Raw genomic sequence first — 114,315 nt, forward strand, 5'->3', positions numbered from 1 at the left:
CCGGCGTGTTGCGCTACTCGCGCGGGTCCGGCGGCTCGGGTGACGAGATCTACCGCCTGAACCTGACGCAGGACGCGGGGTTCGTGGACTCCGCTCCGCGCGATACAGTTGCGCCGGATGTCGGTGGCTCGCTGACCGTTGCCTCTTTCAACGTTCTGAACTTCTTCACCTCGCTGGGTGACGAAGGTCTGACCGCCGGACCAAGCGGGCTGGACGTGCGCGGTGCCGATGACGCCGAGGAATACGCCCGGCAGTTGGACAAGCTGGTATCGGCAATCACCGCGATGGATGCGGATGTGATCGGGCTGACCGAGCTTGAGAACGAGATCGGGGACCAGAACGGCGACGGCCAGTTTGCACTGGGTGCGCTGGTTGACGCCCTGAATGCGGCGGACCCTTCGTCCGATTACCAATACGTCGATCCGGGCGTCGACTATGTCGGCAGCGATGCGATCATGGTCGGGCTCATATATGACGCAAACGCGGTCCGGATCGCCCCCGGCACCACCGTCGAGATCCTGACCGATGCCGATCTTGCAGGTCTGGGTGTCGATCCCGGCAACCCGGTCTTCGAGGGATCGGGCACCAGCCGCGTTCCGCTGGCAGCCAGCTTTGAGGAGATCGCCACCGGCGAGGTCTTTACCGTTGCCGTCAACCACCTGAAATCCAAGGGCTCGGTCAGTCCCTTCGGCAACAACGCAGGGATCGGTGACGGCACCGGCAACAACAATGAGGCCCGCACACAGGCTGCCGCCGCGATCGACGCCTGGCTGGACAGCGATCCCACCGGATCGGGCGACGGCGACGTGTTGATCATCGGCGACCTGAACGCCTACGCTAAGGAAGACCCGATTACCCTGCTGGAAAGCGAAGGGTATCAGAACATGGTCGAGGCTTTCCTGGGCTCGGACGAGTTCGAACTGTCCTTCGGCTTTCCGGTCGATCTGGATCTGGCTCCGCAGGCACAGACCTTTGGCGCGCTGGACCATGCGCTGGCCAGCGGGTCCCTTGCGGGTCAGATCACCGGTGCGGCAGAATGGCGGATCAATGCGCTGGAAGCGTCGGCTCTGGACTACAACACCAACTTTGCCCCGCTGGATCAGGTGGACGACCTTTACGGTGCCGACCCGTACCGTTCCTCTGACCACGATCCGCTGCTGATCGGCCTCAATCTGGGCGGCACCCTGCTGGTATGACCCGATCTGTTTGATCGGGGCCACAGGTCTCAACTCCACGCGGCGGCTGATGCGTTGCCGCGTGTCGTTTTTCCTGGCAACGCTTAAGGGCAGACCTTGTCCTCAGTGTTCTGGACAAGCCCGCGACGTGACCGACAAGGGCATCTGCGTTCCGGTTCAGAATGTCGCCATTGGGTCCGACATGGGGGCGATCATGCCGCCATGCCTCCAGACATTCGATGCGGGGATATCGAACCCCGTCAGGCCATCAGGCGTCCGCGCGCTGGACGCTTTTGCGTTGCCGCAAGATAGGCCTTCCATCCACCGTATTCTGTGATGTCCACGGCCTGTCCCATCGCGCAGCTTTCGCAGATGAAACCGTTCACCTGCCGACCGTCGGACAGCCGGATCGTCCCTAGGCCAAGCGGAGCCGGAATGAGCTTTAAAAAGCTGCCCAAGGCGCTTTCGGGAAGCCGCCAGATTTCCAGTGCAATTTCCGCCCCCTTGCTTTCGAGATCCCGGACAAGGCCCGGTTTCGGCGGTGTTGTATCGGCAAGCGCATAGAGCCGGAATTCCGGCGACGAGGTCACCGTTTCGAGCAGAAAACCCCCGCGGTCGGTCAGCTGGTGGTTCAACGGCATCCCGGTCAGATGCGCACCGACAACGGCGATGTCGATGTATCGCCCATCTTCCGCATCGGGGTCGTCTTGCGCTGTGACGGCAAGGCAATCGCGTCCGGTTGTCGGGGACAACAGGCGATGCACCTCCCCGCCCAGACGGGCAAGAGCGCCGTCGGTGAAGGCAGGCGCGACAAGCGTTACACCTGCAGGCAACCCGTCAGCGCGAAACCCGGCCGGAATGGCAATCGCGGCATAGTCCAGGAGGTTGACGCAGTTGGTGTAGTAGCCCAGCTGCTTGTTGAGCAGGATCGGTTCCGCCTCCAGCTCTGCCAGGGAATAGAACGACGGGGTGGTCGGGACCAGCATCACGTCGATGTCGTTCCAGATCACATCAAGCGCGACCTTCGCCTCTGCCGCCTTGTAGATCGCGTCGAAGGTATCGACCGCGCTGGATTTCAAGCCGTCCTCGACGATCTTCCGCGTGATCGGGTGCAGCGGATCGGGCGAGGCCTTTAGCCAGGGCGTCATGGCATGGGTGCGTTCGGCCACCCAGGCGGATTCGTAGAGCAGTCGCGCGGTTGCGGCGAAGGGATCGAAATCGAACGGGACAAGCGTGTACCCCGCCTTGGTCAGAGCGGTGCAGGCCTCGGCGTAATTATCCGCCGCAGATGTATCGCCAAAGAATTCGAGCGACGCGGCACTGGGCACACCGATCCGCAGGTCTTTCCGCGTCCAATCCACAGGTGTCGCCGGGCGGGCATAGGGGTCGACCCCGTCCACACCTTCCACGATGCGGCGGACCGTATCGCCGTCGGAGGCGCTGAGCGCAAAGACAGACAGGCAGTCCTGGCTTTTGTTGGCCGGAAATACGCCTGTCGTGGGGATCACGCCCTTGGTCGGCTTGACCCCCACGATATTGTTGAACGCGGCCGGCACCCGGCCTGATCCGGCGGTGTCCGTGCCATAGGAAAAGCTCACCAGATGTGCGGCAACCGCGACACCGGAACCGGAGCTGGATCCGCCCGAAATCATCGTATCGTCAAACACCGAATGCGGCGCGCCATAGGGCGAGCGCACGCCCACCAGCCCGGTGGCGAACTGATCCAGATTGGTCTTGCCGATCAGTACCGCCCCCTGATCCAGCACGCGCTGCACCGCTGTCGCGGTGCGCTCGGCCAGCGGGCGTTCGGTGGCCATGCCCATGGTCGTCGGCATGCCGGCGACGTCGATGTTGTCCTTCACCGCGAAGGGAACGCCGTGCAGGGCCCCGCGGTCGTCCGGCGCAACCGCATCAAGCTCTGCCGCGCGTGCCAGAACGGCATCGCGGTCCACACGTTTGATGAACACCGCAGGGTCGCCGTAGCTGTCACAGGCCGCAAGGACCTGTGTCATGACCTGCCTGACGGTTTCCCCGTCGGCATATCGGCGGGCGAGTTCGGATAGGCGCAGATCCATCGGTCAGACCTCCTCTGGGGTCCAGATCAGGACGTTGATCGGGGTCGGGTTGAAGCCGTTGCAAGGGTTGTTGATCTGCGGACAGTTCGAGATCAGGCAGATCACGTCCATCTCTGCACGCAGATCCAGCGAATTGCTGGGCGCTGACAGCCCGTCAGAGATGGCCAGAGCGCCGTTCGTCTCGATCGGCACATTCATGAAGAAGTTGACGTTTGCGACGATGTCGCGCTTGTCCATTCCCCATTTCGCGGCCTCGGTGACAAAGTTGTCACGGCAGGCGTGCAGGTGGCGGACCTCATGGCCGAAACGCACAGTGTTGGCCTCGCAGGAGCAGGCCCCGGCAGAGGTGTCATGCGCCCCGACGGGGTCGCGCAGGACCGTCATCATCGGGCGGCCTTCGTTCGACAACAGTACCGATCCTTCGGTGATGTAGGGGGAGCGCTGGGCAAACACCGTATCCTGAGCCGAGTACCGCTCGGACGTGTCGGCGGCGCTGTAGAACAGGGTGTCCACGGCCTGCTGACCTTCAAGATCGATGATGCGCATCATCTGGCCTTTGCGGATGATCGCGGACCAGCCGACATTTGCGGGGATATGATGGTTGTCGGCGTGATTGGGGGCGTCGAGCATCGGACAGGCTCCTTAAGACAAACGTTTGCGGTCACCGAACAGGGCGTCGGTGTTTTCAAAGGCGCGGCGGGCCTCGACGGTACCTGTGCGGGACAGATCATCCTCGGCCGCGGGCGGGGCTCGAAACTGGGTGACGGATAGGGGAAGCGGGTCGCGGTCAGGGGACATCGGGTGCGCCGAATTCGACAGCGCCACGATCAGATCCATCTCAGCACGCAGATCGACGGTGAACGGGCCGCTGCCGGGTTGATCCTGCCAGGTCAGTTTGCCCCCGGCATCGACGGCAACCGGCGCAAAGAAGCTGATGCAGGGGCCGACATCACGCTTGGTCAGGCCGTTTTTCAGCGCGGCGCGGAGGAAATGCGCACGCCCGCTCTGCCAGTCGGGGCCATCGGCAGGACCGGGTAGGGACACACCGGCCAGACAGTCGGAGCGGCCGAAATCATCATGCGTGATCGACACCATCGCCCGCCCCATGTCGGACAGGAGAACACGGCCTGTGGTGATTTCGCTGGTCCACTGGACCTTGATCGTGTCGCCGGGGTTGAACCGCTCAGAGGTTTCATCGCTGCGCCAGAAAGAGGCGGCGACACCGGTCGGCGTTTTCGCCACCAGACGAAAACCGTCGCCGCGCTTCAACCGCCCGTGCCAATATCCTTTGGCCGGAACGACATCGTCAAAGATCACCGATGACGCGTCGATTGCGGGCGCGTCCTGGTTGCGGGCCGCCGCCTGTCTTGCGGCAAAGTCACCACTCTGGCCGTTGCCTTCGGCCTTGAGCCTTTCGTAGCGTTCCTGCGGTGTTTCGCTATGGGTCGGCTTGCTTCGCGCGGTCATGGCAGGTGTCTCCTCGGTCTTTGGCGATAGGAAATTGGTTCGCGGAAGCGAGCGGGTACACTCGCTTCCACGTTCGTGGCGCGGGTTCCCCCGCATGCCATCAGGGAAAGGTCAGGCGACCCGTGTTTCGGCCTGGCATTCCATGGCGGTCAGCACTTCGTCCAAGGTGCGGATCGCGCCGTGTTGCAGGTATTCCATGGCGTTCAGCGATGCCTGGTGCGCCTCAATGCTGGACCCGGCCACGCAGTCTTCGATCACGCGGCAGAAATAGTCGCCCTGATGGCCGTCCACAAAGGTGTAGTGCACACATACATCGGTCAGACCGCCGACAAGGATCAGGGTTTCCGCCTTGAGCCCTTTCAGCAGGATCTCCAGATCGGTGCCGTAAAAGGCCGAATAGCGGCGCTTGGAGATGCGATAGTCGTCCGGGCGCATGCCCAGCTCTTCTTCGGCGAAGGCGGTCAGCGGGTTGCTGTCGAGGCAATGCACATCCTCGTCACCATCGGTTTCACGGCCCATGTCGATCAGGTTTGCACGATGGATTTCCTGAATGAAGACCACCGGAATTCCGACCTCGCGCGCCTTGTCGATCGCGGCTTTGGATCGCGCCATCCGTTGGGCATAATCCGGCATATGGGCAATCGCGCGCTTGTCATCCGGAATGGGCGCGAATGCCGATTTCTGGATGTCGATCACGATCAGGGCCGCACGCCCTTCGATGAGATCGCGTTTCTTGGAGCTGGTCATTGGGAACCCTTTCAACGGAGAATTACGAGAGATGAGGGAGACTGCGGGGCTGGGGACTTGCTGTTCAGGCCGCGACCCTGGCCGCGCCGGGCTGCTTTGCCGTTTCACGACGGCGCAGGTGGCGAAGGAACCGTCTTTCGGCCAGTCGGAAGGCGAAGGTGATCAGGAAGACGATCGCCATGTAGAACACCATGGCCGTCAGAAAGCCCTCGTAGGCCAGGTAGTATCGGCCATTCAGCCAGCGCCCGACGCCCAGCAGATCCTGCAAGGTGACCGTGCTGGCGATCACGGATCCATGCAGCGTAAAGATGACCTCGTTCGAATAGGCAGGCAGCGCCCGGCGGAAGGCGTTCGGGAGAACCACCAGCCGCATGCGGGTGAATGGCGACATGCCGCAGGCCTTGGCCGCCTCGACCTCGCCACGCGGCGTGGTTTCGATGGCGCCGCGCAGGAACTCGGTCGTATAGGCCGCAGTGTTCAGCGTGAACGCGATGATGACGCACCACCAGGGGCTGCTGAGGATCGGTTCCCACAGAAAGCTTTCCTGCACGGCGGTGAACTGCCCAAGGCCGAAATAGAAAAGATAGACCTGCACCAAAAGCGGCGTACCGCAAAAGACGTAGGTGTAGACGCGGATCGCGGGGCTCAGGAACGGTTTGCGATAGGCCCGGGCAATGGCCAGCGGCACGGCGATCAGTCCGCCGACAAGCAGCGCGAGGAAGGTCAGTTGCAGCGTTACCAGCGCGCCCTCGAAAAAACGTCCGAGGTTGTCGTAGATCAGGACAAAATCGATCGGCGACCGGGTTTCGCTGAAGCTTTGCAGGTATTCATAAAAGCTGCGTTCGGGTTCCATCGTCTTACGCCTTTCTCACGCCGGCGGCGTATTTCCGGTCAACCTTACGCAGGATGAGATCGGACAGGCCCGTTATGATCAGGTAGACAACCATGACGGCGAGCATGAAGGTGAAAAGCTTGTGCGTGGACCGGCCCGCCGAAAAGGCATTCCAGACCAGATCGTGCAGGCCGATAACAGAGACAAGCGCCGTGGATTTGACCAGAACCAGCCAGTTATTGGTGAAGCTGGGCAGCGCAAAACGCACCATCTGCGGCCAGGTCACGATCCGGAACACCTGTACGGGGGTCATGCCCACCGCCTTGGCCGCCTCGATCTGGCCGGGGGGAATGGCAAGGACGGCACCGCGAAATGTCTCTGACATATAGGCGCCGAAGATAAAGCCCAGCGTCAGCACCCCGGCAATGAACTGGTTGATCTCGACATAGTCCCAAAGGCCCGTCAGGCCGCCGATCTGGGTCAGCAGTGTCTGGCCCCCGAAAAAGATCAGCATCATCAGCACCAGATCGGGCACGCTGCGCACAAACAGGGTGTAGACGTTGCCCGCCCGCCGTATCCCGCGCGAGGGCGACAGCTTGGCGAAGGCGCCGACCAGCCCCAGCACGACGGACAAAGCCAAGGACAGAACCGCCAGCGAGATCGTGACCAGCGTGCCCTCGATCAGGATCTGTCTGTATTCAAAGATCACATCCATGTGCTTTGCCCGTAAACTGGAAGAGGGGGTGCAACAGGGAAACCCGGTGGTCCCCCTGTCGCGCATTCAATGCAGGATCACTTGCCGTAGATGTCGACGTCGAAATACTTGTCGTTGATCGTCGCGTAGGTGCCGTTGGCGCGGATCGCCTCGATCGCCGCAGTCAGTTCACCGGCAAGCGGATCGCCCTTGCGCACGGCAATTCCGGTGCCTTCGCCAAGGCAGTCGGGGTCGTCCACGTTTTCACCGAGGAAGGCAAAACCCTGACCCTGATCGGTGTTCAGGAAACCGTCGATGGCCTGCAGCGTGTTGTTCAGCTGCATGTCCAGACGCCCGGCGACGAGATCGGCGAACACGTCTTCCTGCGTGTTGTACAGCCGCAGATCAGCCTCGGGAAAGGTCTTCTCGACATGGCATTGCAGGGTCGTGCCGCGCAGAACGCCGATCTTCAGCCCCTTGGTGCCCTCGGGGGTCAGTTCAAAGGTCGCGCCCTCCTTCGCGATGAAGCGTGACGGCGTGTCGTAATATTTCTCAGAGAAATCGACGCGCTTCTTGCGGTCTTCGGTGATCGACATCGAGGCAACGATGGCGTCGTACTTGCGGGCGATCAGGGCGGGGATCATGCCGTCCCATTCCTGCTCGACCAGCTCGCATTCGCGGTTCAGCTCTTCGCACAGGGCAAGTGCCATATCGATGTCGAAACCGGACAGCGTGCCGTCGGCTTCCTTTTTCGAGAACGGAGGGTAGGCCCCTTCGACGCCGATCCGCAGAGTGTCCGCCGTGGCCATGCCGGCCATCAGCACAATTGCACCAACGGCGGATGCGAGCAGTGTGTTTTTGATCTTCATTTCAGGTTTCCCTTGTCTGGACTTGGTTGTTGCGTTCGGAAGAGAATGACGGTCGGGCCTAATGCCGGGTGTTCGACAGGAATTCCTTGAGGCGGGCAGACTCCGGTCTTTCGAACATCTGCTCCGGCGCGCCCTGTTCTTCGATCAGGCCCTGGTGCAGAAAGATCACCTCGGACGAGACATCGCGCGCAAAACCCATCTCATGCGTCACGACAATCATCGTGCGGCCTTCGTCAGCCAGCGAGCGGATGACTTTCAGAACCTCGCCCACAAGCTCGGGGTCGAGGGCCGAGGTCGGTTCGTCGAACAACATCACCTCGGGTTTCATGGCCAGCGCGCGGGCAATGGCGGCGCGTTGTTGCTGACCGCCGGAAATATGAGCCGGGTAGTAGTCGCGACGCTCGTACATACCGACGCGTTGCAGCATTTCCTTGGCGTGTTCGATCGCCTCGGCGCGTGGCTGCTTCAGCACGTGGATCGGCCCTGCGATGACGTTTTCCAACACGGTCATGTGCGACCACAGATTGAAAGACTGAAAGACCATGGCCAGACGGGCACGGATGCGTTCGACCTGCCGGGCGTCAGAGGTCCTTGCTTCGCCGTACAGGCCATTGGTCATCTTGATGTCTTCGCCGTGGACGGTGATCAGTCCTGAGGACGGCGTTTCCAGCAGGTTGATGCAACGCAGCAGCGTGCTTTTGCCGGACCCGGAGGACCCCAGCAACGAAATCACATCGCCTTCACGGGCCTTGAGCGAAACGCCCTTGAGCACCTCGAGCGAGCCAAAGGACTTGTGCAGATCCGTGACACTGAGCGAGACGTTTGTGTCTGTGGGCGACATGAGTGCGACCATGAGGGTCCCCGTTCGGCGATTGTGAGCGACTTGTTAACCCACGCTACCCGTCAGAAGCGGCGCCGAAAAAGCGCGTTTAACTTGCTCTCAGCGAAGCTTTTACCTACGCTAAACCGATGAGAAACACGCTCCGCCATCTCAATGCGCTCCGGGTGTTCGAGGCTGCTGCACGGCATTCCAGCTTTGCCAAGGCGGCAAGCGAACTGAACGTCAGCCACAGCGTCGTCAGCCAGCACATCAAGAACCTGGAGCTGTGGTTCGGGACCGACCTGTTCATCCGTCATCGCAACCGGGTCGAGCTGAGCGAGAACGGGCGGGATCTGCTGCCGCAGATCGCCAGCGGGCTGCAAACCCTGACCGACGCAAGTGAAGGGCTGTTGCGCAAGACGCGTTCCGGGGCTGTCGTCGTCAGCGCCGAACCCGCGATTGCGTCGCTCTGGCTGCGCAAGCGCATCACTGAATTCTGCAGCCTTTTCCCGCGCATAGAGGTTGATTTGCGGCCCGCCTGGACCCCGGCGCAAATCGGAGCGGGTCATGCGGACATCGTGGTTCACTTTGAAACCCGCATGCCGGGAAGTGGCGTCATGAAGGAAAGGCTATTCCCTATTGACGGCTACCCGGCAGCGACACCGCATCTGAGTGCAAAGCTCACCTCTCAGGACGATACCGTTGACTGGAACCGCGCGATCCTGATCCACGACAACGGCAAAGAGACCTGGCACAAATGGTACTCGGCCCATGAACCGGAAAGCCCCGGCTGGCGGTCGGGCAAGGTCTACTCTGATCTCTCCCTCGCGATCGATGCCGCGATAGACGGCGAAGGCGTCATCCTCGCCGATAACATCCTGTGTGAGCGAGAGATTTTATCGGGTCAGCTTGTCCGCATGGACAAGCGCGCAATCAGATGCATCTGGTACGAAATCGGGCTGGACAAGAACACCTCCGGCTCCTCAGCGTCGTCGTTTTTCAAAAACTGGTTGCTGGAACAGACGAAATACCTGCGGGACTAGCGCGGTCCCATTTCTTGGGTGGGATCGAACCAGCGCACAGCGCGGAAAACGGATTGAATCCGCACACCTCGAAAGATTTCAGAGCCTGGGTTTTCGGATCCTATTGTGTGCAGCGATCATTCGATCCCTCCGGATGAGGCCACGCGCCCCATGACCCCGTCAGCACCTTTCAAGTGCCCAGCCAAACAGCTTGGGGAACGGCGAACAACTGGTCCCGAAACCATTGTCCGGCGCGACCCAGGGCGCGCCGTTCCGTCCAGACCACATCGATGCCTTCGTGCACGTCACCCTGCTGAAAGGCACATGACAGGCGCAGCAGCCTCCCCTCGGCAATGTGGTGGCTGACCGAATGCAGGGGCAACTCGGCCCACCCAAGGCCGCGCAGCACGAGGCTGGCGATCATCTGCGGGTTCTCGGCAAGCCAGAGGGTAGGGCTCTTGGCCTCTTCGGTCAGGTTGTCCGTCGTCCGGTAGCGGCTTCGCAGGATGATCTGCCGATGCTGGCGCAACTCGGTGTAGCCGGGGCGCAGACAGGCTGCGAGAGGATGGTCCGGGGCGCAGACCGGCACGATTTTGGACACGCCCACACCCCGGAACTGAAAGCCGGAAGGATAGCTTTCCTGAGCGATCATCACGCCGAGGTCTGCGCGCCCCTCTTTCAGCAATGCGCCGGTGTCAGATGGGCCGGTGGTGAAGATTTCCAGCGAGACAGAGGGAAAGGCCCCGCTGAACCGGTTGAACGTGTCATAGAGCGGGGCCGTGTTGATGCCCTGTTCGACAACAAGACCCAGTCGATCCTCCGTCCCTTCAGACATTGAACCGGCCTTGGTCATGAACTCACGCGTGCCCAGCAGGATACCGTTCGCGTGTGGCAACAGGGCGCGCCCCTCCGGCGTCAGGGTGGGCGAGCGGGTCGAGCGATCGAACAGCTGAAGACCGATGTCGATTTCCAGATTGGCAATCGCAGTGGAAACCGCCGATTGCGCCTTGTTCAGACGCCGCGCTGCGGCGGAGAAGGAGCCAAGTTCGGCGGCAAGAACAAAGGCCTGCAGGCTCTCGGTGGATGGCATGGATATATCTGCTTTTTAGATAGAATCCAACTTTATAACCCGTATTCGGGTGATAGAAGCAAGCCGAAAGCATGGGAGGGCAGATCATGCAGAAAACGACGATTCTCAGATCCTGGCGCGACAGGCTGCGCTACACGCTCTCGTTCGAGATCATCCTGATGGCGATTTTGGTCCCGTTTGGCGCGGTGTTTTTTGAAACATCACTTGCGGATATCGGGCTGCTTGGCGTGATCCTGTCGACAAAGGCGATGGTGCTGAATTTCGCCTACAACTGGGTCTTCGATCTCATGGAGAGCCGCGCCGGGCGGATATCCAGCGAACGCTCGCCCATCGGGCGGGTGCTGCACGCCCTTGGGTTCGAGGTGACGCTGACGATCACATCGCTTCCGATCTTGATGTTCTGGCTCAAGATCGGGGTGCTGCAGGCGCTGGCGGCGGACATCGTGGTGACGAGTTTTGTCGTGATCTATACTTTCGCCTTCACCTTGGTCTATGACCGCGCTTTCCCGCTGCGGCGGAACGCGACGGCCTTGGCCTGATCCAAGCGCGCCGCGCCCGGCTAAACGGGGCCGACCGCTCAGTAGAAATGCGGCAAGTCCTTTTTCCGCGCGGCGCGGACCCAGTTGGGAACGAAGGGCACGATCTTGTCCTGTGTCGGCACCATGATTTCGATGAAATTTGCGCCGGGATTGGCGATGGCCGCCGCCAGCACCGGTTCTATCTCCGCCTCGGAAGTGATGCGCGCGGTCTCGAACCCGAAACCCTCGGCCACCTTGCAATAATCGACCTTGCCGAAATCGGTCGACCACGGTTCATCGACCTCGTCTAGCAGGATCGCTTCGCCCCGGATCCAGCCGAAACTGTCGTTGCGGCAGAGGATGATCGTGACGTTCTTGCCCGATCGCTTGATGGTTTCCATGTCGCCGATGACAAAGCCAAAGGATCCGTCACCGGTAAAGGAAATCACCGGCCCGTCACCCGCATAGGAGGCGCCCAATGCGGCCGGCACGGAATAGCCCAATGCACCCATCGAGTAGTTGGTGATGTAACGCCGCCCGGGCTTGCGGAATGTCAGCAGCGCCGAAGGGTAGATCGCACTGACGCCCGGTTCGGAGGTCACGATGGCATCGTCGGGCATCAGCCGGTCAAGCACCTGCGACAGTCGGACTGGAGAAATCGTGCCCTCGGGCATGGGGATGTTGGAATTGAAAACCTTGTCCAGCGCCGTCGCCTTGATCGGGTTCAGGTCGATCTGCGGCCGTTCCAGCCCCGGATGCTCGGCCCGGATCAGTTCGACCATGTATTCAAGGCTCGCCCGCGCGTCGCCGACCATGCCGACCTCTACGGGGAAGTTGTTGCCGACATGTGCCTCAGCAATGTCGAGGTGCAGAAAGGTCTTTTCCCGCGGATCGCCGTAAAGCTTCCAGTGATCCGTCGCCGCGCTGTCGGTGTTGGAGCCGACGAAGAAGATCAGGTCCGCGTCGTGGACGTAATCGTTGGAGTATTCCATGCCGCCCCGTCCGCCGATCACGCGCAGGGCAAGCGGATGATCCTCTGGGATGGTGCCCTTGCCGGGGGTGGTGGTGCCGACCGGGATCTGCAGCAGTTCCGCCAGTTCGACCAGCACATCCGACGCCTTCGAGATCAGCCCGCCTTGACCGCAGACGATGGCCGGTTTCTTCGCGGCCAGAAGCAGGTCGATGGCCTTGCGGATCTTGCCGTGATCCGCAACCGGGCGGTGCGCGGGATAGGCGCTGTAGTCGGCTTCGGCGTAGAGGTCCGCCAGTTCTGCCTCTTCGCCAAAGATGTTGATCGGCACCCGGATATGCACCGGCGCGGGCCTGCCGGATGTGGCCACGCGGAAGGCGCGGCGCATCAGGAAGGGGATTTCGCCGACATTTGTGATCGTGAAGGATTCCTTGCAGATCGAGTCGTACAGCGCAGTCTGGTCCACGCCCGTCAGCCCGTGCTTCTTGTCCTGATTGATCGGAATGTCCGAGCTGAAGAAGATCACCGGCACCGAGCTGAGAAACGCCTCTGTGATGCCGGGGGTGCAGTGGGTAACGCCCGGGCTGGGCGCTTCCAGCACGCAGGGCTTGCCGGTGATCTTGGCATAGGCCTCGGCGGCGTAAGAGGCCGTGCGCTCATCCCGCGTGAGGACGAACTCAATATCCGAATGAGCGCGCCATTCCTTGTACCAGCCGATGGTGGTCTCTCCGGGCAGGCCGAAGACATGAGAGACACCATGCAGTTCAAGCATCCGCAAGAGCGCCTGCGCGCCGTTCATCCGCATCGGATCAGGCATAATGGGCATCGGTCGTTCCTTTGTTTTAAAGCGTGCGGATCATGTCAGCAGGCGCGTCCGGTAGCGCGCCAGCATGTCCGGGTCGGGCACCGCGCCAAGGCCCGGTTCGGTCGGCACGTGGACATGGCCATCCCGGACCGGGAAGGGGGTCACGGCAATGTCGGCCTCGGCGTAATAGCTCGACATGTAGAATTCGCAGCCCAGCGTCAGGTTGGGGATTGCGGCCATCAGGTGCGCCCCCGCCATATGGGCGATCGAGGTTTCGAACATGCAGCCGCCGTAGACTTCGATCCCGGCGGCGCGGGCGATGGCGGCGATCTCGATGCAGCGGCGGATACCACCCGATTTCGCCGTTTTCAGCGAAAAGATATCCGCCATGCGTGAAGTCGCTCCACGCAGCGCATCGCGCACGTCGAATACACTCTCGTCGGCCATGATCGGGACGTCGACAGCGCGGGTGATCTCGGCCAGCGCCTCGCGTTCAAAGCTGCGCACCGGCTGTTCGACGAAATCGGGGCGGAACGCCTCTAGATCGCGGATGTGGCGGATGGCGTCGTAGGCGGGCAGCCCTTGATTGTAGTCGATCCGCAGGCGGATCTCGTCGCCATAGAGTGCACGAAGTTTTTCCATCCGCATCAGGTCAAAGGCGTGGTCGGCAAAGCCGGTCTTCAGCTTGTAGATCCGCACCCCGTCGTCCCAAAGCCGGGCAATATCGCCCAGATCCGCGTCGAAATCCGGATTGGCGACGGAAAAGCTGAGTGGCAGGGCATCGCGGTGCCGCCCGCCGACAAGCTCGGAGATGGGCAGACCCGCGATCTGGCCAGCGAGGTCGAGAAGGGCGCATTCCAGCGCGGCCTTGGCCTCGGTATGGCCCACCAGTGCGCGTTCGGCGTCGGCCATGATCGGTTCCACCAGCACCGGATCGCGCCCAACAACATGGCCGCGCAGGTGGACATGCAGCGCGGCGGCATTGCCGTCGAGCGTGCCGGTGAACACGGGCCAGGGAGAGGCCTCACCCCAGCCGGTCAGCCCAGTGTCAGTCACCAGTTCGCAAAGGGCCGCGTTGATGCCGCTGACGTCGCCGGACCCGTGCGAATGCACCGCCTTGGCCGGGATGGACACGCAGTGGATGCGCATTTCGGCGATGCGGTGATCGCTCATCTGCTGCTGTCCCGGATATCGTCGAGGTCGAGGGGGAAGCGGCGCGGCAGCAGCCCGGCCTGAAACCACGTCAGGTAGGTGTAGATCGAAAACACCGGGCGGCCCGTGGCGCGGCGGATGTCTGCGGCGTAAGGGACCATGTTGGTGCATTCCAAGAGGATCGCCCCCACCTCCGGATGATCCGCGACCAGCCGTGTTGCGGCACTGACGTTGTCGGCGCGGGCCTGATCGAAATCGATCTCGGCGGCATCGCCCAGCACACGGGTGGTGAAATGCGATCCGGCCCCAGTGCCAGCGATGATCGTGTCACGGGGAATGCCCGCCGCATCCAGATGCGCGGTGGTCAGGGTCTCGGACGAGATGGTCAAGACCGCCAAGGCCTTGTCGGCGGGCAGCGTCTGACGGATCAGAGGGGCCTGCAACAGCGAGGAAGAGGCCACCGGTACGCCGAGGGCGCGCGACATCTCTGCCTGAAATGGCACGAGGAAACCGCAGTTTGTCGCGATCCCGTCGCAACCCAGCTCGACCAACTCGCGCCCGGCGTCGATGAAGGCGCCCAGCAAGGGGCTTGCGTCACCCCGCACGACCTTGTCGGGCGTGGCCTGTTTCACGACCTTATATTGCACCGGGAACGGCCATGTGGCGGCGTTGCCGATATCGCCCGGAATGCGGGGAAAGCGCGTGTTCAGCATCAGGATGCCGACGCTTGCGCCGAACACCGTCTTGCCGCCTTTGGTCATCATGTCAGTTCGTCCTTCGGTGCGTAAAGATCGGCAAAGGCAAGGCGGACCGCCTCAGAGGCATGCCGGGCCCGGTCTTCAATATGCGCGCGCATCGCCTCGGCAGAGGCGGCAGCATCGCCGGTGCGCACCACCTTCAGGATTTCCCTGTGGCTTTCCGTGGTGGTCCGTCCCGCCGCCTGCAGCCGCCGCAGGTCGGCGGTGCGCACAAATCGGATTTTGTCGTAGATCGTCGTCAACATCCCCAGAAGCTCAGGGTTGTCGGCCAGTCCCGCCAGGTGCAGGTGAAAGGCCTCGTCCAGTTCCATCAGACGGATCGGATCCGTGCAGGAGGCGTATTCCCCGGCGGTGCGATCCAGTTCTGCCTCGATCCCGTCCAGATCGGTGGGCGTGGCCCGCTGTGCCGCGTGCCGGACCGCCTCGCACTCGACGGCCATCCGCGCCTCGTAAAGATGCCTGATCCGCCGGTCCGACAGGGCGCGGCAGAAAAAGCCGCGACCGGACTGAAAGTCGACGAACCCCTCGGCAACCAGCCGGTTGAGCGCCTCACGCAGCGGCGTGCGGCTGGCGCCCAGATCCCGGGAGAGCGCCGATTCGTTTATCCGTTCGCCCGGTTTGAAGGCAAAGGCGGCCACCATCGCGCGCAACTGCGTGTAAAGTGCACTAACCGTGTCGTCGGACACTGAACTGGCGTGCTTCACGGCGATGGTCCCCTGATGTTTCGGTAGTCCAATAACACGGCGCTTGCCTTGAGCACAAGTCTGTGTTCTGATCTGTATACAGTTTCGAAGGAGGCGGTCATTCCACAGCGCATCATCATAGCCGGGGCTGGAATTGTCGGGGTTTCAGCGGGCATCTGGTTGCGTCGCATCAGCGACGCAGAGGTCACGATCATCGACCGCCTGCCGCCCGGCGAAGGCACTTCACATGGCAATGCCGGCGTGCTCGCCGCTTGTTCCATCGCGCCGGTGACGGCGCCGGGCCTGATCGCCAAGGCGCCCCGGATGCTTCTCAATCCGGACTTTCCGCTGTTCCTGCGGTGGGGCTACCTGCCAAGGTTGGCGCCCTGGCTGGTGAAATACCTGTCAAACGCCAACGACGGCGACACTCGCCGCATCGCAAAGGGTCTGACCACCATCGTCGGTGACACTGTCGACCAGCACAAGGCGCTGGTGGCCGACACGGATGCGGCGGATTGGGTGCAGGACAGCGATTATTCCTTCGCCTACACCGACCGCGCCGCCTTTGATGCTGACGCCTATACATGGGCGCTTCGCCGCGAAGCGGGCTTTGAGCCGGTCATCAGTGAGGGCGCCGAGGTGCATGAGCGCGAGCCGAACCTCGCACCCTCCATCGGCCTTCTGGCGACCATGAAAGACCACGGCTACATCCGCGATCCGGGCGGCTACGTCAAAGCGCTGGCCCGCGTGTTCGAAGGGCAGGGCGGGCGCATCCTGCAGGCCGAGATCACCGATTTCGACCTCAACGATGGCAAGGTCAGCGCCGTGCTGACCAACAAGGGCCGCCAACCCTGCGACCGCGCGATCCTTGCCACCGGCGTCTGGTCAAAACCGCTGATGAAAAAGCTGGGCCTCAACATCCCGATAGAGACCGAGCGCGGCTATCATATCGTCTTCAAGGATGCCCAGGGCGGCCCATCGCACCCCATCATGGTGGCCAGCGGCAAGTTCGTCGGCACGCCGATGGCGGCGGGCCTGCGCTGCGCCGGGGTGGTCGAATTCGGCGGGCTGGAGGCCGGGCCGTCGAAGGCCCCGCTAGACCTGCTCCGGCGCAAGGCCAGGGCGGCTTTTCCCAACCTCACCTCTTCAGAGGAAATCGAATGGCTGGGGCACCGTCCTGCACCTTCGGACAGCCTGCCGCTGATCGGGGAAGTGCGCGCTTCCGGCCTCTACACGGCTTTCGGCCATCACCACATCGGATTGACCGGTGGCCCGAAAACGGGAAGGATCGTGGCAGGTCTGGCCGCGGACAAACCCGTGAACACCGATATCGGTGCGTTCGACCCCATGCGCTTTGCATGACACAGCGATAAAAAAACGACCATCAGGGAGACTACAATGAAAACAGTGACAACCACTTGTGCGGCGCTGGCCGCGACGACGATGTTTGCCATGCCGGTTGCGGCGCAGGAAAAATGGGACCTGCCCATGGCCTATGCCGGGTCCAACTTTCACTCCGTTACCGGCGCCGAATTTGCCAAATGCGTGACCACCGGCACCGGCGGCGCGATCGAGATCACCACCCACCCTTCCGGCTCGCTCTTTGCCGGTGCAGATATCAAGCGGGCCGTCCAGACAGGGCAGGTGCCCATCGGTGAGCGCCTGCTGTCCGGCCACCAGAACGAGGATGCGATCTTTGGCTGGGATTCCGTGCCCTTCCTCGTGTCTTCCTTCGACGAGCACGAAAAGCTGTACGAAGTGGCCAAGCCCCATCTCGAAGAAGTGCTGGACGGTCAGAACCTGACCCTGCTCTACTCCGTGCCGTGGCCGCCGCAGGGCCTGTATTTCGACCGTGAGATCAATTCGGTCGCCGACATGGAAGGCATCAAGTTCCGCTCCTACAACAACGCCACCGCCCGGCTGGCCGAGCTGACCGGAATGCTACCGGTGCAGATCGAGGCGGCCGAGATCAGCCAGGCCTTCGCCACCGGCGTGGCCGAGTCGATGGTGTCGTCCGGCGCCACTGGCTATGACCGCAAGGTCTGGGAAAGCCTGAGCCACTTCTACTCGGTCGATGCTTGGCTGCCGCGCAACTACATGCTGATCAACTCCGATGTCTGGTCGGGTGTTTCGGATGAGAACAAGAACGTCATCAACGCCTGTGCGGCGATGGCCGAATACGCTGGCACATGGCGCGCCAAGGAATACACCGGCTTCACGCTGGCGGGCCTCAAGGCGGGCGGCATGTCCGTGGCACCGGCGAACGACACGCTCATGGGCGAGTTGAAAGCGATCGGTGAGACCATGACCGCCGAATGGCTGGAAGCGGCCGGCGACACCGGCAAGGCAATCGTCGACGCCTATAACGCTCAGTAAGCCTTTGGGCCGGCCATCCATCGGCCGGCCCTTTTCTGTCCAGCACTGGAGCCCTTGAATGAACGGTGTTCTGCGCGCCCTGCGTCGCGTCCTCGATGCGCTTTACCTTGTCTCCGGTGTTCTGGCCGCCCTCTGTCTGATCGCGATCCTTTTGCTGATCGTGGCCCAGATGGTGGCACGCTGGACCGGCGAAATCTTTCCCGGCGCCGCCAATTACGCGGGCTACGCGATGGCGGCGGCCAGCTTTTTCGCCTTTGCCAACGCGCTGAACCGGGGGGCGCATATCCGGGTGTCGCTTTTGCTGAACGCGGTGCCGCGCGGGTTTCGCCGCTTGCTGGAGATCTGGTGCTTTGGCATCGCCACGGCGGTGATGTGGTACTTCACCTATTACGCCTACTGGTTCACCTACTGGTCATGGAAATTCAACGAGGTCAGTCAGGCGCAGGACGCCACCCCGATGTGGATACCGCAATCGGTGATGGTGATCGGCGGCGGCATCCTCGCCATCGCCCTGACCGATCACCTCATTCACGTGCTGTTCCGCGGTGATCACCGGATCAAGCGCGACCTCGTTGATCAGAGCTTCGCGGAATAGGCCCATGGAAGAAATCTACGCAATCTCACTGTTCTTGCTGGTCCTGTTCCTGCTCTTGGGCACCGGCGTCTGGGTCGGCATCGCGCTGATGGGCGTCGCCTGGGTGGGGATGGAACTGTTCACCACGCGCCCCGTGGGCGACACGATGATCACCACTATCTGGGCCACCTCGTCCAGCTGGACGCTGACCGCCTTGCCCCTGTTCATCTGGATGGGCGAAATCCTGTTCCGCACCCGGCTGTCCGAGGATATGTTCCGCGGCCTGTCGCCCTGGCTGGCGCGATTGCCGGGCGGGCTGGTGCATACCAATATCGTCGGCTGCACGGTCTTTGCCGCGGTCTCGGGCTCGTCCGCCGCGACGCTGACCACCGTGGGCAAGATGTCGATCCCCGAACTGCGGGCGCGGGATTACCCCGAACGCATCGTCATCGGCACATTGGCGGGCGCGGCGACGCTGGGCCTGATGATCCCGCCGTCGCTGGCGCTGATCGTCTACGGCGTGACGGTCAATGAATCGATCACCCAACTGTTCTTTGCCGGGGTCTTTCCGGGGCTTTGTCTGGCGCTGATGTTCATGGGCTACGTGGCGATCTACAGCCGGATGTCCAAAAGCTGGAACCCGAAGCAGGAAACCGGCATGTCCTTCGCCGAGAAGCTCAGCAATTCGCGGTTCCTGATCCCGGTGCTGTGCCTGATCTTCGTCGTGATCGGCTCTATGTACGCAGGTTACGCCACCGCGACCGAGGCCGCCGCCATCGGCGTGATCGGATCGCTTGTGCTGGCCGCCAGCCAGGGGTCGCTGAGCTGGGGCACCTTTACCGAAAGCCTCATGGGCGCCACCCGGACCTCGGCCATGATCGCGCTGATCCTCGCCGGGGCGGCATTCCTGAAACTGGCGATGGGTTTTACCGGTCTGCCGCGCGCGCTGGCCGACGGCATCGCCTTGATGGATCTGTCGCGCTTCGAACTGCTGATGATCCTGATGGTCTTCTACATCGTGCTGGGCATGTTCCTTGACGGGATTTCTTCGGTGGTGCTGACCATGGCCGTGGTCGAACCGATGGTCCGCGACGCCGGGATCGACCTGATCTGGTTCGGCATCTTCGTCGTCGTGGTGGTCGAAATGGCGCAGATCACGCCGCCCATCGGTTTCAACTTGTTCGTGCTGCAGGGCATGACCGAACACGAAATGGGCTACATCACCCGCGCGGCCTTTCCGATGTTCATGATCATGGTGCTGATGTGCTTCGTGCTGATCTGGTTCCCCGAGGTCGCGATGTGGCTGCCTGAAACCATGCGGCAGTCTCCCTGACACATGCTGCATATGCTGACCTGGGTCGGACGGCGCGGCCCTTACTGCCTGATTGCCGGGCTCATGGCCGGCTTGCTGCTGCCCGGTCTGGCCGCGCATCTGCGGCCATGGGTCGGAGAACTGGTGGCGCTGCTGCTCTTCGTCACTGGCGTCAGGGTCGGCGCGCGCGCGGCACTTGGCAACCTTGATGAACTCCGCCCATCGCTGATCCGTATCGGGCTGCTGCAATGCGCGCTGCCGGTGGTGGTCGCCCTCCTGCTCGGCCTTTTCGGGCTGTCGGGCTATTCCCTGGCTCTTGCCGTGACCTTGCTCTTGGCCGCGCCGTCGCTGACCGGCGCGCCCAACTTTGCGATCATGATGCGGCGGGACCCGGCCCCGGGTATGCGGCTGCTGGTGCTGGGCACGGCGCTGTTCCCGCTGACAGCTTTCCCGGTCCTGCTGATCCTCGACCCGGCAGAGGGCGGGGTGTTTGGTGCCTTTTCGCTCTCGCTTGGCCTGCTGGTTGCCATCCTGCTTGCCGTTGGGGCGGGATTTGCCGTGCGGCATGTTTTGCCGAGCCTTGGCCATGTCAGGTCCCAAGGCGCGCTCGACGGATTTGCGGCAATTTTGCTCGCCGTCGTCGTCGTCAGCCTGATGAGCGCAATCGGCCCCTACCTGCGCGCCGATCCATCGTCTTTGGCCATGTGGCTTCTGGCCGCGATTGCAGTCAATTTCGGCCTTGTCGCCGTGACCCTGAAGCTGTGCCGCCGGGCCAACCTGCGGTTCACGCTCGCAACCGCCATCTATGCCGGGAACCGCAACATCGCCCTGTTTCTGATTGTGCTGCCAGAGGCGGTTGCCGACTCCCTGATGATCTTCGTCGGCTGCTATCAGATCCCGATGTACCTGACGCCCATGCTGCTCTCACGGCTGAAGGTGGAGCCAACCTGACGGCTGAAACAATCTTGACGACCAATGTGACCCGCATGGACATCGTCCGCTGCGACGAAAAGGGCAAGACTGTAGGAAGCTCAGACGTGTTGCAGGTCTTCACAGGGGAGACGCAGAACGACAACGGCCTGCCATGAAGGCAGCGTGCGCCTGCCGTCGACCGGACCTCGGCCAATACGGCCGCCAAGGGGCTTCGCTGCCCCCTTGCCGCCAGACACCTCCCCGGTTTCATCATCAAATATGCCGGGGAAATCCGCCAAGGAATGGGGGGCACGGCATGTCGCTGCCAAACTAAACTGGAAAAGCCCAAACCCGGCACAAAGCACGCACCTGATACCCGGGGGATACCCAGGTGAGAAGACACAGTCATAAACTATTGAGAAAAGTGGAGGCGAGTACCGGAATCGAACCGGTGTACACGGATTTGCAAGAGTTGGCATCTGACTGAAATAATTACGAAAAGTGTTTAGATTGGAGCGGAAAATAGTTAGAACATATGCGGAATGTTTAGACGTGATCTAAGGATCGTCTGAACTACCGCTGCGGCTTCGCCGATTTCGAGGCCTGAGTGCTCTGACAAGGGCACCTCGGCCGGTGGCGACGGAAACTTCGGCGTATCTGCGGGTTCGAATGGCCGAGATTGGGCCTGAAGGCCGACTCCGCCTCATGCCAGCAGCTTTCGACGCACGAGGAACAGATTGCCGAGGGCAAACAGCGTGAAGAGCTGCGCCCGGTTCTTCGCGATGCCGCGGTAGCGGGTCTTGAGATACCCGAACTGGCGCTTGATCACCCGGAAGGGATGCTCGACCCGTGCCCGGACCTTGGCGATGATGCGGTTGATGTCCTCGTCGATGGGATGCAGCGCGCCGCCTTTCGGCGCCTTCCTCATGACGCCCCAGAACTTGCCGGGGCCGGAGAACGCGGCCTCCCGCGCAGCGCTGACATAGCCCTTGTCCGCCCAGACCGACGTCTCCGCGCCGTGCAGGAGTTCGTCCCAGACCTGGCTGTCATGCACCTTGGCCGTCGTGGTCTCCAGGCTGTGCACGATGCCGCTTTCCGCATCCACGCCGACATGGGCCTTCATGCCAAAGAACCAGTCGTTGCCTTTCTTCGTCGACGACATCTCGGGGTCGCGCGCCTTGGCCTCATTTTTGGTCGAGGACGGCGCGTCGATGATCGTTGCGTCCACCAGCGTGCCCGAGCGCAGCGTGATCCCTTGGTCGGCAAGATGGCTGTTTACCTCGGCGAACAGCTTCTCGGTCAGCGCGTGCTTCTCCAGCAGGTGGCGGAAGTTGAGGATTGTGGTCTCGTCCGGGATCCGATCGTCGCCAAGCTCGATGCCGGCGAAGTGCCGCATGGCGTCGCTGTCATACAGCATCTCCTCGGCCATGGGATCGCTCAGCGCGTACCACTGCTGGAAGAAGTAAACCCGCAGCATGGTCTCCAGCGGCAACGGCGGGCGCCCCCCCTTTCGGCCCCGCCTTGGGATAGCGCGGCTCGATCAGCGCCAGAAGGCGCGTCCACGGCACCACCACTTCCATCTCGGCGAGGAATTTCTCCCGCCTCGTCTGCTTCTTCTTCATCGCGTGGCGGAGGCCGGGAAAGGCGGGCTGCTTCGGCATCGGTAAGCGTCCTTGATGATCCAGACAATCCTACCTAAACCCGCTTAGGGAGCGAGGTTTTTCAGACTCTCCCTAACTATTTAAGATCACAGACTTCGTGTCTGGTTATAGGAATAAAATACCGCTTTTCGGTAACGGACGGCCCAGAACCGACCTTGGTCGCACAGGCAGCCTCTGCAATGCTGCCGCCCAGGAGCGGTTTTTCAAGGCATACTGCAACTGTCATTGTGCTCTGGAGTTTGCTTAACGTTTCAATGCGTTTTATGTTGAGGGTAGGGTGACTATTGTACGGAGAAATTTTTTTGGAAATACTTTTTGTTTTGCTAGCGGTCGGCGTAGCGTTTCTATATTTTCACCTGAAGTCCCCGACAGTGATTGGCGCGGCGGGCGAACGGCGTGTCAATGCTACGCTCCGCAAAAATCTAAATGAACAAGACTACATCGTTCTCGAAGATCTCACCTTGCCAACCAGCCACGGCACGACACAAATCGACCACATCGTCTTGTCTCGTTTTGGAGTCTTCGTGATCGAAACCAAGAATATGTCAGGCTGGATTTTTGGTGGTAAGAACCAAGCGCGTTGGACACAGGTCATGCGTGGCCACAAATCTCAGTTTCAGAATCCCCTTCGTCAGAACTACCATCATGTAAAAGTCGTCCAAGACCTGATTGGCATAAAGCTGGATCAACTGGAAAATCTCGTTACATTCGTTGGCTCAGCGGAACCCAAGACCGAAATACCACCTAATGTGTTTTGGAGCAGGCAAGACCTATTCCGCTACATTGTTTCGCGGAAAACCGTTCGATTCACTGAAAGTGAAGTGCGCGAACATGCCCGCAAATTGCGCACCAGCGCTTTGGACGCCAACAAAGAAACCCGGCGTGCGCATGTCCGGCACGTCCGAGAAAAAGCTACTCAAAAGGAAGCTGATCTTACGAAATGCCCTCGATGTGGGTCTAAGATGATCGAGAGAACCAATCGAAAGACTGGGCAAACTTTCTATGGTTGTCCGCGATACCCCAAATGCCGTGGTACACGGCAAGCGCATTGACGAAGCGGGTCTCGCAACGCGTATAGTGGCCGTTCGCGTCCTACGCGGCGGATGGCCGGTCCCAGCCCAGAGCCGACATGGTGCGGAACGACGAGGGAGGCAAAAGCGGACGCCCGCGCTGCGTTGAAGTGGACTTATTTGGCCTTTGCTTCGGCTGCGTCGGTGTCTGTTCTTGTCATGACGAAAACTAGAGGGATGCTCCCACTGTGGGCCAAGATCACTGTAGCGGTTGAGGCCCTTCACACTGCTCAGGAGTTTCCCAATTCATTGTATAACAATACGCAGAACCAATACGTTCGGTTACAAGTTTGGTCGTCAGAATGAGACCAAACGTACCAAATGTATAGATCGCCACAATGGCAGCCCGCTCACTCCACCGATATGGAAATCTATTGGAATAATATTTGAGTCTTGGTTTGTCCTGTTTGTCCGCCCACTCAGTTTCGCTGATCTCCTTGATTTGGGGCGGGCAGTAGAAAGAATATAGCGTTGATGCGATCGCCAAGAATAGGGCTGCAATAAAGAGTTCGACTAACGTCGTCGGCATGTTCAAAGGCTCTACTACTGTCGAAAGTTTGTTTCGGTTCGCACTTCCCCAGCCAATAATGTTCATGACGGCAAGGCTGCCCAATAGGGTTGACCATGAAATGCTGAACATGGGTATTTTGCTTAGAATTCGGAGTTTGGCCCAGTCAAAGAACCAAGAATTCCAACCGAAATTAACCCGATCGAGATCATCCCCTATTGGATCGTAATGCTTAAAAACAGGCCTTGTAACTTTAACATTCTCATAAATAGCATCAGACAGCTCTGCGCGAATGAAGGTGCAATTTTCAAATGCCACATTCGTTAGGTTGGAACCTGAGAGACTGATATTGACCAACTCACACTCAATAAATCTTACCCCAGATAAATCAAGATTCTCGTAATTACCCTGCAGTTGACACTTAAACCATGTTGTGTTTCGACAATTGTGATTTGAGGTGAGGCCCATGTCTCGCGCGCTATTCCATGATCCCAAAAATACATATCCATAGACCGGAAATAATTCTATTCGATGCGCAAAAGCGCCAAGACTGCCCTTACCCTTATTGCAAGCCACCAAATATTCGCGATTCTCGGCGCTAACTTCCGGCAGTTTGAGCTTGGGGATAGCTAAGCGAATTGCGTCGTACTCAGCTATAAGGCGATCGACACTTGTTTCTTCATCGGTGGACATAGGCGCAACTCTCGTCAAGGCAGGGCTGGTTTGCAGCACCTTTCGCGAGGGGTCAACGCGGAAGGTCGTCTATGTGCAACCGTACGCGCGTTCATTGCAGAACCTAGGTCTAAACGTGCTCGTTCCGATTCTTCGCTGCACTCTTCACGCATCGTCGCTGTCGGGATCAGCCCACACTTTGCAAAGCCCGCTCCCTGCGCATAGCGGACGTCGGTGCAGTTTGCAGCGAACGTCAACTTCCGCGGACTCTGAGCGTCGGTGCAGGTGATAGGATGTCAACAATTGCGGCCACGCCTCAGAGGCGCGTAAAGGCGTTTAGATCGCGCGAGAGGGTCGGTTCGCAGGGCGTGCTAAGCAAAAAGTTTTGAACGCGCTGTACGGCGCTCTCAGCGATGCTTCGCGCTGACGATGAAGTGGTGATTTTTTAGATGCTGTTGTTGCGTGCCCCCTCCCTGTTTCCGGACGTGCGTCTGAGTATCGAGCAATCGTCCACGTCACGAAGCCCTCAAATAGCGTAGTGAGGTGGGCGATTGCGGCGGAGCGTTGGGAGCAGTGCGCTGGGCTTGCAAGGCCGGACCTGCTTCCGTTTCCCGCTTTGCCTACCCTGTGACCAGCAGACGGGGCAATTACCGCCTTCATTGCGCGTGAGGATATTCCTCGCGCGCGTTCGCTCCCACATACCCCTGCTTGATCCTGTATGCACTTACTGAGACTTCTGCACCACCATCGGCAGTGAAAAAACGGGTCAAGAAGTCTTTTGGCGTCGTCGCTTCAGGCCGGGATATTTTGCTTAAATGTTGCGTGGCCGTCACGGTGCTCTGTATGCACTTACTGAGACTTTTTTCGGATGTTGCCGACAAAATATTTCGCCCTCGTTGCTCGCGACTCGGCCCCTGACTAGACTCTTCTCATCGCTCGTTTGCATGGGCGCTCCGCGTACATTCAGCCAGTTTGGATGCGCAAAAAGTTAGAAGAGAAAGAGGGCCGAACAGGCGCGACAGATGGCAGGAACAAAGATCGAGCAAAAAGCGCTGGACCTTCTCAATGCATTTGAACGTGCCGGGAAGTCCGTGGGTCGTGTCACAATTGAAGGCCGAAAAATCGAACTTGTTTTGATGAGGCCTAAAGAGGGTGACGAATTTGAGGGGTTAGATATGCGTCATGGCAAAACGTGAGCTGCCAAAACACGTTTATAGACAAAGAAACGGTCTGTATTTCCAGCGTAGAGGGTGGCCGTCCCGGAAGTTTGAAAACGACTTCGGGACGCCCGCGTTCTGGAAAGAATACGCGGACATTCTTGCGACCAAGGATCAGCCCAAGGTCATAGCCTCCCGCACCTTCGTGGCCTTGATCAAGAGCTACAGAGCGTCGCCCAGGTATCGGAACCTCAAGCCGCGTACCGGATTGGACTACGATAAGCATCTCGATTTCTTTGCGTCCATCATGGGGGATCGAAACCCGGCAAAGATGCAGCGCAAGGATGTGATCCGCATGCGCGATGCAAACGCCGAAAAGGCGTATTTCGCAAACTACTCGCTCAGGGTCCTGCGGGTGCTGATGGAGCATTGCGTCGATCTGGGCTGGCGGGACAACAACCCGGCCCGTGGTGTTCCGGAACTCAAGACGGAAAAGCGCGAGCGGGAGCCGTGGCCGGGTCAACTTCTGGAAGCCTACCGGGCCGCATGTCCACTCGGGACAAGACAGCGGCTCGTGATGGAACTTTGTGTTGGAACTGGCCAGAGGATTGGTGACGTCCTCAATATGCGGTGGTCCGACATTCAGGATGGCGCGTTCTACGTTCGGCAGAGCAAAACCAAGAAAGAGCTTTGGGTGCCGATCCTGCCAGAACTTGAGGCCGCGCTGAGCACCGCCAGTCGGCATTCCGTCTTCATCCTGACAAATGAGCAGGGGACCAATCGTTGGTCCTACCGTGGCGCGTCAGCGGCCGTGCGATCTGTCAGGGAAGAGATCGGAGCGCTCGACTACGACATTCATAGCTGGCGCTACAATGCTGCCTGCGAGCTGGTGGAAGCTGGCTGTGGCGATGATCTGGTGGCCTCGGTAACGGGCCAAAGTCCGGCGATGGTGTTGCACTATACCAAGAAGGTTCGACAGAAGGTCAGGGCCATCAAAGCTCAGCGAATGAGAACGGAACAAAAACAGAATGTTTAGACAAATGTTTAGACGGTGAAAGCGTCGCGCCGTGGTTTCCGTCTAAGCCATTGAAAAGATGTGGAGGCGAGTACCGGAATCGAACCGGTGTACACGGATTTGCAATCCGCTGCGTCACCACTCCGCCAACTCGCCGTCGCAGTGGTTGCGGTGTCTTATCATTTGCGGTTTCGAACGCAAGTGCAAACATCAATCTTGCGACTGAACAGCCTTTGGCGGGCAATCCATGGGCTTGCGGTCACAGGCGGCAAGTTTGATACCGTCAGACATTGCTGCCCGCATCCAACTGTGGCACAACACAACGCAAGGTTCTGAACGAAAGAGTTTAGTACATGACAGACTTCGCCACCCGCCGCCGGATGATGGTCGATACGCAGGTTCGCCCTTCGGACGTCACCGAATTCCCGATCATTGACGCCATGCTGACCGTCCCGCGAGAGGCCTTTGTGCCGCGCGACCGGGTCGAGGCCGCCTATGCCAGCGAGCATGTGGACCTCGGCGAGGGCAGGGTGCTGCTGGATCCGCGCGTCTTTGCCAAGCTGCTCGATGCGCTGAACCTGTCGAACAGGGATCTGGTGCTCGATATCGGGGCGGGCTACGGCTACTCCTCGGCGGTCATCGCCCGCATCGCCGAGGCGGTTGTCGCGGTCGAGGACGATGAGGCCCGCGCAGGCGAGGCCGAAAATCTGATGGCCGAACATCACGCCGACAACGTCATTCTGCACAACGGTCCCCTGGCGGCAGGCGCGCCCGAACACGGCCCCTATGACGCGATCATCGTCGAAGGCGGGGTCGAGGTCTTGCCGGATACGCTCATTGATCAGTTGAAGGAAGGCGGCCGCATGGCGGTCATCTTCATGGAAAATGCGCTTGGAACCGTGCGGATCGGGCATAAGCTGGACGGCAAAATGAGCTGGCGATATTCCTTCAACGGCACCGCGCCGGTTATTGAGGGCTTTGAAAAAACAGCAGAATTCGCGCTCTGACCACGGCAGGTCGCGGCGCTTGAGAGCAGGTGGGAAACAGGTGCTGGGCAAATTTCGAAAAATCTGGGTGCGCGGCGCGTCAGGCGCCGTGATTGCAATGTCCATGATGGCGCCGGTCTCGGCGGAAACCCTGGGTGAGGCGCTGGCTTCGGCCTATCTCAACAGCGGTCTGATCGAACAGAACCGGGCCACGCTGCGCGCCGCCGATGAAGGGGTCGCACAGGCTCTGGCCGAGCTGCGCCCGGTTGTCGAGTGGAGCGCCAACGCCCAGCGGACCTTCGGCTACAGCGGCAGTTATAGCACCAACAGCCGGACCGGGGTCACCTCCTTCGTCAAGTCCGGCACGTCCAACGACACAGCCAACATCGAACTGACTGCATCGATCGTGCTCTATGCCGGGGGCCGCAACCGGATGGGCATCGATCTGGCCAAGGAGTCGGTACTTGCGACCCGCGCCAGCCTCGTGGCCGTCGAACAGCAGGTCCTGCTGCGCGCCGTCTCTGCCTTCATGAACATTCGCCGTTTCGCGCAAACCGTGTCCCTGCGGGAAAACAACGTGCGCGTCATCAGCCAGGAACTGCGCGCCGCCCGCGACCGGTTCGAGGTTGGCGAAGTCACGCGGACCGACGTGGCACTGGCCGAGGCCCGGCTTGCTGCCGCCCGCGCCGCTCTGGCCGCGGCGCAGGGGGATCTGATCCTCGCCGGAGAGGAATACCTCGCCGCCGTGGGCAAGAAGCCCCGCAACCTCGTCAATCCGCGCTCCATGCCGAAATTCCCGTCGAGCGTTGCCGAGGCCAAGAAACTGGCCCTGCGTCAGCACCCCGACCTGATCGCGCAACAGCATACGGTGACAGTGCGCGAAATCTCGATCCTGATCGCCGAAGGGGCCAAGAAACCGACGGTGTCCCTGCAGGGCAGCTATGGCCTGACCGAGACATTCAACAGTGAGGCCTTCAACCGCGGAGGCACGATCCGTCTGGGCGCAGGCGGGCCGATCTATGCCGGCGGCAAACTGGATTCGCTGGTGCGTCAGGCCATCGCGGACCGTGACGCCGCACGCGGCGGTTTGCACCGGATTTATGCCGAAGTGGAACAAAATGTCGGCACCGCCTACGGCAACCTGACGGTTGCGCGCGCCAACCGTGCCTCGTTCGAGGAACAGGTGCGTGCCGCCACCGTCGCCTTCCAGGGGGTGCGCGAAGAGGCCAAGCTGGGCGCGCGGACAACGCTGGACGTGCTGGATGCGGAACAGGAACTGCTGGATGCACGCGCCAGCCTTGTGGGCGCGCAGGTGGATGAATCGATTGCCTCCTATCAGGTGCTGTCCGCGCTGGGCCTGCTGACCGCAGAATCGCTGCACCTTGACGTGCCGCAGTTCGATCCCGCATCTTACTACAATCTTGTCAAAACGGCTCCATTGCAGCGCTCCAAGCAGGGTGCGGAACTGGACCGTGTTCTGCGTGCTCTGGGAAAAGAGTAGTTTTTTCTACGTCTGTTGTGCCGGGCCTTGCTTTGCGGGTAGACTTTCCCCGAGGCAAGAATGGCAAGAGCAATGTCTGATCCCGTGACGAATGTGGAAATAGAAGACGTGCTGTCTTCGATCCGTCGGCTTGTGTCCGAGGAAGCGAGACCGCGCAGAGCGCCCGAGGTTGCGGCGCCTGAACGCTTGGTGTTGTCACCGGCGCTTCGCGTGGCCGAGCGGCAGGACGATGAGGGCGATGTCGCAGAGGATCCGGCTGATGATGCTGCGATCGGTGATGGCTCCGATGATCCTGAAATCGCGGTTTCGGAACCGGACTTAACGGACGCGCCTGTCGTCCTGACCGCGCCGGTCGCGCCCGACGTGACTGAGCCGGAAATGCCCGAGCCTGAATTGGCCGAGTTGGACCTGCCAGAAGCCGAACTGTCTGAGCGGGACCTGCCGGACCTGCCAGAGCTGGAACTGGCCGAACCGGATTTGCCAGAGCCCGATTTGCCAGAGCCTGAATTGCTAGAGCCCGTATTTTTGAGGTCGGAGGCGGGGCAACCCGTTCCGGTGCGCGGCATCGAAGAAGCCATGCGCAAGGCTGCGCTCTTCCTCAAGCCTCAGGATCGCGCCGATACGATTGCGGTTGAAGCAGAACCTGAGCCAGAGCCTGAACCCGAGCCTGTGGCGCAAGCAGATGCGCAGACGAATGAGACCTTCGGGGCAGGGGCCACACTGGCCGACAGGGACGATGCGATCCTGCTGTCCGGGGACATGACGCCCGTCGATGACGCCCCGGCTGCCGCATCACCCGAAGAGATGGACGCACACAAGTCTGAGGCGGAACAGCTTGCCGCGCTGCGCGCCTCCCTGACCGACATTCTGGTGACAGACCCCGAAGACCCCGCGCCCGAGGACAGCTATTCCGAAGACGTGCAGGGATGGTCCGAGGATGGTGAGCCCGCCCTGCCGGACAGCAAGGCGGAAGTCGAGGCGCGCGAAGACACGCTCGATCTCAAGATCGCGTTGCTGGAGGGCCTGTTGCAGCGGCAGGCGCTGGGGATGACCCCAGCCACACCCGATCCGCAGGACACCCCCATCCGCGATACCTTTGAGGCCTTCGAGGCGGAGCGAGAGGCACCCGATAGCGCCGCCCCGATCCTGGATACACAGCCAGAGCCCGCGACCCCCGTGGAGGCGTTGCCTGACCTTGCCGAGATGACGCCAGAGGCGGCAGAGCCATTCCCCGAGGATCAGGATGTTTCGGCGTCGGCGGAGCCTCTGGATGTCTCGGACAGTCTTGAGTTCACCGACACCATCGAAGCCGAAGAAAAAATCTACCTCGAAGACAACATCGAGCCTCTCGAAGCCGCGCACCCGGAAGTGTTGGAGACGGCAACGCCGGACGAAGTGCGCGAATTTGAAGCCGAAGTGGCCAAGGCCGCCTTTGATCCGTCCGACCTGACGCCCGAAGAAAATGCGGTGGATCCGGAGGTGGGTGAAGATCCTTCACCCGTGGAACCCGCATCTGTCGAGGTGGGCCCGGAACAGGCCGATACAGAATTGCCCGATTCAGAACTGTCCGGTGCGGCCTTCCTGCGTCATGGCTCCAGCCCGTCGATCGATTGGGAAGACCATCTTCCCGCAGCACAGGAACCCGCCGCAGAGCCCGAACCGCCGGCGGAACGCGAGGCCGCGAGCCTGCCCGCCGAAATGGACGAAGAGGCGCTGCAGGATTTGGTGGCGAATATCGTCCGGCAGGAGTTGCAGGGCGTGCTGGGAGAGCGGATCACCCGCAACGTGCGCAAACTGGTGCGCCGGGAGATTCACCGTGTTCTCATGAGCAAGGAATTCGACTGACCCGCAAGACCGCCGTGACCGGCGGAACTTCTGGTGGAACAACAGAAAAAACCCGCTCGGCTGAGCGGGTTTTTTCTTGTCAGACTGATCTTTTTGATCAGGCCGCTTCGGCCTGTTGCGCGGCGTGACGACGCTCGCTTTCTTCGCGGGAGAGGGCGACAGAGGTACGCACACCCTTACCGACAAACTCCATAAGACCGGACACAACCCGCTCGTTCGGATCGATCCCGGCACAGCTCAGCACCTCACGGCCATCGCGCGAACGCGCCCAGCGGGCGATCTGCTCGGGGCCGTTACCGTACTTCTTGTCGTCAGCAATGGCATCGTCCAGGGCAGCCAGAACGACCGCCGCAAAAAGCTTGCGGGCGCGGTTGCCTTGCTCTGCGTTGAACGCGGTGCTGTCAACGAAATCCTTCATGAGTCGACCTTTGATTATTGCTCTTGTGTTTTTGGGCGTGGCGGCGGTTATGGCCTATTCAGTTCGATTCGAATACCCCATAGCTGCATAGCTCCCATGCAATTTTTGCATAACTTTCTGCATCTGCAACACAGGATAGGTTGTCTTGCCACCCGCTAACGGTCCAGATATAGGAGCGGTCAATCATTCATCAACCTTTCGCCATGGTATCGCCACATGCCCAAGATCAACGGAAACGAAATCCGCCCCGGTAACGTTCTGGAGCACGACGGACATCTTTGGGCCGCGGTCAAGGTCGATCACGTCAAGCCCGGAAAGGGCGGCGCCTTTGCCCAGGTCGAGATGAAGAACCTGCGCAACGGCTCCAAGCTGAACGAACGTTTCCGCAGCGCCGACAAGGTCGAGCGTGTGCGTCTGGAACAGAAGGACATGCAGTTCCTCTATGAGGCCGACGGCATGCTGACCTTCATGGACACCGAAACCTTTGAACAGGTCGAACTGCCCGCCGACATCCTCGGCGATCGCCGCCCGTTCCTGCAGGACGGCATGACCATCGTCGTCGAATTCTACGAGGCCGAGGCGCTGAACGCCACGCTGCCGCAGAAAGTCACCTGCCAGATCGTCGAGACGGAGCCGGTCGTCAAAGGCCAGACCGCCGCCAACAGCTTCAAGCCCGCCGTGCTGGACAATGGCGTGCGCATCACCGTTCCGCCCTTCGTGGCGCAGGACGAGATGATCGTCGTGAACACCGAAACCATGGAATATTCCGAGCGCGCCTGACCTCGGGGCCCGCGCGCACATACCCCCGAAATTGCCGGGGGTACGAAAACCATGACTGAACAGGCCTCCGGCGCAAACGCCAGGAGGCCTTTTTCATGATCGACACAGCCACCGACCACGATCTTCCCGCGCTGGCATCCATGCTCTATGCGCTGAACGCCCAGCACGCCGCGCAGCTGCCCGCCCGGTTCCATACCGACGGCCAATCGCCGGACCTGACCGCCTTCCTTGCGCAGGCGATGGAAGAGGGCGCCCGCGTTCTGCTCTACAGGACCGAAGGCGTGCCACGCGGCTACCTGATGTGGCAATTGATCGAACGCCCCGAAACGCCGCTGGAACGGCCCGGGCGCATCGCGCTGCTGGACCATATCTATGTCGAACCGATCTGGCGCAGGCGGGGTCTGGGCCAGCGCCTGATCGCGCGGTTCGAGCGGGAGATCGCAGAGGCCGGATGTGACAGCTGGATCACCCGCGTGCATGCCTTCAACGGGGCCAGCGCCGCGCTGATGCAGGAGGCGGGCGCGCGCCTGTCGGTGCAGGTCTTCGAAAAGCCGCTTCAGACCCCGGCCTGATCCAGCAGCCCCTCGACCATCGCGACATAGCCGGTGCCGAACAGCGACAGGTGCACCAGCGCGGGCCAAAGCTGATAAATCGGGCGGCGCGCCTGCCAATCCGGGGCAGGCGCTCCGTAGCCGGTCCAGAACGCGTCGTCCGGGCGGCCAAAGAGCGTCAGCATGGCAAGGTCCACCTCCGCGTGGCCGTGGTAGCAGGCCGGGTCGATCAGATAGGCCTGCGGGCCGGAAAACAGCGCGTTGCCGGTCCACAGGTCGCCATGCAGCAGGGCCGGGGCAGGGGCCGGCGGCAAAAGCTCTGGCAAACGCGCCGCCAGAACGCTCAGCCTGCGCCCGATCCGCTGCGGCACCGACCCCACAAAGGGCAAGAGCCGCCGCTGCGCCCAGAACGCGGGCCAGTCGTCGCCCGGCCTGTTATCGATCCGAACCGTGCCAAAGGCGTAGTCCTGCGGCCAGCCATATCCCGGTCCCGTCGATCCATGCAGGCACCGCAGGGTCTCCCCCAAGGCGCGCCAGCCATCAGGCGTGGCGCGGGTCTCGTCCAGCCAATGCAGGCACATCAGATCGTCCTGACACCACAGCATGTGCGGCGCGGCGGCACCCGCCTCGGCAAGGGCGCGCAGCATTCCTGCCTCCACCCCGACCAGCGGCCCGATCTTGACCGCCACCCGCCGCCCATCGGCCAGATCGGCGCGGTACACCTCGCTCAGGTCGCCGCCCTGCACCGGGACGGCAGAGGCAACCTCTGCCCCCAGCGCCTGCGCAACCCGCGCCTGCCAACTCATGTCGGCAGGGTGACGCGCGCCTCTCCTGCGGTCATCTCTCCCTTGGCGCGGTCGAACCGCAGGTAGGCGATGCCCTGTCCGCCGGACTGGGTGAACAACGTCCCGGCCGGTTTTTCCCCGGCCATGATCTCGGTCCCCGCCGGGGCCGCGCCATCGACCTGCACCTGTGCCAGACCCTTGCGCAGTTCCGTCTTGTGCTTCATCCGCGCGGTCACTTCCTGACCCACGTAACAGCCCTTGCGGAAATCCACCCCGTGCAGCCGTTCGAACCCTGCCTCCAGGATAAAGGTGTCGGGCGTCAGTTCCACACCCGCGCTGGGCACGCAGGCCGCCACGCGCAGGGCGTCCCAATCCGCGTCGGTGCCGGGCTGCCCCGCATAGCCGCGCCAGCCCAGCGAGGGATGCCGGGGGTCGGCAAAGGCGCCTTCGGGCATTTCACCCAGGCCCCGCGTGACCTGAATATCCGTCTCGGTGATCTCGATGGGCGCGCGCAGCTTGTACATGCTCAGCCGTTGCAGCAGCGATGCCGCCTGATCCGCATCCGCGTCGATCAGGACGTCTTCGCCATCGGGCGCCAGAAAGAAATCCGCCATGTATTTGCCCTGCGGGGTCAGAAGGGCGGCATAGACCAGCCCGTCCTTCAACCCCTTGACGTCATTGGTAACCAGCCCCTGCAGGAAGTCGGCGGCGCCTGTGCCGCGCACCCGCAGGACCTTGCGCTTTTCTTCGGCCATATCGTTTTCCTTTTCCCCATCAACCGCATATAGGCCCCTAAGCCAAAAACGAACAGGGCGATGCGCGCACCGATCTCGATCATCATTCCTACCCTGAATGCGGCGCAGCATCTGCCCGCATGTCTGCACAGCCTTGGCGAAGGGTTGCAGGCCGGGTTGATCCGCGAACTGGTGATCAGCGACGGCGGCTCTGACGACGCCACGCTGAAACTGGCCGAGGCGGCTGGAGCGCACGTCGTCACCGGGCCGCCTTCGCGTGCGGGGCAGGTGCGGCACGGCTGCGACGCGGCAGAGGGCGACTGGCTGCTGATCCTGCCCGCGCACACGCGACTGGCCGAAGGGTGGAGCAGCACTGTCACGCCGGTCCTCACACGGCCCGGTGCCTATCATTTCCGGCTGGCCCTTGATGCGACGGGCGTGATGCCCGCATGTGTGGCGGGCTGGGCGAACCTGCGGGCGCGGGTCTTTGGTCTGCCCCGCGCCGAACAGGGCCTGCTGATCGACCGCGCCACGCTGAAGGCCGCAGGGGGCTTTGCCGATCGGCCGACATCGAATGACGCGGCGCTTGTCCGGCGTCCGGGGCGGCTGCAATGCCTGCCTGCCACCGTCATCGCTTCGGCACGGGCTTGACGCCGGCAAACCCGGTAACGGCGCAGAGCGTTCCACGACGCGCCTGCCGGTGTCAGGTTTCTTCGGCCTTGTCGAACTGCATCTTGTAGAGGTCCGCATAGGCGCCGCCCTTGGTGATCAGATCGTCATGGGTGCCTTCCTCGACCACGCGGCCCGCGTCCATGACAACGATCTTGTCGGCATTGCGCACGGTCGACAGCCGGTGCGCGATCACCAGCGTCGTGCGCCCCTGTGACAGCCGTTCCAGCGCGGCCTGCACCACGGCCTCGGACTGCGCGTCCAGCGCGCTTGTGGCCTCGTCCAGCAGCAGGACAGGCGTATCGCGCAGCAGGGCGCGCGCAATCGCCACCCGTTGCCGCTGACCACCCGACAGGCGCGACCCGCGCGGGCCGACCTTGGTCTCCAGCCCATCCTCCAGACGGGGCAGGAAGTCCGAGACATGCGCCGCCTTCAGCGCCGCCTGCAGCGCCTCTTCGGACACCTCGCGGTCCAGCACGATATTGTCGCGCAGCGTCTCGTCGAACAGCAGCGCGTCCTGACTGACGATGGAAATCATGTCACGCAGATCGCGCAGCCGCAGCTGCGTAACCGGGGCCTCGCCGATCTCGACCTGCCCCTCCTGCGCGTCCACCAGCCGGGTCAGCAGGTTGAACACCGTCGACTTGCCCGCGCCCGAGGCCCCGACAAGCGCGGTGGTCTGGCCGGGGGCCGCATCAAAGGTCAGGCCGAGCAGCACATCCGTCTCGCCATAGGTCAGCCGCACGCCGTTCAGCCGGATGCCGGGCACACCCTCAGGCCGCGGCAGCGGGTCTGCGGGGTCTTTCAGCGTGGGCTGCATGGCCAGGATCTCCATGATCCGCTCGATGCTGGCCGCCGCCACCTGCCAGACGCCCGACACCGCGCCCAGCCGCCGCAGCGGCTCGAACGCAAGGCCGATGGCGGTGAAGAAGGCCATGAAATCGCCCACGGTCTTTTCGCCCGCGATGATCTCTCCGCCGCCGAAATACAGCACCCCGACAAAGCCGATGCCCGACATGATGTCGATCAGGCCGGGCAAAGAGGCCTGACCGGCCACCGACCGCGTCTCGGCCCGGATGCGTTGCCGCGTCAGCCCGCGGTACTTCTTGGCCATCCAGCGTTCCAGCAGGTTCAGCTTGACCGGTGTGATGCCCAGAAACGCCTCGTTCAGCCGCACCGAGGTCCGCGCCGCCAGATCGCGCACCACTCGCGCATTGCCGCGCACGAAGCGCTGCAGAAAGATCGACGGCCCCACCAGAAGCGGCGCGCCCACCAGCGCCACCAGCGTCCATTTCCAGTCGATGAACAGCGCCACCCCGAACAGTGAGATCAACGCCACCACATCGCGCCCCGCGCCGGTGATCAGCGTGCTCCAGACCTTGGCTATGGCACCCACGTCGCCCTCGATCCGCTGGATGATATAGCCCGGCCCGTGTTCAAGGTGAAAGGACGGGTCCAGCGACATCAGGTGTTCCAGCAGGTCCTGCCGGATATCGGCCATCGACATCTGCGACACCCGCGCCAGCAGCACCTTTTGCAAGACGCTGGCAATGGCGCGAAAGGTGAAGATCCCCATCACCGCCAGCCCGACCCAGATCAGCGCATCCGAATTGCCGCCGATGAAGACGGTGTCGAACATCGGCTTCATCATGTAGCTGAGCAGGCCGAACATGCTGCCCTCGATGGCCATGAACAGCATGGCCAGCGCCATCAGGCCGCCGTAACGCTTCAGATAGCGCCGCCAGAGCCACAGGAACATGCGCCGCAGGCTTGTGTTACTGTCTGCCAAGCATCAGCTCCCGCGCGACGTCCAGTTCCGGTTTGCGCGCATCCCATCCGGCCTGGATGATCTTGGCGCGGTACTCGTGACGGATCCAGTCCTCGAACCCGATCTCGCCCAGCGTCAGCCGCGCCTCGTACAGGCGCAGCACATAATCCTGCACGCCGGTCTTGGTGAAATCGAGATGCATGTAGCGGATGCCAAGCTGCTTCTTGGCCTCCTCGATGGGCGCATCCTCGAACACCAGGAGATACATCGCCGCCACGAACCCGGCCCGGTCCGCGCCGGACTTGCAATGAAACATCATCGGCTTTTCCGCCGCGCGCAACGCCTCGATCACGTTGAGGATGCGCGACCGCGGGGCCGCCTCGCGCGCCCAGAGCTTGGCATCGACCAGCGTCATGCCCAGCTGTTCGACGCTTTCCTGCTCGAACAGGTAATGGGAATACTTGTCCGGCCCGCGCAGGTTGACGACCGTCTTGATCCCCATCTTCGCATAGCGTTCGAACCGCCGGTGCGTCGGCTGGTTCGACCGGTAGACCCCAGGCGCGATCTGATAGAAATTGGTCCAGAGCACCCGCAGAAAGGCATGGTCGAACAGGTTGTAATGCAGCTTTGACCAGCGCCGCGCCGAGGGCGTCGAGATGTCCTTGCCGAAGGAGTGGCGCAGGCGTCGTTCCGCCGCGTCCAGTTTGCTCCAGAGTCTAGCCAGCATGCGCGCGCGTCCCCTGCGTTCCGGCGGGCGGTTTACGCGTCAATTCACGGGCTGTCCAGCAAGGGCCGGTATTGACGGCGGAGCGTCGCACGATAAAGGTCGCCGCGTTTGCCCAAGGGAGGTGTCATGCCGCTAGCTTCTGGTCGCCCCTACATGGCCCTTCCCGGGCCCTCCATGATGCCCGACAGGGTGCTGCAGGCCATGCACCGGCCCGCGCCAGACATCTATGCCGCGGACCTGCACCAGATGGTGGCGGGCCTGATTCCCGACTTGCGCAGCGTCGCCGGGACAGCACAGGGCCATGTGGCCATGTATATCTCAAACGGTCACGGCGTCTGGGAGGCGGCCCTGTCCAACACCGTCTTTGCCGGGGAAACCGTGCTGGTGCCCACCACGGGCGCCTTTGGCCACGGCTGGGCCGATATGGCGCGTGCCATCGGGGCGGAGGTCGAGATCCTCGAACATGGCCGCCAGTCACCGATTGACCCCGAACGGGTGCGCGCGGCCCTGCTGGCCGACAAGCAACAGCGGATCAAGGCGGTATTGGCGGTGCATGTGGACACCTCGTCTTCGGTCCGGTCCGACATTGCAGCCCTGCGCGCGGTGCTGGACGAGGTCGGGCATCCGGCGCTTCTGATGGCCGACTGCATCGCCTCTTTGGGATGTGACCGGTTCGAGATGGACAACTGGGGCGTCGATGTGATGGTCACCGGCTCGCAAAAGGGGCTGATGGTGCCACCGGGCATGGGGTTTGTGTTCTTCAACGCCCGCGCGATGGAGGTCCGCCACCAGATGCCGCGCGTGTCGATCTATTGGGACTGGGCGCCGCGTGCGGAGCCGGAGATGTTCTACCAGTATTTCGGCGGCACCGCGCCCACCCATCACCTCTACGGGCTGCGCGAGGCGCTGACCATGATGATGGACGAGGGGATGGAGGCGATCTGGACCCGGCATGCGCGCCTTGCGCAGGCGCTCTGGGCGGCGGCAGACTGCTGGTCCGCCGAGGGGCCGTTCCGGCTGAACGTGCCGGAAGCGAAACATCGGTCGCACGCCGTGACGGCGGCGCAACTGGGCGCGCCCTTGGGCGACCGGCTGCGGGACTGGTGCCGGGATGAGGCGGGGGTTTCTCTGGGGATCGGGCTGCGCGTCGGCGATACCGAGGACCCGACCGGATCGGGCTATTTCCGCTTTGGCCACATGGGGCATCTGAACGCGCATGGTATGCTGGGCCTGATCGGCGTGGTCGAGGCCGGGTTGACGGCCTTGCAGATCCCGCATTGCGGCGGCGCGCTGGACGCGGCGGTCCACGCGCTGGCGGACTAGGGGTTTCGGGTTTCGCCTCGCCTTTGGCGAGGCGATCCGCGCGCGCCCTGCGGGCGCGCGTTTGCCGGGGTTTATGCGGGACGGTCTTTCGCTTCCTGAACCCACCAAAGAACAACCCCCGGGCCGGTTCCCCGCAACCGTCCTGTCGCTGATTGAGGCCTGAACCAGACCCTCTGCCCCTGCAAGGGCAAGCCGAGCTGCGCTCGGGGCTGCGCCCCCTTGCAGCGCCAGAGGCTCCGGTTCCCTTCGGCCTCAGCGACAGGACGGCTCCGGAGAACAGGCCCTTTGCGGGGGGCGGCGGGTCACGCCTCTTGCAGCAGCCCGCCGTCCAGCCGCAGCTGGCGATCCATCCGCGCGGCAAGCTCAAGGTTATGCGTGGCGATCAGCGCCGACAGCCCGGTTTCGCGCACCAGCGTCATCAGCGCGCCGAACACCCGGTCCGAGGTCGAGGGATCGAGGTTCCCGGTCGGTTCATCCGCCAGCAGCAGGCGCGGCGCATTGGCCATCGCCCGGCAAAAGGCGACGCGCTGCTGTTCGCCCCCCGACAGGGCAGCGGGCCGGTGATCGGCACGGTCGGCGATGCCCACGCTTTCCAGCAGGGCGCGCGCCCGGGTGTCGGCAGCGGCGCGCGCCGTGCTATTGGCCAGTTGCGGCAGCACGATGTTTTCCAGCGCGGTGAATTCGGGCAGCAGGTGGTGGAACTGGTAGACAAAGCCCACGTCCGCGCGGCGCACGGCGGTGCGGCGCCGGTCGCTCTGGCCCTGCATCGCCTCGCCGCCGATGTCCACCGTGCCCGCATCCGGCGTGTCCAGCAGCCCCGCGATGTGCAGGAGCGTCGATTTGCCCGCGCCGGAGGGCGCGACCAGCGCCACCACCTCACCGCGGGCCAGGGTCAGGTCGATGCCGCGCAGCACCTGAACCTCGCCCGGCAGGCCCTTTTTGTAGGTCTTTTCGATCCCCGTCAGCCGCAGCACCGTTTCACTCATAGCGCAGCGCCTCCACCGGGTTCATCCGCGCAGCGCGCCGGGCCGGAAAGATCGTGACGATGAAACTGAGCCCCAGCGACAGGCCGACGGCGGAGAGCACGTCCCTGAGGTGCAGTTCTGCGGGCAGGGCATAAATGCCGCGGATCGAGGGATCCCAGACGCCGCCGCCCGACAGGTAATTCACCGTGGCAAAGATCGGGTCGATGTAGATCGCGAAGAGGCAGCCCAGGATCACGCCCGCGATCGTGCCGAGGATGCCGGTGAAGGACCCGCAGATGAAGAACACCCGCATGACGGAGCCTTCGGTCAGGCCCATGGTGCGCAGGATGCCGATGTCGCGGCCCTTGTTCTTGACCAGCATGATCAGCCCGGAAACGATGTTCATCGTGGCGATCAGCACCAGCACCGAGAGGATCACGAACATCACGTTATCCTCGACATCCAGAGCGCGCAGGAACCCGCTGCTGGCGTCCTGCCATGTCCAGATGATGGTGCCCGCGCCCGCCGCCTGACCGATGGCGCCGGTATAGCTGTCGACATGTTCGGGGTCCTCGACGGTGATTTCCAGCTCATCCGCCACGCCGTCGCGGTTGAAATAGAGCTGCGCCTCCTCGAAGGGCATGTAGATCCGGGTGCGGTCGATGTCATAGCGCCCGGCGGTGAAGATATAGGTGACGGGATAGGCCTTGACCCGGGGCGACACGCCGAAGGCCGTCTTGACCCCGTCGGGGGAGATCAGCTTGACCTCATCGCCCAGACCCACGCCCAGCATCTGCGCCACGCCCGATCCGATGGCGATGCCCTGGTCGAAATCGACGATATTGCCGACGCCGGTTTCCATGTCGGCGATGCGGGGGATCTCGATCAGATCAGCCTGCGCGATGCCAAAGACCTCGACGCCCGCGTTGCGCCCCTGCGCCGTGGCCATGACCTGCCCCTTGACCAGCGGGGCCACCCGCGTCACGCCCTCGACCGCGCGCACCTGCTCGGCCATGGCCGCGTAGTCGGGCAGGGTCCGAGTCGTCACGCCGTTCTCGTCCAGCCGCTGCACGTGGTAGACCGTGACATGGGCATTGGCCCCCACGATCGTATCCACGAATTCGGCGCGGAACCCGGACCGCACCGCCAGCGTCGCGATCAGCGCAAAGACCGCCAGCGTGATGCCGATCAGCGAAATCCACGTCATCACCGAAACGCCGCCCTCGGCGCGTTTTGCGCGCAGGTAGCGCCAGGCAATCATCCACTCGAAGGGGGCAAAGGGGGGCGGTTGGCGCGTCATGGCTCTTTCTGTCCTGCTCTTGCGCGGAAACTGGCCTTTTGCCCGGTCCGGGTCAAGTTGTCGCCTGCGCCCGCGCGCGACGCTCCGCCTGTTGTGACCGGGCGCAGGCATGCCTATCTTTGCAGGTGTCCCAACGCCGGAGCCCCCCATGCCCAACCTCAGCCGCCTGACAGAGGCCCAGATCCGCAAGGCCGAGGCCGAAGGCAAGCTCAAGAACCTCGAAGGAGAGGGCAAACCCCTGCCGAACCGCCCCGGGGACGCGCTGGTCGACGCGGGCGACGCGGCGGGCTTTCGCATCATGGCAGAGGCGGGCGCGCTGCCCGAGGAAATCCGCCTCAAGGCGCAACTGGATCAGGCCCGCGCCGACTGGCAGGCCGCCAGTGATCCGGCCGAGAAGAAACGCCTGATGGCGCGTCTGGCCGATCTGCAGATGCGTTATGAAATCGCCCGCGACGCCCGTCGCAAATTCATGCGGTGACGCCCGTCGTAAATTCATGCGTCAACGCATGCCGCAGGTTCCTGCGCTGACGCGGCGCACAATTCATCCGTTGACGCGGCGCGCGGCCTGACCATAACTGCCGCCCATGACCGGACCCCGCTATCCCGCCCTCATCGCCTCCTTGCCCGCAACCGTGCCCTTCGTCGGCCCCGAACTGCAGGAGCGCGAGCGCGGCGCAAAATTCCGCGCCCGCCTTGGCGCGAACGAAAGCGTCTTTGGCCCGTCGCCCTTCGCCATCGCCGCGATGCAGGATGAGGCGGTCGAGGCGTGGAAATACGCCGACCCCAGCCATATCGACCTCAAGGCCGCGCTGGCCGAGGAAATGGCATGTACCCCGGACAACATCCTGATCGCCGAAGGCATCGACGGCCTGCTGGGCTATACGGCGCGGCTGATGGTGGAACAGGGCGACGCGGTGGTGACATCGGACGGCGCCTATCCGACCTTCAACTACCATGTCACCGGCTTTGGCGGCGTGCTGCACAAGGTGCCCTACGCGGGCGACCACGAAAACCTCGCGGGCCTGATCGACAAGGCCGCAGAGGTGGACGCCAAGCTGCTCTACCTTGCCAACCCGGACAATCCGATGGGCACATGGCACAGCGGTGCCGCCATTGAGGCGGCGCTGGACCGGCTGCCGGAGGGCTGCGTCATGGTGCTGGACGAGGCCTATATCGAATTCGCCCCCGAAGGCACCGCGCCGAATATCGACCCCGAAGATGCCCGCGTCCTGCGCTATCGCACCTTCTCCAAGGGGTTCGGGCTGGCCGGGATGCGCGTGGGTTATGTCTGCGGCGCGGCGGCGACGATCCGTGCCTTCGACAAGATCCGCAACCATTTCGGCATGACGCGGCTTGGCCTTGCCGGGGCGCTGGCCGCGCTTGGGGATCGCGAATGGCTGGACGAGGTGGTGCGGCTGGTCGAGGAATCGCGCGATGAAATCGGGCGCATCGTACAGGCCAACGGCCTGACGCCCTTGCCCTCGGCCACGAATTTCGTCGCCGTGGATTGCGGGCGCGATGGCGATTTCGCGCGCCGGGTGCTGGCCGAACTGATTGCCGAAGGCGTCTTTGTCCGCATGCCCTTTGTCGCCCCGCAGGACCGCTGCATCCGCATCAGCGCCGGTCGGCCAGAGGACTTGAAGGTGCTGGCAGAGGCGCTGCCGGTGGCCCTGAAACGCGCCCGCGACGGCGATTGACTGCCTGCTGACCGCCTGTCGCGCGGGCAGTCACGAACAAGTTTACGAAAATTTCAGGGCTTCCGGTCATCCTGACCTGACAACCGCGCCTGCTGCGCTATTCTGTCACAGGTGTTGCTTGTGACAGGAGGTCGAAAAATGTCCAGCCATCAACCGAAACCGGTCGAGGATTACATGACCGCCAATATGGTCCTGATCTTCGTCAACCTGCTCTGGGTCTTTGTGGCCCTCTGGTCCTACTGGGGTCTTGGCCCGGTCCTGATCATCGCGGCCCTGCTCAATCACCTGATCACCCGGCTGGATGAGGCGCGCCGCCGCCACGACGGCCCTTTTGACCGCGCCTGATCCGGGCAGACAATCGCCATGACGTTGCCGCCCGCAACCGGGCGGGCATCTTTCCTTATGTCCTTGGGCGTTCTAGCCTTGCCGCTCCCCTTTGACCGGAGCCGTCATGCCTCAGATCCCCGTCGCCCAGATCGCCCTCTTGTCCGAACAGGCGCTTGTCGCCCATGGCGCCAGCGCCCCGATCGCGGCGGAAATGGCCCGCGCCATTGCCTGGGCAGAGGCACGCGGCAACCGGATCTGCGGTCTCTACTACCTCGAAAGCTATTGCCAGCAGTTGCAGACGGGCCGCGTGGATGGACAGGCCGTGCCGGTGGTGGAGGAGCCGCGCGCTTCTGAGATCCGTGTGGACGCGGCGCATGGCTTTGCCCAGCCCGCCTTTGCCGCCGGTTTGCCGCAGGCGCTGGCGGCGGCGCGCGAAACCGGCGTGGTCAGCCTTGCGCTGCATCACGCCCACACCTGCACCGCGCTGGGCTATTTCTGCGAACAGATCGCGCTCGGCGGGGCGCTGGGGCTGGGGCTGACCAATGCCTCGCCCATCGTCGCCGCACCGGGGGGCAAGACCCGCGTGATCGGCACCAACCCGATCTCCTTTGCCGTGCCGGACGGGCAGGGCGGGGTGGCCATGCTCTTCGATCAAAGCACGACCACCGTGGCGCTGGGCCGGATCACCATGGCCAAGGCTGCCGGTGAGGCCATCCCCGAAGGCTGGGCCGTCGATGCCGAGGGCCGCCCCACCACGGACCCGGAGGCCGCGCTGGCGGGCTCGCTGACCTCTGCCGGGGGCTACAAGGGCTGGGGCTTTGGCCTGATGGCCGAGATCCTCGCCGCCTGCCTTGGCGGAGGGGTGCTCAGCAAGGAGGTCAAACCGCTCAAGGCGCCAGAGGGGCAGCCGCATGACCTTGGCCAGTATTTCCTGATCATCGACCCGGGGCAGGGCGCGTTTTTCGACCGGCTGGCTCAGTTGGCTCAGGTGGTCACACAGGACGACGGCGCGCGGATCCCGGGCGCGGGGCGGGTTCCCTCCGACAGCGCGGACGTGCCCGATGCGCTCTGGCAGCAATTGCGCGATCTGGCGGGGGAAAAGGCCTGACCGGAGGGGGCGCTTTTGGGGCGCATTCGTCACCAAAGGGTTAATTCGCGCCTGTAACCCCTTGATCTGGCATTCCCCCTAAGCTGTCCACGCGTGGACACCCTCAGGCCCGCTGCGTGATCCAGACCCCCAGCGCCATCACCCCCAGCCCCGTCGCCCGCGTCAGGGTCAGGGGCGACACCCGCGCCCCGAACAGCCCGAAATGATCGATGGCGGCGGCGCTGATCATCTGTCCCAGCAGCACGAAAAAGATCGCGTTTCCGATGCCGAATTTCGGCGCGATGATCGTCACTGACAGCACGTAAAACGCCACCAGGCAGCCGCCCAGAAACAGGTGCCGGGGCGCCTCCGCGACACCCCCCAGCCCCTTCGCCCCGGTCACGCCCCAGATCACCGAGACCGACAGCAAGGCCACACAAAACAGCACCAGCGCCGCCGCGATGGGAGAGCCCAGCCGCACCCCCAAGGCCGCATTCAGAGCGGCCAGCGTCGGGATGCCGATGCCGGCCAGCAGCATCACCAAGGCATAGTGAGTCATCCCCGATCCTTTCATGACGGCAGAAAGAAGGTCGCGCTGGCCACCGCCACCGGCGCCGCGTCGGGCAGACGCTCCAGCGTCGCCTCGGCAAAGATCATCGCCCGCCCCGCCTTGATCACCCGCGCCGTGCAGCGCACCGCCTCGCCCCGCGCGGCGCTCAGAAAGCGGGTTTCAAGATTGGTGGTGGCCACCGGCTTGAACTCTCCCAGCCGCCCGGCGCAGGCAAAGACCATCGAGGTATCCGCCAGCGTCGCCAACGCCTGACCGCAGACGATCCCGCCGACACGGGCGATTTCGGGGGTGATCGGAACCTCCAGAACCGCCGCATCGGGGCCGATTGCGGTGACCTCTGGCCTCAGGGACAGCACCCAGGGTGCGAAATTCTCTTCCAAGAGACGCTGCGCGATGGCAGGATCGTTCATGAGGGACCTCCGATAATCCGGCGTCACAATGACCGGAGCCGGGGCCGCTGTCACCCGTCTTGAACGGGGCGTGCGCGGCAATCGTCCCCGGGGGCGACAGGCCGCCCCGGCAAAAGAAAAAAGACGGAGCAGGACAATGAAGAGATTTCTTCTGGCGATAACGGCGGTGCTGGCGGTTTCCGCCTGCGATACGCTCACGACCAAGCTGGACGGCACCAGCCGGTCATGGTTCACGCCGCTGACCGATCCGGTGGCCGAGGATGCCATGCATCCCGGGGCCGCGATCTACAACCGGAACTGCGCCTATTGCCACGGCGACACGGGGCAGGGCGACGGCGCGCTGGGCCGTGAGCTGCCGGTGGCGCCGGTGGACCTGACCCTGTTGGCCGCAGCCAACGGCGGCACCTTTCCGGCCGAGCGGGTGCTGGAGACCGTGCATGGCTATCCGGGCAAGTTCCACCGCGGCTCGATGCCCGAGTTCGGGCAGGAACTGTCTGGCCCATTGGTCGAGTGGCGCGCGCCGTCGGGTGAGATCATCATGACGCCCAAGGGGCTGATGGATGTGGTCAGCTATGTGGAGAGCCTTCAGGCGGACCGGGACGGCTGAGACGGCGGGCTTGCCAGTTCCTGCGGGCTTTGGCAGGAGAGACGGCAGAGAGATCGGGGGCAGCGATGCACAGAATTGGATTCGCGCTGGTGACGGCGCTGGGGCTTGCGGGATGTATGGAGACCGGGCCGGGCGCGATGCCGGAGCCATCGGACGGGCGGGCGCTGTTCATGCAGAACTGCGCGGTCTGTCACGGTGAGGACGGGCGCGGCAATGGCACGATGGCGCGGGCGATGAAGAAGGCGCCAGCCAACCTGACGCTGATCTCTGTCCGGCATGGCGACACGTTTCCGCGGGCCAAGGTGATGTCGATCATCGACGGCTATGCGCGCTCGGACCTGTCGGGGCCGGGAATGCCGGAATTCGGCGCGCTGCTGGAGGGCGATCTGGTCCCTTATGACAGCGGCGATGGCAAGCTGACACCGACACCGCGCAAGCTGGTGGCGCTGGCGGAATATCTGGAGTCGATTCAGGCCACGCGGTAAGGCGCATTTGGGGGTGTCCACGCGTGGACACGAAGTTGACGCAACGTCTTCAATGACTTCTGGAGACGATTTTACCTTTGGTTTACGGATCGGGACCTTGGAGAGGGCCGGGAACGGCGGTCGTTTCGGCCCTGAACGGGCCGCAACATCGCCCCGCCCACCGTCCCGCAGACGCGCTTTGCGGCGCGAGGACGGTGAGATCGGTCAGGCGGCGACCGCTTTGCGGACCATAGTCCAGTAGTGATCCTGCACCTGCGTGCCGCTGAGGCGGCCCCCGGGGCGATACCATGTGGTGACACCGGTCAGCATGGCAATCACCGCCATTGTCGTCAGCTTGGTGTCCGCGATGTCGAAAACCCCAGCCGCGCGGCCTGCCTGCAGGATCGATTCAAGCTCTGTCTCGTAGGCGTGGCGCAACCGTTCGATCACCGCGAAGTTCTGCGGTTCCAGGTTGCGCAATTCCATATAGGCGATGAAAACGAGGTCCGGCCTGTCGAGGTGGTAGGCGATGTGGAAGCGTACGAAGGATTCCAGTTCCGCCACCGGATCCGACGCCGCCTCGCGCGCCTGCCACGACGCCAGCAGATCGTCGAGGTGCCCCTTCATCAGCGAGAACAGCAGCGCCTGCTTGTCCGGCGTATAGTTGTAGAGCGCCCCGGCCTGCAGGCCGACCGCGCCCGCGATCTGGCGCATCGACACGGCGGCATAGCCGTGTTCGGCGAAAAGCCGAAGCGCCGCGTCGCGGATGCGTGGACCGGTGATCCCGGAGTGACTGCCCTGTGTGCGTGCCATGCCGCACAGATTATCTGAACGAGCGTTCATATCAACCCGGATGCTTGCGCGCGGGTATCGGCTGGGGCAAGAGTGAGCCATGTCGTTGCGGACCCGATCATACACGGCCTTTGCGCTGCTGGCCTTTGCGGTCGGGCTGACGGCCTGCACGCAGTTTCCGGAACTGGACGCGGCGCAGACGCCGGGCGTGGAAACGGCCCCCTTTCCGAAACTCTTGCCGCTGGACGACCTGTTGGGCGGTCCGATGCCCGAGGTGTCGGCGGAGACGATCACCTATGTCGAGGGCCGGGTGGGCGCCCTGCAGGCGCGCGCCGACAGGCTGCGCCGGGCGCAGGTGGCGCAGGGACCCGTCGACAGCCGCATAGCGCGACTGCGGCAGAAGGCGGCGGATCTGCGCACCCAATAGGGCGCGATGCCCGCGGAACCGGCGTCGAAATCACACAATCGCAGAGAATGGGCCGGGCGGAGCAACCGCCTGCCTGCCTGCCCTTGCCCCTGTCGCGGCTTGGCGATAACCGGAGGCGCGAAGGAAAACAGCCCAGAGGAGCCTCTCCCATGTCCCAGGTTTTGCGTCTTGGAATCGCCGGTCTGGGGACCGTGGGCACAGGTGTCGTCAAGATCGTGCGCCAGAAGGCGGCGTTGCTGGCGGAACGCTCTGGCCGGAGCATCGAAATCAGCGCGGTGTCGGCGCGGACGCGCGACAAGGACCGCGGCGTGACCCTGTCCGATTATGCATGGGAAGACGATCCCGTGGCGCTGGCCACGCGCGACGATGTGGATGTCTTTGTCGAACTGATGGGCGGCAGCGACGGCCCGGCCAAGGCGGCGGTCGAAGCGGCGCTGAAGGCGGGCAAGGACGTTGTCACCGCCAACAAGGCGATGCTGGCCCACCACGGCCAGGCGCTGGCCCTCTTGGCGGAGGAAACCGGCGCGGTGCTGCGGTTCGAGGCGGCGGTGGCGGGGGGCATCCCGGTCATCAAGGCGCTGACCGAGGGGCTGGCCGGGAATGACATCGAACGCGTCATGGGCGTGATGAACGGCACCTGCAACTACATCCTGACACGGATGGAGGATGCGGGGCTGAGCTATGACGAGGCCTTTGCCGAGGCGGACGGGCTTGGCTATCTGGAGGCCGATCCGCAGCTGGACGTGGGCGGCATCGATGCGGGGCACAAGCTGTCGCTGCTGTCCTCCATCGCCTTTGGCACGCAGGTCAATTTCGACGCGGTCGAGCTGGAAGGCATTGGCAAGGTCACCATCGACGACATTCACCACGCCGCCGACATGGGTTTCCGGATCAAGCTGCTGGGCGTGGCGCGCATGACGGGCCGGGGGCTGGAACAGAGCATGGCGCCCTGCCTTGTGCCTGCGGGTTCGCCGCTGGGCCAGTTGCAGGGCGGCACCAACATGGTGGTGATCGAGGGCGATCAGGTTGGCCAGATCGTCATGCGCGGTGCCGGTGCCGGAGAGGGCCCGACGGCCAGCGCGGTGATGGGCGACGTGATGGATATTGCGCGCGGTCTGCGGGTGTCGACCTTTGGCCGCCCGGCGGGTGCCCTGGTCGAGGCGGCCCCGGCCAAGGCCTCGGCCCCGGCGCCCTATTACCTGCGCATGGCGCTGGCGGACAAGCCGGGCGCGCTGGCCAAGGTGGCGACGGCGCTGGGCGAAGCGGGGGTGTCGATCCACCGGATGCGCCAGTACGACCACACCGATGACAGCGCCCCGGTTCTGATCGTGACGCACAAGACCACGCGCGCCGCGCTGGATCAGGCGCTGACCGCGATGGAGGCCACCGGCGTGGTGCTGACCGTGCCCGTCGCCCTGCGCATCGAGGAAGTCTGACGCCGCGCAGGCACAAAAGGTGACAGACGGGGCGGGCCGATTGGTGCCCGCCTTTTTCGTGATTGCTTTGGAAAGCACACCCTTGGGATGTAGCGCGGCAATGCCCTTGCGGGCCGGTCCCGGCGCGGGGTACTCAACAGGCGATGCTGCTCTCACGAAGGAACACCGGCAATGTCCGCTCCCAAAGATTTCAATGACCGTATGCTTTCCCTTGGCCTTGCCCGCGTGGCGGAACAGGCCGCCATCGCAAGCGCCGACTGGATCGGCCGCGGCGACGAGAAAGCCGCCGATCAGGCGGCGGTCAACGCCATGCGCGAGCAGTTGAACAAGCTGGACATCAAGGGTGTCGTCGTCATCGGCGAGGGCGAACGGGACGAGGCGCCGATGCTGTATATCGGCGAAGAGGTCGGCAGCGGCAACGGACCGGGCGTGGACATCGCGCTGGACCCGCTGGAAGGCACGACGCTGACCGCCAAGGACATGCCGAACGCGCTGACCGTGATTGCCATGGGCCCGCGCGGCAGCATGCTGCACGCGCCGGACGTCTACATGGATAAGCTGGCCATTGGTCCGGGCTTCAAACCCGGGGCCGTCACCCTGTCCATGAGCCCGGCAGAGCGGGTTTCGGCGCTGGCCTCGGCCAAGGGCTGTTCGACCAAGGACATCACCGTCTGCGTGCTGGAGCGTCCGCGTCATGAGGCCATGATCGAAGAGCTGCGGTCCACGGGCGCGTCGATCCGTCTGATCACGGATGGCGACGTGGCCGGTGTCATGCACTGCGCCGAGCCGCATGTGACGGGAATCGACATGTATATGGGGTCCGGTGGCGCGCCCGAGGGCGTGCTGGCGGCAGCCGCGCTGAAATGCATGGGCGGGCAGATCTATGGCCGGCTGCAGTTCCGTAACGACGACGAACGCGGCCGCGCGGCCAAGGCCGGGATCACCAATCTGGACCGGGTCTATACCCGCGACGACATGGTGACCGAGAACGTGATCTTTGCCGCGACCGGCGTCACCAACGGATCGTTGCTGCCGGGGTTGAAGCGTGAGCCGGGTTATACAACGACCGAAACCTTGCTGATGCGGTCCAAGACCGGCTCCGTCCGGCGGATGGTCTATCGCAACCCGTTCAACCACGAGGCCTGAACCCTGGCCGGGGAAGGGGGCGCTGCCCCCGTCGCCTGACGGCGACTCCCCCGGCGTATTTTGAAAGAGAAGAAACCGGGAGAGTCCGTGTCCTATCTGGGGGTGGAGAGCAGTCTGACCGGGCGGCGCTGGGTCGGACCCGGACCCGAACAGGCGCGGCAGGCCGAGGCGCTTGTGCAGCGCACGGGGTTGCCCAATGCGTTATGTGCCGTGCTGGCGCGGCTGGGGGTCGAGGCGGGCGCGGTCGATGACTATCTTGCGCCGACGCTGCGGACCTTGTTGCCCGATCCGCGCAGTCTGAAGGACATGGAGCGCGCGGCGGCGCGGTTCCTGCAGGCGGTGCGGGGGCGCGAAAGGATTGCCGTCTTTGCCGATTACGACGTGGACGGCGGGGCCTCTGCCGCGCTGTTGATCGATTGGTTGCGGCAGGTGGGGCGGCCCGCAACGCTGTATGTGCCGGACCGGATCGACGAGGGGTATGGGCCCAACGTTCCCGCGATGACGGCGCTTGCGGCCGAGCATGACCTGATCCTCTGCGTCGACTGCGGAACCCTGTCGCATGAGCCGATCGCGGCGGCGAAGGGAGCGGCGGATGTGGTGGTTCTGGACCACCACCTGGGCAGCGAGACGCTGCCCGAGGCGCTGGCCGTGGTGAACCCCAACCGTCAGGATGAGGATGGGGCGCTGGCGCATCTTTGCGCGGCGGCGGTGGTGTTCCTGATGCTGGTCGAAGCCGGGCGGCAGATGCGCGAGGCCGGGGCGCAGGGCCCCGACCTGATGGCGCTGCTGGACCTGGTGGCGCTGGCCACGGTGGCCGATGTGGCGCCGTTGAAAGGTGTGAACCGGGCGCTGGTGCACCAGGGGCTGAAGGTCATGGCGCGACGGTCGCGCCCCGGTTTGGTGGCCCTGTCAGATGTGGCGCGGCTGGAGCGCGCGCCGTCGTCCTATCACCTGGGATATGTGCTGGGTCCGCGGGTCAATGCCGGGGGCCGGATCGGCAAGGCGGATCTGGGTGCGCGTCTTCTGGCCTGTGAGTCGGAGCATGAAGCGCGGGCCATGGCCGAACAGCTGGACATTCTGAACGCGGAGAGGCGTGAGATCGAGACCGCTGTTCGCGCCGCTGCCGTGGCGCAGGCCGAGGAACGCGGGCTGGACGGGCCGCTGGTCTGGGCGGCGGGCGAGGGGTGGCATCCGGGGGTTGTGGGCATTGTCGCTTCGCGGTTGAAGGAGCAGACCAACCGGCCCAGCATCGTGATCGGGCTGGAGGGTGATGAGGGCAAGGGCTCTGGCCGGTCCGTTCCGGGGGTCGATCTGGGCGCGGCGATCCAGCGGCTGGCCAGCGAGGGGCTGTTGATCAAGGGCGGCGGGCACAAGATGGCCGCCGGGCTGACCGTGGCGCGCGAAAAGCTGGAACCGGCGATGGCGCGACTGTCCGAGCTGCTGGAGCGGCAGGGCGCGGGGCAGGGAGGCCCCGCCGATCTGCGCCTTGACGGGGTATTGATGCCGGGGGCGGCGACGCTGGAGCTGTGCGAACAGCTGGAGCGCGCGGGCCCCTACGGTGCCGCGGTTTCCGGGCCGAGGTTCGTGCTGCCGGACATGCAGATTCGTTTTGCCAAGCGCGTGGGGCAGGGGCACCTGAAACTGACCGTGTCGGACGGGCTGGGCACGAACCTGGATGCGATTCTGTTTTCCGCCTTCGACAGTCCGATCGGGCCGGCGCTGGAGGATCACAAGGGCACAAGATTCCATCTTGCGGGCAAGCTGGACGTGAATTTCTGGCAAGGCCGAAGCACCGTTCAACTGCGTCTGGACGATGCGGCGCCGGCCTCGACAGAGGGCTGAAGGGCGGGTCCGAAAAAGGTCATGCCGGCAGGTCAAAAAACTGAATTTTCTGCTTGCAAGCACCGCGCGCTTTTCATAGAACCCGCCTCACGCCGCAGCGACGGTCCTTGAGACAGCGCCGCAGCGGACCAGAGTGGCCCGTTCGTCTATCGGTTAGGACGCCAGGTTTTCAACCTGGAAAGAGGGGTTCGATTCCCCTACGGGCTGCCACTTTCCTTTTTCCTTCTGAAAAATCAGTGCCTTAGGGTCCGGTATTGTCTTGCGTGTTCGCGCGGCGGCAAAAGTGGGGCAGTTTCCTTCGAGTTCTCTCCTCTTTTCTTCTTTGGCGCGGCTTCGGCGCGGACGGGTTGGTTCGGGCCTTTGGTGTATCGAGAGACGACCTTCGAAGGTTGGTTCCGGGTAAACACCTTGATCCCGAAAACTGAGCCGCTCGGAAAGGGGGCGGGTTGTCTGCAGGTTGTCTGCAGGTTTCGGAAGCATTTGTAGGCTTTCAGCCTGTTCGAGAGCGTGAACGGCAGCGCCGGGGCAGATGTTGACAGCGCATGGGGGGCTCGCCCTGCGATTGAATGTGGCGTCACAGGAGATTGGGGGCCAAGGCGCTGCTGATCCGGCCTATTCGGAAAAATAGTCCGGATACTCTTTGCGCAGGGCGTCGAGGCGGCTCATCGTGCCGGAGAGGTGGCTGCGCATGGCCTCGGCGGCGGCGTCGGGATCGCCGGCGGAGATGCTGAGCAGGATCTGCCTATGGTGTTTGACAATGTCGGCCATCTTGCCCTTGGAGGGCAGGTCGAGCCGCTGGCAGCGGGTCAGGTGGCCCAGCCTGCGCAGCAGCATCTGTTGCAGGTTGACCATGCCGACCCCGGCAAAGAGCGTGCGGTGAAAGCTGCGGTCCAATTCGTAGAACAGGTCCATCTGCGCGGTGTTGCCCAGCAGCGCCTCCTGCATCTGCACGATGGCCTCCGCCCGGGGCACGGTTTCCGAGCCCGGGTTCTGGGCGAGCCGCCGGACCACCTCTGTTTCGATCGCGACGCGCAGGAATTGCGTTTCCTGCAACTGGTCGACGTCGATGCGTTTCACCACCGTTCCGGACTGCGGCATGATCTTGATCAGCCCGTCCTCTTCCAGTTTCTGCATGGCGTCGCGCAGGGGCGTCAGGGAGACGCCGAACTCTTTGGCGAGCGCGTTGCGCGACAGGATCGTGCCGGGCGGAAATTCCAGCGTGACAATCTTGATGCGGAGGCGGTCATAGACCGTGCCGACCGCCGAGGAGGGCGCGATTTCGGGATTGTTTTCAAAGGTTTGTTCCAGCGATGCCATGGCCCTGAAAACTCCTTTCGCGCGCCTTTCGTCCGGGGGGACGTAGTACAGGGCAGTGCCCTATTCAATCAGGATTGACCGGTCTGGGCAACTAATATATTAGTCAACGTACCTGCGGACCAGTCATGCGGAGGAGGTATGACAGCGGCAGGCCATTGGGAGGAAATCATGAAATTCGAAATGCTGAAGGCCCTGACCAGGGTTGGGGCCATGGCGGCGGTTGTCGCGGCCTCCGCCACCGCGGTGACCGCCGCGGACCGCGTGCTGAAGATCCAGACCTCGTCCAACGCAAGCCACGCCTCGCTGGCCTATCTCAACGAAGAGTGGGTGCCGAAGCTTGAGAAGATGACCGGCGGGTCGCTGACTGTCGAACTGCTGCCGGTGGATGCGGTTGTGCCGCGCCGCGAGACCGCAGAAGCGATTTCGGTCGGCATTCTGGATGGTGACCTGACCTCGATCAACTATTTCGCCGGTGTCGATCCGGCCTTTGCCCTGATGGGCGACCTGATTGCGGGCTACGATTCCGCCGACCAGATCCAGGCGTTCTGCGCACAGGGCGGCGGCAAGGAAATGCTGCAAAAGCTGTTCGATGCGCATTTCGAAGGTGTGCATGTGGTCGGCTGCGGCGCCTATGCGCGTGAGGCATTCGTGTCCAAGGTGCCGGTGCGCGGCGTGGCGGACCTCAAGGGCCTGAAAATCCGCTCTCCCGAAGGTCTGGCCGCCGACGTGTTCAAACGTGCAGGGGCGGCGCCGGTGTCGATGTCCGGGTCCGAAACCTATGGCGCGCTGGACAAGGGCGTGATCGACGCGGCGGACAACTCGGCCTATGCCAACAACGACGCCAACGGCATGCACAAGATCGCCAAGTACCCGATCTTCCCCGGCATCCATTCGACCCCGATCCTGCAGTTCACCGTCTCCCACATGGTCTGGGAAGAGCTGACAGAGGCAGAACAGGTCGCGCTGGAGACATGGTATCTGGCGGCCTACAACGGCCTGCGGCAGCACTTCGACCGCCTCGACCGCCAGTTGGTGGCACGGGACAAGGCCGCCGGTGAGCTGGAAATCATCGACTGGCCGCAGTCCGAGCGGGATGCGCTGCGCGCCATCGCTCAGGAAGCCTGGGCCGACTTTGCCGCCGGCTCTGACCTCGCCAAGGAAGTCTTTGACACGCATGTCGCCTTCATGAAGCAGGCCGGCCTCCTCTGAGGTCCACTGAACAAGACGAAAACGTGCCCCGGGGATGACCCGGGGCCGCTTTCATCGCGTCGGCCGGGGCAGGCGGACGTGTGCCGCCCGGTGCGGCATCGGGATGGAACCGCGCGGGGAATGAAATGAGCCAGGAATACCAGAAGGCGCTGGAGGATACCGACATCGAGATCGCGGCGCAGGATCCGCTGCACGACGATCCCGATCTGTCGATGGAGGATTACACGCCGGTCGATCACTTCAGCCATGTGGTCGGCATCGCGATTTCGTCCTTTTACCTCGTGGCGGCGCTGGCCACGCTGTACGAAGTCTTTTCCCGCTATGTGCTGAACGCGCCAACCTTCTGGGCCTTCGAGACGGTGATGGTGACGGTGGCGGCGGCGTGGATGCTGTCGGCGGGCTATGTCACGCTGAAAAAGCGTCATATCGGCATCACGGTGATCCACGGGCTGACCACCAAGCGACAGCAATGGTGGCTGGACCTGTTTGCCATGCTGGTGGGCGTCGTCGCGCTGTATATGCTGCTGACCGACGCACCGATCCGCGCCTATGTCAGCGTCGAGCGGGTGGAAAAGAGCGGCTCTGCCTTCAACTCTCCGCTGCCGATGATGATGAAATCGCTGATGGTGGTCGGCGCCTTCATGTACTTGGCGCAGTTGATGATGAACCTGCACCGGCATGTGACGTCCTCTGCCGCGAAGTGGATCGTCAAGATCGTCGCTGCCTACTTTGTGCTCTACTTCGTGTCGGCCTTCCTGTCCCAGTACTTCGACTGGTCGGTGGCCAATGCCTTCTCCGGTTTCATCACAGATATCGGCAAGGCGATGGACCCGTCCCAAGCGCTGCAGATGCGCAAGATGGATCTGGGCACCGTTTCCCTGATCATGGTGATCATGCTGATCGCGCTGATGATGACGGGCATGCCGCTGGGCATCGTCACGCTGATCGTCTCGGTCATCATGGCCATCGGCTTTTTCGGGCCGCGCGGTTTGTTCCTTGTCTCGTCGAACGCGGTTGGCCTGCTGGAGCATTACAGCCTTGTCGCGGTGCCGTTCTTTGTCCTCATGGCCTCGATCCTTGAACGGGCGGGCATTGCCGAGGACCTGTTCGACGCAATGAGCATCTTTGCCGGAAACCTGCGCGGCGGGGTGGCGGTGCAGACGACAGTGGTTGCCGTGATCCTTGCCGCCATGTCCGGCGTCATGGGCGGCGAGATCGTGATGCTGGGCCTTGTGGCGCTGCCGCAGATGTTCCGCCTTGGCTATGACCGCAAGATCACCATCGGCCTGATCTGCGCCGCGGGGGCGCTGGCCACGTTGATCCCGCCGTCGATCATCATGATCGTCTATGGCCTGTCCGCAGAGGTGGGCATCGGCGACCTGTTCATGGCCGGGGCCATTCCGGGTATAATGCTGGCGATCTTCTACGCGGGCTACGTGCTGATCCGCGTCAACATCACCCCCTCGATGGCACCGACGGCCGCCGAGGTGGCGCAGATCACCGGCAAGGACCAGAAGCTGACCAAGGACCGGCTGATCGCCGTGTTCCTTTGCATCCTGTTGATCGGCGCGGTCATGGGCTCGATCTATGGCGGCGTCGCCTCTGTGACAGAGGCCGCAGCGGTGGGCTGCATCGGTGCGCTGCTGGTGGCCGCCGTGCGCAACCAGTTCAAGTGGGAGGTGCTCAGCGCCGCGCTGATGGGCACCATGACGACCGTTGGCACGATCATCTGGCTGATCCTTGGCGCGGTCAGCTTTGTCGGCATCTTCAACCTTGTGGGCGGCGGCGATTTCATGCGCTCGCTGTTCCTTGGGATGGGCCTGTCGGCGATGGGCACCGTGCTGGTGATGATGCTGATCCTAATGGTGCTGGGCACCTTCATGGAATGGATCGCCATCGTGCTGATCACGGTGCCGGTCTTTGCCCCGGTGGTGATGACACTGGCGCCCGAGCTTGGCCTGACAGAGGATCAGGCCAAGATCTGGTTCGGCATCCTGTTTGTCATGAACATCCAGATCTATTTCCTGTCACCGCCCTTTGGCCCGGCTTGTTTCTGGCTGAAATCGGTGGCCCCCAAGGACGTGACCCTGCAGGAAATCTTTCTTGCCGTGCTGCCCTTCATCGGGTTGCAGATCGTCGGCCTGCTGCTGGTGATGTTCTTTCCGCAAATCGCCCTTTGGCTGCCCGAACTTTTGAATTGAGGACACTGAAATGATCGGAAGAGACTCCCGTCAAGACATCGACGGCTATGGCGTCTGGCCATGGCTTTTGGGACTTGTCATGGTTGCCGTGATTGTCGGCCTCATGTTCGGCCTGGCCAGCCCCATTTCCTGAAGGAGGTCACATGACCAAGAAACCCGAAGACCTTCGTTCCGCCCGCTGGTTCGCCCCGGATGACCTGCGTTCGATGGGGCACCGGTCCCGAGCAATGCAAATGGGGATGGATGGCGCGGACTGGGAAGGCAAACCCGTCATCGCGATCATCAACACATGGTCGGATCTGTCGCCCTGTCACCACCACCTGCGCGACCGCGCGGAATTCGTGAAGAAGGGTGTCTATCAGGCGGGCGGCATGCCGGTCGAGATGCCGGTGCATTCCTTTTCGGAGCAGTTCCTGAAGCCGACATCCATGCTGTATCGCAACATGGGCGCGCTGGAGGTCGAGGAGACGCTGCGCAGCCATCCCATCGACGGGGTTGTGCTGATGGGGGGCTGTGACAAGTCCACCCCGGCGCTTGTCATGGGCGCGGTCAGCATGGGGCTGCCGTTCATCTACATGCCCGCAGGCGCGATGCTGCGCGGCAATTACGCCGGCGAAAAGCTGGGCAGCGGCACGGACGTCTGGAAATACTGGGACGAACGCCGCGCCGGGACCATCACCAAGGACCAGTGGGACGGCGTGCAGGGCGGAATCGCACGCAGCTATGGCACCTGCATGACCATGGGCACCGCCAGCACGATGATGTCGATCGCCGATGGCTGGGGCCTGACGCTGCCGGGAGCCTCTTCCATTCCTGCGCCGGATGCGGGCCACAAACGCATGGCCGCCGCCTGCGGTCGCCGCGCCGTGGACATGGTTTGGGAGGACCTGACGCCCGACAAGATCATGACGTGGGAAAGCACGCGCAACGCGGTGATCGTGGCCATGGCGACCGGCTGTTCGACCAATGCGATCATCCACCTGATCGCCATGGCCCGCCGCGCCGGGATCGATCTGACGCTGGAGCATCTGGACGAAATCGGCCACACCACCCCGGTGCTGGCCAACCTGCGCCCCTCCGGCAAGGAGTACCTGATGGAGGACTTCTTTTACGCGGGCGGCCTGCCGGCGCTAATGAAGGAACTGGGTGACAAGCTGGACCTGTCGGTGATGACGGCGAACGGCCGCACGATGGGCGAGAACATCGCCGATGCGGTGAATTACAACAACGACGTGATCCGCCCGCTGTCCAACCCGGTTTACCACGAGGGGTCGCTGGCGGTGCTGAAAGGCAACCTTGCCCCCGATGGCGCGGTGATCAAGCCCGCCGCAATGGATCCGAAGTTTCAGACGCACTCTGGCCCGGCCATCGTCGCCGACAATTACGCCCAGCTGAAAGAGATCATCAACGACGAGAACTACCCCATGACGCCCGACAGCGTAATGGTGCTGCGCAATGCCGGGCCGCAGGGCGGGCCGGGGATGCCGGAATGGGGCATGATCCCGATGCCCAAGGCGCTGTTGAAACAGGGCCACCGCGACATGCTGCGGCTGTCGGATGCGCGGATGTCGGGCACCTCCTACGGGGCCTGCATCCTGCATGTGGCGCCAGAGGCATTCGTCGGCGGGCCACTGGCCCTGATCCAGACGGACGACATCATCGAGATCGATGTGCCCAACCGCAGCCTGAACGTGCGTCTGACGGATGAGGAACTGGCCGCGCGGCGCAAAAACTGGACGGCGCCGGAGCCGCGTTTCGAACGTGGATATGGCTGGATGTATTCCAAGCATATCGAACAGGCGGACAAGGGCTGTGATTTCGACTTCCTGCGCACGGAATTCGGCGCGCCGGTGCCGGAACCCGAAATCAACTGATATACTCGATGGGGCGGGCGCTTTGGCGTCGGGACACAGGAGGAAACACTGATGCCCATCACTCCCTACATTCATTTTGGCGGAAATTGCGAAGAGGCCCTGACCCATTACGCAAATGTCTTTGGCGGCGAGATCGAAATGCTGATGCGCTGGAGCGAGGGACCGCCGGACGTGCAGGTGGCGCCCGAGCATCAGAATTGGGTGATGCATGCCAGCCTGCGGATCGGCGAGTCGCGCCTGATGGCCTCTGACTCAATGCCGGAGCATTTCGTGCCGCCACAGGGTATTTCGGTGTCGATCGAGATCGACGGCCCCGATGAGGCCCGGGCGGCCTTTGACGCGCTCAAGGAGGGCGGACAGGCCTGGATGGAATTCGGGCCGACGTTCTGGTCCAGCGGTTTCGGAATGCTGACCGACCGCTTTGGAATCCAGTGGATGATCAGTCTAAGTGAAAGTCACGACACATGAACGAAGAAGACGGGCGCAGGCTTGCGTCGGCCTTGCGGGGCGTTTCGGGGATCCTCGTCACGCCCTTTGACCAGTCCGGCGAGATCGCGCCGGACCTGCTGAAACCCGTGGTCGACCGGGCGGTCGCTGCGGGCGTCCACGTCCTGACCGCCAATGGCAACACCGGTGAATTCTATGGCCTGACCGTCGCGGAGGCCTGTGACATGGTCCGGGCCGCAGGCGCGCATATCGCAGGCCGGGTGCCCATGGTGGCCGGGGTCGGGCGCGGTATCCGGGACGCGCAGGCGCTTGCCCGGGCCTCGGCCGAGGCAGGCGCCGCCGCCCTGATGATCCACCAGCCGCCCGATCCCTTTGTTGCGCCGCGTGGTCTGCTGGACTACGTGCAGGCGGTCCGTGAGGCCGGGCAGGGGCTGCCGATCATTCTTTACCTGCGCAACGACGCCATCGGCACAGAGGCCATCGCCGCGCTTTGCGGGATCGAGGGTGTCACGGGCGTCAAATGGGCCACCCCCAACCCGATGAAACTGAAGGCCGCGATCGAGGCTTGCCCGGATCACATCACCTGGACCGGCGGTCTGGCCGAGGTCTGGGCGCCGACCTTCTACGCGGTGGGCGCGCGGGGGTTCACCTCTGGCCTGATCAACGTCTGGCCGGAACGCTCTGTCGCGATCAACGCCGCGCTCGAAGGTGGCGATTACGCTGAGGCGCGTCGCCTGATCGCCGAGATGCAGGTGTTCGAGGACATCCGCGCCGAAGAACAGGGCGGTGCCAACGTGCCGGGCGTCAAGGCGGCGCTTGCAATGATGGGAGAGGATTGCGGAGCGGCCCGCCCGCCCGCCGCTTGGCCCCTTTCCGATAACCAGATCGCGCGGCTGCGCGAATTCATGACCACCAATGGCCTGATCCGAGGATCCTGAAATGACCGATCACCCCCTCAAACCCGAAACCAAAGCCAAGCTGGAACAGGTGTCCGTCGCCACGCTGGCCACCGCGCTCTACAAGCGCGGGCTGCGCCATCAGGCCATTCAGGACGTGCGCCCGCTGTCCCAGAAGGGCAAGAACATGGTCGGGCCCGCCTTTACCCTGCGCTACATGCCTGCCCGCGAGGACCGCAACCAGTTGGTCGAGTTCCGCAACCCCGAACATCCGCAGCGGGTGGCCATCGAAACCTGCCCGCCGGGGCATGTTCTGGTGATGGACAGCCGCAAGTCGGCCTATGCGGCCAGCGCGGGCGATATCCTGATCACCCGGCTGATGATGCGCGGTGGGGCCGGTGTGGTGACCGATGGCGGTTTCCGCGATGCGATGAACATCGCCAAGCTGGACATGCCCGCCTATCACTCGCGGCCCTCCAGCCCGACCAACCTGACCACCAACGAGGCCATCGACATCAATGTGCCGATCGGCTGCGGGGATGCGCCGGTCTTTCCGGGCGATATTGTCGTGGGCGACGATGACAGCGTCATCATCCTGCCGGCCCATCTGGCGGATGAAATCGCCGACGAGGCCATCGAGATGACCGCCTACGAGGATTTCGCGCTGGAGCAGGTCAAGAACGGTGCGGCGATCATCGGGCTGTACCCGGCAACCAAGGAAGAGAGCCTGGAGAAATTCGCCAAGTGGCGTGCTGACAACGGGCGGTAAGCGAAGGGGCCGCCTTTCCTGAGGAGGAGATGACATGAAACTTCACGGATGGGCGGCCTTTTTCGCCGCAACGGCGCTGGCCGGACCTTTGGCGGCGGCTTGTGATGTGCAGGCGCTGTCCCATGACGGCGTCGCAATCACCGGGGCCGAGGCGCTGCCCGCCGGTGACGACAGCCCGCTGCCGCATTGCCGGGTGACCGGCACGATGAACGAACGCACGGGCATTGACGGGATGCCCTATGCGCTGGATTTCGAATTGCGTCTGCCGGACGACTGGAACGGTCGTTTCGTGCATCAGTTCAACGGCGGCAACGACGGCGTGGTGAAGCCCGCGTTTGGTCCCTTGCTGAGCGGCGATAAGAGCGACACCGCCCTGTCGCGCGGCTATGCTGTGGTGTCCTCGAACGCAGGCCATGACAGTGACAAGTTCAAGGAATTCGGACTGGCGGGCGGCGCGCGGTTCGGTCTCGATCCGGCGGCGCGGGCGGCCTATGGCTATACCGCCGTGCGGGATCTGAACCCGGTGGCCGAGGCGCTGGTCGAACAGTTCTACGGTGAGGACATCGCCTATACCTACGGCATCGGCAGTTCCAACGGTGGGCGGCACGCCATGGTCGCTGCCGTGCGCCTGCCCGAGGTGTTTGACGGTCTGTTGGTGGGCTATCCCGGTTTCAATCTGCCGCGGGCCGCCTTGCAGCATGCGCTGGACGTGCAGGCCTTTCGCAGCGTTTCGGACGAGTTGAAGACCGCCTTCTCCCGAGAGGACATGACGCTGGTGGCGGAGAAGGTGCTGGCGGCCTGCGACGGACTGGATGGTCTGGAGGACGGTTGGATCGGTGATACGGATGGCTGTTTGGCCACGTTTGATCCCGCCAGCCTGACCTGCACAGATGGTCAGAATTCGGCCTGCCTGAGCCCTGAACAGACTGTGGCCCTGGTCACCATCCATGCCGGGCCAAAGGGAGCGGACGGACAGCCGCTTTATTCTGACTGGGCCTGGGACAGCGGCATCGCCTCTGGCAACTGGCGGTTCTGGAAACTGGAAAGCCCGATCCCGCCATGGGGCAACAAGCCGATCATCGCGGTGATGGGCGCGTCGTCGCTGGCGCAGGTCTTTACCACGCCGCCAACGCCGGTGGATGGGTCGCCCGAAGCGTTGGAACAGTTCCTGATGGGTTTTGACATCGCGGCAGAGGCGGACAAGATCTTTGCCACCGACGCCACTTTTACGGAAAGCGCCATGACGTTCATGACGCCGCCGGGACTGGACGATCCAAAGCTGACAGAATTCCGCGATGCGGGTGGCAAGATGCTGATCCTGCACGGCGTGTCGGACCCTGTCTTTTCGGTCCGCGACACGGCCGCGTGGTATGACAGGCTGGATGCCAACACGGGCGGCGCGGCAGGCGAATTTGCCCTGTTCTACCGCAATCCGGGCATGCCGCACGGGGCCGGCGGGCCGTCGACCGATGCCTATGACCTGCTGACGCCGCTGGTGAACTGGGTCGAAAATGGGGACAGGCCGGGGGCACTGATCGCCGGAGTGACCGAAGGCAACGCCGAAGGCCGCGCCGCTCTGGGCGATGTCACGCGCAAGCTTTGTCCCTATCCGCAGGTGGCGCGCTACACCGGCGGCGATGCGGCCAGCCACGAAAGTTTTGCCTGCGAATGAGTGATGCACCGTCAGATGTGATCCGCCTCGATGCGCGTGACAACGTGGTTGTGGCGCGGGTCGAGATCGCCGCCGGAACGGCTGTCCCGGGTGAGGGGGTCACGGCGCTGCAGGATGTGCCGGCGGGGCACAAGTTGGCCACCACACATATTCCCAAGGGCGCGCCGGTGCTGAAATACGCAACGGTCATCGGCTACGCGGGCGAGGACATCGCGCCGGGGACGTGGATGCACGTGCACAACGTCCTCGTGGATGAAATCCAGAAAGACTATCGCTTTGGGCAGGACTATGTCCCGGCAGAGCTTTTGCCCGAGGAGGCGCGCGCGCGTTTCATGGGGATCCGCCGCGCTGACGGGCGGGTCGGGACGCGCAACTATATCGGTGTGTTCATCACGGTGAACTGCGCCGCCACCGTCGCGCGCAAGATCGCCGCCTATTTCGACGAAGAGCGGCTGGAGGATTTTCCGAACGTCGACGGCGTCGTGCCCTTTATCCATCAGCAGGGCTGCGGAATGGAAGCAACGGGAGAGCCGATGGCCCTGCTGCACCGGACGCTGGCCGGGTATATCCGGCACCCGAACCTTGCCGGGGCAGTGGTCTGTTCGCTGGGGTGTGAGCGCAACTCGCTGGAGCGGTTCTTTGCGGACATGGCGCTGGAAACCGGCACCATGCTGCACACGGTCCGGATGCAGGACGTGGGCGGCACCGCCGAGGCGATCAATGCGGGCAAAAGGGCCATCCGAAAGATGTTGCCGGAGGCGAACAAGGCCGCCCGCAGCCCACAATCGGCGGAGCACCTGCGGATCGGCCTGCAATGCGGCGGCTCTGACGGGTTTTCCGGTCTTGGCGCCAATCCGGCGTTGGGCCGCGCGGTGGATATTCTTGCCCGCCACGGCGGGACCGCGATCCTGTCGGAAACGCCCGAGCTCTATGGGATCGAACACACGCTGACCGCGCGGGCGCGGGATGAGCAGACGGGACGGGCCCTGCTGGACCGGATCAAATGGTGGCTGAACTACACCGATGGCCGGGACGTGCAGATGCAGGGTGTCGTCAGCCCCGGCAATCAGGCGGGCGGGCTGGCCAACGTGATCGAAAAGGCCTTGGGCGGCGCGAAAAAGGGCGGCTCCACCGGGATCGAGGCGGTCTATCGCTATGCCGAGCCGGTGACGGCGCGCGGTCTGGTCTACATGGACACGCCGGGATATGACCCGGTGGCGGCGACCGGACAGATCGCGGGCGGGGCGAACCTGATCTGCTTTACCACCGGGCGCGGCAGCTGTTTCGGATCGTTCCCCGCGCCGACCGTCAAGCTGGCCAGCAATTCGCCGATGTATCAAAAGATGACCGGCGACATGGACATCAACTGCGGCGCGGTCATAGATGGCGACAAGACGCTTGATGCGATGGGGCAGGAGATCTTTGACCAGATCCTCGCCATCGCCTCTGGCCGCAAATCGAAAAGCGAGGCGCTGGGTGTCGGCGCCGAGGAATTTGCACCATGGCCCATCGGGGTCACCGGCTAAGGAAAGGATATTCCATGCTCGATAAATCCGTTTTCACCCCCCACGGCAAGCACCTGATCGCTGGAGAGTGGGTCGCGGGAGAGACCACCTTCACCTCCGAGCCAGCGCATGGCCCGGCGCATGACTACAGCGTTGGTACGCCCGCGCTGGTGGATCGCGCCTGTCAGGCCGCCGAAGAGGCGTTCTGGTCCTACGGCTATTCCACCCGTGAAGCGCGCGCCGCGTTTCTGAACGCCATCGCCGATGAGATCGACGCGCGCGGAGAGGCCATCACCGAAATCGGCACTCAGGAAACCGGCCTGCCCGAAGCCCGCCTGCAAGGGGAGCGCGGCCGCACCGTGGGTCAGTTGCGGCTGTTCGCGTCGCATATCCTGAAGGGGGAGTATCTGGACCGTCGCCACGATGAGGCGCTGCCGGATCGGCAGCCGTTGCCGCGCCCCGACCTGAAGATGGTGCAGCGCCCCATCGGCCCCGTTGCGGTCTTTGGCGCGTCGAACTTTCCGCTGGCGTTTTCGACGGCGGGCGGCGACACGGCCAGCGCGCTGGCGGCGGGATGTCCGGTGGTGGTGAAGGGGCATTCGGCCCATCCGGGCACCGGTGAAATCGTGGCCGAGGCCATTTTTGCGGCCATCGAAAAGACCGGTATGCCCAAAGGCGTCTTCAGCCTGATTCAGGGCGGCAAGCGGGACGTGGGCACGGCGCTGGTACAGCATCCGCTGATCCGCGCCGTGGGCTTCACCGGCTCTCTGGGCGGCGGTCGGGCGCTGTTCGATCTCTGCGCGCAGCGGCCGGAACCGATCCCGTTCTTCGGCGAGTTGGGCAGCGTCAACCCGATGTTCCTGCTGCCCGAGGCGGTCAAGGCGCGCGGGGCGGCCATCGGCACCGGCTGGGCCGGGTCGCTGACCATGGGCGCGGGCCAGTTCTGCACCAATCCGGGCATCGCGGTCGTACAGACCGGGGCCGAGGGCGACGCCTTTGTTCAGGCGGCGGCAGAGGCGCTTAAGGGGGTCACGACCCAATGCATGCTGACCGATGGCATCGCTTCGGCCTACAAGGACGGCAAGTCGCGCTTTGACGGGCGCAACGCGGTCAAGCCGGTGATGGTGACCAGCAGCGAAGGGCGCAATGCCTCGCCCAACCTTTATGAAACCGATGCGGCGAATTACCTGCAGGATCATGCGCTGGGCGAAGAGGTCTTTGGGCCGCTGGGTCTGGTCGTGCGGGTGTCTGGCGCGGAAGAGATGGAGGAGTTGGCGCGCGGGTTCGAGGGGCAGCTGACCTGTACGCTGCACATGGACGACGGCGACACGGCGCTGGCGCAGCGGCTGATGCCGGTGCTGGAGCGCAAGGCCGGTCGCCTGCTGGTAAACGGGTTCCCGACCGGCGTGGAGGTGGCCGACACGATGGTGCATGGCGGGCCTTACCCGGCCTCGACCAACTTTGGCGCGACCTCTGTGGGGACCATGGCGATCCGGCGCTTCCTGCGGCCGGTCTGCTATCAGAACTTCCCTGACGCACTGCTGCCCGGCGATCTGGGCTGAGGGTGCCGGAAAGGGGTGTCCACGCGTGGACAAGAAGTTGACGTAACGACTTCAACCACTTCCAGAGGCGAATTCACGTTTCGTTAGGAAACGGGCCTCCCACGGGGGCCCGTTTTACTTTGTGTCGCCTGCTCTTTGAGCGTTGAGGCGCCCATGCGCAGGTCCGGCGATTCGGGGGCAGGGCACTGGGCTCTTAAAGCGGCCCGGGGCCGATTTCCCGCGGTCAGACCCGCGAGACAATCCGCCGAAATCCCGTCGACCGTTTGTCAATCGGATCGAGAACAGACTGTTTCCAGTCTCCTTGGGGGATTACCGGAGCCATCGAGGGCCTGCCGTGTAGTTTGACCGCGTTTTCGAGTGTGGCCGAATTTTGGCGAAATCCGGGCGATGAGGTGTCCGGGACCACAAACACACGGCCATCGGCGATGGCCGCCTTCGACAAGGAAAGACCCTGACAGATGGTGCTGCCTGTTGGTGATCATGGCTTTACCGGGCCGCTGCGGATCGACGTCGCCCTGCGGTATGACGCGCTGGGCGCGGGGGCGTCGCAGCCATGGGTCGCCCTGGGGGAAGAGGGAGACGAGGCGCGGCTGGTGTTCGGGCAGTTGGGCGCATCGGATGACGTTCGGTTTTCCCTGACGCAGGACGGCGTGACCTACGAGGTGACGGCGGCCGATGCGCTGGTGGCCGGGGAAACCGCCATCTTTTCCGCCGAGATCGACGACAGCGGAATGATGACCGTGTCAAAGGAGGGTGTCGTCCTGGCCTCTGCGCAGGGGGTGGTGCCGCTGCGCCTGCCGGTGGAGGATCTGAGAGGGCCGGGGACGGTCTTCGATCCCGAGGTGATTGATCTTGAGATGACAGCAACCAGCCCCGCGCTTGCCGGTGGGGACATGGCGATTGTCGCCCACCAGGACGATGACCTGCTGTTCATGAACCCTACCATCGCCGAAACCATTGCGGCGGGCGATCCCATGACCACGGTCTATGTGACGGCGGGCGATGCGGGCGGTGATTTCTATTACTGGGGCGCGCGCGAGGCAGGGGTCAAGGCGGCCTATGCCCAGATGGCGGGCGTCAATGACTGGGTCGATGAGGTGGTGACGCTGGACGTGGACGGCACTGCGCGGGAGGTAGTGAGTAGCTATCTGGACAGCGCGCCGGGGGTGCGGCTGTATTTCCTGCGCACGCCCGATGGCGACGATGGTGACGGCACGATCACCTATGACAACCAAAGCCTTGAACTGCTGCTGGACGGGACGGTGGACCGGGTGAGCACCGTGGACGGCGCGACCAGCTATTCGGTAGACGAACTGACCGATGTGATCGGCGCGCTGATGGCACGACATGCTCCGGAAGAAATTCTGTTGCAGGATGAATCCGGCCCCGGCGAACATTCGGATCATGTGCAGGTGTCCGAGTTGATCGAAGAGGCCTTGCCCCTCTACGGCGGCGACGTGACGGTGATGCGGTTCCAGAGCTATGATAGCGCCGAGGCGGCGGTGAACCTGTCGCCGGAAGAGGCGGCGCTGGTGACGTCGATCTTTGAGACCTATGCCGCCTATGACGAGGTCGTGATCGACGACGAGGGTGCCCTGCGTCCGCCCTATACGGACTGGATTTTGCGGGAATATGTGACGCAGCAATACAAGATTGTTGACGGTGAAAGGGTGGAGGATCCGGAGGTTGAGGATCCCGATCCGGTGGACCCTGAGCCAGAGGTGCCCGACCCAGTCGATCCCGATCCGGTGGAACCTGATCCAGCGGAGCCTGATCCTGTCGATCCTGCCCCTGTTGATCCCGCCCCAAATGATACCGGATCTTCTGATCCGGACCCCGTCCTGCCAGACCCCGACCCGGTTGACCCGGCCCCCGATCCATTTGGCGTGGGCGGGGCTTACCAGCAGCTGTTGACGGGCGCGACGGGGTATTGGGGGACCTCCCCGTCCGATCCCGCGCCAAGTCCTGACCCGGTGCCAGACCCGCTGCCAGACCCGCTGCCAGACCCAGTGCCAGACCCAGTGCCAGACCCGGTGCCAGACCCGGAACCGGATCCGGCTCCGGCCTTGCCGGTGGGTGCCTTCGATCCCGGAGGGCTGTATGAGCAGTTGATGGTGTCGGGGGCAGAGAAATGGGCCGCGCTGGACGAACCCGACGTGGAGGATGACCCGGCGGATGCGCCCGAGGTGATCTGAGAGGGGCGCAGGCCACCCAAATCAGGGGTGCGTTTTCCGCCTGCAACGCGGATTGCGCGGTGCATCATGTCGCCAATGGACAAGGTTCTGGACATTTCTGTCTAGTGACTCGCGATCCGTCTTCCTAGGCTGCTGTTAAACAGCGCTTCGGGGAGGCTTTCATGAACACTCATTACCGCGTGGTCATCATTGGCGGGGGCGTCGTTGGCGCGTCCGTCCTTTATCACCTTGCCAAGTTCGGCTGGAGCGATGTCTGCCTGCTGGAACGGTCTGTCCTGACGGCGGGGTCCAGCTGGCACGCGGCGGGCGGCATCCATGCGCTGAACGCGGACCCGAACATGGCCGCGCTGCAGGCCTATACCATCGACCTCTTGTCAGAAATCGGTGCGGAATCCGGGCAGGATATCAACCTGCACATGACCGGCGGGCTGACGCTGGCCGGGACGCCGGACCGCTGGGAGTGGCTGCAATCGGCCTATCGCGTGTTTCAGTCCATCGGCATCGAGGACTGCGAGTTGCTGACCCCGGAAGAGGCGCAGAAACGCTGCCCGATCATGTCCACCGAGGGCATTCTGGGCGCGATGTGGGCGGACCGCGAGGGCTATCTGGACACGACCGGCACCGTGCATGCCTATGCCAAGGCGGCCAAGAAGCGCGGGGCCAGCTATTTCGAGCACACCAAGGTCGAGGCGCTGGAACAGACCGCCGATGGCTGGAAGGTGGTGACCGACAAGGGCGCGGTGACCTGCGAACACGTGGTCAACGCCGCCGGCCTTTGGGCGAAACAGGTGGGCCGCATGGCGGGTGTCGAACTGCCGGTGTCGCCGCTGAAGCACCATTACTTTGTCACCGATACCGTGCCCGAAATCGCCGAACTGGATTTCGAGGTGCCGATGACCGTGGACCTTGAGGGGTTCACCTATACCCGGCAAGACCAGAAGGGGCTGCTGGTCGGCATCTACGAGGTGGAGCACGAACATTGGGCCATGGACGGCGCGCCGTGGGATTACGGGATGGAGCTGTTTCAGGAGCAGACCGACCGCATCGAAAAGGAACTGACCTGCGCCTATGAGCGCTATCCGGCGCTGGAGAATGTCGGGATCAAGACATGGGTGAACGGGGCGTTTACCTTTTCCCCCGATGGCAACCCGCTGGTCGGGCCGGTGCGGGGCAAGCGCGGGTATTGGTGCGCCTGCGCGGTGATGGCAGGCTTCCTGCAGGGCGGGGGCGTCGGCAAGACGTTGGCGGAATGGATGATCCACGGCCACCCCGAGGCGGACGCCTGGTCGATGGACGTGGCGCGCTATGGCGATTACGCGCAGAACAAACGCTACATCAAGGAAACCACCGGGCAGTTCTATTCCCGCCGCTTTGTGATGACCTATCCGAACGAACAATTGCCTGCGGGCCGTCCGCTGAAGGTGTCGCCCGCGCATTCCGCGATGAGCGCGGCGGGCTGCCGTTGGGGTGTCAGCTGGGATCTGGAGGTGCCGCTGTATTTCGCGCCGGAGGGATTTGTCGAAACCCCGACGCTGAAACGGTCGAACGCCTTTGACGTCGTGGGCGCGGAATGCCGCCACGTGCGCGAAAAGGTGGGCATGGTTGATATCACCGGCTTTTCGCGGTTCGAGGTCACGGGCCCCAATGCCGAGGCCTGGCTGGACCGGCTGATGGCGTCGAAACTGCCCGCGCCGGGGCGGGCGAAGCTGGCCCCGATGCTGGCCGAGGATGGCCGGTTGAAAGGCGACCTGACGGTGTTCAACTGGGATGACGGGACGTGGTGGATCATGGGGTCCTACTACCTGCGCGAGTGGCACCTGCGCTGGTTCGAAGATCACATGGAGGCGGGCGTTTCGGTGCGCGATCTGGGCGAAGAGGTCTGCGGCTTTGCGCTGACCGGGCCGCGGTCCAAGGCGGTGATCGATAAGGTCTGCGAAGGGGCGGACGACCTGCCGTTCATGGGATGCGCGGCGCTGGACGTGGGCCTGTTCCGGGCGCGGGTGGCGCGCATGTCGGTGGCGGGTGAGCTGGGGTACGAGATCAACGTGCGCTACGGCGACCACATCAAGCTGCGCGAGTTGCTGCTGCAGGCCGGGGCCGAACATGAACTGCGCGAATACGGCTTCAACGCCATGCTGTCTTTGCGGCTTGAGAAGAGCTTTGGCATCTGGTCGGCGGAATTCACCCAAGGCTACACGCCCGGAGAGACCGGCATGGACCGCTGGATCGCCTGGGACAAGGGCAATTTCATCGGGCGCGAGGCGGCGCTGGCTGAACGCGAGGCCGGGGCCAAGCGGCGGGTCGTGACTCTGGAAGTGGATGCGCGGGACGCCGATGCCAGCGGGTTCGAGCCGGTGTGGAAGGACGGGCAGAAGGTCGGGTTCGTGACCTCGGGCGGCTATGGGCATACGCTGGGCAAAAGCTATGCCATGGCGATGGTCAATGCGGATGCGGCGGCAGAGGGGACCGAGTTGTCGGTGCATGTGGTTGGCGTCGAATGTCCTGCGCGGGTGATCGCGCCGTCGCCCTATGATCCGCAGGGGCGCGCGATGCGCGGCCTGCCGGTCAGCGCCTGATGGCCACGCTCAGCGAAAACACGGGCCGTCGCCGCCGCAAACGCGGAGGCGATGCGCCGACGGCCAAGCGAGAGGTCAACTATCGGCAGCTGACCAACCCCTTTACCCCGCAGACGGTGTTCTCCGATGACCGGGTGGCGGCGATCCACGATACTGCCCTGCGGGTGCTGGAGGAGTTGGGTATCAAGGTGTTGCTGCCCGAGGCGCGCAAGCTGTTCGCGCAGGCCGGTGCCATCGTTGACGAGGACAGCCAGATGGTCCGCATCGGGCGCGAGATCGTGGCGGCGGCGCTGGCAAGCGCGCCGCGCCGGTTCACCCTGCACGGTGGCGCGCCGGATCGGGCGCTGGACATGCAACTGGGCAGCCTTGCGTTTCAGTCCGGGGCGGGGGCGCCCAACTGTTCGGACAGGCTGCGCGGGCGGCGGCCGGGAACCCTGCGCGATGTGGAGGAACTGACCAAGCTGGTCCAGCACTTCGACGCGATCCAGATGCTGTCGCCGGGGGTGGAGCCGCAGGATATCCCCGTACACCTGCGCCATTACGCCTTTACCCGGATGCAGTTGACGGTTTCGGACAAGGTGCCCTTTGTCTTTTCGCGTGGGACCGGGCAGGCGCTGGACGGTTTTCAGATGATTGCGGGCTTTCGCGGGCTGTCGGACGATGCGTTCCGGGCGCAGCCGCACTGCTATACGATCATCAACACCAATTCGCCGCGCCAGATCGACATTCCCATGGCGCAGGGGCTGATCGATTTCGCACGCCACGGGCAGCCCTCTGTCGTGACGCCGTTCTGCCTGATGGGGGCGATGGCGCCGGTGACGGTGGCCGGGGCGATCACCCTCAGCCATGCCGAGGCTTTGGCCGGGATCACCTTGACACAATTGGCGAACCCCGGAGCGCCGGTCTGTTACGGGGCCTTTGCGTCGAACGTGGACATGAAAAGCGGCGCGCCCGCCTTTGGCACGCCCGAACAGGTCAAGGCGAGCCTTGCCGCCGGGCAGTTGGCGCGGCTGGTGGGCCTGCCGTGGCGCAACGCCGCCGGATGTGCGGCCAATACCAATGACGCGCAGGCCGCGCATGAGACAGAGATCAGCGCCTGGGGTGCGCTGCTGTCGGGGGCCAGCATCATCATCCACGCGGCAGGCTGGATCGAGGGCGGGCTGACCGTCTCTTACGAGAAATTCATCACCGACATGGAGATGGTTCAGGTCATGGCGGAACTCTGCGCCGCAACCCCTTCGGACGACGCTGAAATCGGTTTTGACGCGCTGGCAGAGGTGCAGCCGGGCGGGCACTTCTTTGGCTGCGCGCATACGATGGAACGCTATGCGACGGCGTTCTATGAGCCGCTGGTGGCGGATTGGTCGAATTTCGGCACCTGGACGGAACGGGGCGGGCTGGACGCCAATGCGCGGGCCGAAGCGCTGTGGCAGGATATCCTGTCGGCGCATCGCACGCCCGCCTGCGCGAAGGAGGACCGCATCGGCGCGCTGGACGTCTTTATCACCGAACGCACCGCGGAGGGGGGCGCCGCGCCCACGGATTGAGATGACCGACAAAGACCCCGATACGCAGCCCGAAACGCTGCCCGGCAACATCAAGGTCACGCGCGAAGACTGGCTGCGCGCGTCGATGGAGGTGTTGGTCCGCGATGGCGTGCAATCGGTCAAGGTGCTGACCATCGGCACCCGTCTTGGCGTCTCGCGCTCTTCCTTTTACTGGTACTTCAAAAGCCGCCGGGATCTGCTGGACCAGCTATTGGCCGAATGGGACCGGACCAACACCGGCGCCATGATCCGCCACGCCGGTTTGCCCGCCGGGACCATCACGCAGGCGGTGAACAATTTCTTTGGCTGCGTGATCGACCCGGACGGGTTCAATCACCGGCTGGATTTCGCGGTGCGGGAATGGGCGCGCCGCGATGACGGGGTCCGGCAGGCGGTCGACCGTGCCGACCGCGCCCGTCAATCCGCGATCGCCGCCATGTTCGTGCGGCACGGCTATGCCGAGGCCGAAGCCGATATCCGCGCCCGTGTCCTGTATTATCAACAGATCGGCTATTACGCGCTGGATCTGGGCGAGACGCTGGAGGACCGGCTGAAGCGGGTCGAGGGCTACCTCTTCTGTTTCACCGGCGTGCAGCCCGATCCGGCAGATGTCGAGGCGTTCAAGGCCCATGCCCGGCAGAACAACGCCTGAATCCGCGCTGTAGCGCCGCCCTGCATCATTTTGCTGTTTCCCTGCTTTTTATCCGCGCTAGGCTGTGGTTAGGGGTGGCGCAGGATCACGCCGAATTGTGGGACAGGTTGCAGATGTCCCTTTCCGGCGGCGCTACATCTTATAGGGTGGTGTCATGGGGCAACGTCTAGATATGCGTTTGGCGCGCGGCAGTCGCGCCCGAAGGGCGGGTGGCTTGCGCGGCCCGTTTCGTCAAGGTGTTTTTGTGGCCGTCGCCGGGGCGTTCCTGTTGCTTCCGGTGCCTGCGGCCAGTTTCGATCGGGTCAATTTTTCCGTCATGGGAACCGATGACGAGACCGTCCGTTCCGCCATAAAAAACGCCTCGATCCTTGCCACTCTCGAAGGTGAGGACAGCACCACCACGCAGGACCTGCTGGCCGCCGCGCAGAGCGACTATACCCGCGTGGTAGAGGCGCTTTATGCGCAGGGCTATTACTCCAGCACGGTGCGCATCACGCTGGACGGGCGCGAGGCCGCGCTGATCCCGCCGTTCGAGGCGCCGCAGAGCGTGCAGCAGATCAACGTGATCGTCGATCCCGGACCGCAGTTCAAATTTGGCCGGACCGAGGTCACGCCGAAACACAAGCGGGTGGAACTGCCCGAGGAATTCAAACGCGGAGAGATCGCCCGGGCGACGGTGGTGCGCGACGCGGCTCTGGCGGCGGTGTCCGGCTGGCGGGCGCTGGGCTATGCCAAGGCCGAGGTCATCGGTCAGGATATCACGGCGCGGCATTCGGCGGCGCGACTGGACGTCAGCCTGCGGATGTCGACCGGTGAAAAGCTGCGGTTCGGCGATGTGATCGTGACATCCGAAAGCGCGGTCAAAGCCGCCCGCATCCGCCAGATCGCCGGTATCCCACGAGGAGAGATCTTTGACCCCGAAGAGGTAGAAAAAGCCGCCTCGCGCCTGCGGACGACCGGTACATTCCGCGCGGTGACCCTGACCGAAGCAGAGCAGGTCGCGCCCGATGGCAGCATGGATATCCTGATCGAAGTCACGGATCGCAAACCGCGCCGATTTGGCTTTGGCGCCGAGCTGTCCTCGACCGATGGGGTGATGCTGTCGGGGTTCTGGCTGCACCGCAACCTGTTCGGCGGCGCGGAACGGTTCCGCATCAGCGGAGAGGTTCAGCAACTGGGCAGTGTGGATTCCAATCCGGACTACGACATCATCGCCCGGTTCGAGAAACCGGCGGTCTACGGGGCCGATACGATGTTCTTTGCCACCGCAGGCCTCGGCTATGATGATGAGCCGGATTACATCGAAAAGAGGTTCTCGCTGGGCACCGGGGTCACGCGCGAGTTTTCGGATCAGGTGTCCGGGGAGTTGGGGATTTCCTATACCCGGTCCGAGGTCACGGACCTGTATCTGCCGGGCGATCCCGTGCGCCTGCTGACGGTGCTCAGCTTTCCGGCGGCGGTGACGGTGGACCGGCGTGACGATCCGCTGAACGCGACCGAAGGGTTCTACATGCGGACCGAACTGGAGCCGTTCAGCATCACGAACATCGGCGAATACGGCGCGCGCTATGCCGTCGACATCCGTGGCTACCGCGCCTTTGGCGCGGATGAGGGGGTTGTCCTTGCCGGGCGGTTGCAATTGGCCGGGCTTGTGGGGCCGGATGCGGCGGATGCGCCGCCGGACTTCCTGCTGTATTCGGGCGGCGGCGGTACCGTGCGCGGCCAGCCCTACCGCTCGCTGGATGCGGATTACAGCGGCACTCGTCTGGGCGGGCGCAGTTTTGCGGGGCTGTCGACCGAGGTGCGGGTGGATGTCACCGACAGCATCGGCGTCGTGGGCTTTGCTGATGCGGGTTTCGTCGGCGCCAACAGTTTCCCGGACGGGGACGGCGATTGGCACGCGGGCGCGGGTCTGGGCCTGCGTTACGACACGCCGGTCGGGCCGATCCGGTTCGACGTGGCAGGGCCGGTGGCCGGGGATACCGGCGAAGGTGTGCAGATCTATATCGGGATCGGACAGGCATTCTGATGCGCTTCTTGAGAGTTTTTGTACTGCTGCTGATCTGGCCTCTGGCCGGTTTCGCGCAGGAGGATGACCGTGGCTATATCCAGGGCCTGCTGGAGGATGCGCTGTCCGAGGCCGGGCGCGAAGTGCGGATCGTTGGCTTTGAAGGCGCGTTGAGTTCGCGCGCCACCATCGCGGAAATCACGGTGGCCGACGAGGACGGCGTCTGGCTGACCATGACGGACGTGGCGATGATCTGGACGCGCGGCGCGCTGTTGCGCGGTGCGGTCGAAATCGACGAGATCAGCGCCGCCCGGATTGAAATTCCACGCCTGCCGGTCACGGTGTCCGAAGACGCGCCGCCAACACCAGAAGCGCGCAGCCCGTTCAGCCTGCCGGATCTGCCAGTGTCCTTGCGGCTGGCCGATCTGTCGCTTGCCGAAGTTGTTCTGGGCGCGCCCATCGCCGGTGAGGAACTGGTGTTTCAGGTGCTGGGCAAGGCCCAGCTGTCCGGCGGTGAGGGCGACGCAGAGCTGACGGTGCAGCGGCTGGACGCGGGCGGATCGCTGCGTTTGTCGGGGGCCTACAGCAACGCGTCGCGGGTTCTGAAGCTGGATACAAGGTTTGAGGAACCGGCGGGCGGGCTTGTGTCGCGCAAGCTGGGCCTGCCGGGCGAACCATCGGTTGTGCTGAGCGTGACGGGCGACGCGCCGATCGACGATTTCGCCGCGAACCTGCGGCTGGCGACCGACGGGCAGGAACGGCTGGCCGGTGAGGTCGTTCTGCGTGCTGATGGAGATGCGGACACGCAGCGGCTGTCGCTCGACATCGGCGGCGATCTGGCGCCGCTGCTGGCGCCGGACTACCGCGAGTTTCTTGGCCGCGACATTTCCCTGAAGGCCGAGGCGCTGCGCCGTGGCGATGGCGCGCTGGAACTGCAGGACCTTGACCTGCAGGCCGAGGCGCTGCGCTTGCAGGGCAGCGCCGAGATCGGCAGCGACGGCTGGCCTCAGCGGCTGGACCTGTCGGGACAGATCGTGCCGCCCGAAGGCGAAGAGGTTCTGCTGCCGCTGCCGGGGCAAAAGGTCTATCTGGGCGGCTCGGTGCTATCCGCCACCTTTGACGCGAGCCGCAGCAACGCGTGGCAACTGGCGCTGGATGGGGAACGCCTGACCTCTGAACTGGGGGCAGCCGGGGCGCTGCGCCTGAATGCCTCTGGCGAGATTGTCCGCGAGACCAGCCAGGTGACAGGTGCGGTCCGCCTTGTCGCCGCCGAACTGGCCCCCGCCGATCCGGCGTTGGCCGAGGCGCTGGGCGAGAGCCTGCGCGGGTCACTGAATTTCGACTGGCAGCAGGGCGAGCCGCTGACTGTCAGCGACTTGGACCTGTCTGGCGCGGATTACGGCCTGACCGGGACGATCAGCGTTGATGAGGCGGAAACACTCAACCCCGTGATTGCGCCCGATCTGCGCCTTGCGGCGGAGGATCTGAGCCGGTTTGCGTCCCTTGCCGGGGTGGCGCTGCGTGGCGCTGCGGAACTGAACATCAGCGGTCAGGCGACCCCGGTGACAGGCGCCTTTGATCTGTCGTTCGACGGCACCACGCGGGATCTTGGCACCGGTATCGACCGGGTGGATCCGCTGATCGCCGGTGCGGCGACGCTGGATCTGCGCGCGGTTCGGGATGAGGCCGGATTGCGGGCGGAACGGCTGTTGCTGGTGTCGCCGCAGGCGCGGATCGAAGGCAGCGGCAGCTTTGCCACGGGTGCCAGCACGGCGGCGCTGACCGCGCGGATTACGGAGACCTCTGTGGTTCTGCCGGACCTCAGCGGGCCGACGGTGTTGACGCTGGCGGCGGAACAGGCGGGCGATGTCTGGTCGCTGGAGGCACAGGGCACGCTGGCCGAGGCGGGGCGGCTGGATTACCTTGGCACCGTCGATCTGGGCGGCGAGGTGCCGTTTCTGGCCGGGCGGCTGGATGCGGCGCTGACCCGGCTGGACGGGTTTTCCGATCTGGCCGGACGGCAGTTGAGCGGGGCAGGGCAGATCACCCTGACCGGCGAAGGCCGCGTGGATGGAGCCAGTTTTCGCATCACCGCCGAGGGCGGATTGCAGGACGTCGGCCTGAGCCTGCCCGAGATCGATCCGCTGTTGCGCGGCCGGACACAACTGAGTGTCGCGGCGGCGCGCACGGCAAACGGGCCGATCACCTTCGATCCGCTGCAACTGACCGGCGCGGTGAACGCCCGGTATGAGGGCACCGTGACCCCGAAGGGCCTGCGCGGGGCCGATGTGAATGGCACGCTGACGGCCAGCACGGCCTCGCTGTCGCCGCTGTCGGCACTGGCGGGGCGGACACTGCGCGGGGCCGCGCAGGTCGAGGCGCAGATCAACGGCGGCGTGACCGAGGGGCCGCTAACCCTCATCGGTTTTGTCAGCGGCCAGGGGCTGGGCATCGGCATGGACGATGTGGACTCTCTGCTGGCGGGGGAAACCCGGCTGGACGTCAGTTTCGAACGCGATGCGCAGGGCACCTATCGGTTCGATCAACTGCAACTGGACGGCGCGGTGGACGCGCAGTTTGTCGGCACGGTGACCCCGCAGAGCGATTTTGGTCCGCAGGTGGACGGGCGGTTGACCGCCAGCACCGCCTCTCTGGCCCCGCTGTCCGGTCTGGCGGGCCGTCCGCTGCGCGGCTCGGCCCAGATCGAGGCCACGGCCAATGGCGGTATCCTTGAGGGGGCGCTGACGCTGGTCGGGTTCGTGCAGGGGCGCGGGCTGGCGCTGGACCTGCCGGACATCGATCCGCTGCTGAGCGGCGACACCCGGCTGGACGTGGATCTGGCGCGGACGGATGCCGGGCTCTACCGGATCGAACAGCTTGTGCTGGACGGCGTGGTGGACGCGCGGTTCACCGGCATGGTTGATCCGGAGGTCGAGGGCGGCCCCCGGGTGGAGGGACAGTTGACCGCCAGCGTAGCCTCGCTGGCGCCGCTGTCGCGGCTGGCAAACATGCCGCTGAGCGGCGCGGCGCAGATCGAGGCGACCGCCTCTGGCGCCTTGCAGAGCGGTGCGCTGGATCTTGATGCGGTGGTGCGCGGACAGGGTCTGGGCATCGGGCAGGCGATGGTGGACCCGCTGCTGCGCGGGGCCTCGCGGCTGGATGTCAATCTTGTGCGCGCGGGCAGCGGGGCCTTGCAAATCAGCAGCCTGATGCTGGATGCGAGCGGCGTGAACGGCAACGTGACCGGCAGCTATGGACCGGGATCGGCCGCGGACCTGCGGTTGGAGGTGTCATTGCCCAACCTTGGCGTGATCGTGCCCGAATTGCCCGGCGCGGCGCGGGTGTCGGGCACGGCGGTTCAGGCGGACGGCACCTGGCGGCTGGCGCTGGACGGCACCGGGCCGGGCGGCATCGGGGCGCGGGTTGGCGGGACGGCAGCGGGTGATTTCAGCCAGGTGAACCTGTCGCTGAACGGGTCGGCGCCGCTGTCGCTGGCCAACGGGTCGATTGCGCCGCAGGTGGTGACCGGCGTGGCGCAATTCGATCTGCTGATGAATGGCGCGCCGTCGCTGGCGGCGCTGTCGGGCAGCGTGTCGACCAATGGCGCGCGCTTTGCTGCCCCGGCGCAAGCCATCGTCCTGAACGATCTGTCGGGGCAGGCGCGGCTGACCGGTGGACGGGCCGAGCTGAACTTTGGCGGAAGCCTGAACAGTGGCGGGCAGGTTGTGCTGACCGGGCCGGTGACGCTGTCGCCGCCGTTCAACGCCGGTCTTCTTCTGGAGTTGCGGCAGGCGGTCCTGCAGCAGGCGGGTCTTTTTGAAACCACGGCCAACGGGCAGGTGCGCGTCGACGGACCGCTGATCGGCGGGGCGGTGATCGGCGGCGTGGTGGACCTTGGCACTGTCGAAGCGCGCATTCCGGATATCGGGTCCAGCTACACCTCGCTGGACGGGTTGAAGCATGTAAACGCGCCGCGTGACGTGCAGTTGACCCTGCAATTCGCCGGACTGGACAAGGCGCAGCAGGGCGCCGGAGCGGGCGGCACCACGGCGCGGCCCTATCCGCTGGACCTGACCGTACAGGCCGATAACCGGATCTTTGTGCGGGGGCGTGGTCTGGACGCGGAATTGGGTGGAACCCTGCGGTTGTCGGGGACCACGGCAAACGTCGTGCCGGTTGGCCAGTTCGACCTGATCCGGGGGCGGCTGGACCTGCTGGGGCGGCGGCTGGACCTGACCGAGGGGTCGGTGTTCCTGCGCGGCAGTTTCGACCCGGTGATCCGCTTTGTGGCCACCACGCGGGTTGAGGACACCGATATCACCATCACTATCGAGGGGCCGGCCTCTTCTCCGGAGCTGTCGGTGGGGTCGTCGCCGCAGTTGCCCGAGGATGAGGCGCTGTCCTTTTTCCTGTTCGGGCGGTCGGTGACAGAACTGTCGGCCCTGCAAGCGGTGCAGCTTGCCTCTGCCATCCGGACGCTGTCCGGTCGTGGCGGGCTTGGCCTGACGGAGTCGCTGCGTGGCGGATTGGGTGTGTCCGATCTGGACGTCGGCACGGCGGATGACGGCACCGCGCAGGCGCGCGTCGGCGCCTATCTGGGCGAGAACATCTACAGCGACGTGACCGTCAACGCCAAGGGCGACAGCGAGATCAACCTCAACCTGACTGTGACACCGGATGTGACGGTGCGCGGGCGGTTGGGATCAGATGGATCGAGCGGGATCGGCGTGTTTTTCGAGCGCGATTACTGACGGATTTTGTCATGGGCGCCTAGAGAGGGATTTCGTCCCGCTGGCGCGGGGCGATCCGCGCGCGCCTTCGGCGCGCGATCAATGCTTCAAGAGTCACCAGCAAACAGGGCAGCGCCTGTGTCCCGGAGCCCTCTCTCGCTATGTGCTGCCTGAAGCAGCCCCGCCCCCGGTGCAAGGGCAAGCCGCGCATGCGCGCGGGGCTGCGCCCCCTTGCACCGGGGGCAGGCCCGCTTCTGATCGTCCGCACGCGAGAGAGGGCTCCGGGAAACAGGCTTGACGCTGATGGTCAGCCGTTGTGGAGCGCGGCCGGAAGGTCAGCTCTGCGGGCGCCGTTGTTCAGGTCGATGGCGCCTAGCCAGAGGTGGCGGGCGCGGATCAGGGGGGTGTCGCGGAGCACCCTGTTGGTGCCATCGAGCGGGATGCTGCGGTCCCAGAGCGCGCCCGGCAGGTCCCGCCAGGTGACGTCAAGGTGCACGCGCGTGTGGTCGAAGAGGGAGCGCAGGGCGCGGGGCGGCAGGCTTTCGCCCCAGTCGAGGCGCTCTGTGCGTTCGGCCTCTGAGGTCCAGAGCGGGCGGGATTTGCCGATTTGGAGGGCCTCGAGCAGGTGGCACCAGGCGCGGGCGTCGTAGCTGATGGCCGCGACGAGGCGGGCGCGGCTGATGCCCGGCGCGCGGGAGGGGCCGGGCAGATCGGTGTCCGGCAATTCCGCCAGTTTGCGTGCGAAGAAAGCGGTGCCGCGCCGGGCCAGCAGCAAGGTGTCTGCCGGGGCTTCGGGGGCGTCATACCGGGCGCCCGGCCCCTGCCGCGCGTTCAGAGCAGCGCGGGCCGTTTCGGTCATGCGCCTGTCACCTCTCGCCGCATGAAGGCGAGGCGTTCCATGATCGGGGCGTCGGAAAAGCGGAAGAGGTCGAATTTGGTCTCGGCCTCCAGCGACCAGGGAATCCACGACGGCACAACGAAGATATCGCCCTTTTCCAGTGGGCGTCGGGTGCCGTCCAGCACGACCGCGCCGCGTCCGTCGAAGACCTGAAACACGGTCGAGCCGACCTCTCGCGTCTCGGCAGTCTGTGTGCCTTCGCGCAGGCGGTGGAATTCGCAGCGGATGGTGGGCATGACGTCGCCGCCGGTCGTGGGATTGACGTAACGGATGGCCGCATGGCGGGGCGCAACCGTGGCGGGCTGGCCTTCATCCTCCAGCAGCAGTTGTTCGGTCAGGGCGCGGTCCGTGTGTTCCCAGCGGAACACGGCCAGCGGGCTGGAGACGCGGTCCTGCAACTGGCTGAGCGGGCGCAACCCGGGATGAGCCCAGAGCCGTTCGCCACGCGAATAATTGGGCGTGGCGTAATCGGTCACCTTGTCGGCACCGAATTCGAAGAACCCCACATCCATCTGTTGCGAAAAGGGAATGTCCAGCCCGTCGATCCAGATCATCGGCGCGTCGCGGTCGTTGTGGTGGCCGTGGAACTGCCAGCCCGGCGTCAGCAGCAGGTCCCCCTTGGACATGCGCACCGGGTCGCCGTCGACGACGGTCCAGACGCCTTCGCCCTCCACCACGAAACGAAAGGCGTTCTGCGAATGCCGGTGTTCCGGCGCGGTTTCGCGCGGTCCGAGGTACTGCACCGCCGCCCAGAGCGTGGGCGAGATATAGGCCCGTCCGCCAAGGCCAGGGTTGGCAAGGCCGATGGCGCGGCGTTCACCACCGCGACCCACGGGCACCAGATCGCCCGCGGCCTGCGCCAGCGGGATCAGGTCCGCCCATTTCCAGACATGGGGCAGGGCCTGCGGTTTCGGATGCATGGGCATCAGGTCGCCGGTCTGGGTCCAGAGCGGGTTCATGTGGTTGTCCTTGAACCCCTGATAGAGCGCGCGCAATTCCGGGCTTTCATCGGGCTGCATGCCGTGGGCGACGGTGGCGTGATCGAGGTCTTCGTTCATGCTGTCCTCTCTGTCAGGGCCTCAGGGGCGCGCGGCAGGATGCTGGAGCGTAAGAGGGCGGGTGGACAAATGATATGCGTGCATATTATATCTTGTCAACGGAGTCCTGCAGGAGGCAGCATGTCGGGCAGACTGAGCATCAGCGGAATGGCCGGGCACCTGATCCGGCGGCTGCATCAGCAATCCGTCGCGGTGGTGACTGCGCGGTTGAAGGCCGCGGGGCTGGATGTGACGCCGGTGCAATACGCCGCGTTGGAGGCAGTGGCGGCGGCGCCGGGGCTGGACCAGGCGCGATTGGCAGAGGCCATCGCCTATGACCGGGCGACGATCGGCGGCGTGGTGGACCGGCTGCAGGCCAAGGGACTGGTTGCGCGGCAGGTCAGCAAGACGGACCGGCGCGCGCGTGTTCTGCACCTGACCGACGCAGGCCGGACAACGCTGGACGCAGTGCGCCCGCTGGTGGCGGAGGCGCAGGCGGAGATCCTGAAGGGGCTGGAGGCGGAGGAAAGGGCGGAATTTGTCCGTCTGGCGGCAAAGGCCCTGTCCGAATAGCGCAGGACTGCGCAGGGCGCAGCGGGCCGGGTAAACCGGCCCGCCGATGCCCCGGTCAGACCGAGGTGCAGATGTATTTCATTTCGAGGAACTCCTCGATGCCGTGCTGGCTGCCTTCGCGGCCGAGGCCGGACTGCTTGACGCCGCCGAACGGCGCCACCTCGGTCGAGATCAGGCCGGTGTTCACGCCGACCATGCCGTATTCCAGCGCCTCTTGCACCTTGGTCACGCGGCTGAGGTCCTTGGCGTAGAAATAGGACGCAAGGCCAAAGATCGTGTCATTGGCCAGTTCGATGACCTCGTCTACGGTCTCGAACTTGAACAGCGGTGCCATCGGGCCAAAGGTTTCGTCCTGCGAGAAGACCATGTCCTTGGTCGCGCCGGTGATGATGGTCGGCTCGAAGAAGGTGCCGCCAAGCGCGTGCCGCTTGCCGCCTTTCAGGATCTTGCCGCCTTTGGCGACCGCGTCGGCGATATGCTCTTCGACCTTTTCGACCGCGGCTTCGTTGATCAGCGGACCAACCTGCGGCGCGCCGTTCAGGCCGTCGCCCACTTCCATCTTGGCCACGGCAGCGGCCAGCTTTTCGGCGAAGGCGTCATAGACACCGGCCTGAACGTAGATGCGGTTGGCGCAGACGCAGGTTTGGCCGTTGTTGCGGTACTTGGAGATCATCGCCCCTTCGATCGCCGCATCCAGATCGGCATCGTCAAAGACGATGAAGGGCGCGTTGCCACCCAGTTCCATCGAGCATTTCATGACCTGATCGGCGGCCTGTTTCAGCAGGATGCGGCCCACTTCGGTCGACCCGGTAAAGGTCAGCTTGCGCACCTTGGGGTTCTCGCAGAATTCCTTGCCGATGTCGGACGAACGCGACGAGGGAATGATCGACAGCACGCCCTTTGGGATGCCGGCGCGGTCGGCCAGTTCCCCCAGCGCCAGCGCCGACAGCGGCGTCTCGGCCGCGGGGCGGGCGACAAAGGCACAGCCAGCGGCCAGCGCCGGGCCGACCTTGCGGGTGATCATCGCGTTGGGGAAGTTCCACGGCGTGATCGAGGCGGCGACACCGATGGGCTGCTTGATCACGGTGATGCGCTTGTCGCGCTGGTGGCCGGGGACTGTTTCGCCGTAGATACGCTTGGCCTCTTCGGAGAACCACTCGATGAAGCTGGCGCCATACATGACCTCGCCCTTCGCCTCGGCGTGGGGCTTGCCCTGTTCGGCGGTCAGGATGGTGCCCAGATCGTCGGCGTGCTCGACCATCAGGTCATACCACTTGCGCAGAACGGCGGCGCGTTCCTTGCCGGTCCACTTGGCCCATTCCTTTTGCGCGGCATAGGCGGCGTCGATGGCCTTGGCGGTTTCAGCGCGCGACAGGTCAGCGACCTCGGCGATGGTGTCGCCGCGCGCCGGGTTGGTCACGGCAAAGGTCGCGCCATCATCGGCATCGGCCCATTCGCCGGCCAGATAGGCCTGTGTGCGCAGGAGTGCGGGATCTTTGAGCAGGTCCTTGAGACCGGTCACGGATTTCAGCATGTCTCACCTTTCTTGGTTGTGAGCTGTCTGGATCGGGGCGGTCAGTCGCCGCCCGGCGAAAAGGGTCGTTGGCGCAGCGCCTCGACGATGTTGTCATCCAGGGGCACGTCAAAGGTGTTCAGCGTGTAGCCGAGCACCGAGTAGAAGCCCACGGTGGCAATCAGGTCGAAGACCGCAGTCTTGCCCAACTGCTGGCTTATGCGCGCAACGCTTGTGTCGGAGAGTCTGTTCCGGTCGAATAACTCGTCAACCGCCACGGCCAGAACCGCGTCCTGCGGGGCCATGTCGTCGGGCGTTCCGGCGATAGTGGCGATGCGTGTGTCGGTCAACCCGCGTCTGCGGGCCCGGTCGATATGTTGTTGCCATTCATAGGAGGAGCCCAGCCGATGGCCGGTGCGCAGGATGACCACCTCGGCCCATTCCGGCCCGAGGGTGGTCTGATTGACGATGTGTTCGCGCAGCGGGGCCCATGCGCTGAGCAGGGCCGGGTGATGCGCCATGGTGCGGTAGACGTTCAGGCCGCTGGCAAAGCCGCCGCTCAGGTCGGCGGCTTCTGCGGGCCAGTGGGCGTCGTCCAGCGGGGCAATCCGCGTGTCTGTGTCGGGTGTCACTGTCGCCCCCGGGTCAGATCACGGCGGCGATGGCGGTGGACAGCTTGTCCACCAGTTCGTCCAACTGGTCGTCTTCGATGATGAAAGGCGGGGCCAGCAGAATGTGATCACCGTGTTTGCCGTCGATGGTGCCGGACATGGGGTAACAGATCAGCCCCTCGGCAAAGGCGGCTTTCTTGATCTTGCCCGCCACGCCCTGCGACGGGTCGAAGACGGCCTTGGTGTCACGGTCGGCGACCAGTTCGATGCCCCGAAACAGCCCGCGCCCGCGCAGGTCGCCCACATGCGGGTGCTGGCCAAAGCGGTCTTCCAGACGCGCGGCCAGCTTGTCACCCTGTTCGCGGACACGCGGCACAAGGCCCCGGTCGAGGATGCTGCCGACAACGGCCAAGCCGCAGGCGGCGGCGGTGGGGTGGCCGTTATAGGTGTGTCCGTGTTGGAAAAAGCCCGTGCCCTGTTCGATGGCTCGGTAGATTTCGGCACTGCAGAGCATCGCGCCGATGGGTTGATAGCCCGCGCCGAGACCCTTTGCGATGCAGGCGATATCGGGCGCGATGCCGTCCTGTTCGCAGGCGAACAGGCTACCAGTCCGGCCCATGCCGCACATGACCTCATCAAGGATCAGCAGCACGCCGTATTTGTCACAGATTTCGCGGATGCGTTTGAAATAGCCCGGGGCAGGGGCCAGGGCACCGGCGGTCGCACCGACGACGGGTTCCGCCATGAAGGCCATGACCGTTTCGGGACCAAGGCGCAGGATCTCATCCTCCAGCGCCTGAGCGGCGCGCAATCCGTAGTCCTCGGCGCTCTCACCCTCGTGTTTCAGGCGGTATTCATAGCAGGGGTCGATGTGGCTGACGTCCAGCAGCAGCGGGCCGAACTGCGCACGGCGCCATTCGTTGCCGCCCGCGCTGAGCGCGCCGATGGTGTTGCCGTGATAGCTTTGCTTGCGGGCGATGAGTTTGGAGCGCTGCGGCTCCCCTTTTTCGACCCAGTACTGGCGGGCCAGCTTGATCGCGGCCTCGGTCGCCTCGGATCCGCCGGAGACAAGGTAGACGCGGTCCAGCCCCTCGGGCGCATTGGCGATCAGCAGATCGGCCAATTCCTCGGCGGGTTCGGAGGTGAAGAAACCGGTATGGGCAAAGGCCACGCGGTCAAGCTGTGCCTTGATGGCGTCGACGACCACGCTGTCGTTGTGGCCAAGGCAGGACACTGCGGCGCCGCCGGAGGCGTCGAGGTATTTCTTGCCGGTGCTGTCGAAGAGATAGCAGCCTTCGCCGCCAACGGCTGTGGGCAGGGTCTGGCGGGTGTGGCGGGGAAAGATATGGGACATGGCGCGCCCTCCTAGGTCGCGATTTATATCGGACTACGTCCGGGCGAGTCGTTCAAGCCCGGTGCCTGTCGCCATAGGTGGCGCGGGTTGCCCCGCGCCGCCTGTCGTTTTTCGCCATATCCCGGCTTTATTCCGCCGCGTGGCTGAGTTCGGCTGCCACGGCGTCGGCCAGAGCGGCCTCGAAGATGGCCATGCCTTCTTCGATGATCGCGTCCGATGCGGTCAGCGGTACCATGATGCGGACGGCGTTGCCGTGCATGCCACAGGACAGCAGGATCAGGCCGCGCTTCAGCGCATTGGCGATGACCGACTTGGTCAGCGCGGCATCAGGGGTTGCGGTCTCGAAGTCGGTGACGAATTCGACGGCCAGCATCGCGCCCAGACCGCGAATGTCCCACATCCGGAACGGTGCGACGCGGGCGCCCATGTCCGCAAAGCGGGCGCGCATGGTTTCACCAAGCGCGGTCGAACGGGCCAGCAGACCTTCGGCCTCGATCGCCTCGATCGCGGCAAGGGCCGCTGCGCAAGCCACCGGGTTGCCGCCATAGGTGCCGCCCAGACCGCCGGGGGCCAGAGCGTCCATGACATCGGCGCGGCCAATCACGCCAGCGACCGGATAGCCGCCCGCCATGGATTTGGCGCAGGTGATCAGGTCCGGCGCGACGCCGGAATGCTCGATGGCGAACCAGGTGCCGGTGCGGGCGAACCCGGCCTGGATCTCGTCCGAGATCAGCAGGATGCCGTGCTTGTCACAGATCGCGCGCAGCGCCTGGAACATTTCGGCAGGAACCGGGTGATAGCCGCCTTCGCCCAGAACGGGCTCAAGGATGATGGCTGCCACGCGATCAGGCTGCGCGTCGGTGAGGAAGAGCATTTCCAGCGCCTTCAGCGAATCCTCGACCGTGATGCCCTGACGGGCGTCGGGGAAGGGCGCGCGGAAGATGTCGGAGGGGAAGGGGCCAACGTCTTTCTTGTAGGGGTTGACCTTGCCGGTCATGCCCAGCGTCAGCAGGGTGCGGCCGTGGTATGAGCTGTTGAAGGCGATGACACCCGGGCGGCCGGTGTGGGCGCGCGCGATCTTGACCGCGTTTTCAACGGCTTCGGCACCGGTGGTGACCAGCAGCGTCTTCTTGGGGAAATCGCCGGGCGCCAGCGCGTTCAGCTTTTCGGCCAGCGCGACATAGGGCTCATAGGGCACGACCTGAAAGGAGGTGTGCGTATAGTGGTCTTCCTGCGCCTTGGCAGCGGCGACGACGCCGGGATGGCGGTGCCCGGTGTTCAGCACGGCGATGCCACCGGCGAAATCAATGTAGCGGTTGCCCTCGACATCCCAAAGCTCGGCGTTTTCCGCGTGGGCTGCAAAAACCGGTGCGGCAGAGCCGACACCACGGGCGACGGCAGCCTCACGGCGCGCCCAGAGCGCGGCGTTGGAGGTCAGGCCAGCGGTGAACGCGGGCGCGACAGGCGCGGCCTGAACCGGGGCGGTCTCTGCGACGGCAGCTTCCGGCGCGGCGGTTTTCACCGCTTCGGCCGCAGCGGGAACCGTGGTCAGGGCGTCTGTTTGAGTCTTGGCCTCATCCCGTGCCGCTGCAGCCGCTTTTGCGGCCGCGTTGCGAGTGGTTTGAGCTGTCGTGGAACTCTTCCGCGACCGGGACGTTTTCCGTGTTGAAGTGGTCATGGCCGGACTCTCCTCTCGGCTTGCGTGTGGTAAGAATTCTTATCGCACGCCTATTTTATTTGTCAAACCCTTCGATTTTCGCACGAAAATCACGCAAAATCAGAACTCTAAAATATACTTGACCGCTTGATGGAACCTCTGCCAAGTTTTCTTGACAACTGCAAAGGCGAATCGAACATGGATGTTGGCGGCCGTTTGAGGGCAATTCGGGAAGCGCGGGGCATGTCCCAGCGTGATCTCGGCACCCGGGCGGGACTGACCAGCGCCGCGATCTCGCTGATCGAACAGAACAAGTCCAGCCCCTCGGTTGCGTCCCTCAAAAGTTTGCTGGATGCGATCCAGATGACGATGTCCGAATTCTTTTCCGAGGTGGAAGATACGGATGCACCCAAGTACTTCTTTTCAGGCAACGAATTCACTGAATTGTCGCCTCAGGATCTTGGGTTCGGGGAAGGGGCAGCGCGGCTGTCACTGCGTCAGGTGGGCGATGCATCCCGGCATTCCTTGCAGGTGCTGCACGAAACCTATCCCCCGGGCGCGGACACCGGCCCCGACCTTCTGCGCCACGAGGGCGAGGAAGCGGGTATAGTGATCGAGGGATTCGTCGAGGTGACTGTCGGCAATGAGGTCCGCGTTCTGAATCCGGGGGACGGCTATCTTTTCGACAGCCGCCTTCCCCACAGGTTTCGCAACCTGGGCGATAAACGATGTGTAGTGGTCAGTGCCTGCACTCCGCCCAGTTTTTGAGCGTTCAGCTAGATATGGCCGGACAAGCAAAGGTGGAAAAGACTTGCGGGAACCCCGGTTCCCAAACGTAAGGTGGCGATGTGGTTGAAGGCCGTCGCCAGTTTGATAGCGTACGCGAAGGCAGCGCTGTGCCTGAAGACAAACAAAAGCGCAAACAAGGGAGTACCAAATGTTGAAAGTAACCAAGGCCGTTGTTGCGGCTACGATCGCCTTGTCGGCGACTGCGGTGGCTGCGCAAGAGCGGTTCATCACGATCGGCACCGGCGGTCAGACTGGCGTCTATTTCGTGGTGGGGCAATCGATCTGCCGCCTCGTCAACCGCGGCACCGCGGAGCACAACCTGAAGTGCACCGCGCCGTCGACCGGCGGCTCGATTGCCAACATCAACGCCATCGCGGCGGGCGACATGGATATGGGCGTGGCCCAGTCCGACTGGCAGTTCCACGCCTACAATGGCACCTCGCAGTTCGCGGACAACAAGTTCGACAAGCTGCGCGCCGTCTTCTCGGTGCATGGTGAGCCCTTTACCGTGGTTGCCCGCGCGGATGCCGATATCTCGAGCTTTGCCGATCTGTTCGGCAAGCGCGTGAACGTCGGCAACCCGGGATCGGGTCAGCGCGCGACGATGGACGTCGTGCTGCAGGCGATGGGCAAATCCAGCGACGACTTTGCACTGGCTTCCGAGCTGAAGCCGGCGGAACAGTCCGCTGCACTGGGTGACAACAAGGTGGATGCGATCATCTACACCGTTGGCCACCCGAACGGTTCGATCCAGGAAGCGACCTCGACCATCGACGCCAAGCTGGTCAGCGTGACCGGCGAAGCCATCGACAAGCTGGTCGCCGACAACCCCTACTACGCCAAGGCGGTGATCCCGGGCGGCCTTTACAAGGGCAACGACGAGGATGTCGAAACCTTTGGCGTGAAGGCGACGTTCGTGACCTCCTCCGACGTTCCGGATGACGTGGTCTACACCGTGGTCAAGGCAGTGTTCGACAACTTCGACCGCTTCAAGGGGCTGCACCCGGCCTTTGCCACGCTGAAAGAAGAAGACATGATCGCCGCCGGTCTCAGTGCTCCGCTGCACCCCGGCGCCGAGCAGTACTACAAGGAACGTGGCTGGATCGAATGATCCTTCTACCGTGAAAGCACGTCGTGGTCCCCCAGTGCGGGGGGCCACGGCAACCCAGCCCAAGGCACACAAAAACGCCGGGCTTATTCGCGATCAGGGGGACCGACATGAGTGACGACAAGCAATTCGAGGCAGCCGCCGTGGAAAATTCCGCCGCTGGCAAAGGCGGTCTCAGTCAGGCGGAGCTGGACGAGCTCGTCGCTTCCTCGGACACAGGTGGACGATCGCCCTCGGCGGCAATGACGCGGTTCATCATGATCGTCGCGATCATCTGGTCACTGTTCCAGCTTTGGATCGCCAGCCCGTTGCCCTTCATGTTCAATTTCGGCGTCTTCAACGACACCGAGGCGCGCTCTTTCCACCTTGCCTTTGCGCTGTTCCTTGCGTTCCTCGCCTATCCGGCGGCGCGGACATCGGTGCAGATGGGCCTTGGCATCGGCGTTCCGCTGCTGCTGACCGCGCTCTTCATGTACGGTGCGAAGGAGGGGACGCCGATCTGGTGGATCCCGCTGATCGGCATCGCCGTTATCACCGCTGTCTTCCTTGGCTCTCCCAAGGACCGTGTGCCGCCCTGGGAATGGGCGCTGGCCATCGCGGGCGCGGCGACATCGCTGTACCTCTATGTTTACTACGACCAGATCGCCACGCGCGTGGGGGCCCCGATCCTGCAGGATTTCGTCTTTGCGGTGATCGGCATTCTCATCCTGCTGGAGGCGACGCGCCGGGCGCTTGGCCCCGCGCTGATGATCGTGTCTTCCGTCTTTCTGATCTACACCTTCCTCGGGCCGCATATGCCCGGCATCATCGCGCACAAGGGCAACTCCTTGTCCGAAGTGGTGAACCACCAGTGGATCACGACCGAAGGTGTGTTCGGCATCGCGCTGGGGGTTTCGACCTCTTTCGTTTTCCTCTTCGTTCTGTTCGGCTCGCTTCTGGATAAGGCGGGTGCGGGCAACTACTTCATTCAGGTGGCCTTTTCCTTGATGGGCCACATGCGCGGCGGACCGGCCAAGGCGGCGGTTGTCTCCTCGGCCATGACGGGCCTGATCTCGGGCTCGTCGATCGCCAACGTTGTCACCACCGGCACCTTTACCATTCCGCTGATGAAACGCGTGGGCTTTTCGTCTGAGAAGGCGGGCGCGGTCGAGGTGGCCAGTTCGGTGAACGGGCAGATCATGCCGCCTGTGATGGGGGCCGCGGCCTTCCTGATGGTCGAATACGTGGGCATCCCCTATTTCGACGTGGTCAAACACGCCTTTGTGCCGGCCGTCATCTCCTACATCGCGTTGGTCTACATCGTGCACCTTGAGGCGATGAAGGCGAACATGCAGGGCCTGCCGCGCGCCGTCGCGCCCAAGCCGCTGGTTGCCTGGCTGATGTCGCTGGCCTTTACCGTTGCAGTGATCTGCGCGCTCAGCTTTGCTGTCTACTACGGCATGGGCTGGATCCGGCCTGCCTTTGGCGCCTCTGCCGGTTACGTGGTCTTTGTGCTGCTGTGCGCGGTCTACGTCGGCCTGATCTGGGTCTCCTCCCGCGAAGTACGGCTGAAGCTTGAGGACCCCAACGCGCCAGTGACCAAGTTGCCGCTGCCGGGTCCGACTGTCCGCTCCGGCCTGCACTTCCTGCTGCCGGTTGTCGTCCTTGTCTGGGCGCTGATGATTGACCGACTCAGCCCCGGCCTTTCGGCCTTCTGGGCGGCGTCTTTCATGATCTTCATCCTGGTGACCCAACGCCCGATCGAAGCGATCTTTCGCGGTGAGGGTGACTTTGGTGGCGCTGTCATGCGTGGTTTCCGCGAACTGGTCGAGGGACTGGAGGCCGGTGCGCGCAACATGATCGGCATCGGCATCGCCACGGCGACCGCCGGTATCATCGTGGGCGCGGTCAGCCAGACCGGCGTGGGTTCGGCGCTGGCGGATGTGGTCGAGGTGCTGTCGGGCGGCAATATCATGGCCATCCTTGCCCTGACGGCGGTCCTGTCGCTGATCCTTGGCATGGGCCTGCCGACCACGGCGAACTATATCGTCGTCTCGGCGCTGCTGGCCCCGGTGATCGTCACGCTGGGTCAACAGAACGGGCTGATCGTGCCGCTGATCGCGGTGCACCTGTTCGTCTTCTACTTCGGCATCATGGCGGATGTGACGCCGCCGGTCGGGTTGGCGAGTTTTGCGGCCGCTGCCGTGTCGGGCGGCGATCCGATCCGCACCGGTGTCGTGGCCTTCTTCTACTCGCTCAGAACCGCAGCACTGCCCTTCCTGTTCATCTTCAACACCGACCTGCTGTTGATCGATGTGACGTGGATGCAGGGGATATTCGTCTTCATAACGGCGACCTTGGCGATGCTTCTATTCGCGGCGGCGACGCAGGGCTGGTTCCTTGCGCGCAACATGATCCACGAAACGATCCTCTTGCTGCTGATCGCCTTCACCTTCTTCCGTCCGGGGTTCTGGATGGACATGGTGGCACCACCGTTCGAAAACGTGCCTCCGGCGCAGTTCGAACAGACGCTGGGCGAAGCCGAACCGGGGCAGGAGTTGCGCCTGACGGTGGACGGTCTGAACTCGGTCGGGGATCCGGTGACCTTTACCGCGCCGTTGGTCGTGCCTGCGGGTGAAACCGGGGCTGACCGATTGGCGGCAACGGGCATCGACCTTGTGGAAACGGACGGCAAGGTGATGATCGACAACGTGGCCTTTGGCAGTGCCGCGGCAGAGGCGGGGCTCGACTGGGATCAGGAGATCGTCGAAGTGCTGTCGCCTGTGTCGCAGCCGTCGAAATACCTGATGTACATCCCGGCCCTGTTGCTGCTGGCGCTGGTGGTGTTCATGCAACGTCGCCGGGTCCAACCGGCCACGGCAACGGCGTGAAGGAGAAAGACATGTTCGACAACATTCTCTTGCCTATCGACCTGAATCACCCTGCTTCCTGGGAAAAGGCCCTGCCGATGGCGATCAGGCTTTGCGGCGGATCCGGCACCCTGCATGTGCTGGGGATCGTGCATGATTTGGGTGCGGCCGCGATTTCGTCCTATCTGCCAGCGGATTTCGAACAGAAGGCGCTGGAAAAGATGAAGGCCGAAATCGAAACCTTCATCAGCCAGAATGTGCCGGAGGGAACGACAGCCATTGCCCATGTCGGCCATGGTCATGTACCCGAGCACATCATCTCGGCGGGGCGGGCCGTGGGGGCCGACGTGATCGTCATGGCTTCGCACCCACCGGATGAACTGATGACGTTCCTTGTGGGGTCCAACGCCGACCGCGTTGTGCGCCACGCGGATCGTCCCGTGATGGTCGTGCGCTGAAACTGCGCCTCCGACCAATGGTGTAACAAGAAACAAGGGGGCAATGGAGAGCAGCCTTGCCCCCTATTCGGAGACAACAAGAATGACTCCCTTCGCGATTGCCGGCGTGCAGATGCACGTCGCCGCCTTGCATTCCAACGTCGAGGCGATGCGCCACAGGATCGACGTCCTGATGGCACGATTCCCCTGGACGCAGATGGTGCTGTTTTCGGAACTGGCGCCCTACGGCCCTCTGGACCGTTTCGCGCAGCCGTTCCCGAACGATGCACTCTACCAGTTTCAGGAAGACGCCAAACGCTACGGCATCTGGCTGATCCCCGGCTCGATGTTCGAAAAGACCGAAGACGGCAAGATCAAGAACACCTCCGTCGTGATCAACCCGCAGGGTGAGATCGTGGCGAAATACTCCAAGATGTTCCCTTTCCGGCCCTATGAAACCGGGATCACCGCCGGGACCGATTTCTGCGTCTTCGACGTGCCGCAGGTGGGCCGGTTCGGCCTGTCGATCTGCTATGACATCTGGTTCCCGGAAACCACGCGCCAACTGACCAGCCAGGGCGTCGAGGTGCTGTTGCATCCCGTGCTGACCGGCACCACCGACCGCGACGCCGAGCTGGCCATCGCGCGCGCTACGGCGGCGCAGTTCCAGTGTTACGTCTTCGACGTGAATGGGCTGGCCGCTGGCGGGGTGGGGCGGTCCTGTGTCATCGATCCGTCGGCCACGGTGCTGCACCAGTCGGCGGGACAAGAGGACATGTTCCCCATCGAGGTCGACATGGACCTTGTCCGCCGCCAGCGGGAAACCGGTATGAAGGGGCTGGGACAAGTCCTGAAAAGCTTCCGCGACCGCGATGCGGATTTCAGCGTCTACGACCGCTCCAGCGGTTCGGATGCCTATCTGCACACGCTGGGCAAACTGGAAATGCCGGTCAAAGGGTCGCCGCGCGGGCAGGCCGAGGTCGATCCGCGCACGGCGCTTGGCTATGTGGAGCGGCCCGATCTGCAGCCGCATAATTTCTCTGTCTACCACGGCAAGACAGGAGCAGACTGAAACCAAAAAGGGGCCGGATGATCCTCATATCGGCCCCATCAGGGAGACGAAGACATGGACGTGCAAACTTCGGAAGGCAATCTCCCATCGATCCGGGATTATTACAGCGCAACGCAGTTGCGCGCGGATCGGTGGAGCGCCTTGCGGGAAGCGGCAGAGGGCCTTCACCGCCACGGCGGCAAAGGCCCCAAGGGCAAGAAACTGCGCGCCACGGTGGAAATGCTGTTCGAGGCATTGGAACCGATCGAACGCTACTGGGCGTTTCCCGGGGCGCATAATTTCGACCATCTCAGGCGGATGCTGCAGCACGACAATATCGAAGACCTTTCGGTATCCGTGCGACGGGTTGCACGGGCGCTGGCCTCTGGCGCTTACCGCCGCAGAACCATTCCGCTGGGCGCCGACGAGGTGGACAACGAGGATTATGAGGACGAAGCCTCTCTCGGGCCCGAAGCGCGCGCGCTGGGTCGCCCGTATTTCGAGATCCTGATTGTCGACGATACCAACGAACAGCACGAGCGGTTCCTGCGTCACAGCCTGCAACGGATGCGCCGTACCGAAGATCCCTTCATCTACGAAGCCGTTGTCGTGCCCTCGGTCGAGGATGCGTTGATCGGGGTGCTGTTCAACTACAACGTTCAGGCGGTCGTGGTGCGACCGGGGCTGAGCCTGAAATCACGTAACGATCTGCCGATCCTGAACCAGTATCTGACGCGCGTCGCGGACAACGAGGACGTCAATGCGCTGGAACCGCATGAATACGGTCCCGAAGCCTGCCGCCTGATCGCCAAGATCCGGCCGGAACTGGACGCCTACCTGGTCACCGACCGCTCTGCCGAGGACATCGCGGGGCGGGATCTGGGGCTGTGCCGGCGGGTGTTCTACAATCAGGAAGACTTCCTCGAACTGCACCTGAACATCCTGCGTGGCGTCGCCCGGCGCTACAAGACGCCGTTCTTTACCGCGCTCAAGGAGTATTCGCGCCAGCCCACCGGCGTCTTTCACGCCATGCCGATCAGCCGGGGCAAGTCGATCTCGCGGTCGCACTGGATTCAGGACATGGGTGCCTTTTACGGGCCGAACATCTTCCTTGCGGAAACCTCGGCCACGTCGGGCGGGCTGGACAGCCTGCTGGAACCGCGCGGACCGATCAAGGAAGCGCAGGACATGGCGGCGCGGGCCTTCGGCTCGAAACACACGTTCTTTGCCACCAACGGCACATCGACCTGCAACAAGATCGTCGTGCAGTCACTGGTCAGGCCGGGGGATATCGTGCTGGTCGACCGGGACTGTCACAAGTCGCACCACTACGGCATGGTTCTGGCCGGGGCGAGCGTCGCCTACATGGACAGCTACCCCCTGCACGAATACTCGATGTACGGCGCGGTGCCGCTGCGCGAGATCAAGCATACGCTGCTGAAACTCAAGGCTGCGGGAAAGCTGGACAAGGTGCGCATGGTCCTGCTGACCAACTGCACCTTTGACGGACTGGTCTACAACGTCCAGCGCGTGATGGAAGAATGCCTGGCCATCAAAAAGGACCTGATCTTTCTCTGGGACGAGGCGTGGTTTGCCTTTGCCCGCTTCAACCCGACCTACCGCCAGCGCACGGCGATGGGTGTGGCCAACACCCTGCGTGTAACCCTGCGCACGCCCGAAGCAGCGGACGCATGGGAGAAACAGCAGGCGGAACTGGCCGATGCGGATGAGGAAACACTGCTGAACACACGGCTGGTGCCGCCACCGGATGCACGGGTACGGGCTTATTCCACCCAGTCCACGCACAAGACGCTGACATCCTTGCGGCAGGGGTCGATGATCCACGTCAACGATCAGGACTTCAAAGGGGAGGTCGAACAGAGTTTCCACGAAGCCTACATGACCCACACCTCGACCAGCCCGAACTACCAGATCATCGCCTCGCTGGACGTGGGGCGCCGTCAGGTCGAACTCGAAGGTTTCGAATTCGTGCAACGGCAGGTGGAAAGCGCCATGTCGATCCGGCGGGCGATCCATTCGCATCCGCTCTTGCAGAAATACTTCCGCGTTCTGACCGCCAAGGACATGATCCCGGAGGAATTCCGGGAAAGCGGGATCGAAAGCTATTTTGATCCCAATCACGGCTGGGTCGACAAGTGGAACGTCTGGAACCTGGACGAATTCGTGCTGGACCCGACACGCATCACGCTGGCCGTGGGCGGCACCGGCTGGGATGGCGATACTTTCAAGACCAAGATCCTGATGGATAAATACGGGATCCAGATCAACAAGACCTCGCGCAATACGGTGCTGTTCATGACGAACATCGGCACCACGCGGTCCTCTGTCGCCTACCTGATCGAGGTGCTGGTCGAGATCGCCAACGAGCTGGACGACCTGCTGGATGACGCTTCCCGCATGGAAAAACGGTCTTTCGAAAACCGGGTTTCCGCCTTGGTGGAACATGTGCCGCCACTGCCGGATTTCAGCCGCTTTCACGATGCTTTCCGCATGGGGCCGGATACGCCCGAGGGTGACATCCGCTCGGCCTTCTTTCTGTCCTATGATGAAGACAACTGTGATTACCTATCGCTCGACGACACGATGGCCCGCCTGAAAGCGGGAGAGGAACTGGTTTCTTCCAGTTTCATCATCCCCTATCCGCCGGGCTTCCCGATCCTTGTTCCCGGGCAGGTCATCAGCAAGGAAATCATGTCCTTCATGCAGGCGCTCGACGTGAGCGAGATCCACGGCTACCGCCATGATCTGGGCCTGCGCGTGTTCACCAAGGAAGCGCTCGAAGCGCTCATGACGAAATCCAACGGAGAGGGCTGAACGATGCCAAAGAAGACCCTGGCGAATATTTCCGAAATCCGGAGATACTTTCACACCAATCAGGACCCGATCTATTTCGTCTCCGCGACGAACTTCAACCTGCTCGGGCTCGACGAATGGGTGAAAAACTTCAAGTATATCTGCTACATGGACTGTTTCGACGGGCGCCACCCCAACGTGCTCTGCCCGTCCGAAATGCCGCATGACGAGTTCCAGTCCATCGAGGACATCAACAACTATCTGCTGCAGCACAAGGAAGTGGTGGACTACGTCAAGGCGCGCGGCGGCAAGCCCAAGTTCGTCTTCCTGATGTTCGACGAAAAGACCGAGAAACTGGCCAAGGAACTGGGCGGAGAGGTCTGGTTCCCCAAGGCCAAGCTGCGCCAGTCGATGGACAACAAGATCGAGACCGTGCGCGTCGGCAACAAGGCGGGCGTCCCGTCGGTTCCGAACACGCTGTCCGAGGTCAAGGACTACGCCCACCTGCAGGAGTTGTGCAAGAAGGCGGGTCTGGGCAACGATCTGGTGTTGCAGTCGGCCTTTGGCGATTCCGGCCACACCACCTTTTTCATCAAGTCCGAAGCGGATTTCCGCAAACATGAGCACGAGATCGTCGGCGAGGGCGAAATCAAGATCATGAAGCGGATCGATTGCCGCGGCTCCGCGATCGAGGCCTGCGCCACCTCCGAAGGCACAATCGTCGGCCCGCTGATGACCGAGCTGGTGGGCTTCAAGGAATTGACGCCTTATCGCGGCGGCTGGTGCGGGAATGAAATCTTCTCCACCGCGTTCAGCCCCAAGCAGCGCCAGAAGGCCCGCGAATTGACCTTTTCCTTTGGTGAACAACTGCGCAAGGAGGGGTATCGCGGCTACTTCGAGCTCGATTTCCTGATCGACAAGAAGAACGACGACATCTGGCTGGGGGAGTTGAACCCGCGCATCACCGGCGCATCCTCGATGACCAATCACGCCGCTTTTGCCCATGCCGATGCGCCGCTGTTCCTGTTCCACCTGCTGGAGTTCTCGAAGAAGCCGTTCAAGCTGGACGTGGATGAGTTGAACTCACGCTGGGCCGATCCGGACATGATCGACAGCTGGTCGCAGATGGTGATCAAGCACACCGAAGACAACGTCGACATCATCACGCAGGCGCCGCAGTCGGGTATCTACAAGATGCTGCCGGACGGGCGCGTGGTCTTTGACCGCTTCGACTATCACCGCCGCGCGGTGGAAACCGAAGACGAAGCCTTCTTTCTGCGGATTTCCAACGTGGGCGATTACCGCTATGAGGGCGCAGACCTTGGCATCCTCGTGACGCGCGGTCGGTCGATGACCAAGAGCTTCCAGCTGACGGCGAAAGCCAAGCAGTGGATCACCGGGATCAAGAATGCCTATTCCGCGCGTCCGCTGCCGTCCGCACAGGCCCTTCAGGACCCGGCGTTCAAGATCATGTAGGAGGGATATGTCCCTTACGTTCAGAGCGATATCGGAAAGCAGGCCTGGTCCGAAATGGGCCGGGCTCTTTGCCGAATACAGGAACGCCTACCTGCGATGGTGGGCGCGTGAGGGGCTGTCCGGACGTCCGACTTACCTTGAGTGCCGTCGCGCGTTGCGTCAGCACATGCCGGAACTTGTCCCGGTCTGGGAGCAGCTCTGCGAACTGGCCGGTGGCGGGGACATGGAGGCGCGGTTTCTCAGCTTTTTCTGCCCGCCGCGCTATCTGACTGGGTGCAGCCAGGCGATCTGGTCCGGTGATGAGCCGCTATTGGTGCGCAACTACGATTACAACCCGCAGGCCGTCGATGCCGTCCTGCTGAAGACAGGCTGGCAGGGGCGGCAGGTCATCGGCACGTCGGACGGGCTGTTCGGTCTGGTGGACGGGATGAACGATGCCGGACTGGTCGTATCGCTGACCTTTGGCGGGCGGCTTGCGGCGGGCGAGGGGTTCGGCGTGCCGCTGATCCTGCGATACGTCCTGCAGACCTGTGAAACGACGCAAGAGGCGCGCGAGGTGCTGGAGCGCGTGCCCTGCCACATGAGCTACAACGTGACGGTGCTGGATGCGCAGCGCGATTTCATCACCGCCTACCTTGCGCCCGACCGGCCGCCGCTGATCACCCATGCGGCGGTGGCGACGAACCATCAGGAACGGGTCGAGTGGAAGAGCCACGCGCGGGTGACCGCGACGGTCGAGCGCGAACGCTATCTGTTGCAGCGACTGTCCCTGCATCCAGAAACGCAAGAGAAGTTCGTCGGCGCGTTCCTCAAGCCGCCGCTCTATTCGCTGGCCTTCGACCGCGGGTTCGGCACGCTGTACACGGCGGCCTATCGTCCGCAACGGCGTGAGGTGGAACTGGTCTGGCCGGGGGCGACCTGGCGCAAGTCCTTTGACAGCTTTCCCGAGGATCACCTGGCCATTACCTATCCAAAGACGGCAGCGGCGCTTCCCTGAGGCGTCTCAATCGGCCCAGGAAAAGGCGCGGTCCACAACCTCGGCGGCGTTGGTCTCGATCACCGGGCCATGCGCCATCACCAGCTTCTGGATCGGCCATGCCCGGACCCGTGCCAAGGCCGCGCGCAGGGCAGGGCGGTCACGGAACGCAAGGCGGTACTTGCGCGGGACCTTGGGCGAGTCCGAAGTCATCAGGTCCAGCCGCGCAACCGTTCCGCGCCAGCCGGAATACCAATCGGGGGGCATCTGTTGCAGCAGGTCGGTGAAGATCGCCGTGCCGCTTGGCCTATGCAGGAAAACGATCTCTGTCGTGATCAGGTTGCCGGCGAACATCACCTGATCAAAACTGTCTTTCCACACTTCCGGGGGGCTGTCCCCTAGGGGCGCGTCCTCTCCGGCAAAAGGGCATTTCTTCGGCACGCCGGGGGCGGCATGCACCTGCGCGCGGGGATAGGCCGCGCACCAGAGCGGAAGATAGACGTGGTGCAGGTCGTTGGGCGCCACAAGGTACCGGACCGGCCCCAGCGAGGCGACTTCGGCGCGGACTTCGTCTGTCAATGCGACCGGGGAATGGACCCAGATGCCGCCGTCCGGCAGGCGCGCCAGACACATTCTGGTTGGAAACATGAACCCCGCCGCCGCACAGATCGGCTGGCCCTCGACCGTCCAGAGATCGCGTCCCAACGATTGAAGCATACTGTCACCTGCAACTTTTGGTCAGCATATGGGGGTGCTGTTGGTCCAACAACCTGTGCCGCGCATCATGCGCCGGGTTCGGCGTAAGGAGAGCAGGAAAAAGCCCGCCCTCTTGCGGAGGACGGGCCGATATCTGGATCGTTCGCTTGCCGGTCAGATGGCGGCGAGTTCGCCTTCGAGATCCTTCATCTCTGTGCCGCCGGCCATCAGGCGGCGGATCTCATCATGGCTGAGTTCGCCCGCCTTGCCCGCACCGATAACCTCGCCAAGCGCGAGAAAGGTAAAACGGTCGCCCACAAGCTGAGAGTGGATCTCGTTATGGGTGATGAAGATGATGGCAATGTCGCCGCGTTTCTTTACCCGCATGATCGTCTTCAGCACTTCCATCTGCTGTTTCTGACCAAGGGCCGAAGTGGGCTCGTCGAGGATCAGTACCTTGGCGCCGAAGTAGATGGCGCGGGCAATGGCCAGCGTCTGACGCTGACCGCCCGACATGGTGCCCACCGCCTGCGTCGGATCGGAAACCGAGATGCCGATCTTCTTCATCTCGTCATAGGCGATCTGGTCCATGTCATGCATGCGCAGGGTGCCCAGCGGACCCTTCAACTCACGCCCCATGAAGAAGTTGCGCGTCACGGACATCAACTGGTTCAGGGCGAGATCCTGATACACCGTGCCGATGCCCGCAGCCGTCGCATCGCGCGGAGTGCGGAAGTTGACGGGTTTGCCCTCGACGTACAACTGCCCGGAGGTGGGTTGGTGAACCCCGGCCAGTGTCTTGATGAGGGTCGACTTGCCCGCGCCGTTGTCGCCCAGCAGCGCGTGCACCTCACCGGCGTGAATTTCGAGGTTCACCCCGTTCAAAGCGGTGAAGGGGCCGAACTTCTTAATGACGTTCTCGACGCGAAGATAAGGTTGAGCAGCCATATCAGATCCCTCCCGTGATGCGCTTGCGGATGCGTTCGTTCGCAAAGACCGCCGCCAGCAGGATGGTGCCGACGAAGACGCGGAACCACGACCCGTCGATCCATGGGATAAAGAAAACCGCGTTGGCCACGAGGCCCACGGTGATTGCCCCGAAGGCAACGCCGAGGACAGAGCCGAAACCACCGGTCATCAGCGTGCCGCCCACAACCGCGATGGCGATGGCGAAGAGCTCCAGCAGGTTGCCCTTGGCCGCGTCGGCGGTGTTGGTGTCAAAGACCTGACAGGCCGCGAACATGGTGGCGCAGAAGGCGGTGAACATGAACAGGCCAACCTTGACCTTGTTGGTCGGCACACCGTTTGCGCGGGCCGCGTTCTTGTCGTCGCCGGTGGCGTAGATCCAGTTGCCCAACTGCGTCCGGGACATGATGAACCATGCCACACCGGCAATCACCATCCACCACAGAAACCGCGCGTCAAAGCCTGTGACCCATTGTTCGTCCCGGCGGTTCAGGTTGCCACCCATGGCGAACCACAGATCGAAGAACCAGCCAAAGACCTCGCCGCCAAGGATGTCGGCAAACCAGGAGGTTTCCTTGAAATCCTGCAGGCCGGAAATCTGCGTCGACTTGTTGATGAGCCGGTAAGACGCCTCTGTTGCGCCGCGCAGGAAGAACAGGAAGGCCAGTGTCACGATGAAGGAGGACAGGCCGGACCGGACGACAATGGTGCCGACGATATAGCCTATGATCAGCGCAAAGATCAGCGCGATGACAAAGGCCGCAAAGGGCGATCCGGGACCGATCAGTTCCAAACCGAACGGGGCAAATCCATATTTCAGGATCATCGCCATGATCATGCCGGTGAAGCCGATCATCGAACCGATGGAGAGGTCGAATTCCCCGGCAATCATGAGGACCGCAGCGCCGGTTGCGATGATGCCGTATTGGGCGACAATGGCGATGTTGTTCTTGAGGCCCAGCGGATTGAAGGCCTTGCCGTCAGAGGCGATGGCCAGCGCCACGATGATGACGATCATCACCGAAAATGCACCGATCTCCGGACGCCGCAAAAGCCGTTGAAGCCTCGTTTCCTTGGTAAGCCTGTCCGCTTCGCTGCGATCAGACATGATCATGCCCTCCTTGGCGACCCCGAGGGGCCCTGAATTGTCTGGAAATGCTTGCAAAAAGGGGGGCAGCCGGTCTTCCGTCTGCCCCCCGATTTCAGAACACGCTATCGCAAAGGATCAGCGGTTCACGCCTGCCTGCTCAGCCACGTCGGCCGCGTTCGTCGCGTCGACAAAGCCCGGGCCGGAGGGCACGTTTGCACCGGGCAACATGCCCGCGTTGGTGTTGTAGAGGTGCAGCAGGATCACCGGCATGTAGCCCTGAAGGCGCTGCTGCTGGTCGATGGTGAAGGATGCCTTGCCTTCGTTGATCAGGTCGATCACGCCCGGCGACAGGTCAAAGCAGGCCAGGTGGATGTCTGCGCCAACTTCCTCGACCGCGGCGGCAGCGGCTTCGCAGACGTGCGGGCCGATGGCCAGCAGACCGTCGATGGTTTCGTCCGCCTGCAGGGCAGCGGCGGTCCGGGTCTTGATCTGGGCGACGTCGTTCGACACGTCGATCATGTTCAGGTCGGCGCCCATGGCGTCAAAGTAACCCTGGCAGCGATCGACCAGCGCGGTGTTGAACGCTTCCTGGTTCAGGCACAGACCGTTGGTCACACCTTCGGCCTTGGCGCGCTCACCTGCGGCAGAGCCTGCAAGCTTTTCCGGCTGACCGATGTGCATCAGGGCACCGACGGCCTTTGAGGATTCGAGACCGGAGTTGATTGTGATGACCGGGACACCGGAATCGACGGCGTTGCGGATTGCACCGCCCAGGGCGTCAGCGTCCGGCAGCGACACGATGATGCCATCCGGCTCTGTCGCGGCGGCGGCTTCGATCAGCTTGGCCATGGCGGCCATGTCACCGGAGACATCGTAGTTGTATTCGATTTCGGCACCAATCGCGGCACCGGCATCCTTGGCACCTTTCTCGACCACCGGCCAGAACGGGTCCGTGCCCTGCGTGTGCGTGATGACCACGTAACGCTCGGCAAAGGCAGGCGCGGCAAGCGCTGCAACGGCCGTCGCGGCCAGGAAAAGCTTCTTCATCATGTTTCCTCCACTGGATGCCAACCCATTCATCGGGTTGGTCAATTTGGGCTGGCCCTGTTCCGGGCCTTGTTCCCGGTTCAGAGCCTAGCAACGTGATCGGGACTTGTCAGCACTGAATGTCTGACACCTCCGCGCCCCGGCAACGCATGGTGGTATCGCTAACGTCTGAAACTTCTACCGTCGAGTCTTTTGGTAGGGAAACTGGCGACATTCCGTCAAAGATGAGGGGCAGGCATCGCCTTTTTTGATAGAAAACTATCAAGAACCGCCGGTTTGGTCGCCGCCGCTCTCACCTTTGGAAATGATCGGCGGAGCGGTATTCACTGCCTCCATGGCAAAGCCGGCAGCGGCCTTGTAATCGGCCAGAAAGGCCGCGCGCTCTTTGGCGGGGATCACGTCGTCGATTTTGTCGAACACCCCGCCGCAGCGTTCATCGACGATATTCAAAAGGCCGAAGGGCCCCGCGCCGCGGTTGCGCAGGACAAGTTTCGATACCGGCCCGCAAAGTCTGTCGTCATAGGCCGCAAGCGCCTGCGGGGTGGTTCCGTGCTGCAGCAGGCAGGCGCCCAGCGTGCGGGCATCGATCACCGCCTGGCTCGCTCCGTTCGATCCGGTTGGATACATCGCATGCGCGGCGTCGCCGAGCAGCGCGACCCGTCCTTGCACCCATGAGGGAATGGGATCACGGTCGATCATCGGGTTCTCAAAGACGCGGTCCGCGCCCCGGATCAGCGCGGGCACATCCAGCCAGTCATAGCGGAACTGGTCAAAGTGATGCGCAAAGCTGTCGATCGGCACCTCGCGGAACCAGCCGGTTTCGGACCAGTCCTCGTTTTCGTCCAGCGTGCGCTCGGCGATCCAGTTTATCTCGGCCAGACCATCCGGGTCGGGGTGGGAGATCGGATAGATCACCATGCGGTGCCGATGGGTGCCAAGGCCGATGAAACTGGACCCGGTGCGGACAGGTCTCGCCCGCGTGGTGCCGCGCCACATCAGGGCGCCGCCCCAGTGGATCGGCGGTTGGTCGGGATACATCTGGGCGCGTATCGGAGAGTGAATGCCCTCGGCCCCGATCAGAAGGTCGGCGGTTTCGGTGAAAGCGCCTTCCGGGCCATCGAGATGCAGCGTGACGCCCCCTTCCGTTTGCGTGAACCCCGTTGCGCGGCATCCGGTGCGGACCGCGTCTAACCCAAGGCGCTGGATCACGGCGTCATACAAGGCCATGTGAAAGCGGCCCCGGTGCATGGCGTATTGCGGCCAGTTGTACCCGGCCTCCAGCCCGCGCGGTTCGGCGTGGATTTCGGCCCCGTTCAGACCCACCAACGCCCATTCACGCGCGGGCAGGCCGACCTGATCCAGTACCTCTGGCCCGATCCCGAGGTCGAACAACTCGCGCACCGCGTTGGGCTGAATGTTGATGCCCACGCCCAAAGGTTTCAACGCCCGCACCCCTTCGTAGACAGTGCAGGGCAGGCCGATCTGGTGCAGGGTCAGGGCGGTTACCAGTCCTCCGATGCCGCCGCCGGCGATGAGGATGCGGGGATGGGTCATGGGGACTCCGTATTGAGGGAGAGGGTCGTCGCCGACCATTTTACATGGCTAAAGGGCGGTGTCGCGTGGGGAAACCGCGGCGGGGGCGCTGCCCCCCCGGCTCTGCGAGCCTCCCCCCGAGGTATTTGTCAGCCCAAAGAAACCAGGGCGCGGCCTGTCAGATCTTCAGCAGCCGGCGGGCGTTGTCCTTGAGGATCAGGGGGCGGACCTCTTCGCGGATGTCCAGTTCTTCGAAATCCTTGAGCCAGCGGTCGGGCGTGATGGCGGGCCAGTCCGAGCCGAAGAGCATCTTCTTCCGCAGGATGGTGTTGGCGTATTGCACGAAGATCTTGGGGAAATATTTCGGCGACCAGCCGGACATGTCGATGTAGACGTTGGGTTTGTGCTGGGCAACCATCAGCCCTTCTTCGGTCCAGGGGAACGATGGGTGGGCCAGCACGATGGGCGTGTCGGGAAAGTCCACTGCCACGTCGTCCACATGCACCGGGTTGGAGTATTTCAGCCGCATCCCCATGCCACCGCGCATCCCCGATCCGACGCCGGTCTGCCCGGTGTGGAACAGCATGATGGCGCCTTCTTCGGCGATGGCCTCATAGAGCGGGTAGGCCCAGCGTTCGTTGGGGTAGAAGCCCTGCATGGTGGGATGGAACTTGAAGCCCTTGACGCCGAATTCCCTGACCAGTCGGCGCGCCTCGCGGGCGCCGGCCTTGCCCTTGGCGGGGTCGATGCTCGCGAAGGGGATCAGGATGTCGTCGTTTTCGGCCGCGATCTGGGCCACTTCCTCGTTCGAGTAGCGGCGGAAACCGGTTTCGCGTTCGGCATCGACAGGAAAGATCACCGCGCCGATCTTGCGTTCACGGAAGTATTCGGCGGTTTGCTGGACCGAGGGCAACATGCCGGACGCCCCTGCGGGGTTCTTGAAATATTTGGCCATGCCCGCCTGGAAGTCGTCATAGCCGTCGTCGCGCGGCCCGCAGCAGGGTTCCTCGGCGTGGGTGTGAAAGTCGATGGCGATCAGGTCGTCGGCGTTCATGTGGTGCCCTCCGTTCCGGGTTGCAGGCGCAGGTATTTTTTCAAGAGCCGCCGCAGGTCCGCCGCCTCTTGCGGAGCCAGACTTGGCGCGCTGTGGTCTTCGTGGACGGCAAAGGGCGCGCGAAAGGCGTTCATCCTGTCCGTGCCCGCATCCGTCAGCCAGAGTTCCACGGCCCGGCGGTCACTTTCCGGCACGGTGCGGCGGATCAGTCCGGCTTCTTCGAAGCTCTGGACCATCTTGGTCATATGCGCGCGTTTGATCATCAGCGCACGGGCCAGCACACCCTGCCGGATTCCTGGGTTTTCGGCGATCAGCATCAGCACGGTGAATTCGCCGGGGCGGATCCGTTCGCCTTCGAAGGTGGTGTAGAAGGCGCGGAACGCCTGCAGCTGTGCCAACCGCAGCAGGTAGCCAAGGCTGTCGCCCATAGGCCCCAGGCGGATGTCCTCATTGCTGGTCCGGTCCGCCGGTGTCTCAGCCATTGTCGGGGGCCTGCACCTTGGCGGCGCGCTTTTCGAGAAAGTCGCGCAGACGTTGCTGGGCCTCTGGCGTCATGCTGGCCAGTGAGGCGACCATCGCCTCGGAGAAAAGCCCGCTGTCTGCGGACATATCCGCGATGCGGGGCAGGGCGTTCATCACCGCGTAATTGGTGAACGGCGCGTTGGTTGCGACCCGGGCGGCAAGGTCGCGCGCCTTGGTCAGCGCCTGACCATCGGGGACAACGTAGGACACTCCGCCCCAGCGTTCCATGTCTGCGGCGTTGACAGAGCGGCCCGTCAGCATCATGTCGCCCACGCGGGCCGGTCCGATCAGGCGCCCGATGCGGACAGAGCCGCCGCCGCCCAGAAAGATACCGCGCTGACCCTCTGGCAGGGCGAAGAAGGCGCTTTCCTCCGCGACGCGGACATGGGTGCTGGCCGCCAGTTCAAAACCGCCGCCCACAGCCGCACCGGTGATGGCAGAGATCACCGGGATTTCGCCCATTTCGATGGTCTCGAAGGTGCGGTGCCAGAGCCGCGAGCCTTTGACTGCCTCGAACAGCGGCTTTTCCGAATGTTCGGCAAGGTCCAGCCCGGCGCAGAAGTGTTTACCGTGGCCATGGATCACGGCGGCGCGGGCCTCTGACGTGGCGCGGGCGATGGCCTCTCCGATCGCGATGATGAATCGGTCGGAAAGAGCATTTCGCTTTTCAGGACGGTTGAGGCCGATCAGTGCCACGTCGCCGTCGCGTTCATAGGTGATCAGCCCGCCGCCAATGACCTCCTCCGGTTTCGTCATTGCGAAACGCTCCTCCCCCTGTGGCGCCTTTTCGGCGTAATTTCGTTTCCAAGTAAACAATTCCGGCGCGCCAAGTCAACGTCGGTCCGGTGGCATGGGATGCGGGCTTTGCCGCTTTTCCTTGCGCGGGCTTTGGTATACCAAAATTCGCGAAGGCCCCGGACGGGCCACGGGAGGGATCATGACAGATTTGAAACTTGCCGCAGGAATGTCGCGGCTGGGCACTGAATCGGCCTTTGTGGTGCTGGCACGGGCGGGGCAGCTTGCCGCCGAAGGCCGGGACATCATCAATCTTGGCATCGGCCAGCCGGATTTTCAGACACCTGCGCATATCGTCGAGGCCGGGATAAAGGCGCTGCGCGACGGCCATCACGGCTATACGCCCGCCAACGGCCTGCCCGCGCTGCGGCAGGCGGTTGCCGCCGACCTGCATCGTCGTCACGGGGCAGAGGTGAATCCCGACAACGTGGTGGTGGTGCCGGGGGGCAAGCCGACCATGTTCTTTGCGGTGCTGATGTTCGGCGAACCGGGCGCGGAGATCATGTATCCCAATCCCGGTTTCCCGATCTATGAATCCGTCATCAAATATTCCGGCGCGACCCCGGTGCCCATCGCCTTGAAAGAAGAAAACGATTTCGCCTTCAACGCAGAAGAGGTGCTGGGCCAGATCACCGACAAGACGCGGTTGATCATCATCAACTCGCCTGCCAACCCCACCGGGGGCGTGACGCCGAAGGAAGAGATCGACAAGCTGGTTGCCGGATTGGCGGACCACCCGCATGTGGCGCTGATGTCGGATGAGATCTATTCCAACATGCTGTATGGCGGTCGTGAGCATACCTCCTTGCTGAACTACCCCGAAATCCGCGACCGGCTGATCATGCTGGATGGCTGGTCCAAGACCTATGCCATGACTGGCTGGCGGCTGGGGTACGCGGTCTGGCCGGACCAGTTGGTCGCGCACGCCACGCGGCTGTGCATCAATGACCATTCCTGCGTTAACGCGGCAACGCAATTTGCGGGGATCGCCGCGCTTGAGGGACCGCAGGACGCGGTGCGCGACATGGTGGCGGCCTTTGACGAACGGCGTCAGGTGATCGTGCGCGAACTCAACGCCTTGCCGGGGGTGCGCTGCGCCGATGCGGCGGGGGCCTTCTACGCCTTCCCGAACGTCGAAGGGACAGGCCTGACCTCTAAACAGGCCGAGACCCGGTTCCTCGAAGAGGCGGGCGTGGCCACCGTGTCCGGCACTTCTTTCGGCGCATGGGGCGAGGGATACTTGCGGTTCTCCTACGCCAATTCGACTGAAAATATCCTGGAGGCAATTTCGCGCATCCGGGCATTGCTGACCGCTGGAGGCTAAGACATGAGCGATACACAACTGCTGATCTGCGGCGCGGCCTTCACCGAGGTAGAGCGGGACCGCCTGGGCGCGGCGCATCCGGCGCTGTTCGTAAGCGGGCCGGATGAGATGGCCTCATTGGACGAAGCGGCACGGGCCGGCATCCGGGCGGTTGCCTTCAAGGGGCACAAACCTTTTGGCGCCGAGGCGATGGACCTGTTTCCGCAACTGGGCGTGATCGCCAATTTCGGTGTCGGCTATGATGCCATCGACGTGACGGCGGCCAGCGCCCGCAGCATCGGCGTCACCAACACGCCGGACGTCCTGTCCGACGATGTGGCGGATCTGGCCGTGGGCCTGATCATTGCGCAGGCGCGCACGATGATCCGGGGGCACGCGCATGCGGCCTCTGGCCGGTGGGCGAAAGAGGGGGAAATCCCGCTCAATCGCAAGGTTTCCGGCTCTACTGTCGGGATTGTCGGGCTGGGCCGCATCGGACGCGAGATCGCGGACCGGCTGGCCGCCTTCAAATGCGATATCCATTACACCTCGCGGTCGGAGAAAGAGACGCCGGGATGGACCTATCACGGTGACGTGGTGTCCTTGGCCAAGGCGGTGGATTTCCTTGTGATCGCACTGGTCGGCGGGCCGGACACCAAAGGCCATGTCACGCGCGAGGCCATTCAGGCGCTGGGTCCGCGCGGCGTGGTCGTGAACATCTCTCGCGGGTCGACGATTGACGAAGCCGCGCTGCTGGACGCTTTGGAGGCGGGAGAGATCGCTGGTGCGGCTCTGGACGTGTTCGAGAATGAGCCCAATATCGACCCGCGCTTTCTGAAGCTGGAAAACACCGTATTGCAGCCGCATCAGGGGTCCGGCACGGTCGAGACACGCACAGCCATGGCCGAGTTGCAGCTGGCCAACGTGACGGCCTTCCTCGAAGGCAAGCCGCTGGTCACGCCCGTCAATTGAGGCGCAGGATCATTCCTTGACGCAGGATTGACCTGCGTCAAGGTGTGCCGGGCGCTGTTGCTTCATCCTCCGCGCAACCGGAGGATTGCCCATGAAACTGTTGATCGCTTACGCCTCTTCCGAGGGGCAAACCCGCAAGACCGCACGTTTTGCCATGGATCGACTGGCCGATGCGGGCCACGCCGTCGAGGCGCTGCCCGTGGGTGAGGCCGAGGACATCGACCTGTCCCGCTTTGACCGGGTGATCCTTGCCGCCTCTGTCCATGTCGGCCACTACCAGCGCGAGATGGGCGACTTCGTGGCCGAACACGCCGAGGCGCTGGATGCCCGCCCGACGCTGTTCCTGTCGGTTTCATTGGCCGCTGCGGGACATGACGCCGAAGACTGGGCCGACCTTGACCGCATCGCGCAGGATTTCGCATCGGCGACAAGCTGGCGGCCCGCGCGCACGGTACAGGTGGCGGGGGCCTACAAACCGTCAGAATACGATATCTTTCGCCGCTTCGTGATGCGCCGCATCGTGGCTGCCAAGGATCCGGAGGCCGATCTGGATGCGGATCATGAATACACCGACTGGGCTGCGCTGGGCGCGCTGCTGGACGAGTGGATGGCGAAACCCGCCTGAGCGGTGGGCGCATGGGTCGAGAATCGGTTAGGCTGTTTCCTGTCAGGTCGCCGCAAGCATTGCGCGGCGCTGCGAACAGGGAGACCATCATGACTCAACGCACCACCGGCGGACGCGGCCGCCGCTTCGACAATGTGCTGGATACCATCGGCGACACGCCGGTGATCCGTATCAACCGCATCGCCCCCGAGCATGTCACGGTCTACGTCAAGGCCGAGGCCTTCAACCCCGCCGCTTCGGTCAAGGACCGGCTGGCGGTCAGCATCATCGAGGCCGCCGAACTGGACGGTTCGCTGAAACCCGGCCAGACCGTCGTTGAGGCCACCAGCGGCAATACCGGCATCGGTCTGGCAATGGTCTGCGCCGCCAAGGGCTATCCGCTGGTCGTGACCATGGCCGAAAGCTTTTCGGTCGAACGGCGCCGGTTGATGCGCTTTCTTGGCGCCAAGGTGGTTCTGACGCCCAAGGAATTGAAGGGCTTCGGCATGTATTCCAAGGCCAAGGAACTGGCCGAGGCGAACGGCTGGTTCCTTGCCAGCCAGTTCGAAACCGCCGCCAACGCCGATATCCATGAAAACACCACCGCGCGCGAGATCTTGGCCGATTTCGACGGCGAAAAGCTGGATTATTTTGTGACCGGCTATGGCACCGGTGGCACGGTCACAGGCGTGGCGCGTGTGCTGCGCAAGGAACGGCCTGATACGAAAATCATCCTCAGCGAACCGGCCAATGCGGCCATCGTCGGATCGGGCTATGTGAACACCCGGAACGAGGACCACCAGCCGACCGAAGGGCACCCGGATTTCAACCCGCACCCCATTCAGGGCTGGACCCCGGATTTCATTCCCTGGGTTCTGCAGGAAAGCATCGACAACGGGTATTACGACGAACTCCTGCCCGTGGCGGGTCCGGATGGTATCGCATGGTCGAAACGGTTGGCTGCGGAGGAGGGGATCTTTACCGGCATCTCCGGGGGCGCGAGTTTTGCCGTGGCCATGCAGGTGGCCGAGAAGGCACCCGCAGGGGCCACCATCCTTGTCATGCTGCCTGACACGGGCGAGCGGTATCTGTCGACGCCGCTGTTCGAAGGCGTACCTTCGGACATGACAGAGGACGAGAAGGCGATTTCCCTATCGACGCCAACGGCGCAGATGGCGGCAGAGTAAGGGGCCGGGGCGGCGCCATGCCGCCCCGATCCGTCACAGTCACAGGCTCCAATCGTGGACGTGCACATCATGTCCCGAGTGGCCCTTGAGGATTTCCACCGCAAGCCGTTGCTTTTCCTCATCCGCGACGCGGACCCAAAGCAGAATGCCGCCGTGTTCGACCTGCTTGGCATAGTAGTCGCGGTGGTGTTGTTCCGCGCGCCGCGCCAGCAATCCGCCGATCACAGCCGAGGGGGCGCCGCCGATGGCAATCGCCGCGATAGAGGCCGCCAGCGTGCTTGCAGGTGTCAGCAATGCCATCATGGCGATGTAGGATCCTAGGAAAAAGAAACCGCCCGCGATTGCCCCTTCGAATTCGCCCATCGCCTCTTCGGAAACAAAGGCGGCGCGCGGGGCGTTGGGATCATCCTCCAGTTCGGCGGCGGTCCAGTAGCCTTTGCCCAGCTTTTCCTTCAGCGTCTCTTCGGACCCCAGAAGGCTGATGTCATAACGGCTGAAGCCCACCATGCGCAGGTCATAAAAGGCCTTTTGCAGGGCCTCGAAACTGTCGAAGACGCCAACGGCCTCTGGGACCTTCATGACGGTGACATGGTCTTTGCGGGTGTCGGCGGCGGTCGGGCTGGTCATTTCCGTGCTCCGTTGCAGTGGGTTCTTTCCCGCTACAAAAACCGCAAAAAACCGCCCGCCGCCTTGATCCGCGTCAACCAGGCGGCGATCAGATGGACCCTGCCTCGACCATGTAGTTGTTGGCCGAACACATGGCGCTGTCGTCGCTGGCCAAGAAAAGCGCCATGCGGGCAAGGTAGACCGGTTCGATCAGGTCGGGCAGGCATTGGCGCTGGCGGTGCTTCTCGATCGCCTCGGGAGTGACCCAGAGATCCTTTTGCCGTTCCGTCATGATCCAGCCCGGCACGATGCTGTTGACCCGGATGCGGTGATCGCCAAGGTCACGCGCCATGGTGCGGGTCAGTCCGTGCACGGCGGATTTGGCGGTGGTGTAGGCGGGCATGCCGCCCCCGGCCTCCCACCAGCTGTTCGAGCCCATGTTGATGATCGACCCGCCGCCCGCCTTGATCATTCCGGGCGCCACCGCCTGAATGGCAAAGAACATGTGGCGGATGTTGGTCGCCATACGTTCATCCCAGTATTCGGGCGTGACCTCGCTCCAGTCATGGCGGTCGTCGCGAGCCGCGTTGTTAACCAGCACCGTGGCGGGGCCAAGCCGGTCGGCCAGCTTGCCGAAGGCGCTTCGCAGTTGGTCGATGTCACGCAGGTCGCAGAATTCGAACGCGACCTCGCCCTCGGTCTCGGCGGCGAGTTTCTCGCCCGCCTCACGGTTGAAATCGACGAAACCGGTGCGCGCGCCCTGTGCGGCAAAGGCACGGACCATTTCCTCTCCGATGCCGGAGGCCCCGCCGGAGATCAGGACGGTCTTGCCCTTGAGGCTGGGGTAGATGGCGAAATCTGGCATGGTGTTCTCCTTGAAAGGCGAGGGGAGGGGGCGCTGCCCCCCGGCTCTGCGAGCCTCCCCCGCGGTATTATTCAAACCAAAGAAGGCTGGGGGCGGTCAGCCTTGCAGGTCGTCTTCGAGGAAATAGCGGATGTTGTCCTCAAAGCTGGCGTCGGCCTGCAGGCCCAGTTTTTCGGCCTTTGCCGGGCGGATCTCATTGCGCCAGCCCTTGAGGATGTCCGCGATTTCCGGCTGCGGGTCCCATGTGATCAACTTGGCGGGTTCGGGGCCTGCCACGGCGGTCAGGGCGTCGAGCATCTGGCCGATGGTCAGCATCTGACCGGGCATGGTCATGACATGGTTCAGGCCAAGGTCTTCGCGCGGGATTTCCGCCCCCTTGATGAGATTTTCGACGCATTGGCGCGGGCTGAGGTAGAGGTGATGGAAATCCTTGTCGACCGGGCAGTTGGCGGTCTGCCCCTGCAGCGGTTCGCGAAAGATCGACGACATGAAGCCCGAGGCGGCGCGATTGGGCTTGCCGGGGCGGATCGAGATTGTCGGCAAGCGAAAGCCACGCCCGTCAATGAAGCCGCGCCGCGAATAGTCGTTCAGCAGCAGCTCTCCGATGGCTTTCTGGGCGCCGTAGCTGATCTGGGGGTTGAGAAAGCTGTCATCGGTGAAGGGCTGCGGGACCTCGCCGCCGTAGACCGCGATGGAAGAGGTGAAGACGACCACCGGCCGGGTGCCAAGCGCGCGGGCGCGTTCCAGCACGTTCAGGGTGCCGTGCATGTTGACCTCGTAGCCGAAGTCGAAATCCTCTTCGGCATGGGCCGAAACGACGGCGGCGAGCAGATAGATGACATCTGTGTCCCGCGGGATGGTCTCGGTCATCGACGCCGGATCGGTGATGTCGCAGGTCTGATACTGCACGTCGAAGGGGGCAGCGACCGGGGCGGGGGCGGTCACATCGGCCAGTGTCAGGCGGCTGATCTGCTTTCCGCGCAGAGTGCCGCGTGTCGCCAGCGCACGGGCGAGTTTCTGGCCGATCAGGCCTGCGCCACCAAGGATGAGAATGTTCATGAGGTCGCTCCTGTTTCGAAGATCTGCGGCGCCAGCGCGCCGGGGTGCTGGATCACCTGCGCGGCCAGCGCGGCGGCGCGGGTCATGGCGGTGGCCAGCGGTGCGCCGGTGGCCCGCGCGGCAAGGAAGCCTGCGCCAAAACTGTCCCCGGCGGCGGTGCTGTCGACCACGCGGGTCACGTCGGGCGGAGTGCAGGTGACGGTGCCGGTCTCTTCGGTCCAGCCGTGAAAGGTGGCCGCGCCGTTCTTGATCACCACGCAGGAGGCCCCGGCGGCGCGATAGCGCGTCAGCGTGTCCTCGGGAGTGGCATCCTGAAAGGCGAGCTGTTCCTCGTCAAAGCTGGGCATCACGGTGTCCGACACGGCGGCCCCCTGCAACAGGCCGGAACGCATCGCCTCGGCGCTTTCCCACAGGCGGGGGCGCAGGTTGGTGTCAAAGGCGATGTGAGCGCCATGCGCGCGGGCGCGGCCCAGCGCGGCGCAGAGCGTCTTGCGCGCCTCTGGCGACAGGATCGCCAGCGTGATGCCGGAGAACTGGATCACCGTACGATCCGCCATGATTTCGTCGAGCCAGGCGGGATCCTCGGCCAATGTGCGCGCCGCCGATTGTCCACGCCAGTAGGAAAAGCTGCGTTCGCCGTCGCGGGTCTGGATCATGTAGAGACCCACGGTGCGTTCCTCGTTCCGGCGCAGGGCGTCGTTGGAAATGCCCTGCGCGCCGATGAAACGGGCCAGATCGTCGGACATAGGATCTGTGCCCAGCACGGTGCCATAGCTGACGGTCCACGTGGCGGGCAGCAGGCGGCGGGCGTACCATGCGGTGTTGAAGGTGTCCCCGGCATAGCCCAGCCGGTAGAGGCCGGGGTTTTCCGGAGCCGGTGCCATTTCGGCCATGATTTCGCCGATGGAGAGGAAGCGGGTCATTCAGCTGCCTTTGCTTGGAGGTCTGCGGGCAAGAGTTTGCCGGGGTTCAGGATGCCCTTGGGATCGAAGGCCTGTTTGATGGCCCGCATGTAGGTCAGGGCGGCGCCATGTTCGGCGGCCATGAAGCTTTGTTTGCCGATGCCGATGCCATGTTCGCCGGACACCGTTCCGCCAAGGCGCAGCGCGGTTTCTCCAAGCGCATGGGTGAAGTCATGCGCTCGGGCCATTTCATCGGGGTCGGTCGGGTCGACGGACAGGCCGGCGTGGAAATTGCCGTCGCCCACATGGCCGACGATGGTGGCGGTAAGGCCAAGCCGTTGTGCATCGGCCTGAGACTGGGCCACGGCCTCTGCCAGATGTGAGATCGGCACACAGACATCCGTTGGCCAGATGTGTTTGCCCTTGCCAAGGGCGGCCGAGGCGTAATGTGCATTGTGCCGCATGGCCCAGAGCGCGTTGCGCTCTTCGGTTGTGGTGGCGGTCTGCCAGCCTTCGGCGCCGAATTCTGCGGCAATCTCTTCGAATGTGGCCATCTGTTCGGCCACGGCGGCGGGTGCGCCGTGGAATTCCAGAAAGAGATGCGGTTTTTCAGGCAGTCCCGCGCCCGCGTAAGCATTGAACCCGCGCACCATCATGTGATCCAGCAGCTCGATCCGGGCCATAGGGATACCGCATTGAATGGTGGCGATCACGCAGTG

General features: G+C 63.5%; 101 protein-coding genes, 2 tRNA genes and 1 pseudogene (2 of these 104 only partly in view). 58 read left to right on the plus strand and 46 right to left on the minus strand.

Going from position 1 to position 114,315, the window contains the following annotated elements; translation table 11 throughout:
- Positions 1–1,196, plus strand: partial view of an ExeM/NucH family extracellular endonuclease gene (locus tag ACTXGA_RS12985; protein ID WP_443394277.1) — the final stretch only. Its footprint begins 3,751 nt before the window's first position; only the last 1,196 of its 4,947 coding nucleotides appear in the window; its start codon lies off the left edge, out of view; the stop codon is at positions 1,194–1,196.
- A 239-nt stretch (positions 1,197–1,435) separates the two neighbouring features.
- Here ACTXGA_RS12985 and atzF read toward each other — a convergent pair whose 3' ends face one another.
- The 8 genes from atzF to ACTXGA_RS13025 all read right to left on the minus strand — a co-directional run bounded on the left by atzF (position 1,436) and on the right by ACTXGA_RS13025 (position 8,712).
- A complete protein-coding gene (atzF, locus tag ACTXGA_RS12990) occupies positions 1,436–3,250 on the minus strand; it encodes an allophanate hydrolase (protein WP_443394279.1) in 1,815 nt (604 codons plus the stop codon).
- Between the two features lie 3 nt (positions 3,251–3,253).
- On the minus strand, positions 3,254–3,880 hold the full coding sequence (locus ACTXGA_RS12995; RefSeq protein WP_443394280.1) for an urea amidolyase associated protein UAAP2: 627 nt from the start codon (positions 3,878–3,880) through the stop codon (positions 3,254–3,256).
- A 12-nt stretch (positions 3,881–3,892) separates the two neighbouring features.
- Positions 3,893–4,717 carry a DUF1989 domain-containing protein gene (locus ACTXGA_RS13000; protein ID WP_443394282.1) on the minus strand — a complete coding sequence of 275 codons (825 nt, stop codon included), beginning with the start codon at positions 4,715–4,717 and terminating at the stop codon, positions 3,893–3,895.
- A gap of 111 nt (positions 4,718–4,828) precedes the next feature.
- Positions 4,829–5,464: a cysteine hydrolase family protein gene (locus ACTXGA_RS13005; RefSeq protein WP_443394283.1), complete on the minus strand. Its 636-nt coding sequence runs from the start codon at positions 5,462–5,464 to the stop codon at positions 4,829–4,831.
- Positions 5,465–5,528: 64 nt separating this feature from the next.
- A complete protein-coding gene (locus ACTXGA_RS13010; RefSeq protein WP_443394285.1) occupies positions 5,529–6,317 on the minus strand; it encodes an ABC transporter permease in 789 nt (262 codons plus the stop codon).
- Between the two features lie 4 nt (positions 6,318–6,321).
- Positions 6,322–7,011 (minus strand): ABC transporter permease, encoded by a 690-nt coding sequence (locus ACTXGA_RS13015; RefSeq protein ID WP_443394287.1) that lies wholly within the window; start codon positions 7,009–7,011, stop codon positions 6,322–6,324.
- A 77-nt stretch (positions 7,012–7,088) separates the two neighbouring features.
- Positions 7,089–7,859 carry an ABC transporter substrate-binding protein gene (locus ACTXGA_RS13020; protein ID WP_443394288.1) on the minus strand — a complete coding sequence of 257 codons (771 nt, stop codon included), beginning with the start codon at positions 7,857–7,859 and terminating at the stop codon, positions 7,089–7,091.
- A 58-nt stretch (positions 7,860–7,917) separates the two neighbouring features.
- A complete protein-coding gene (locus ACTXGA_RS13025) occupies positions 7,918–8,712 on the minus strand; it encodes an ABC transporter ATP-binding protein (protein WP_443394290.1) in 795 nt (264 codons plus the stop codon).
- A 116-nt stretch (positions 8,713–8,828) separates the two neighbouring features.
- On the opposite strand from ACTXGA_RS13025, the gene ACTXGA_RS13030 reads away from it, so the two are divergent.
- Positions 8,829–9,722, plus strand: coding sequence for a LysR family transcriptional regulator (locus ACTXGA_RS13030; RefSeq protein WP_443394292.1), 894 nt, complete (start codon positions 8,829–8,831; stop codon positions 9,720–9,722).
- A gap of 169 nt (positions 9,723–9,891) precedes the next feature.
- Here the strand turns inward: ACTXGA_RS13030 and ACTXGA_RS13035 are convergent, their stop codons facing one another.
- On the minus strand, positions 9,892–10,791 hold the full coding sequence (locus ACTXGA_RS13035; protein ID WP_443394294.1) for a LysR family transcriptional regulator: 900 nt from the start codon (positions 10,789–10,791) through the stop codon (positions 9,892–9,894).
- 86 nt (positions 10,792–10,877) lie between these two features.
- Between ACTXGA_RS13035 and ACTXGA_RS13040 the strand changes: the two genes are divergently transcribed.
- Positions 10,878–11,330 carry a PACE efflux transporter gene (locus tag ACTXGA_RS13040; RefSeq protein WP_443394296.1) on the plus strand — a complete coding sequence of 151 codons (453 nt, stop codon included), beginning with the start codon at positions 10,878–10,880 and terminating at the stop codon, positions 11,328–11,330.
- A gap of 38 nt (positions 11,331–11,368) precedes the next feature.
- Here ACTXGA_RS13040 and ACTXGA_RS13045 read toward each other — a convergent pair whose 3' ends face one another.
- Genes ACTXGA_RS13045 through ACTXGA_RS13060 form a run of 4 tightly spaced genes read right to left on the minus strand, consistent with a single transcriptional unit; the run spans position 11,369 to position 15,680 of the window.
- Positions 11,369–13,105 carry a thiamine pyrophosphate-binding protein gene (locus ACTXGA_RS13045; RefSeq protein ID WP_443394298.1) on the minus strand — a complete coding sequence of 579 codons (1,737 nt, stop codon included), beginning with the start codon at positions 13,103–13,105 and terminating at the stop codon, positions 11,369–11,371.
- A 30-nt stretch (positions 13,106–13,135) separates the two neighbouring features.
- The gene (locus ACTXGA_RS13050; protein ID WP_443394299.1) at positions 13,136–14,257 is read right to left on the minus strand and encodes an enolase C-terminal domain-like protein; all 1,122 of its coding nucleotides are present in this window, start codon (positions 14,255–14,257) and stop codon (positions 13,136–13,138) included.
- Entirely contained in the window at positions 14,254–14,997 is a 744-nt protein-coding gene (locus ACTXGA_RS13055) for an aspartate/glutamate racemase family protein (RefSeq protein ID WP_443394612.1), read from the minus strand. Before ACTXGA_RS13055 ends, ACTXGA_RS13050 begins: the two co-directional genes overlap by 4 nt.
- Positions 14,997–15,680, minus strand: coding sequence for a GntR family transcriptional regulator (locus tag ACTXGA_RS13060; protein WP_443394301.1), 684 nt, complete (start codon positions 15,678–15,680; stop codon positions 14,997–14,999). The genes ACTXGA_RS13055 and ACTXGA_RS13060 overlap by 1 nt, the downstream gene beginning before the upstream one ends.
- Before the next feature lie 117 nt (positions 15,681–15,797).
- Between ACTXGA_RS13060 and ACTXGA_RS13065 the strand changes: the two genes are divergently transcribed.
- Genes ACTXGA_RS13065 through ACTXGA_RS13085 form a run of 5 tightly spaced genes read left to right on the plus strand, consistent with a single transcriptional unit; the run spans position 15,798 to position 20,890 of the window.
- Positions 15,798–17,039, plus strand: a complete 1,242-nt coding sequence (locus tag ACTXGA_RS13065) for an NAD(P)/FAD-dependent oxidoreductase (protein ID WP_443394614.1) — start codon at positions 15,798–15,800, stop codon at positions 17,037–17,039.
- Positions 17,040–17,075: 36 nt separating this feature from the next.
- A complete protein-coding gene (locus ACTXGA_RS13070) occupies positions 17,076–18,053 on the plus strand; it encodes a TRAP transporter substrate-binding protein (RefSeq protein WP_443394303.1) in 978 nt (325 codons plus the stop codon).
- Between the two features lie 58 nt (positions 18,054–18,111).
- The gene (locus tag ACTXGA_RS13075) at positions 18,112–18,648 is read left to right on the plus strand and encodes a TRAP transporter small permease (protein WP_443394305.1); all 537 of its coding nucleotides are present in this window, start codon (positions 18,112–18,114) and stop codon (positions 18,646–18,648) included.
- 4 nt (positions 18,649–18,652) lie between these two features.
- Entirely contained in the window at positions 18,653–19,960 is a 1,308-nt protein-coding gene (locus ACTXGA_RS13080; protein ID WP_443394306.1) for a TRAP transporter large permease, read from the plus strand.
- A 3-nt stretch (positions 19,961–19,963) separates the two neighbouring features.
- A complete protein-coding gene (locus ACTXGA_RS13085; protein ID WP_443394308.1) occupies positions 19,964–20,890 on the plus strand; it encodes a hypothetical protein in 927 nt (308 codons plus the stop codon).
- A 664-nt stretch (positions 20,891–21,554) separates the two neighbouring features.
- Here ACTXGA_RS13085 and ACTXGA_RS13090 read toward each other — a convergent pair.
- Positions 21,555–22,512: pseudogene (locus ACTXGA_RS13090) on the minus strand (IS5 family transposase).
- A gap of 302 nt (positions 22,513–22,814) precedes the next feature.
- Here ACTXGA_RS13090 and ACTXGA_RS13095 point away from each other — a divergent pair.
- On the plus strand, positions 22,815–23,564 hold the full coding sequence (locus tag ACTXGA_RS13095) for a nuclease-related domain-containing protein (protein WP_443394310.1): 750 nt from the start codon (positions 22,815–22,817) through the stop codon (positions 23,562–23,564).
- 217 nt (positions 23,565–23,781) lie between these two features.
- Here the strand turns inward: ACTXGA_RS13095 and ACTXGA_RS13100 are convergent, their stop codons facing one another.
- Entirely contained in the window at positions 23,782–24,783 is a 1,002-nt protein-coding gene (locus ACTXGA_RS13100; RefSeq protein ID WP_443394312.1) for a pentapeptide repeat-containing protein, read from the minus strand.
- 1,001 nt (positions 24,784–25,784) lie between these two features.
- Between ACTXGA_RS13100 and ACTXGA_RS13105 the strand changes: the two genes are divergently transcribed.
- Together ACTXGA_RS13105 and ACTXGA_RS13110 are read left to right on the plus strand one after the other, a co-directional pair.
- Positions 25,785–25,958 (plus strand): hypothetical protein, encoded by a 174-nt coding sequence (locus ACTXGA_RS13105; protein WP_443394314.1) that lies wholly within the window; start codon positions 25,785–25,787, stop codon positions 25,956–25,958.
- On the plus strand, positions 25,945–26,955 hold the full coding sequence (locus ACTXGA_RS13110; protein ID WP_443394316.1) for a tyrosine-type recombinase/integrase: 1,011 nt from the start codon (positions 25,945–25,947) through the stop codon (positions 26,953–26,955). The genes ACTXGA_RS13105 and ACTXGA_RS13110 overlap by 14 nt, the downstream gene beginning before the upstream one ends.
- Before the next feature lie 61 nt (positions 26,956–27,016).
- Here ACTXGA_RS13110 and ACTXGA_RS13115 read toward each other — a convergent pair.
- A tRNA-Cys gene (locus ACTXGA_RS13115) sits at positions 27,017–27,090 on the minus strand.
- Positions 27,091–27,287: 197 nt separating this feature from the next.
- Between ACTXGA_RS13115 and ACTXGA_RS13120 the strand changes: the two genes are divergently transcribed.
- The 3 genes from ACTXGA_RS13120 (at position 27,288) to ACTXGA_RS13130 (ending at position 31,266) form a co-directional block, all read left to right on the plus strand.
- Positions 27,288–27,941: a protein-L-isoaspartate O-methyltransferase family protein gene (locus ACTXGA_RS13120; RefSeq protein ID WP_443394318.1), complete on the plus strand. Its 654-nt coding sequence runs from the start codon at positions 27,288–27,290 to the stop codon at positions 27,939–27,941.
- A 97-nt stretch (positions 27,942–28,038) separates the two neighbouring features.
- Positions 28,039–29,421 carry a TolC family outer membrane protein gene (locus ACTXGA_RS13125; RefSeq protein ID WP_443394616.1) on the plus strand — a complete coding sequence of 461 codons (1,383 nt, stop codon included), beginning with the start codon at positions 28,039–28,041 and terminating at the stop codon, positions 29,419–29,421.
- 72 nt (positions 29,422–29,493) lie between these two features.
- Positions 29,494–31,266: a hypothetical protein gene (locus ACTXGA_RS13130; RefSeq protein WP_443394320.1), complete on the plus strand. Its 1,773-nt coding sequence runs from the start codon at positions 29,494–29,496 to the stop codon at positions 31,264–31,266.
- A 97-nt stretch (positions 31,267–31,363) separates the two neighbouring features.
- On the opposite strand, the gene ACTXGA_RS13135 is transcribed toward ACTXGA_RS13130, so the two are convergent.
- A complete protein-coding gene (locus tag ACTXGA_RS13135; RefSeq protein ID WP_043146277.1) occupies positions 31,364–31,684 on the minus strand; it encodes a DUF6280 family protein in 321 nt (106 codons plus the stop codon).
- Between the two features lie 216 nt (positions 31,685–31,900).
- Here ACTXGA_RS13135 and efp point away from each other — a divergent pair, with 216 nt between their 5' ends.
- Both efp and ACTXGA_RS13145 read left to right on the plus strand, forming a co-directional pair.
- Positions 31,901–32,464 (plus strand): elongation factor P, encoded by a 564-nt coding sequence (gene efp / locus ACTXGA_RS13140; RefSeq protein WP_443394321.1) that lies wholly within the window; start codon positions 31,901–31,903, stop codon positions 32,462–32,464.
- A gap of 95 nt (positions 32,465–32,559) precedes the next feature.
- Complete coding sequence (locus tag ACTXGA_RS13145) at positions 32,560–33,036, plus strand: GNAT family N-acetyltransferase (RefSeq protein ID WP_443394323.1); 477 nt, start codon at positions 32,560–32,562, stop codon at positions 33,034–33,036.
- Here ACTXGA_RS13145 and ACTXGA_RS13150 read toward each other — a convergent pair.
- Both ACTXGA_RS13150 and ygfZ read right to left on the minus strand, forming a co-directional pair.
- Complete coding sequence (locus tag ACTXGA_RS13150; RefSeq protein ID WP_443394325.1) at positions 33,021–33,821, minus strand: fructosamine kinase family protein; 801 nt, start codon at positions 33,819–33,821, stop codon at positions 33,021–33,023. The two genes, ACTXGA_RS13145 and ACTXGA_RS13150, sit on opposite strands and share 16 nt — an antisense overlap.
- Positions 33,818–34,555, minus strand: a complete 738-nt coding sequence (gene ygfZ / locus ACTXGA_RS13155; protein ID WP_443394327.1) for a CAF17-like 4Fe-4S cluster assembly/insertion protein YgfZ — start codon at positions 34,553–34,555, stop codon at positions 33,818–33,820. The genes ACTXGA_RS13150 and ygfZ overlap by 4 nt, the downstream gene beginning before the upstream one ends.
- 60 nt (positions 34,556–34,615) lie before the next feature.
- Here ygfZ and ACTXGA_RS13160 point away from each other — a divergent pair, with 60 nt between their 5' ends.
- Positions 34,616–35,185, plus strand: coding sequence for a glycosyltransferase (locus ACTXGA_RS13160; RefSeq protein ID WP_443394329.1), 570 nt, complete (start codon positions 34,616–34,618; stop codon positions 35,183–35,185).
- Between the two features lie 52 nt (positions 35,186–35,237).
- On the opposite strand, the gene ACTXGA_RS13165 is transcribed toward ACTXGA_RS13160, so the two are convergent.
- Positions 35,238–36,962: an ABC transporter ATP-binding protein gene (locus ACTXGA_RS13165; RefSeq protein WP_443394618.1), complete on the minus strand. Its 1,725-nt coding sequence runs from the start codon at positions 36,960–36,962 to the stop codon at positions 35,238–35,240.
- A gap of 16 nt (positions 36,963–36,978) precedes the next feature.
- Entirely contained in the window at positions 36,979–37,698 is a 720-nt protein-coding gene (locus ACTXGA_RS13170; protein ID WP_443394330.1) for a phosphatase domain-containing protein, read from the minus strand.
- A gap of 126 nt (positions 37,699–37,824) precedes the next feature.
- On the opposite strand from ACTXGA_RS13170, the gene ACTXGA_RS13175 reads away from it, so the two are divergent.
- A complete protein-coding gene (locus tag ACTXGA_RS13175) occupies positions 37,825–39,021 on the plus strand; it encodes a pyridoxal-phosphate-dependent aminotransferase family protein (RefSeq protein ID WP_443394332.1) in 1,197 nt (398 codons plus the stop codon).
- Positions 39,022–39,323: 302 nt separating this feature from the next.
- On the opposite strand, the gene ACTXGA_RS13180 is transcribed toward ACTXGA_RS13175, so the two are convergent.
- Complete coding sequence (locus ACTXGA_RS13180) at positions 39,324–40,007, minus strand: ABC transporter ATP-binding protein (protein ID WP_443394334.1); 684 nt, start codon at positions 40,005–40,007, stop codon at positions 39,324–39,326.
- Positions 40,000–41,286: a lipoprotein-releasing ABC transporter permease subunit gene (locus ACTXGA_RS13185; protein ID WP_443394335.1), complete on the minus strand. Its 1,287-nt coding sequence runs from the start codon at positions 41,284–41,286 to the stop codon at positions 40,000–40,002. Before ACTXGA_RS13185 ends, ACTXGA_RS13180 begins: the two co-directional genes overlap by 8 nt.
- Before the next feature lie 148 nt (positions 41,287–41,434).
- Between ACTXGA_RS13185 and ACTXGA_RS13190 the strand changes: the two genes are divergently transcribed.
- The 4 genes from ACTXGA_RS13190 to ACTXGA_RS13205 all read left to right on the plus strand — a co-directional run bounded on the left by ACTXGA_RS13190 (position 41,435) and on the right by ACTXGA_RS13205 (position 44,418).
- Positions 41,435–41,764: a DnaJ family domain-containing protein gene (locus tag ACTXGA_RS13190; RefSeq protein ID WP_443394337.1), complete on the plus strand. Its 330-nt coding sequence runs from the start codon at positions 41,435–41,437 to the stop codon at positions 41,762–41,764.
- A 106-nt stretch (positions 41,765–41,870) separates the two neighbouring features.
- Positions 41,871–42,983 carry a pyridoxal phosphate-dependent aminotransferase gene (locus ACTXGA_RS13195; protein WP_443394339.1) on the plus strand — a complete coding sequence of 371 codons (1,113 nt, stop codon included), beginning with the start codon at positions 41,871–41,873 and terminating at the stop codon, positions 42,981–42,983.
- A gap of 138 nt (positions 42,984–43,121) precedes the next feature.
- Positions 43,122–43,328 carry a histidinol phosphate aminotransferase gene (locus ACTXGA_RS13200; protein WP_443394341.1) on the plus strand — a complete coding sequence of 69 codons (207 nt, stop codon included), beginning with the start codon at positions 43,122–43,124 and terminating at the stop codon, positions 43,326–43,328.
- 106 nt (positions 43,329–43,434) lie between these two features.
- The gene (locus tag ACTXGA_RS13205) at positions 43,435–44,418 is read left to right on the plus strand and encodes an Ldh family oxidoreductase (protein ID WP_443394343.1); all 984 of its coding nucleotides are present in this window, start codon (positions 43,435–43,437) and stop codon (positions 44,416–44,418) included.
- A 103-nt stretch (positions 44,419–44,521) separates the two neighbouring features.
- Here ACTXGA_RS13205 and ACTXGA_RS13210 read toward each other — a convergent pair whose 3' ends face one another.
- Positions 44,522–44,956, minus strand: a complete 435-nt coding sequence (locus ACTXGA_RS13210; RefSeq protein WP_443394345.1) for a DMT family transporter — start codon at positions 44,954–44,956, stop codon at positions 44,522–44,524.
- Positions 44,957–44,967: 11 nt separating this feature from the next.
- Complete coding sequence (locus ACTXGA_RS13215; protein WP_443394346.1) at positions 44,968–45,378, minus strand: PaaI family thioesterase; 411 nt, start codon at positions 45,376–45,378, stop codon at positions 44,968–44,970.
- A 136-nt stretch (positions 45,379–45,514) separates the two neighbouring features.
- On the opposite strand from ACTXGA_RS13215, the gene ACTXGA_RS13220 reads away from it, so the two are divergent.
- Positions 45,515–45,985: a c-type cytochrome gene (locus ACTXGA_RS13220; RefSeq protein ID WP_443394348.1), complete on the plus strand. Its 471-nt coding sequence runs from the start codon at positions 45,515–45,517 to the stop codon at positions 45,983–45,985.
- Positions 45,986–46,050: 65 nt separating this feature from the next.
- Entirely contained in the window at positions 46,051–46,470 is a 420-nt protein-coding gene (locus ACTXGA_RS13225; RefSeq protein ID WP_443394350.1) for a c-type cytochrome, read from the plus strand.
- Positions 46,471–46,674: 204 nt separating this feature from the next.
- Here the strand turns inward: ACTXGA_RS13225 and ACTXGA_RS13230 are convergent, their stop codons facing one another.
- Complete coding sequence (locus tag ACTXGA_RS13230) at positions 46,675–47,262, minus strand: TetR/AcrR family transcriptional regulator (protein ID WP_443394352.1); 588 nt, start codon at positions 47,260–47,262, stop codon at positions 46,675–46,677.
- A gap of 79 nt (positions 47,263–47,341) precedes the next feature.
- Here ACTXGA_RS13230 and ACTXGA_RS13235 point away from each other — a divergent pair, with 79 nt between their 5' ends.
- The 5 genes from ACTXGA_RS13235 (at position 47,342) to ACTXGA_RS13255 (ending at position 52,302) form a co-directional block, all read left to right on the plus strand.
- Positions 47,342–47,668 carry a hypothetical protein gene (locus tag ACTXGA_RS13235; RefSeq protein WP_443394354.1) on the plus strand — a complete coding sequence of 109 codons (327 nt, stop codon included), beginning with the start codon at positions 47,342–47,344 and terminating at the stop codon, positions 47,666–47,668.
- A gap of 149 nt (positions 47,669–47,817) precedes the next feature.
- Complete coding sequence (locus ACTXGA_RS13240) at positions 47,818–49,104, plus strand: homoserine dehydrogenase (protein ID WP_443394356.1); 1,287 nt, start codon at positions 47,818–47,820, stop codon at positions 49,102–49,104.
- 171 nt (positions 49,105–49,275) lie between these two features.
- Complete coding sequence (glpX, locus tag ACTXGA_RS13245) at positions 49,276–50,250, plus strand: class II fructose-bisphosphatase (protein WP_443394358.1); 975 nt, start codon at positions 49,276–49,278, stop codon at positions 50,248–50,250.
- 87 nt (positions 50,251–50,337) lie between these two features.
- On the plus strand, positions 50,338–52,092 hold the full coding sequence (gene recJ / locus ACTXGA_RS13250; RefSeq protein ID WP_443394359.1) for a single-stranded-DNA-specific exonuclease RecJ: 1,755 nt from the start codon (positions 50,338–50,340) through the stop codon (positions 52,090–52,092).
- Positions 52,093–52,227: 135 nt separating this feature from the next.
- Positions 52,228–52,302, plus strand: a tRNA-Glu gene (locus tag ACTXGA_RS13255).
- 402 nt (positions 52,303–52,704) lie between these two features.
- Here ACTXGA_RS13255 and ACTXGA_RS13260 read toward each other — a convergent pair.
- Positions 52,705–53,409, minus strand: coding sequence for a GntR family transcriptional regulator (locus ACTXGA_RS13260; protein ID WP_443394361.1), 705 nt, complete (start codon positions 53,407–53,409; stop codon positions 52,705–52,707).
- Positions 53,410–53,577: 168 nt separating this feature from the next.
- On the opposite strand from ACTXGA_RS13260, the gene ACTXGA_RS13265 reads away from it, so the two are divergent.
- From ACTXGA_RS13265 to ACTXGA_RS13340, 16 genes are all read left to right on the plus strand, one after another.
- Positions 53,578–54,618 (plus strand): TRAP transporter substrate-binding protein, encoded by a 1,041-nt coding sequence (locus tag ACTXGA_RS13265; protein ID WP_443394363.1) that lies wholly within the window; start codon positions 53,578–53,580, stop codon positions 54,616–54,618.
- A 125-nt stretch (positions 54,619–54,743) separates the two neighbouring features.
- Complete coding sequence (locus tag ACTXGA_RS13270; protein ID WP_443394365.1) at positions 54,744–56,819, plus strand: TRAP transporter large permease subunit; 2,076 nt, start codon at positions 54,744–54,746, stop codon at positions 56,817–56,819.
- A 10-nt stretch (positions 56,820–56,829) separates the two neighbouring features.
- On the plus strand, positions 56,830–56,952 hold the full coding sequence (locus ACTXGA_RS13275; RefSeq protein ID WP_443394367.1) for a dihydroxy-acid dehydratase: 123 nt from the start codon (positions 56,830–56,832) through the stop codon (positions 56,950–56,952).
- 10 nt (positions 56,953–56,962) lie between these two features.
- Positions 56,963–58,693 (plus strand): L-arabinonate dehydratase, encoded by a 1,731-nt coding sequence (gene araD / locus ACTXGA_RS13280; protein WP_443394369.1) that lies wholly within the window; start codon positions 56,963–56,965, stop codon positions 58,691–58,693.
- A gap of 51 nt (positions 58,694–58,744) precedes the next feature.
- Entirely contained in the window at positions 58,745–59,161 is a 417-nt protein-coding gene (locus tag ACTXGA_RS13285; RefSeq protein WP_443394371.1) for a VOC family protein, read from the plus strand.
- Positions 59,158–60,078, plus strand: a complete 921-nt coding sequence (locus ACTXGA_RS13290) for a dihydrodipicolinate synthase family protein (RefSeq protein WP_443394373.1) — start codon at positions 59,158–59,160, stop codon at positions 60,076–60,078. The genes ACTXGA_RS13285 and ACTXGA_RS13290 overlap by 4 nt, the downstream gene beginning before the upstream one ends.
- A gap of 1 nt (position 60,079) precedes the next feature.
- Complete coding sequence (locus ACTXGA_RS13295; RefSeq protein ID WP_443394375.1) at positions 60,080–60,805, plus strand: ribonuclease activity regulator RraA; 726 nt, start codon at positions 60,080–60,082, stop codon at positions 60,803–60,805.
- 34 nt (positions 60,806–60,839) lie between these two features.
- Positions 60,840–62,477 (plus strand): tannase/feruloyl esterase family alpha/beta hydrolase, encoded by a 1,638-nt coding sequence (locus ACTXGA_RS13300; protein WP_443394377.1) that lies wholly within the window; start codon positions 60,840–60,842, stop codon positions 62,475–62,477.
- Positions 62,474–64,003 carry a UxaA family hydrolase gene (locus tag ACTXGA_RS13305; RefSeq protein ID WP_443394379.1) on the plus strand — a complete coding sequence of 510 codons (1,530 nt, stop codon included), beginning with the start codon at positions 62,474–62,476 and terminating at the stop codon, positions 64,001–64,003. The genes ACTXGA_RS13300 and ACTXGA_RS13305 overlap by 4 nt, the downstream gene beginning before the upstream one ends.
- Positions 64,004–64,017: 14 nt before the next feature.
- Entirely contained in the window at positions 64,018–65,544 is a 1,527-nt protein-coding gene (locus ACTXGA_RS13310; protein ID WP_443394381.1) for an aldehyde dehydrogenase (NADP(+)), read from the plus strand.
- A 458-nt stretch (positions 65,545–66,002) separates the two neighbouring features.
- On the plus strand, positions 66,003–67,739 hold the full coding sequence (locus ACTXGA_RS13315) for a PIG-L family deacetylase (RefSeq protein WP_443394383.1): 1,737 nt from the start codon (positions 66,003–66,005) through the stop codon (positions 67,737–67,739).
- A 161-nt stretch (positions 67,740–67,900) separates the two neighbouring features.
- A complete protein-coding gene (locus tag ACTXGA_RS13320) occupies positions 67,901–70,315 on the plus strand; it encodes a GcvT family protein (protein WP_443394385.1) in 2,415 nt (804 codons plus the stop codon).
- Positions 70,315–71,862, plus strand: a complete 1,548-nt coding sequence (locus ACTXGA_RS13325; protein ID WP_443394387.1) for a trimethylamine methyltransferase family protein — start codon at positions 70,315–70,317, stop codon at positions 71,860–71,862. The genes ACTXGA_RS13320 and ACTXGA_RS13325 overlap by 1 nt, the downstream gene beginning before the upstream one ends.
- A 1-nt stretch (position 71,863) precedes the next feature.
- Positions 71,864–72,514 carry a TetR/AcrR family transcriptional regulator gene (locus ACTXGA_RS13330; RefSeq protein ID WP_443394389.1) on the plus strand — a complete coding sequence of 217 codons (651 nt, stop codon included), beginning with the start codon at positions 71,864–71,866 and terminating at the stop codon, positions 72,512–72,514.
- Positions 72,515–72,728: 214 nt separating this feature from the next.
- Positions 72,729–74,543 carry an autotransporter assembly complex protein TamA gene (locus tag ACTXGA_RS13335; RefSeq protein ID WP_443394390.1) on the plus strand — a complete coding sequence of 605 codons (1,815 nt, stop codon included), beginning with the start codon at positions 72,729–72,731 and terminating at the stop codon, positions 74,541–74,543.
- Positions 74,543–79,273, plus strand: coding sequence for a translocation/assembly module TamB domain-containing protein (locus tag ACTXGA_RS13340; protein WP_443394392.1), 4,731 nt, complete (start codon positions 74,543–74,545; stop codon positions 79,271–79,273). The genes ACTXGA_RS13335 and ACTXGA_RS13340 overlap by 1 nt, the downstream gene beginning before the upstream one ends.
- Before the next feature lie 286 nt (positions 79,274–79,559).
- Here the strand turns inward: ACTXGA_RS13340 and ACTXGA_RS13345 are convergent, their stop codons facing one another.
- Both ACTXGA_RS13345 and ACTXGA_RS13350 read right to left on the minus strand, forming a co-directional pair.
- A complete protein-coding gene (locus ACTXGA_RS13345) occupies positions 79,560–80,111 on the minus strand; it encodes a maleylpyruvate isomerase N-terminal domain-containing protein (RefSeq protein WP_443394394.1) in 552 nt (183 codons plus the stop codon).
- The gene (locus ACTXGA_RS13350) at positions 80,108–81,208 is read right to left on the minus strand and encodes a cupin domain-containing protein (RefSeq protein ID WP_443394396.1); all 1,101 of its coding nucleotides are present in this window, start codon (positions 81,206–81,208) and stop codon (positions 80,108–80,110) included. The genes ACTXGA_RS13345 and ACTXGA_RS13350 overlap by 4 nt, the downstream gene beginning before the upstream one ends.
- 120 nt (positions 81,209–81,328) lie before the next feature.
- Between ACTXGA_RS13350 and ACTXGA_RS13355 the strand changes: the two genes are divergently transcribed.
- On the plus strand, positions 81,329–81,760 hold the full coding sequence (locus ACTXGA_RS13355) for a MarR family winged helix-turn-helix transcriptional regulator (protein WP_443394398.1): 432 nt from the start codon (positions 81,329–81,331) through the stop codon (positions 81,758–81,760).
- A gap of 55 nt (positions 81,761–81,815) precedes the next feature.
- Here the strand turns inward: ACTXGA_RS13355 and ACTXGA_RS13360 are convergent, their stop codons facing one another.
- The 4 genes from ACTXGA_RS13360 to gabT all read right to left on the minus strand — a co-directional run bounded on the left by ACTXGA_RS13360 (position 81,816) and on the right by gabT (position 86,916).
- Complete coding sequence (locus ACTXGA_RS13360; protein ID WP_443394400.1) at positions 81,816–83,294, minus strand: NAD-dependent succinate-semialdehyde dehydrogenase; 1,479 nt, start codon at positions 83,292–83,294, stop codon at positions 81,816–81,818.
- Positions 83,295–83,335: 41 nt separating this feature from the next.
- Complete coding sequence (locus ACTXGA_RS13365; RefSeq protein ID WP_443394402.1) at positions 83,336–83,905, minus strand: carboxymuconolactone decarboxylase family protein; 570 nt, start codon at positions 83,903–83,905, stop codon at positions 83,336–83,338.
- Positions 83,906–83,918: 13 nt separating this feature from the next.
- Positions 83,919–85,238: an aspartate aminotransferase family protein gene (locus tag ACTXGA_RS13370; protein ID WP_443394403.1), complete on the minus strand. Its 1,320-nt coding sequence runs from the start codon at positions 85,236–85,238 to the stop codon at positions 83,919–83,921.
- Between the two features lie 127 nt (positions 85,239–85,365).
- Positions 85,366–86,916, minus strand: a complete 1,551-nt coding sequence (gabT, locus tag ACTXGA_RS13375; RefSeq protein WP_443394405.1) for a 4-aminobutyrate--2-oxoglutarate transaminase — start codon at positions 86,914–86,916, stop codon at positions 85,366–85,368.
- A gap of 177 nt (positions 86,917–87,093) precedes the next feature.
- Between gabT and ACTXGA_RS13380 the strand changes: the two genes are divergently transcribed.
- From ACTXGA_RS13380 to ACTXGA_RS13415, 8 genes are all read left to right on the plus strand, one after another.
- Complete coding sequence (locus tag ACTXGA_RS13380; RefSeq protein WP_443394407.1) at positions 87,094–87,663, plus strand: cupin domain-containing protein; 570 nt, start codon at positions 87,094–87,096, stop codon at positions 87,661–87,663.
- Positions 87,664–87,832: 169 nt separating this feature from the next.
- Positions 87,833–88,795 carry a TAXI family TRAP transporter solute-binding subunit gene (locus tag ACTXGA_RS13385; protein WP_443394409.1) on the plus strand — a complete coding sequence of 321 codons (963 nt, stop codon included), beginning with the start codon at positions 87,833–87,835 and terminating at the stop codon, positions 88,793–88,795.
- Positions 88,796–88,902: 107 nt separating this feature from the next.
- Positions 88,903–91,662 (plus strand): TRAP transporter permease, encoded by a 2,760-nt coding sequence (locus ACTXGA_RS13390; RefSeq protein ID WP_443394411.1) that lies wholly within the window; start codon positions 88,903–88,905, stop codon positions 91,660–91,662.
- Positions 91,663–91,673: 11 nt separating this feature from the next.
- Positions 91,674–92,099, plus strand: a complete 426-nt coding sequence (locus ACTXGA_RS13395) for a universal stress protein (RefSeq protein WP_443394412.1) — start codon at positions 91,674–91,676, stop codon at positions 92,097–92,099.
- An 82-nt stretch (positions 92,100–92,181) separates the two neighbouring features.
- Positions 92,182–93,150, plus strand: a complete 969-nt coding sequence (locus ACTXGA_RS13400; protein WP_443394414.1) for a carbon-nitrogen hydrolase family protein — start codon at positions 92,182–92,184, stop codon at positions 93,148–93,150.
- 54 nt (positions 93,151–93,204) lie between these two features.
- Positions 93,205–95,964 carry an aminotransferase class I/II-fold pyridoxal phosphate-dependent enzyme gene (locus tag ACTXGA_RS13405; RefSeq protein WP_443394416.1) on the plus strand — a complete coding sequence of 920 codons (2,760 nt, stop codon included), beginning with the start codon at positions 93,205–93,207 and terminating at the stop codon, positions 95,962–95,964.
- Positions 95,965–95,967: 3 nt separating this feature from the next.
- Positions 95,968–97,419 carry a biotin carboxylase gene (locus ACTXGA_RS13410; protein WP_443394418.1) on the plus strand — a complete coding sequence of 484 codons (1,452 nt, stop codon included), beginning with the start codon at positions 95,968–95,970 and terminating at the stop codon, positions 97,417–97,419.
- Positions 97,420–97,426: 7 nt separating this feature from the next.
- Complete coding sequence (locus ACTXGA_RS13415) at positions 97,427–98,416, plus strand: C45 family autoproteolytic acyltransferase/hydrolase (RefSeq protein WP_443394420.1); 990 nt, start codon at positions 97,427–97,429, stop codon at positions 98,414–98,416.
- A gap of 6 nt (positions 98,417–98,422) precedes the next feature.
- On the opposite strand, the gene ACTXGA_RS13420 is transcribed toward ACTXGA_RS13415, so the two are convergent.
- The 8 genes from ACTXGA_RS13420 to ACTXGA_RS13455 all read right to left on the minus strand — a co-directional run bounded on the left by ACTXGA_RS13420 (position 98,423) and on the right by ACTXGA_RS13455 (position 106,059).
- The gene (locus ACTXGA_RS13420; protein WP_443394422.1) at positions 98,423–99,112 is read right to left on the minus strand and encodes a DUF4336 domain-containing protein; all 690 of its coding nucleotides are present in this window, start codon (positions 99,110–99,112) and stop codon (positions 98,423–98,425) included.
- A gap of 153 nt (positions 99,113–99,265) precedes the next feature.
- Complete coding sequence (locus ACTXGA_RS13425; protein WP_443394424.1) at positions 99,266–100,039, minus strand: ATP-binding cassette domain-containing protein; 774 nt, start codon at positions 100,037–100,039, stop codon at positions 99,266–99,268.
- 1 nt (position 100,040) lies between these two features.
- Entirely contained in the window at positions 100,041–101,165 is a 1,125-nt protein-coding gene (locus ACTXGA_RS13430) for an ABC transporter permease (protein ID WP_443394426.1), read from the minus strand.
- Between the two features lie 117 nt (positions 101,166–101,282).
- Positions 101,283–102,197, minus strand: coding sequence for a substrate-binding domain-containing protein (locus tag ACTXGA_RS13435; RefSeq protein WP_443394428.1), 915 nt, complete (start codon positions 102,195–102,197; stop codon positions 101,283–101,285).
- Positions 102,198–102,455: 258 nt separating this feature from the next.
- Complete coding sequence (locus ACTXGA_RS13440; RefSeq protein WP_443394430.1) at positions 102,456–103,748, minus strand: flavin-dependent oxidoreductase; 1,293 nt, start codon at positions 103,746–103,748, stop codon at positions 102,456–102,458.
- 157 nt (positions 103,749–103,905) lie between these two features.
- The gene (locus ACTXGA_RS13445) at positions 103,906–104,781 is read right to left on the minus strand and encodes an amidohydrolase family protein (protein WP_443394432.1); all 876 of its coding nucleotides are present in this window, start codon (positions 104,779–104,781) and stop codon (positions 103,906–103,908) included.
- Entirely contained in the window at positions 104,778–105,263 is a 486-nt protein-coding gene (locus tag ACTXGA_RS13450) for a MarR family winged helix-turn-helix transcriptional regulator (protein ID WP_443394434.1), read from the minus strand. Before ACTXGA_RS13450 ends, ACTXGA_RS13445 begins: the two co-directional genes overlap by 4 nt.
- The gene (locus tag ACTXGA_RS13455; RefSeq protein WP_443394435.1) at positions 105,256–106,059 is read right to left on the minus strand and encodes a crotonase/enoyl-CoA hydratase family protein; all 804 of its coding nucleotides are present in this window, start codon (positions 106,057–106,059) and stop codon (positions 105,256–105,258) included. Before ACTXGA_RS13455 ends, ACTXGA_RS13450 begins: the two co-directional genes overlap by 8 nt.
- 181 nt (positions 106,060–106,240) lie before the next feature.
- Between ACTXGA_RS13455 and ACTXGA_RS13460 the strand changes: the two genes are divergently transcribed.
- The 4 genes from ACTXGA_RS13460 (at position 106,241) to cysK (ending at position 110,164) form a co-directional block, all read left to right on the plus strand.
- Entirely contained in the window at positions 106,241–107,422 is a 1,182-nt protein-coding gene (locus ACTXGA_RS13460; protein ID WP_443394437.1) for a pyridoxal phosphate-dependent aminotransferase, read from the plus strand.
- Positions 107,423–107,425: 3 nt separating this feature from the next.
- Entirely contained in the window at positions 107,426–108,373 is a 948-nt protein-coding gene (locus ACTXGA_RS13465) for a 2-hydroxyacid dehydrogenase (protein ID WP_443394439.1), read from the plus strand.
- 91 nt (positions 108,374–108,464) lie between these two features.
- Positions 108,465–108,998 carry a flavodoxin domain-containing protein gene (locus tag ACTXGA_RS13470; RefSeq protein ID WP_443394440.1) on the plus strand — a complete coding sequence of 178 codons (534 nt, stop codon included), beginning with the start codon at positions 108,465–108,467 and terminating at the stop codon, positions 108,996–108,998.
- Positions 108,999–109,087: 89 nt separating this feature from the next.
- Positions 109,088–110,164 carry a cysteine synthase A gene (gene cysK, locus ACTXGA_RS13475; protein WP_443394441.1) on the plus strand — a complete coding sequence of 359 codons (1,077 nt, stop codon included), beginning with the start codon at positions 109,088–109,090 and terminating at the stop codon, positions 110,162–110,164.
- A gap of 39 nt (positions 110,165–110,203) precedes the next feature.
- On the opposite strand, the gene ACTXGA_RS13480 is transcribed toward cysK, so the two are convergent.
- The 5 genes from ACTXGA_RS13480 to ACTXGA_RS13500 all read right to left on the minus strand — a co-directional run.
- Positions 110,204–110,791, minus strand: coding sequence for a hypothetical protein (locus tag ACTXGA_RS13480; protein ID WP_443394443.1), 588 nt, complete (start codon positions 110,789–110,791; stop codon positions 110,204–110,206).
- Between the two features lie 88 nt (positions 110,792–110,879).
- Positions 110,880–111,635 carry an SDR family NAD(P)-dependent oxidoreductase gene (locus ACTXGA_RS13485; protein WP_443394444.1) on the minus strand — a complete coding sequence of 252 codons (756 nt, stop codon included), beginning with the start codon at positions 111,633–111,635 and terminating at the stop codon, positions 110,880–110,882.
- Positions 111,636–111,731: 96 nt separating this feature from the next.
- Positions 111,732–112,694, minus strand: a complete 963-nt coding sequence (denD, locus tag ACTXGA_RS13490; RefSeq protein ID WP_443394446.1) for a D-erythronate dehydrogenase — start codon at positions 112,692–112,694, stop codon at positions 111,732–111,734.
- Positions 112,691–113,617 carry a sugar kinase gene (locus ACTXGA_RS13495; RefSeq protein ID WP_443394447.1) on the minus strand — a complete coding sequence of 309 codons (927 nt, stop codon included), beginning with the start codon at positions 113,615–113,617 and terminating at the stop codon, positions 112,691–112,693. Before ACTXGA_RS13495 ends, denD begins: the two co-directional genes overlap by 4 nt.
- Positions 113,614–114,315 carry the 3' portion of an FAD-binding oxidoreductase gene (locus ACTXGA_RS13500; protein WP_443394448.1) on the minus strand. 693 nt of this gene lie beyond the right edge of the window, so the window shows 702 of its 1,395 coding nt (coding positions 694–1,395); the start codon falls outside the window, past its right edge — the gene reads right to left on this strand; the stop codon is at positions 113,614–113,616. Before ACTXGA_RS13500 ends, ACTXGA_RS13495 begins: the two co-directional genes overlap by 4 nt.

The organism is Antarctobacter jejuensis (genome assembly GCF_052266595.1).
Taxonomy (GTDB): Bacteria; Pseudomonadota; Alphaproteobacteria; order Rhodobacterales; family Rhodobacteraceae; genus Antarctobacter; species Antarctobacter jejuensis.

Coding starts and splice junctions, on each gene's coding strand:
- ACTXGA_RS13120 (WP_443394318.1), top strand. CDS start 27,288: ATGACAGACTTCGCCACCCGCCGCCGGATGATGGTCGATACGCAGGTT.
- ACTXGA_RS13360 (WP_443394400.1), bottom strand. CDS start 83,294: ATGCTGAAATCCGTGACCGGTCTCAAGGACCTGCTCAAAGATCCCGCA.
- ACTXGA_RS13410 (WP_443394418.1), top strand. CDS start 95,968: ATGCCAAAGAAGACCCTGGCGAATATTTCCGAAATCCGGAGATACTTT.
- cysK (WP_443394441.1), top strand. CDS start 109,088: ATGACTCAACGCACCACCGGCGGACGCGGCCGCCGCTTCGACAATGTG.
- ACTXGA_RS13265 (WP_443394363.1), top strand. CDS start 53,578: ATGAAATTCGAAATGCTGAAGGCCCTGACCAGGGTTGGGGCCATGGCG.
- ACTXGA_RS13400 (WP_443394414.1), top strand. CDS start 92,182: ATGACTCCCTTCGCGATTGCCGGCGTGCAGATGCACGTCGCCGCCTTG.
- ACTXGA_RS13145 (WP_443394323.1), top strand. CDS start 32,560: ATGATCGACACAGCCACCGACCACGATCTTCCCGCGCTGGCATCCATG.
- ACTXGA_RS13285 (WP_443394371.1), top strand. CDS start 58,745: ATGCCCATCACTCCCTACATTCATTTTGGCGGAAATTGCGAAGAGGCC.
- ACTXGA_RS13230 (WP_443394352.1), bottom strand. CDS start 47,262: ATGGCACGCACACAGGGCAGTCACTCCGGGATCACCGGTCCACGCATC.
- ACTXGA_RS13050 (WP_443394299.1), bottom strand. CDS start 14,257: ATGAGCGATCACCGCATCGCCGAAATGCGCATCCACTGCGTGTCCATC.
- ACTXGA_RS13135 (WP_043146277.1), bottom strand. CDS start 31,684: ATGAAGGATTTCGTTGACAGCACCGCGTTCAACGCAGAGCAAGGCAAC.
- ACTXGA_RS13035 (WP_443394294.1), bottom strand. CDS start 10,791: ATGCCATCCACCGAGAGCCTGCAGGCCTTTGTTCTTGCCGCCGAACTT.
- ACTXGA_RS13330 (WP_443394389.1), top strand. CDS start 71,864: ATGACCGACAAAGACCCCGATACGCAGCCCGAAACGCTGCCCGGCAAC.
- ACTXGA_RS13260 (WP_443394361.1), bottom strand. CDS start 53,409: ATGGCATCGCTGGAACAAACCTTTGAAAACAATCCCGAAATCGCGCCC.
- ACTXGA_RS13455 (WP_443394435.1), bottom strand. CDS start 106,059: ATGACGAAACCGGAGGAGGTCATTGGCGGCGGGCTGATCACCTATGAA.
- ACTXGA_RS13025 (WP_443394290.1), bottom strand. CDS start 8,712: ATGGTCGCACTCATGTCGCCCACAGACACAAACGTCTCGCTCAGTGTC.
- ACTXGA_RS13495 (WP_443394447.1), bottom strand. CDS start 113,617: ATGACCCGCTTCCTCTCCATCGGCGAAATCATGGCCGAAATGGCACCG.
- ACTXGA_RS13325 (WP_443394387.1), top strand. CDS start 70,315: ATGGCCACGCTCAGCGAAAACACGGGCCGTCGCCGCCGCAAACGCGGA.
- ACTXGA_RS13030 (WP_443394292.1), top strand. CDS start 8,829: ATGAGAAACACGCTCCGCCATCTCAATGCGCTCCGGGTGTTCGAGGCT.
- ACTXGA_RS13300 (WP_443394377.1), top strand. CDS start 60,840: ATGAAACTTCACGGATGGGCGGCCTTTTTCGCCGCAACGGCGCTGGCC.
- ygfZ (WP_443394327.1), bottom strand. CDS start 34,555: ATGGCCGAAGAAAAGCGCAAGGTCCTGCGGGTGCGCGGCACAGGCGCC.
- ACTXGA_RS13170 (WP_443394330.1), bottom strand. CDS start 37,698: ATGCTGGCTAGACTCTGGAGCAAACTGGACGCGGCGGAACGACGCCTG.
- ACTXGA_RS13175 (WP_443394332.1), top strand. CDS start 37,825: ATGCCGCTAGCTTCTGGTCGCCCCTACATGGCCCTTCCCGGGCCCTCC.
- araD (WP_443394369.1), top strand. CDS start 56,963: ATGACCAAGAAACCCGAAGACCTTCGTTCCGCCCGCTGGTTCGCCCCG.
- ACTXGA_RS13340 (WP_443394392.1), top strand. CDS start 74,543: ATGCGCTTCTTGAGAGTTTTTGTACTGCTGCTGATCTGGCCTCTGGCC.
- ACTXGA_RS13290 (WP_443394373.1), top strand. CDS start 59,158: ATGAACGAAGAAGACGGGCGCAGGCTTGCGTCGGCCTTGCGGGGCGTT.
- ACTXGA_RS13125 (WP_443394616.1), top strand. CDS start 28,039: ATGTCCATGATGGCGCCGGTCTCGGCGGAAACCCTGGGTGAGGCGCTG.
- ACTXGA_RS13200 (WP_443394341.1), top strand. CDS start 43,122: ATGTCCAGCCATCAACCGAAACCGGTCGAGGATTACATGACCGCCAAT.
- ACTXGA_RS13085 (WP_443394308.1), top strand. CDS start 19,964: ATGCTGCATATGCTGACCTGGGTCGGACGGCGCGGCCCTTACTGCCTG.
- ACTXGA_RS13345 (WP_443394394.1), bottom strand. CDS start 80,111: ATGACCGAAACGGCCCGCGCTGCTCTGAACGCGCGGCAGGGGCCGGGC.
- ACTXGA_RS13075 (WP_443394305.1), top strand. CDS start 18,112: ATGAACGGTGTTCTGCGCGCCCTGCGTCGCGTCCTCGATGCGCTTTAC.
- ACTXGA_RS13390 (WP_443394411.1), top strand. CDS start 88,903: ATGAGTGACGACAAGCAATTCGAGGCAGCCGCCGTGGAAAATTCCGCC.
- ACTXGA_RS13215 (WP_443394346.1), bottom strand. CDS start 45,378: ATGAACGATCCTGCCATCGCGCAGCGTCTCTTGGAAGAGAATTTCGCA.
- ACTXGA_RS13055 (WP_443394612.1), bottom strand. CDS start 14,997: ATGACCAAAGGCGGCAAGACGGTGTTCGGCGCAAGCGTCGGCATCCTG.
- ACTXGA_RS13005 (WP_443394283.1), bottom strand. CDS start 5,464: ATGACCAGCTCCAAGAAACGCGATCTCATCGAAGGGCGTGCGGCCCTG.
- ACTXGA_RS13320 (WP_443394385.1), top strand. CDS start 67,901: ATGAACACTCATTACCGCGTGGTCATCATTGGCGGGGGCGTCGTTGGC.
- ACTXGA_RS13235 (WP_443394354.1), top strand. CDS start 47,342: ATGTCGTTGCGGACCCGATCATACACGGCCTTTGCGCTGCTGGCCTTT.
- ACTXGA_RS13270 (WP_443394365.1), top strand. CDS start 54,744: ATGAGCCAGGAATACCAGAAGGCGCTGGAGGATACCGACATCGAGATC.
- ACTXGA_RS13430 (WP_443394426.1), bottom strand. CDS start 101,165: ATGTCTGATCGCAGCGAAGCGGACAGGCTTACCAAGGAAACGAGGCTT.
- ACTXGA_RS13395 (WP_443394412.1), top strand. CDS start 91,674: ATGTTCGACAACATTCTCTTGCCTATCGACCTGAATCACCCTGCTTCC.
- glpX (WP_443394358.1), top strand. CDS start 49,276: ATGTCCGCTCCCAAAGATTTCAATGACCGTATGCTTTCCCTTGGCCTT.
- ACTXGA_RS13020 (WP_443394288.1), bottom strand. CDS start 7,859: ATGAAGATCAAAAACACACTGCTCGCATCCGCCGTTGGTGCAATTGTG.
- ACTXGA_RS13070 (WP_443394303.1), top strand. CDS start 17,076: ATGAAAACAGTGACAACCACTTGTGCGGCGCTGGCCGCGACGACGATG.
- ACTXGA_RS13190 (WP_443394337.1), top strand. CDS start 41,435: ATGCCCAACCTCAGCCGCCTGACAGAGGCCCAGATCCGCAAGGCCGAG.
- ACTXGA_RS13100 (WP_443394312.1), bottom strand. CDS start 24,783: ATGTCCACCGATGAAGAAACAAGTGTCGATCGCCTTATAGCTGAGTAC.
- denD (WP_443394446.1), bottom strand. CDS start 112,694: ATGAACATTCTCATCCTTGGTGGCGCAGGCCTGATCGGCCAGAAACTC.
- ACTXGA_RS13435 (WP_443394428.1), bottom strand. CDS start 102,197: ATGATGAAGAAGCTTTTCCTGGCCGCGACGGCCGTTGCAGCGCTTGCC.
- gabT (WP_443394405.1), bottom strand. CDS start 86,916: ATGACCACTTCAACACGGAAAACGTCCCGGTCGCGGAAGAGTTCCACG.
- ACTXGA_RS13465 (WP_443394439.1), top strand. CDS start 107,426: ATGAGCGATACACAACTGCTGATCTGCGGCGCGGCCTTCACCGAGGTA.
- ACTXGA_RS13105 (WP_443394314.1), top strand. CDS start 25,785: ATGGCAGGAACAAAGATCGAGCAAAAAGCGCTGGACCTTCTCAATGCA.
- ACTXGA_RS13240 (WP_443394356.1), top strand. CDS start 47,818: ATGTCCCAGGTTTTGCGTCTTGGAATCGCCGGTCTGGGGACCGTGGGC.
- ACTXGA_RS13040 (WP_443394296.1), top strand. CDS start 10,878: ATGCAGAAAACGACGATTCTCAGATCCTGGCGCGACAGGCTGCGCTAC.
- ACTXGA_RS13440 (WP_443394430.1), bottom strand. CDS start 103,748: ATGACCCATCCCCGCATCCTCATCGCCGGCGGCGGCATCGGAGGACTG.
- ACTXGA_RS13385 (WP_443394409.1), top strand. CDS start 87,833: ATGTTGAAAGTAACCAAGGCCGTTGTTGCGGCTACGATCGCCTTGTCG.
- ACTXGA_RS13015 (WP_443394287.1), bottom strand. CDS start 7,011: ATGGATGTGATCTTTGAATACAGACAGATCCTGATCGAGGGCACGCTG.
- atzF (WP_443394279.1), bottom strand. CDS start 3,250: ATGGATCTGCGCCTATCCGAACTCGCCCGCCGATATGCCGACGGGGAA.
- ACTXGA_RS13380 (WP_443394407.1), top strand. CDS start 87,094: ATGGATGTTGGCGGCCGTTTGAGGGCAATTCGGGAAGCGCGGGGCATG.
- ACTXGA_RS13315 (WP_443394383.1), top strand. CDS start 66,003: ATGGTGCTGCCTGTTGGTGATCATGGCTTTACCGGGCCGCTGCGGATC.
- ACTXGA_RS13425 (WP_443394424.1), bottom strand. CDS start 100,039: ATGGCTGCTCAACCTTATCTTCGCGTCGAGAACGTCATTAAGAAGTTC.
- ACTXGA_RS13405 (WP_443394416.1), top strand. CDS start 93,205: ATGGACGTGCAAACTTCGGAAGGCAATCTCCCATCGATCCGGGATTAT.
- ACTXGA_RS13080 (WP_443394306.1), top strand. CDS start 18,653: ATGGAAGAAATCTACGCAATCTCACTGTTCTTGCTGGTCCTGTTCCTG.
- ACTXGA_RS13350 (WP_443394396.1), bottom strand. CDS start 81,208: ATGAACGAAGACCTCGATCACGCCACCGTCGCCCACGGCATGCAGCCC.
- ACTXGA_RS13205 (WP_443394343.1), top strand. CDS start 43,435: ATGCCTCAGATCCCCGTCGCCCAGATCGCCCTCTTGTCCGAACAGGCG.
- ACTXGA_RS13210 (WP_443394345.1), bottom strand. CDS start 44,956: ATGACTCACTATGCCTTGGTGATGCTGCTGGCCGGCATCGGCATCCCG.
- ACTXGA_RS13305 (WP_443394379.1), top strand. CDS start 62,474: ATGAGTGATGCACCGTCAGATGTGATCCGCCTCGATGCGCGTGACAAC.
- ACTXGA_RS13460 (WP_443394437.1), top strand. CDS start 106,241: ATGACAGATTTGAAACTTGCCGCAGGAATGTCGCGGCTGGGCACTGAA.
- ACTXGA_RS13355 (WP_443394398.1), top strand. CDS start 81,329: ATGTCGGGCAGACTGAGCATCAGCGGAATGGCCGGGCACCTGATCCGG.
- ACTXGA_RS12995 (WP_443394280.1), bottom strand. CDS start 3,880: ATGCTCGACGCCCCCAATCACGCCGACAACCATCATATCCCCGCAAAT.
- ACTXGA_RS13450 (WP_443394434.1), bottom strand. CDS start 105,263: ATGGCTGAGACACCGGCGGACCGGACCAGCAATGAGGACATCCGCCTG.
- ACTXGA_RS13150 (WP_443394325.1), bottom strand. CDS start 33,821: ATGAGTTGGCAGGCGCGGGTTGCGCAGGCGCTGGGGGCAGAGGTTGCC.
- ACTXGA_RS13045 (WP_443394298.1), bottom strand. CDS start 13,105: ATGCCCATTATGCCTGATCCGATGCGGATGAACGGCGCGCAGGCGCTC.
- ACTXGA_RS13000 (WP_443394282.1), bottom strand. CDS start 4,717: ATGACCGCGCGAAGCAAGCCGACCCATAGCGAAACACCGCAGGAACGC.
- ACTXGA_RS13485 (WP_443394444.1), bottom strand. CDS start 111,635: ATGCCAGATTTCGCCATCTACCCCAGCCTCAAGGGCAAGACCGTCCTG.
- ACTXGA_RS13415 (WP_443394420.1), top strand. CDS start 97,427: ATGTCCCTTACGTTCAGAGCGATATCGGAAAGCAGGCCTGGTCCGAAA.
- ACTXGA_RS13160 (WP_443394329.1), top strand. CDS start 34,616: ATGCGCGCACCGATCTCGATCATCATTCCTACCCTGAATGCGGCGCAG.
- efp (WP_443394321.1), top strand. CDS start 31,901: ATGCCCAAGATCAACGGAAACGAAATCCGCCCCGGTAACGTTCTGGAG.
- ACTXGA_RS13010 (WP_443394285.1), bottom strand. CDS start 6,317: ATGGAACCCGAACGCAGCTTTTATGAATACCTGCAAAGCTTCAGCGAA.
- ACTXGA_RS13180 (WP_443394334.1), bottom strand. CDS start 40,007: ATGAGTGAAACGGTGCTGCGGCTGACGGGGATCGAAAAGACCTACAAA.
- ACTXGA_RS13445 (WP_443394432.1), bottom strand. CDS start 104,781: ATGAACGCCGACGACCTGATCGCCATCGACTTTCACACCCACGCCGAG.
- ACTXGA_RS13370 (WP_443394403.1), bottom strand. CDS start 85,238: ATGTCCCATATCTTTCCCCGCCACACCCGCCAGACCCTGCCCACAGCC.
- ACTXGA_RS13195 (WP_443394339.1), top strand. CDS start 41,871: ATGACCGGACCCCGCTATCCCGCCCTCATCGCCTCCTTGCCCGCAACC.
- ACTXGA_RS13185 (WP_443394335.1), bottom strand. CDS start 41,286: ATGACGCGCCAACCGCCCCCCTTTGCCCCCTTCGAGTGGATGATTGCC.
- ACTXGA_RS13420 (WP_443394422.1), bottom strand. CDS start 99,112: ATGCTTCAATCGTTGGGACGCGATCTCTGGACGGTCGAGGGCCAGCCG.
- ACTXGA_RS13225 (WP_443394350.1), top strand. CDS start 46,051: ATGCACAGAATTGGATTCGCGCTGGTGACGGCGCTGGGGCTTGCGGGA.
- ACTXGA_RS13110 (WP_443394316.1), top strand. CDS start 25,945: ATGGCAAAACGTGAGCTGCCAAAACACGTTTATAGACAAAGAAACGGT.
- ACTXGA_RS13275 (WP_443394367.1), top strand. CDS start 56,830: ATGATCGGAAGAGACTCCCGTCAAGACATCGACGGCTATGGCGTCTGG.
- ACTXGA_RS13220 (WP_443394348.1), top strand. CDS start 45,515: ATGAAGAGATTTCTTCTGGCGATAACGGCGGTGCTGGCGGTTTCCGCC.
- ACTXGA_RS13470 (WP_443394440.1), top strand. CDS start 108,465: ATGAAACTGTTGATCGCTTACGCCTCTTCCGAGGGGCAAACCCGCAAG.
- ACTXGA_RS13310 (WP_443394381.1), top strand. CDS start 64,018: ATGCTCGATAAATCCGTTTTCACCCCCCACGGCAAGCACCTGATCGCT.
- ACTXGA_RS13165 (WP_443394618.1), bottom strand. CDS start 36,962: ATGTTCCTGTGGCTCTGGCGGCGCTATCTGAAGCGTTACGGCGGCCTG.
- ACTXGA_RS13480 (WP_443394443.1), bottom strand. CDS start 110,791: ATGACCAGCCCGACCGCCGCCGACACCCGCAAAGACCATGTCACCGTC.
- ACTXGA_RS13295 (WP_443394375.1), top strand. CDS start 60,080: ATGACCGATCACCCCCTCAAACCCGAAACCAAAGCCAAGCTGGAACAG.
- ACTXGA_RS13130 (WP_443394320.1), top strand. CDS start 29,494: ATGTCTGATCCCGTGACGAATGTGGAAATAGAAGACGTGCTGTCTTCG.